This is a genomic window from Thermofilum sp., assembly GCF_038871435.1.
GTDB classification, from domain to species: Archaea; Thermoproteota; Thermoprotei; order Thermofilales; family Thermofilaceae; genus Thermofilum; species Thermofilum adornatum.
On record NZ_JAVZIC010000005.1, the window covers coordinates 1 to 111450 of the forward strand.

General features: G+C 45.6%; 129 protein-coding genes and 1 pseudogene (1 of these 130 only partly in view). 80 read left to right on the plus strand and 50 right to left on the minus strand.

What is annotated here, in order from left to right:
• Positions 1–345 precede the first annotated feature (345 nt).
• The 3 genes from QXT17_RS06645 (at position 346) to QXT17_RS06655 (ending at position 2585) form a co-directional block, all read left to right on the plus strand.
• On the plus strand, positions 346–804 hold the full coding sequence (locus QXT17_RS06645; protein WP_342785761.1) for an archaellin/type IV pilin N-terminal domain-containing protein: 459 nt from the start codon (positions 346–348) through the stop codon (positions 802–804).
• Positions 805–879: 75 nt separating this feature from the next.
• Positions 880–1194 (plus strand): hypothetical protein, encoded by a 315-nt coding sequence (locus tag QXT17_RS06650; RefSeq protein ID WP_342783913.1) that lies wholly within the window; start codon positions 880–882, stop codon positions 1192–1194.
• A gap of 38 nt (positions 1195–1232) precedes the next feature.
• On the plus strand, positions 1233–2585 hold the full coding sequence (locus tag QXT17_RS06655; RefSeq protein ID WP_342785763.1) for an APC family permease: 1353 nt from the start codon (positions 1233–1235) through the stop codon (positions 2583–2585).
• Between the two features lie 6 nt (positions 2586–2591).
• Here QXT17_RS06655 and QXT17_RS06660 read toward each other — a convergent pair whose 3' ends face one another.
• Positions 2592–2990 (minus strand): hypothetical protein, encoded by a 399-nt coding sequence (locus QXT17_RS06660; protein WP_342814490.1) that lies wholly within the window; start codon positions 2988–2990, stop codon positions 2592–2594.
• A 167-nt stretch (positions 2991–3157) separates the two neighbouring features.
• Complete coding sequence (locus tag QXT17_RS06665) at positions 3158–3280, minus strand: hypothetical protein (protein ID WP_269076293.1); 123 nt, start codon at positions 3278–3280, stop codon at positions 3158–3160.
• 400 nt (positions 3281–3680) lie between these two features.
• On the opposite strand from QXT17_RS06665, the gene QXT17_RS06670 reads away from it, so the two are divergent.
• Together QXT17_RS06670 and QXT17_RS06675 are read left to right on the plus strand one after the other, a co-directional pair.
• Positions 3681–4016: a hypothetical protein gene (locus tag QXT17_RS06670; RefSeq protein ID WP_052887030.1), complete on the plus strand. Its 336-nt coding sequence runs from the start codon at positions 3681–3683 to the stop codon at positions 4014–4016.
• A 151-nt stretch (positions 4017–4167) separates the two neighbouring features.
• On the plus strand, positions 4168–4554 hold the full coding sequence (locus QXT17_RS06675; protein ID WP_052887029.1) for a hypothetical protein: 387 nt from the start codon (positions 4168–4170) through the stop codon (positions 4552–4554).
• Between the two features lie 22 nt (positions 4555–4576).
• On the opposite strand, the gene QXT17_RS06680 is transcribed toward QXT17_RS06675, so the two are convergent.
• The 5 genes and pseudogenes from QXT17_RS06680 to QXT17_RS06700 all read right to left on the minus strand — a co-directional run bounded on the left by QXT17_RS06680 (position 4577) and on the right by QXT17_RS06700 (position 6813).
• Entirely contained in the window at positions 4577–5032 is a 456-nt protein-coding gene (locus QXT17_RS06680) for a PaREP1 family protein (protein WP_342793634.1), read from the minus strand.
• Between the two features lie 43 nt (positions 5033–5075).
• Positions 5076–5426, minus strand: a complete 351-nt coding sequence (locus QXT17_RS06685) for a hypothetical protein (protein WP_020961915.1) — start codon at positions 5424–5426, stop codon at positions 5076–5078.
• Positions 5411–5827, minus strand: a pseudogene (locus QXT17_RS06690) (ATP-binding protein). Before QXT17_RS06690 ends, QXT17_RS06685 begins: the two are co-directional and overlap by 16 nt.
• A gap of 148 nt (positions 5828–5975) precedes the next feature.
• On the minus strand, positions 5976–6392 hold the full coding sequence (locus QXT17_RS06695) for a nucleotidyltransferase family protein (RefSeq protein WP_020961914.1): 417 nt from the start codon (positions 6390–6392) through the stop codon (positions 5976–5978).
• Positions 6373–6813, minus strand: a complete 441-nt coding sequence (locus QXT17_RS06700; RefSeq protein WP_020961913.1) for a type VII toxin-antitoxin system HepT family RNase toxin — start codon at positions 6811–6813, stop codon at positions 6373–6375. The genes QXT17_RS06695 and QXT17_RS06700 overlap by 20 nt, the downstream gene beginning before the upstream one ends.
• Positions 6814–7053: 240 nt before the next feature.
• Here QXT17_RS06700 and QXT17_RS06705 point away from each other — a divergent pair, with 240 nt between their 5' ends.
• Together QXT17_RS06705 and QXT17_RS06710 are read left to right on the plus strand one after the other, a co-directional pair.
• A complete protein-coding gene (locus QXT17_RS06705; protein WP_187148136.1) occupies positions 7054–7944 on the plus strand; it encodes a DUF89 domain-containing protein in 891 nt (296 codons plus the stop codon).
• A gap of 76 nt (positions 7945–8020) precedes the next feature.
• Positions 8021–8851 (plus strand): formate dehydrogenase accessory protein FdhE, encoded by an 831-nt coding sequence (locus tag QXT17_RS06710; RefSeq protein ID WP_052887026.1) that lies wholly within the window; start codon positions 8021–8023, stop codon positions 8849–8851.
• Positions 8852–8858: 7 nt separating this feature from the next.
• Here the strand turns inward: QXT17_RS06710 and QXT17_RS06715 are convergent, their stop codons facing one another.
• Positions 8859–10187, minus strand: coding sequence for a TldD/PmbA family protein (locus QXT17_RS06715; protein ID WP_052887025.1), 1329 nt, complete (start codon positions 10185–10187; stop codon positions 8859–8861).
• Positions 10184–11575 carry a TldD/PmbA family protein gene (locus QXT17_RS06720; RefSeq protein WP_020961909.1) on the minus strand — a complete coding sequence of 464 codons (1392 nt, stop codon included), beginning with the start codon at positions 11573–11575 and terminating at the stop codon, positions 10184–10186. Before QXT17_RS06720 ends, QXT17_RS06715 begins: the two co-directional genes overlap by 4 nt.
• Before the next feature lie 80 nt (positions 11576–11655).
• On the opposite strand from QXT17_RS06720, the gene QXT17_RS06725 reads away from it, so the two are divergent.
• Positions 11656–12666, plus strand: coding sequence for an HD domain-containing protein (locus QXT17_RS06725; RefSeq protein WP_020961908.1), 1011 nt, complete (start codon positions 11656–11658; stop codon positions 12664–12666).
• A 40-nt stretch (positions 12667–12706) separates the two neighbouring features.
• Positions 12707–13795, plus strand: coding sequence for an AmmeMemoRadiSam system radical SAM enzyme (amrS, locus tag QXT17_RS06730; RefSeq protein ID WP_052885608.1), 1089 nt, complete (start codon positions 12707–12709; stop codon positions 13793–13795).
• On the opposite strand, the gene QXT17_RS06735 is transcribed toward amrS, so the two are convergent.
• Positions 13792–14799 (minus strand): FAD-dependent oxidoreductase, encoded by a 1008-nt coding sequence (locus QXT17_RS06735; protein WP_342815813.1) that lies wholly within the window; start codon positions 14797–14799, stop codon positions 13792–13794. The two genes, amrS and QXT17_RS06735, sit on opposite strands and share 4 nt — an antisense overlap.
• Positions 14800–14871: 72 nt before the next feature.
• Between QXT17_RS06735 and QXT17_RS06740 the strand changes: the two genes are divergently transcribed.
• Complete coding sequence (locus QXT17_RS06740; RefSeq protein ID WP_020961905.1) at positions 14872–15309, plus strand: hypothetical protein; 438 nt, start codon at positions 14872–14874, stop codon at positions 15307–15309.
• On the opposite strand, the gene cyaB is transcribed toward QXT17_RS06740, so the two are convergent.
• The 3 genes from cyaB to QXT17_RS06755 are packed head-to-tail and all read right to left on the minus strand — an operon-like array spanning position 15299 to position 16523.
• Complete coding sequence (gene cyaB / locus QXT17_RS06745; protein ID WP_020961904.1) at positions 15299–15826, minus strand: class IV adenylate cyclase; 528 nt, start codon at positions 15824–15826, stop codon at positions 15299–15301. The genes QXT17_RS06740 and cyaB overlap by 11 nt on opposite strands.
• Complete coding sequence (locus QXT17_RS06750) at positions 15826–16254, minus strand: hypothetical protein (RefSeq protein WP_020961903.1); 429 nt, start codon at positions 16252–16254, stop codon at positions 15826–15828. Before QXT17_RS06750 ends, cyaB begins: the two co-directional genes overlap by 1 nt.
• A complete protein-coding gene (locus QXT17_RS06755) occupies positions 16245–16523 on the minus strand; it encodes a hypothetical protein (protein WP_020961902.1) in 279 nt (92 codons plus the stop codon). The genes QXT17_RS06750 and QXT17_RS06755 overlap by 10 nt, the downstream gene beginning before the upstream one ends.
• Positions 16524–16648: 125 nt before the next feature.
• Here QXT17_RS06755 and QXT17_RS06760 point away from each other — a divergent pair, with 125 nt between their 5' ends.
• Together QXT17_RS06760 and QXT17_RS06765 are read left to right on the plus strand one after the other, a co-directional pair.
• On the plus strand, positions 16649–17731 hold the full coding sequence (locus QXT17_RS06760) for a hypothetical protein (RefSeq protein ID WP_342814489.1): 1083 nt from the start codon (positions 16649–16651) through the stop codon (positions 17729–17731).
• 40 nt (positions 17732–17771) lie between these two features.
• Positions 17772–18209, plus strand: a complete 438-nt coding sequence (locus QXT17_RS06765) for a hypothetical protein (protein ID WP_020961900.1) — start codon at positions 17772–17774, stop codon at positions 18207–18209.
• Here the strand turns inward: QXT17_RS06765 and QXT17_RS06770 are convergent.
• The 3 genes from QXT17_RS06770 to QXT17_RS06780 all read right to left on the minus strand — a co-directional run bounded on the left by QXT17_RS06770 (position 18206) and on the right by QXT17_RS06780 (position 19769).
• Positions 18206–18682 carry a ferritin family protein gene (locus QXT17_RS06770; protein ID WP_020961899.1) on the minus strand — a complete coding sequence of 159 codons (477 nt, stop codon included), beginning with the start codon at positions 18680–18682 and terminating at the stop codon, positions 18206–18208. The genes QXT17_RS06765 and QXT17_RS06770 overlap by 4 nt on opposite strands.
• A gap of 84 nt (positions 18683–18766) precedes the next feature.
• The gene (locus tag QXT17_RS06775) at positions 18767–19159 is read right to left on the minus strand and encodes a putative metallopeptidase (protein WP_020961898.1); all 393 of its coding nucleotides are present in this window, start codon (positions 19157–19159) and stop codon (positions 18767–18769) included.
• Between the two features lie 271 nt (positions 19160–19430).
• A complete protein-coding gene (locus tag QXT17_RS06780; RefSeq protein WP_020961897.1) occupies positions 19431–19769 on the minus strand; it encodes a hypothetical protein in 339 nt (112 codons plus the stop codon).
• Between the two features lie 110 nt (positions 19770–19879).
• Between QXT17_RS06780 and QXT17_RS06785 the strand changes: the two genes are divergently transcribed.
• Together QXT17_RS06785 and QXT17_RS06790 are read left to right on the plus strand one after the other, a co-directional pair.
• Positions 19880–20134, plus strand: a complete 255-nt coding sequence (locus QXT17_RS06785) for a hypothetical protein (RefSeq protein WP_020961896.1) — start codon at positions 19880–19882, stop codon at positions 20132–20134.
• Positions 20122–20541 (plus strand): PIN domain-containing protein, encoded by a 420-nt coding sequence (locus tag QXT17_RS06790; RefSeq protein WP_020961895.1) that lies wholly within the window; start codon positions 20122–20124, stop codon positions 20539–20541. Before QXT17_RS06785 ends, QXT17_RS06790 begins: the two co-directional genes overlap by 13 nt.
• On the opposite strand, the gene QXT17_RS06795 is transcribed toward QXT17_RS06790, so the two are convergent.
• On the minus strand, positions 20538–21737 hold the full coding sequence (locus QXT17_RS06795; RefSeq protein ID WP_020961894.1) for an aminotransferase class I/II-fold pyridoxal phosphate-dependent enzyme: 1200 nt from the start codon (positions 21735–21737) through the stop codon (positions 20538–20540). The two genes, QXT17_RS06790 and QXT17_RS06795, sit on opposite strands and share 4 nt — an antisense overlap.
• A gap of 119 nt (positions 21738–21856) precedes the next feature.
• Between QXT17_RS06795 and QXT17_RS06800 the strand changes: the two genes are divergently transcribed.
• Genes QXT17_RS06800 through QXT17_RS06820 form a run of 5 tightly spaced genes read left to right on the plus strand, consistent with a single transcriptional unit; the run spans position 21857 to position 25064 of the window.
• Positions 21857–23164, plus strand: a complete 1308-nt coding sequence (locus tag QXT17_RS06800; protein ID WP_020961893.1) for a thioredoxin domain-containing protein — start codon at positions 21857–21859, stop codon at positions 23162–23164.
• A 59-nt stretch (positions 23165–23223) separates the two neighbouring features.
• A complete protein-coding gene (locus tag QXT17_RS06805; RefSeq protein ID WP_342783804.1) occupies positions 23224–23430 on the plus strand; it encodes a hypothetical protein in 207 nt (68 codons plus the stop codon).
• The gene (locus QXT17_RS06810) at positions 23427–23969 is read left to right on the plus strand and encodes an ECF transporter S component (RefSeq protein ID WP_020961891.1); all 543 of its coding nucleotides are present in this window, start codon (positions 23427–23429) and stop codon (positions 23967–23969) included. Before QXT17_RS06805 ends, QXT17_RS06810 begins: the two co-directional genes overlap by 4 nt.
• A gap of 14 nt (positions 23970–23983) precedes the next feature.
• Positions 23984–24472, plus strand: a complete 489-nt coding sequence (locus QXT17_RS06815; protein WP_020961890.1) for a DUF4430 domain-containing protein — start codon at positions 23984–23986, stop codon at positions 24470–24472.
• A gap of 31 nt (positions 24473–24503) precedes the next feature.
• Entirely contained in the window at positions 24504–25064 is a 561-nt protein-coding gene (locus QXT17_RS06820; protein ID WP_052885490.1) for a DUF4443 domain-containing protein, read from the plus strand.
• Here QXT17_RS06820 and QXT17_RS06825 read toward each other — a convergent pair.
• Together QXT17_RS06825 and QXT17_RS06830 are read right to left on the minus strand one after the other, a co-directional pair.
• Entirely contained in the window at positions 25009–25722 is a 714-nt protein-coding gene (locus QXT17_RS06825; RefSeq protein ID WP_020961888.1) for an HAD family hydrolase, read from the minus strand. The two genes, QXT17_RS06820 and QXT17_RS06825, sit on opposite strands and share 56 nt — an antisense overlap.
• Positions 25723–25956, minus strand: a complete 234-nt coding sequence (locus QXT17_RS06830; RefSeq protein WP_020961887.1) for a hypothetical protein — start codon at positions 25954–25956, stop codon at positions 25723–25725.
• 149 nt (positions 25957–26105) lie between these two features.
• Here QXT17_RS06830 and QXT17_RS06835 point away from each other — a divergent pair, with 149 nt between their 5' ends.
• From QXT17_RS06835 to QXT17_RS06855, 5 genes are read left to right on the plus strand one after another with little or no spacing between them, the layout of a single operon-like run.
• Positions 26106–26789, plus strand: coding sequence for a hypothetical protein (locus QXT17_RS06835; protein WP_020961886.1), 684 nt, complete (start codon positions 26106–26108; stop codon positions 26787–26789).
• A 43-nt stretch (positions 26790–26832) separates the two neighbouring features.
• Positions 26833–27309, plus strand: coding sequence for an Lrp/AsnC family transcriptional regulator (locus QXT17_RS06840; protein ID WP_020961885.1), 477 nt, complete (start codon positions 26833–26835; stop codon positions 27307–27309).
• Positions 27309–27725 (plus strand): nucleoside 2-deoxyribosyltransferase, encoded by a 417-nt coding sequence (locus QXT17_RS06845; protein ID WP_020961884.1) that lies wholly within the window; start codon positions 27309–27311, stop codon positions 27723–27725. Before QXT17_RS06840 ends, QXT17_RS06845 begins: the two co-directional genes overlap by 1 nt.
• A gap of 10 nt (positions 27726–27735) precedes the next feature.
• A complete protein-coding gene (locus QXT17_RS06850) occupies positions 27736–28506 on the plus strand; it encodes a hypothetical protein (protein ID WP_020961883.1) in 771 nt (256 codons plus the stop codon).
• Positions 28507–28535: 29 nt separating this feature from the next.
• Positions 28536–28889 (plus strand): hypothetical protein, encoded by a 354-nt coding sequence (locus QXT17_RS06855; protein ID WP_020961882.1) that lies wholly within the window; start codon positions 28536–28538, stop codon positions 28887–28889.
• A gap of 118 nt (positions 28890–29007) precedes the next feature.
• Here the strand turns inward: QXT17_RS06855 and QXT17_RS06860 are convergent, their stop codons facing one another.
• Together QXT17_RS06860 and QXT17_RS06865 are read right to left on the minus strand one after the other, a co-directional pair.
• Complete coding sequence (locus QXT17_RS06860; protein ID WP_020961881.1) at positions 29008–29745, minus strand: ABC transporter ATP-binding protein; 738 nt, start codon at positions 29743–29745, stop codon at positions 29008–29010.
• 2 nt (positions 29746–29747) lie between these two features.
• On the minus strand, positions 29748–31247 hold the full coding sequence (locus QXT17_RS06865) for an ABC transporter permease subunit (protein ID WP_020961880.1): 1500 nt from the start codon (positions 31245–31247) through the stop codon (positions 29748–29750).
• Positions 31248–31341: 94 nt separating this feature from the next.
• Between QXT17_RS06865 and QXT17_RS06870 the strand changes: the two genes are divergently transcribed.
• On the plus strand, positions 31342–31824 hold the full coding sequence (locus tag QXT17_RS06870; protein WP_020961879.1) for an AAA-associated domain-containing protein: 483 nt from the start codon (positions 31342–31344) through the stop codon (positions 31822–31824).
• 54 nt (positions 31825–31878) lie between these two features.
• On the opposite strand, the gene QXT17_RS06875 is transcribed toward QXT17_RS06870, so the two are convergent.
• On the minus strand, positions 31879–32412 hold the full coding sequence (locus QXT17_RS06875) for a hypothetical protein (RefSeq protein ID WP_020961878.1): 534 nt from the start codon (positions 32410–32412) through the stop codon (positions 31879–31881).
• 32 nt (positions 32413–32444) lie between these two features.
• Positions 32445–33107, minus strand: a complete 663-nt coding sequence (locus tag QXT17_RS06880) for an adenylate kinase family protein (RefSeq protein ID WP_405054511.1) — start codon at positions 33105–33107, stop codon at positions 32445–32447.
• A 145-nt stretch (positions 33108–33252) separates the two neighbouring features.
• Between QXT17_RS06880 and QXT17_RS06885 the strand changes: the two genes are divergently transcribed.
• The 5 genes from QXT17_RS06885 to QXT17_RS06905 all read left to right on the plus strand — a co-directional run bounded on the left by QXT17_RS06885 (position 33253) and on the right by QXT17_RS06905 (position 38052).
• A complete protein-coding gene (locus tag QXT17_RS06885; protein ID WP_148681936.1) occupies positions 33253–34668 on the plus strand; it encodes a transglutaminase-like domain-containing protein in 1416 nt (471 codons plus the stop codon).
• An 83-nt stretch (positions 34669–34751) separates the two neighbouring features.
• On the plus strand, positions 34752–35606 hold the full coding sequence (locus QXT17_RS06890; RefSeq protein WP_020961875.1) for a QueT transporter family protein: 855 nt from the start codon (positions 34752–34754) through the stop codon (positions 35604–35606).
• A gap of 57 nt (positions 35607–35663) precedes the next feature.
• Positions 35664–36431: an energy-coupling factor transporter transmembrane protein EcfT gene (locus tag QXT17_RS06895; protein WP_020961874.1), complete on the plus strand. Its 768-nt coding sequence runs from the start codon at positions 35664–35666 to the stop codon at positions 36429–36431.
• The gene (locus tag QXT17_RS06900; RefSeq protein ID WP_052887016.1) at positions 36416–37255 is read left to right on the plus strand and encodes an energy-coupling factor ABC transporter ATP-binding protein; all 840 of its coding nucleotides are present in this window, start codon (positions 36416–36418) and stop codon (positions 37253–37255) included. Before QXT17_RS06895 ends, QXT17_RS06900 begins: the two co-directional genes overlap by 16 nt.
• On the plus strand, positions 37252–38052 hold the full coding sequence (locus QXT17_RS06905; RefSeq protein ID WP_020961872.1) for an energy-coupling factor ABC transporter ATP-binding protein: 801 nt from the start codon (positions 37252–37254) through the stop codon (positions 38050–38052). Before QXT17_RS06900 ends, QXT17_RS06905 begins: the two co-directional genes overlap by 4 nt.
• 11 nt (positions 38053–38063) lie before the next feature.
• Here QXT17_RS06905 and QXT17_RS06910 read toward each other — a convergent pair whose 3' ends face one another.
• Entirely contained in the window at positions 38064–39347 is a 1284-nt protein-coding gene (locus QXT17_RS06910) for an MFS transporter (RefSeq protein ID WP_020961871.1), read from the minus strand.
• Positions 39347–40249: an alpha/beta hydrolase gene (locus tag QXT17_RS06915; RefSeq protein ID WP_020961870.1), complete on the minus strand. Its 903-nt coding sequence runs from the start codon at positions 40247–40249 to the stop codon at positions 39347–39349. The genes QXT17_RS06910 and QXT17_RS06915 overlap by 1 nt, the downstream gene beginning before the upstream one ends.
• 204 nt (positions 40250–40453) lie before the next feature.
• Between QXT17_RS06915 and QXT17_RS06920 the strand changes: the two genes are divergently transcribed.
• Positions 40454–40690 (plus strand): AbrB/MazE/SpoVT family DNA-binding domain-containing protein, encoded by a 237-nt coding sequence (locus tag QXT17_RS06920; protein WP_020961868.1) that lies wholly within the window; start codon positions 40454–40456, stop codon positions 40688–40690.
• On the plus strand, positions 40671–41120 hold the full coding sequence (locus tag QXT17_RS06925; protein ID WP_020961867.1) for a PIN domain-containing protein: 450 nt from the start codon (positions 40671–40673) through the stop codon (positions 41118–41120). Before QXT17_RS06920 ends, QXT17_RS06925 begins: the two co-directional genes overlap by 20 nt.
• 104 nt (positions 41121–41224) lie before the next feature.
• Here QXT17_RS06925 and QXT17_RS06930 read toward each other — a convergent pair whose 3' ends face one another.
• Complete coding sequence (locus QXT17_RS06930; protein WP_020961866.1) at positions 41225–41383, minus strand: hypothetical protein; 159 nt, start codon at positions 41381–41383, stop codon at positions 41225–41227.
• Between the two features lie 133 nt (positions 41384–41516).
• Here QXT17_RS06930 and QXT17_RS06935 point away from each other — a divergent pair, with 133 nt between their 5' ends.
• The 3 genes from QXT17_RS06935 to QXT17_RS06945 all read left to right on the plus strand — a co-directional run bounded on the left by QXT17_RS06935 (position 41517) and on the right by QXT17_RS06945 (position 43898).
• Complete coding sequence (locus QXT17_RS06935) at positions 41517–42098, plus strand: winged helix-turn-helix transcriptional regulator (RefSeq protein ID WP_020961865.1); 582 nt, start codon at positions 41517–41519, stop codon at positions 42096–42098.
• Between the two features lie 111 nt (positions 42099–42209).
• On the plus strand, positions 42210–42761 hold the full coding sequence (locus QXT17_RS06940; RefSeq protein WP_052887015.1) for a rubrerythrin family protein: 552 nt from the start codon (positions 42210–42212) through the stop codon (positions 42759–42761).
• 39 nt (positions 42762–42800) lie between these two features.
• Positions 42801–43898 carry a M42 family metallopeptidase gene (locus QXT17_RS06945; protein ID WP_020961863.1) on the plus strand — a complete coding sequence of 366 codons (1098 nt, stop codon included), beginning with the start codon at positions 42801–42803 and terminating at the stop codon, positions 43896–43898.
• 12 nt (positions 43899–43910) lie between these two features.
• Here the strand turns inward: QXT17_RS06945 and QXT17_RS06950 are convergent, their stop codons facing one another.
• Positions 43911–44762: a phosphatase PAP2 family protein gene (locus QXT17_RS06950; RefSeq protein ID WP_020961862.1), complete on the minus strand. Its 852-nt coding sequence runs from the start codon at positions 44760–44762 to the stop codon at positions 43911–43913.
• Positions 44763–44905: 143 nt separating this feature from the next.
• Here QXT17_RS06950 and QXT17_RS06955 point away from each other — a divergent pair, with 143 nt between their 5' ends.
• Together QXT17_RS06955 and QXT17_RS06960 are read left to right on the plus strand one after the other, a co-directional pair.
• Complete coding sequence (locus QXT17_RS06955; protein ID WP_020961861.1) at positions 44906–45190, plus strand: hypothetical protein; 285 nt, start codon at positions 44906–44908, stop codon at positions 45188–45190.
• On the plus strand, positions 45187–45522 hold the full coding sequence (locus QXT17_RS06960) for a type II toxin-antitoxin system VapC family toxin (protein ID WP_240366742.1): 336 nt from the start codon (positions 45187–45189) through the stop codon (positions 45520–45522). The genes QXT17_RS06955 and QXT17_RS06960 overlap by 4 nt, the downstream gene beginning before the upstream one ends.
• A 20-nt stretch (positions 45523–45542) precedes the next feature.
• Here the strand turns inward: QXT17_RS06960 and proC are convergent, their stop codons facing one another.
• The 3 genes from proC to QXT17_RS06975 form a co-directional block, all read right to left on the minus strand.
• Positions 45543–46382, minus strand: coding sequence for a pyrroline-5-carboxylate reductase (proC, locus tag QXT17_RS06965; protein WP_020961859.1), 840 nt, complete (start codon positions 46380–46382; stop codon positions 45543–45545).
• A 76-nt stretch (positions 46383–46458) separates the two neighbouring features.
• The gene (locus QXT17_RS06970) at positions 46459–46938 is read right to left on the minus strand and encodes a hypothetical protein (protein ID WP_342814488.1); all 480 of its coding nucleotides are present in this window, start codon (positions 46936–46938) and stop codon (positions 46459–46461) included.
• A 54-nt stretch (positions 46939–46992) separates the two neighbouring features.
• Positions 46993–48072, minus strand: a complete 1080-nt coding sequence (locus QXT17_RS06975) for a dipeptide epimerase (RefSeq protein WP_020961857.1) — start codon at positions 48070–48072, stop codon at positions 46993–46995.
• A gap of 154 nt (positions 48073–48226) precedes the next feature.
• Here QXT17_RS06975 and QXT17_RS06980 point away from each other — a divergent pair, with 154 nt between their 5' ends.
• Positions 48227–49213, plus strand: a complete 987-nt coding sequence (locus QXT17_RS06980; protein ID WP_020961856.1) for a hypothetical protein — start codon at positions 48227–48229, stop codon at positions 49211–49213.
• Between the two features lie 23 nt (positions 49214–49236).
• Here QXT17_RS06980 and QXT17_RS06985 read toward each other — a convergent pair whose 3' ends face one another.
• On the minus strand, positions 49237–49725 hold the full coding sequence (locus tag QXT17_RS06985; RefSeq protein ID WP_052887014.1) for a ferritin: 489 nt from the start codon (positions 49723–49725) through the stop codon (positions 49237–49239).
• A gap of 193 nt (positions 49726–49918) precedes the next feature.
• Between QXT17_RS06985 and QXT17_RS06990 the strand changes: the two genes are divergently transcribed.
• The 4 genes from QXT17_RS06990 (at position 49919) to QXT17_RS07005 (ending at position 52498) form a co-directional block, all read left to right on the plus strand.
• A complete protein-coding gene (locus QXT17_RS06990) occupies positions 49919–50662 on the plus strand; it encodes a cyclophilin-like fold protein (protein WP_020961854.1) in 744 nt (247 codons plus the stop codon).
• 2 nt (positions 50663–50664) lie between these two features.
• Positions 50665–51078, plus strand: coding sequence for a hypothetical protein (locus tag QXT17_RS06995; RefSeq protein ID WP_020961853.1), 414 nt, complete (start codon positions 50665–50667; stop codon positions 51076–51078).
• Positions 51079–51196: 118 nt separating this feature from the next.
• Positions 51197–52183: an asparagine synthetase A gene (locus QXT17_RS07000; RefSeq protein WP_020961852.1), complete on the plus strand. Its 987-nt coding sequence runs from the start codon at positions 51197–51199 to the stop codon at positions 52181–52183.
• A gap of 30 nt (positions 52184–52213) precedes the next feature.
• Positions 52214–52498 carry a hypothetical protein gene (locus QXT17_RS07005; protein WP_020961851.1) on the plus strand — a complete coding sequence of 95 codons (285 nt, stop codon included), beginning with the start codon at positions 52214–52216 and terminating at the stop codon, positions 52496–52498.
• A 1-nt stretch (position 52499) separates the two neighbouring features.
• Here QXT17_RS07005 and QXT17_RS07010 read toward each other — a convergent pair whose 3' ends face one another.
• Genes QXT17_RS07010 through QXT17_RS07020 form a run of 3 tightly spaced genes read right to left on the minus strand, consistent with a single transcriptional unit; the run spans position 52500 to position 55091 of the window.
• Complete coding sequence (locus QXT17_RS07010) at positions 52500–53351, minus strand: DMT family transporter (protein ID WP_020961850.1); 852 nt, start codon at positions 53349–53351, stop codon at positions 52500–52502.
• A gap of 33 nt (positions 53352–53384) precedes the next feature.
• The gene (locus QXT17_RS07015) at positions 53385–54674 is read right to left on the minus strand and encodes an MFS transporter (protein ID WP_020961849.1); all 1290 of its coding nucleotides are present in this window, start codon (positions 54672–54674) and stop codon (positions 53385–53387) included.
• 39 nt (positions 54675–54713) lie between these two features.
• A complete protein-coding gene (locus tag QXT17_RS07020; protein ID WP_020961848.1) occupies positions 54714–55091 on the minus strand; it encodes a class II SORL domain-containing protein in 378 nt (125 codons plus the stop codon).
• A gap of 120 nt (positions 55092–55211) precedes the next feature.
• On the opposite strand from QXT17_RS07020, the gene QXT17_RS07025 reads away from it, so the two are divergent.
• Genes QXT17_RS07025 through QXT17_RS07040 form a run of 4 tightly spaced genes read left to right on the plus strand, consistent with a single transcriptional unit; the run spans position 55212 to position 59575 of the window.
• The gene (locus QXT17_RS07025) at positions 55212–56093 is read left to right on the plus strand and encodes a UTP--glucose-1-phosphate uridylyltransferase (protein ID WP_020961847.1); all 882 of its coding nucleotides are present in this window, start codon (positions 55212–55214) and stop codon (positions 56091–56093) included.
• 47 nt (positions 56094–56140) lie between these two features.
• On the plus strand, positions 56141–57472 hold the full coding sequence (locus tag QXT17_RS07030; protein ID WP_020961846.1) for a hypothetical protein: 1332 nt from the start codon (positions 56141–56143) through the stop codon (positions 57470–57472).
• 1 nt (position 57473) lies between these two features.
• Positions 57474–58136 (plus strand): hypothetical protein, encoded by a 663-nt coding sequence (locus QXT17_RS07035; protein WP_052885489.1) that lies wholly within the window; start codon positions 57474–57476, stop codon positions 58134–58136.
• 26 nt (positions 58137–58162) lie between these two features.
• Positions 58163–59575, plus strand: coding sequence for a glycosyltransferase family 2 protein (locus QXT17_RS07040; protein WP_020961844.1), 1413 nt, complete (start codon positions 58163–58165; stop codon positions 59573–59575).
• 16 nt (positions 59576–59591) lie between these two features.
• On the opposite strand, the gene sppA is transcribed toward QXT17_RS07040, so the two are convergent.
• Positions 59592–60512 carry a signal peptide peptidase SppA gene (sppA, locus tag QXT17_RS07045; protein WP_052887009.1) on the minus strand — a complete coding sequence of 307 codons (921 nt, stop codon included), beginning with the start codon at positions 60510–60512 and terminating at the stop codon, positions 59592–59594.
• Between the two features lie 57 nt (positions 60513–60569).
• Here sppA and QXT17_RS07050 point away from each other — a divergent pair, with 57 nt between their 5' ends.
• Both QXT17_RS07050 and QXT17_RS07055 read left to right on the plus strand, forming a co-directional pair.
• A complete protein-coding gene (locus QXT17_RS07050; RefSeq protein WP_342814487.1) occupies positions 60570–61979 on the plus strand; it encodes a dihydrolipoyl dehydrogenase in 1410 nt (469 codons plus the stop codon).
• 64 nt (positions 61980–62043) lie between these two features.
• Complete coding sequence (locus tag QXT17_RS07055) at positions 62044–63243, plus strand: MFS transporter (protein ID WP_020961841.1); 1200 nt, start codon at positions 62044–62046, stop codon at positions 63241–63243.
• A gap of 17 nt (positions 63244–63260) precedes the next feature.
• On the opposite strand, the gene QXT17_RS07060 is transcribed toward QXT17_RS07055, so the two are convergent.
• Positions 63261–63878, minus strand: a complete 618-nt coding sequence (locus QXT17_RS07060; RefSeq protein WP_020961840.1) for a DUF981 family protein — start codon at positions 63876–63878, stop codon at positions 63261–63263.
• A 233-nt stretch (positions 63879–64111) separates the two neighbouring features.
• Here QXT17_RS07060 and QXT17_RS07065 point away from each other — a divergent pair, with 233 nt between their 5' ends.
• From QXT17_RS07065 to QXT17_RS07080, 5 genes are all read left to right on the plus strand, one after another.
• Positions 64112–64363 (plus strand): hypothetical protein, encoded by a 252-nt coding sequence (locus tag QXT17_RS07065; protein WP_020961839.1) that lies wholly within the window; start codon positions 64112–64114, stop codon positions 64361–64363.
• Between the two features lie 205 nt (positions 64364–64568).
• The gene (locus tag QXT17_RS10065; RefSeq protein WP_405054574.1) at positions 64569–65009 is read left to right on the plus strand and encodes a ParB N-terminal domain-containing protein; all 441 of its coding nucleotides are present in this window, start codon (positions 64569–64571) and stop codon (positions 65007–65009) included.
• 184 nt (positions 65010–65193) lie between these two features.
• Positions 65194–66345, plus strand: a complete 1152-nt coding sequence (locus QXT17_RS07070) for a PLP-dependent cysteine synthase family protein (protein ID WP_020961836.1) — start codon at positions 65194–65196, stop codon at positions 66343–66345.
• A gap of 43 nt (positions 66346–66388) precedes the next feature.
• Entirely contained in the window at positions 66389–68935 is a 2547-nt protein-coding gene (locus tag QXT17_RS07075; protein ID WP_342814486.1) for a heavy metal translocating P-type ATPase, read from the plus strand.
• A 67-nt stretch (positions 68936–69002) separates the two neighbouring features.
• The gene (locus QXT17_RS07080) at positions 69003–69533 is read left to right on the plus strand and encodes an HD family hydrolase (protein WP_148681932.1); all 531 of its coding nucleotides are present in this window, start codon (positions 69003–69005) and stop codon (positions 69531–69533) included.
• 13 nt (positions 69534–69546) lie between these two features.
• On the opposite strand, the gene QXT17_RS07085 is transcribed toward QXT17_RS07080, so the two are convergent.
• Together QXT17_RS07085 and QXT17_RS07090 are read right to left on the minus strand one after the other, a co-directional pair.
• Positions 69547–70305: a HesA/MoeB/ThiF family protein gene (locus QXT17_RS07085; RefSeq protein WP_020961833.1), complete on the minus strand. Its 759-nt coding sequence runs from the start codon at positions 70303–70305 to the stop codon at positions 69547–69549.
• A 26-nt stretch (positions 70306–70331) separates the two neighbouring features.
• Entirely contained in the window at positions 70332–71126 is a 795-nt protein-coding gene (locus QXT17_RS07090; RefSeq protein ID WP_020961832.1) for an SDR family oxidoreductase, read from the minus strand.
• A 101-nt stretch (positions 71127–71227) separates the two neighbouring features.
• Here QXT17_RS07090 and mobB point away from each other — a divergent pair, with 101 nt between their 5' ends.
• From mobB to sfsA, 3 genes are read left to right on the plus strand one after another with little or no spacing between them, the layout of a single operon-like run.
• Positions 71228–71968, plus strand: a complete 741-nt coding sequence (gene mobB, locus QXT17_RS07095; protein WP_020961831.1) for a molybdopterin-guanine dinucleotide biosynthesis protein B — start codon at positions 71228–71230, stop codon at positions 71966–71968.
• Between the two features lie 5 nt (positions 71969–71973).
• On the plus strand, positions 71974–72936 hold the full coding sequence (locus QXT17_RS07100) for a hypothetical protein (RefSeq protein WP_020961830.1): 963 nt from the start codon (positions 71974–71976) through the stop codon (positions 72934–72936).
• A complete protein-coding gene (sfsA, locus tag QXT17_RS07105; RefSeq protein ID WP_020961829.1) occupies positions 72933–73637 on the plus strand; it encodes a DNA/RNA nuclease SfsA in 705 nt (234 codons plus the stop codon). The genes QXT17_RS07100 and sfsA overlap by 4 nt, the downstream gene beginning before the upstream one ends.
• Here sfsA and QXT17_RS07110 read toward each other — a convergent pair.
• A complete protein-coding gene (locus tag QXT17_RS07110) occupies positions 73624–75390 on the minus strand; it encodes an aldehyde ferredoxin oxidoreductase family protein (RefSeq protein ID WP_020961828.1) in 1767 nt (588 codons plus the stop codon). The two genes, sfsA and QXT17_RS07110, sit on opposite strands and share 14 nt — an antisense overlap.
• A gap of 6 nt (positions 75391–75396) precedes the next feature.
• On the minus strand, positions 75397–75792 hold the full coding sequence (locus QXT17_RS07115) for a 4Fe-4S dicluster domain-containing protein (protein ID WP_148681931.1): 396 nt from the start codon (positions 75790–75792) through the stop codon (positions 75397–75399).
• Between the two features lie 102 nt (positions 75793–75894).
• Here QXT17_RS07115 and QXT17_RS07120 point away from each other — a divergent pair, with 102 nt between their 5' ends.
• The 3 genes from QXT17_RS07120 to QXT17_RS07130 all read left to right on the plus strand — a co-directional run bounded on the left by QXT17_RS07120 (position 75895) and on the right by QXT17_RS07130 (position 79150).
• On the plus strand, positions 75895–77139 hold the full coding sequence (locus QXT17_RS07120) for an MFS transporter (RefSeq protein WP_020961827.1): 1245 nt from the start codon (positions 75895–75897) through the stop codon (positions 77137–77139).
• A 61-nt stretch (positions 77140–77200) separates the two neighbouring features.
• A complete protein-coding gene (locus tag QXT17_RS07125; RefSeq protein ID WP_020961826.1) occupies positions 77201–78328 on the plus strand; it encodes a CBS domain-containing protein in 1128 nt (375 codons plus the stop codon).
• A 189-nt stretch (positions 78329–78517) separates the two neighbouring features.
• Positions 78518–79150 (plus strand): phosphoribosyltransferase, encoded by a 633-nt coding sequence (locus QXT17_RS07130; protein ID WP_020961825.1) that lies wholly within the window; start codon positions 78518–78520, stop codon positions 79148–79150.
• Here the strand turns inward: QXT17_RS07130 and QXT17_RS07135 are convergent.
• Entirely contained in the window at positions 79147–80262 is a 1116-nt protein-coding gene (locus tag QXT17_RS07135) for an L-threonylcarbamoyladenylate synthase (protein WP_052885487.1), read from the minus strand. The two genes, QXT17_RS07130 and QXT17_RS07135, sit on opposite strands and share 4 nt — an antisense overlap.
• Positions 80263–80341: 79 nt before the next feature.
• Between QXT17_RS07135 and QXT17_RS07140 the strand changes: the two genes are divergently transcribed.
• The 12 genes from QXT17_RS07140 to QXT17_RS07195 all read left to right on the plus strand — a co-directional run bounded on the left by QXT17_RS07140 (position 80342) and on the right by QXT17_RS07195 (position 94697).
• On the plus strand, positions 80342–82192 hold the full coding sequence (locus QXT17_RS07140; RefSeq protein WP_020961823.1) for an ATP-dependent DNA helicase: 1851 nt from the start codon (positions 80342–80344) through the stop codon (positions 82190–82192).
• Positions 82193–82272: 80 nt separating this feature from the next.
• Positions 82273–82902, plus strand: coding sequence for a hypothetical protein (locus tag QXT17_RS07145; RefSeq protein WP_020961822.1), 630 nt, complete (start codon positions 82273–82275; stop codon positions 82900–82902).
• Positions 82903–83086: 184 nt separating this feature from the next.
• Positions 83087–85207, plus strand: a complete 2121-nt coding sequence (locus tag QXT17_RS07150) for a metallophosphoesterase (RefSeq protein ID WP_342814485.1) — start codon at positions 83087–83089, stop codon at positions 85205–85207.
• Between the two features lie 51 nt (positions 85208–85258).
• Entirely contained in the window at positions 85259–86455 is a 1197-nt protein-coding gene (locus QXT17_RS07155; protein ID WP_020961820.1) for a hypothetical protein, read from the plus strand.
• A gap of 93 nt (positions 86456–86548) precedes the next feature.
• Positions 86549–88111, plus strand: coding sequence for an ABC transporter substrate-binding protein (locus tag QXT17_RS07160; protein WP_020961819.1), 1563 nt, complete (start codon positions 86549–86551; stop codon positions 88109–88111).
• 125 nt (positions 88112–88236) lie between these two features.
• A complete protein-coding gene (locus tag QXT17_RS07165; RefSeq protein ID WP_020961818.1) occupies positions 88237–90441 on the plus strand; it encodes an iron ABC transporter permease in 2205 nt (734 codons plus the stop codon).
• A 9-nt stretch (positions 90442–90450) separates the two neighbouring features.
• Positions 90451–91524: an ABC transporter ATP-binding protein gene (locus tag QXT17_RS07170; protein ID WP_052885602.1), complete on the plus strand. Its 1074-nt coding sequence runs from the start codon at positions 90451–90453 to the stop codon at positions 91522–91524.
• A 50-nt stretch (positions 91525–91574) separates the two neighbouring features.
• Positions 91575–92324 (plus strand): creatininase family protein, encoded by a 750-nt coding sequence (locus QXT17_RS07175; protein ID WP_020961816.1) that lies wholly within the window; start codon positions 91575–91577, stop codon positions 92322–92324.
• 117 nt (positions 92325–92441) lie between these two features.
• The gene (locus QXT17_RS07180) at positions 92442–92849 is read left to right on the plus strand and encodes a DsrE/DsrF/DrsH-like family protein (RefSeq protein ID WP_020961815.1); all 408 of its coding nucleotides are present in this window, start codon (positions 92442–92444) and stop codon (positions 92847–92849) included.
• A gap of 13 nt (positions 92850–92862) precedes the next feature.
• On the plus strand, positions 92863–93096 hold the full coding sequence (locus QXT17_RS07185; RefSeq protein ID WP_020961814.1) for a sulfurtransferase TusA family protein: 234 nt from the start codon (positions 92863–92865) through the stop codon (positions 93094–93096).
• A gap of 24 nt (positions 93097–93120) precedes the next feature.
• A complete protein-coding gene (locus QXT17_RS07190; RefSeq protein ID WP_020961813.1) occupies positions 93121–94302 on the plus strand; it encodes an FAD/NAD(P)-binding oxidoreductase in 1182 nt (393 codons plus the stop codon).
• A 2-nt stretch (positions 94303–94304) separates the two neighbouring features.
• Positions 94305–94697, plus strand: coding sequence for a DUF1641 domain-containing protein (locus QXT17_RS07195; protein WP_148681929.1), 393 nt, complete (start codon positions 94305–94307; stop codon positions 94695–94697).
• A 67-nt stretch (positions 94698–94764) separates the two neighbouring features.
• Here QXT17_RS07195 and brxL read toward each other — a convergent pair whose 3' ends face one another.
• The gene (brxL, locus tag QXT17_RS07200; RefSeq protein WP_020961811.1) at positions 94765–96177 is read right to left on the minus strand and encodes a BREX system Lon protease-like protein BrxL; all 1413 of its coding nucleotides are present in this window, start codon (positions 96175–96177) and stop codon (positions 94765–94767) included.
• A gap of 9 nt (positions 96178–96186) precedes the next feature.
• Positions 96187–96909, minus strand: coding sequence for a hypothetical protein (locus QXT17_RS07205; RefSeq protein ID WP_020961810.1), 723 nt, complete (start codon positions 96907–96909; stop codon positions 96187–96189).
• A gap of 118 nt (positions 96910–97027) precedes the next feature.
• Between QXT17_RS07205 and QXT17_RS07210 the strand changes: the two genes are divergently transcribed.
• Positions 97028–97159 carry a hypothetical protein gene (locus QXT17_RS07210; protein ID WP_020961809.1) on the plus strand — a complete coding sequence of 44 codons (132 nt, stop codon included), beginning with the start codon at positions 97028–97030 and terminating at the stop codon, positions 97157–97159.
• Here the strand turns inward: QXT17_RS07210 and QXT17_RS07215 are convergent.
• The 4 genes from QXT17_RS07215 to QXT17_RS07230 form a co-directional block, all read right to left on the minus strand.
• Positions 97156–97818 carry a DUF4013 domain-containing protein gene (locus tag QXT17_RS07215; protein ID WP_342783153.1) on the minus strand — a complete coding sequence of 221 codons (663 nt, stop codon included), beginning with the start codon at positions 97816–97818 and terminating at the stop codon, positions 97156–97158. The genes QXT17_RS07210 and QXT17_RS07215 overlap by 4 nt on opposite strands.
• A 51-nt stretch (positions 97819–97869) precedes the next feature.
• Complete coding sequence (locus tag QXT17_RS07220) at positions 97870–98388, minus strand: QueT transporter family protein (RefSeq protein WP_020961807.1); 519 nt, start codon at positions 98386–98388, stop codon at positions 97870–97872.
• 151 nt (positions 98389–98539) lie between these two features.
• Complete coding sequence (locus tag QXT17_RS07225; protein ID WP_020961806.1) at positions 98540–98827, minus strand: ATP cone domain-containing protein; 288 nt, start codon at positions 98825–98827, stop codon at positions 98540–98542.
• A 71-nt stretch (positions 98828–98898) separates the two neighbouring features.
• Entirely contained in the window at positions 98899–101307 is a 2409-nt protein-coding gene (locus QXT17_RS07230) for a plasma-membrane proton-efflux P-type ATPase (protein ID WP_020961805.1), read from the minus strand.
• 142 nt (positions 101308–101449) lie between these two features.
• Here QXT17_RS07230 and QXT17_RS07235 point away from each other — a divergent pair, with 142 nt between their 5' ends.
• The 5 genes from QXT17_RS07235 (at position 101450) to QXT17_RS07255 (ending at position 105364) form a co-directional block, all read left to right on the plus strand.
• A complete protein-coding gene (locus tag QXT17_RS07235) occupies positions 101450–102442 on the plus strand; it encodes a substrate-binding domain-containing protein (protein WP_342783800.1) in 993 nt (330 codons plus the stop codon).
• Between the two features lie 17 nt (positions 102443–102459).
• Positions 102460–103116 (plus strand): ABC transporter permease, encoded by a 657-nt coding sequence (locus QXT17_RS07240; protein WP_020961803.1) that lies wholly within the window; start codon positions 102460–102462, stop codon positions 103114–103116.
• On the plus strand, positions 103109–103804 hold the full coding sequence (locus QXT17_RS07245; RefSeq protein WP_187147031.1) for an ATP-binding cassette domain-containing protein: 696 nt from the start codon (positions 103109–103111) through the stop codon (positions 103802–103804). Before QXT17_RS07240 ends, QXT17_RS07245 begins: the two co-directional genes overlap by 8 nt.
• A 101-nt stretch (positions 103805–103905) precedes the next feature.
• Positions 103906–104982 (plus strand): substrate-binding domain-containing protein, encoded by a 1077-nt coding sequence (locus QXT17_RS07250; protein ID WP_148681927.1) that lies wholly within the window; start codon positions 103906–103908, stop codon positions 104980–104982.
• A gap of 58 nt (positions 104983–105040) precedes the next feature.
• Positions 105041–105364, plus strand: a complete 324-nt coding sequence (locus QXT17_RS07255) for a ribbon-helix-helix domain-containing protein (RefSeq protein ID WP_187148131.1) — start codon at positions 105041–105043, stop codon at positions 105362–105364.
• Between the two features lie 222 nt (positions 105365–105586).
• Here the strand turns inward: QXT17_RS07255 and QXT17_RS07260 are convergent, their stop codons facing one another.
• A complete protein-coding gene (locus QXT17_RS07260) occupies positions 105587–106033 on the minus strand; it encodes an MTH938/NDUFAF3 family protein (protein WP_052885485.1) in 447 nt (148 codons plus the stop codon).
• A 4-nt stretch (positions 106034–106037) separates the two neighbouring features.
• Between QXT17_RS07260 and QXT17_RS07265 the strand changes: the two genes are divergently transcribed.
• Positions 106038–107939, plus strand: a complete 1902-nt coding sequence (locus QXT17_RS07265) for a S16 family serine protease (protein ID WP_020961798.1) — start codon at positions 106038–106040, stop codon at positions 107937–107939.
• Between the two features lie 21 nt (positions 107940–107960).
• Here the strand turns inward: QXT17_RS07265 and QXT17_RS07270 are convergent, their stop codons facing one another.
• Positions 107961–109037 carry a hypothetical protein gene (locus tag QXT17_RS07270; protein ID WP_020961797.1) on the minus strand — a complete coding sequence of 359 codons (1077 nt, stop codon included), beginning with the start codon at positions 109035–109037 and terminating at the stop codon, positions 107961–107963.
• Between the two features lie 144 nt (positions 109038–109181).
• Between QXT17_RS07270 and QXT17_RS07275 the strand changes: the two genes are divergently transcribed.
• Together QXT17_RS07275 and QXT17_RS07280 are read left to right on the plus strand one after the other, a co-directional pair.
• Positions 109182–109763, plus strand: a complete 582-nt coding sequence (locus tag QXT17_RS07275) for a DNA-3-methyladenine glycosylase (RefSeq protein WP_240366741.1) — start codon at positions 109182–109184, stop codon at positions 109761–109763.
• A 38-nt stretch (positions 109764–109801) separates the two neighbouring features.
• Complete coding sequence (locus QXT17_RS07280; RefSeq protein ID WP_020961795.1) at positions 109802–110515, plus strand: glycerophosphodiester phosphodiesterase family protein; 714 nt, start codon at positions 109802–109804, stop codon at positions 110513–110515.
• Between the two features lie 11 nt (positions 110516–110526).
• On the opposite strand, the gene QXT17_RS07285 is transcribed toward QXT17_RS07280, so the two are convergent.
• Positions 110527–111450, minus strand: partial view of an ABC transporter ATP-binding protein gene (locus QXT17_RS07285; protein ID WP_342783155.1) — the 3' portion only. Its footprint extends 159 nt past the window's final position; the window shows 924 of its 1083 coding nt (coding positions 160–1083); its start codon lies beyond the right edge, outside the window — the gene reads right to left on this strand; the stop codon is at positions 110527–110529.

Sequence of the window (111450 nt, forward strand, 5' to 3'; positions counted from 1 at the left end):
CCAGTCTGACTCTTCGCTGTGTATAATGATTACCTTGTCTGACTCGTGTATTCTCAGCTTTTTCTCCTTGCCTAGCTCCTTAGAAGCGCGCATAGCTAGTTATTATCGCCGGTTAATAATAAGTTTGTGGATTAGTTATCATGACAAATTAAAACATAACGGCAATAGACTAGTCACGTGAGAGGCATATTGTTCGAGAGTTCCCCAAAGTGGTGTTTGCCCAAACAAGGCACGTAGGAAAGCTTGCCGTAGATATAAGCTGGCAAAAGCTATTCCCTAGAACAGTTTCCAAGCCAGGTAGCCAAAAGCTTTATAAGGAAAAAAAAGAGTAATACATGAAAAACTATGCAGAAAAGAAGTGGTATAAGCCCCGTAATAGCGACCGTAATCATCGTAGCAGTCACAATCGCAGTGGCAATAGCGGTAGCCTTCTGGATGACAGGCATCGTCGGGCTCTTCACAGGCTTCGAACAACTCCAAATCACTTCGATCTACGATAACTCGAGCGGTATTGTAATCACTGTTCAGAACACTGGAACCTCTACAGCGACAATAACAGACATATACGTAAACGGTCTTCCCTCTAGTGCAACAGGGTTAACGGTGCAAGTTGGTAATAAACCTGTCAGCTTCCCAATACCTCTAAACCCTGGCAATCAGACAACACTAATTCTGCAATTCAGCAAAAAACCTTCTCAATTTACTGTTACTCCTGGTGTTAGTCTCGAGATAAAGCTTCACACTGCTAGCGGAAAAGACTATCCAAAGCTAATAGTCCTACAGGCATACAGTGTAAAGAGTTAAACTCTTGGATAAACGATTTTTTGCTTTGTTTTTTCTGCGCTAAGTATATTTATTTGTTGTTTGTTTTTTGGCTTGATGAGTGAGACGATAGAGTTTGAGCTGGTTAGGCCGGTCAACCCGACGGGTAGTAGCTTTATTCGGTACGTGTGGGGCGCGGTTGGCGCTAGGAACAGGGCCGTGTTGCAGGAGCATAGGCGTGTCCTTGCGAGGCTTGTTCAGCGTCTTGGCTTTGCCATCGAGGACAAAATTGGTAGCAACAAGCTGATTACTGGGAAGATTGCTGTCTATGTTGAGAACGGCAAGCCCGTGAGGATCGTTGCCAGGGATATCCAGATATGGCAGGCTTCTGGGACGCTTGAGGGCGAGGTCTCGGCGGAGCTGAAGGAGTAGGGTAAAGGTTTTTTAGTTTTTCTCTTTTTTCTACTTGTATGTCGGAGCTTAAGAGGGAGCTTGGGCTGGGCTATGCGACGCTGTTCGGCGTTGGTCTTATACTTGGCGCCGGCATCTATGTGTTGATTGGTAGGGCCGCTGGGATCGTTGGGGACGCTGTGTGGATGAGTGTTGCCTTCTCGGCTGTGATAGCTGTCGCTACAGCGTTTTCCTTTGCGGAGCTCTCCTCGATATTTACGACCGCGGCGAGCACGTATACGTATGTGGCTGAGGCTTTCCCGAAGAGCAGGCTTGTAGCCTTCGTGGCGGCGTGGATGCTGTTTTTCGGGGGTGTTGCTGGGGCCGCGACCGCTGGTCTAGGTTTCTCGAGCTATTTTGCTAGGCTTTTTGGGCTTGGCGACTCGTGGATTGTGCCTGTGACGTTTGTGCTCCTCGTCGCATTGTCTTTTCTGAACTGGTGGGGTATAAAGGAGTCCGCGGCGCTGAGTGCCGTCTTCACTGTTATAGAGGCTGGGGGCCTGCTATTTGTTTCCCTGCTTGGCCTATTGTTCCCGCAGAGGAATCCAGGCTACTTGTCTTTTAACCCCTCTGCTGACCCTGTCCTCGCCGTGCTGGTTGGGGCCGCGGTTTTCTATTTCGCGTATACTGGTTTCGAGTACCAGCCTACGCTGAGCGAGGAGACCCTTAACCCTGAGAGGGTTGTGCCTAAGTCCATCGTGCTTGCTGTGAGCGTTACGACTCTTATCTACCTTCTTGTAAGCGTCTCTGTCGTGAGGCTTATGGGCTGGGAGGAGCTAGGCGCGAGCAAGGCCCCTATGGCTGACGCGGCTTCTAGGGCTTGGCCTGGCTCTTTTCTGCTTCTCATGGTTATAGCCCTATTCGCCACGACTAATACTGTTCTCGGCTTCCTCGTGTCTTCTTCCCGCCTAGCGTATGGGCTCGCGGAGGAGGGGGTTGCGTGGGGCGGGCTTGCAAAGGTGGATAAGTGGAGGAGGACGCCCTACGTTGCTGTGGCTCTTTCGGGGGCACTGGCTATACTCCTGATATTCCTCACGGACTATCTGCCTAGCGTAACTGGGTGGAGGCTGAGCTTCGGTGGGCAGGAGTACCAGGTGATAGACCTTGTTGGGAAGACTGCGAGCCTAGCGGTTCTCCTGGCCTTCCTGCTCGTGAACTCTTCAGTCGTGGCCCTTAGGAGGAGAAAAGGCCTTAAGAGGCACTTTAGGGTCCCGCTGAATATTGGCAACTTTCCGCTTTTGCCTGTGCTGGCGAACGTGTTGATTGTTTTCTTTGTTGCCCTGAGCTTTGGGGACTGGATTGTATGGCTTAGCACTATAATTGTTGCCCTTCTGGGGCTAGTGATGTATAAGCCTAGAAGAAACGGAAGCTAGTTTTTTCTAGTTCTCTATTTTTACTTCTTCAAATATTGTTATGGGGACGCTTGGAACGACTACTGGTTTTGCATTTACCTCTATTGATATCTCTGCGCTGTCTTCGACTGTCTTTGGGGAGAGGACGCTAAGCCTTAGTGCCATGCTCTGGCGGGGCGGCAGGGCTTTTTCTAGTATTTTTCCCGGCTTTGTGCTCCTGCCCAGGTAGGCTGTCTTGCCGTCTAGCTCTAGTTTGAGTATTGTATAGGTCAGGTATCCCTCTAGCTTTTTGAGTGACACTTCGTAGCTTACCGTGGAGTCGCTGTTGTTTTCGAGGAGTAGCTCGAGGGGTTGCCCGTCTTGTACCTGTATTTTGAGGGGCTCACTGTTCCCGAAGGTTATTTCTAGCTTTATGTTGCCAGCCACGTGTCTCACCGAGTAAGAGAAGGTTTCGCTGGTTTAAAAGGAATTTAGTTCAATTTTTCACTTGATGCGTCCCGTGGAGACCTTTGTCCAAATACTTGAAGTATTCTCGTCTTGTTTCCGATTTTACTTCTACTTTTCCTATCTTTGCCTCTGAGAGGAAAGATGCTTCAAGTATCTTTTTCGATGTGTCTGGCCCGTAAACCTTCCTTTACGAGTTTAATTGCTTCTCCATATTCTTCTGGCGGGCTTTTTGTTGACAAGGAGATTATCATTTCGGCACGTTTTTTCACGTTTTCTCTTATGAGTTCGTCGATTATTTATGTGAAGGTTTTTTCTCCTTTGAGCGCTAATAGCTTCTTGTATACTTTGTTGCTTACCGTTATTTTCTTCATGCATATGGGTAATACACGATGACTTTTCAAGTTTTTTTATCGCCTCGTCTTTCTGAACATAGTAGATGTGTTTAGGTTTTGTCGCGATGAAGGTTTTTATATGGGATTTACCATGTAAAGGTGCTGATGAGGGTTTCTGGTTCTGAGCGGTGAGGAGAGCTTGATTGGCTGAAGTACTTGTTCTCTTGTGATAGTCTTTATAAGAGGGTGAGGGATTTCTGGAGGAATGGAGGTTGATTGTGTGTCTAGCGTCCTTGGATAAGTTTCCACGCTGTGGGAAAAATAACAGGTGATATGTATGGCTGGGGTCGAGGAGAAGCTTCGCTCTGTATTGGCGAGGGTTAGGGGGTTTAGGGGCATTGTTGCAGTGGAGGATGGGAAGACTTGGATCGTTGGCGATGTTGACAGGGAGAAGCTTCCCCTTATCCTCGACACGTTTTCTTTTTCTACCGAGCTTTTGAGGAAGGCTAGGAATATTGGTGTGAGGATACTTATAGCCGAGGGTAGCGGCTCGGGCATTGCCTATGCCAAGTATGGCTTTGGGAAGCAGTTTTTCGTCTTGTACAGGGACATGCCTCTCGGGACTGTCTACTACGAGGTCAAGAGGCTTATGGAGGATCTAGCAAAGGGGTGAACGAGTGAAGGTAGTGGGGATAGCTGCACTGGGGACGGAGCCCCTGTCGGCCTTGCGGATAAGGCTAGGAGGCTCGTGGGCCTGCTGGCCGAGAGGTGTGGAACAGGCCTCGTAGTTGCTGTCGGTGGCTACTGGGGCCTCATGAGGGTTGTTGTCAACGAGGCTTTGGGGGAGGGGCCTGGGTGTCCTTATTTTCCCGCCACTAGAGCGGGAGGACGAGAGTTTCCCAGAGGGAGCCATAGTTGTAAGGACTGGCATGGGTTTTAGGGGTAGAAGTGTCGCGCTCGTTAGGACGGCGGACGTGCTGGTCGCTGTGGGCGGGGAGGCAGGCACGATTATGGAGATTGTTACCGCATATCTAGAAGGCAAGCCCGTATTTGTCTTGGGAGGTACGGGCCTCTCGTCAGACAAGATGAGGGTCTATGAGCCATACGTTGATTCGAGGAGGCTGGCGGAGCTGAGGTTCTACGAGGGTGTCGAGGAGCTAGCGGACAAAGTGTGCTCTCTGGTCTCCTTGAAACATAAAGGATCCTTCTAGATTTCTAGCTGAAAACAGCGGTCTATTCCTCCCCAGATACTATTTTCTTTGCTTCCTCGACTATTTTCTCAATGTAAGGTAGCCTAATCTTTACTGCTTCTGAGTCGAATTTTGCCTCGTGGAACCCCCAGACGTGAAGCGCCCATGCAGTGTCCCAGGAGGCCATGAACCAGTCTCCCAGTTTCTTGCTAATTGCTTCGACAGCTTTTTCGAGGTCTGTTACTGTCCACCTGTTTCTCTGCCTTACTTGTGCGAGCACATCCGAGACGCCTAGGTAGAGGGCAAGTAGCTTTACAGACTCTACTGCGGCTTTGTAGAGTTTTTCAGAGGCTTGGACAGGATTCTTCTCTACGAAGCTTTTGCCTTCCTCGAGGAAGCTTAGCGCCAGGTCTAGGTGCTTCTTGATTTCGGGGTTCAGAGTAGGGTGGCCAACAGTTGGCGTCTCTTTCTTTTGAGGCACGTATTTACTCGTGCCCACTATGTTCACCTATAGCATGGATCTCTTTCTGCCTATAAAGATGCTACGTGGATGCTTTTAAGGCGAGCTTTACAGCTTTACGGTGGAGAAGTGTTTTCCACGCGACATGCTTTCCTATCCCGAGCTCTGTATCCTTCTCGGGTGGAGGGGTATCTATCCATAAGTCTGGGCTTCGAGGCGGAATGTCGTCCACGACAAGGTTTCGTTCTACTAGCTTGTCGAGTAGCGGGATTCGTTCCCTAGTAAAGAGCGTGTCAGGGTCCTCTACGGCCTCTGATAACCATTTCTTCTCATCCATGCTTAGAGAGTTTACAAAATACAGGAGCTTCCTCAAGCTGACAATTCTTTCTGCGGCCTTTTTGGGGGGACCACCCTGTTTCAGCGAGGTTCGCAATCATGTAGGGGTTTCCTCCCGTTATAAGCCATGCGTCTTCTGCCGTGAAACCAGGGGGTGGAGGATAGCCTCCCCTTTCCCAGTTTTTCCTGCTCGTATAGCTCCATAAAGCCCTCTCGAGACAAGTTCCATAGTGGCGCAATATATGCCCACCTGTGTCTACCTATCTCAGACCTCGTTAATCCCTCACTAGTAGTGGCTACAGCCACAATGCTCTCGTAGCTTCTGGGGTACTATATAAGGCTTAGAAGGCTCTTAACATAGACCGCTGATTTTTCGAGCCCTATCGATTGGAACGCCTCATCCATTAAGACGGCAACCTTCTTTTTACCAAGCCTGACCAGCTCCTTTACGAGGTCAATTACAATTGTTACAAGCTTGAGGCTCGTTACACCGGTAATGTCGGCCGCTGCATCGCTGAGCGCGCGCGCTTATTTAAATCCTTCAAGGAAACAAAGCGTTACATTTTATTTAGGTCTCTCTTTGAGGGCATCGTCTCATGCATTGCAAGATAAAAAGCTGACTGCTGGTTGAAACGTCTGCCTTGCATTAGACCCTCAGTGTGTCTGTTAACCTTTGTCTTTTCGTTGAGGTCTCGGCTTGCATAAGTTCGTCCTGGGTCTGCATGTAGAGGCACTCGTAGAGCCCAGGTTTTTCTAGCAGGACTATGCCTCTTAATAGGACGTTAAGCCGGAATCTTGGAGGGAGCTGGTCTAGAGGGGCAACATCAACTGGCAATCCCAGCTCTAGCTCGAGGTCTACTCCAAGCCTTAGCAGGTCTTGGAAGGTCATCTTTTTTGAATACACAGCTATATCGATGTCTCTGAACTCTTCTGCATATGTAAAGCTCCCAAAGACAATTGCTAGCTCGACGCCGTGTTTAGCTAGAATCTCTCTGAGTCTGTCTAGGACTTTTTTTCTCTCTTCTTCAGACATTGTATAGTATCTATATCTCTCCTCTGACAATTTCGAGAACCACCTCTAGAAAATTCTCTATAGAATTAAAGTCGCTCTTAATGTTCTCATAGATTTTCCTGTCGTCAACAGTCCAGTACCTGTGTACAAGCAGGTTTCTCATTCTCAGAAATCTCAAAATGTCTTCGGCAACTTCGCCAGGGATAATGTTATTGTCAGCAAGGAGTCTGACAGCATGCGACGGAGTTTCTGGTCTCTGACTTAACATGTTTCTGCAGAGGTGAAGAGCTATTGATGCTAAAGCCTCTGCAATTATAATTAAGTGATACCTTATAGCATATTTCTCAGCATCTGACAGAGAATCGAAAGGCTTCTGGGAAACTTTCTTTACAAATGATATAGAGTCCCTGGCTTCTGCTACTACGCTGAGAACGTACTCTTTATTTATCCGCGGCTCACCAGGACTCGTCATGCATGTATGAATGATTTATACCATTCATAAAAGTATCCCTCTGGAGCAATGCGTTATGCGTTTTATTCTTTCTATAGTCTCCGGCAACGCTACAAAGGTGCTTTGGCGTCCTAAGCCTTTTGGGCCTAGTCCAAGTTTCCCGGCATTTTGATGCTTGTTGAGTTTAACGGGTAGATGGTTACTGTTGCTGGGGGATGTAAAGGTTATTATAGTGGCTTAATATTTGGTTGGGGATCTGACATGAAGTTGTCACCTGAATGTGTACCGTGCATTTATAGGACTAGGACCAGCGAGATTTTGGCTTCGAGTTTGCCGGATGACGAAAAGCTCAGGCTTCTCAGGGACTTTACAAAATATTATGGCGACTTGATTGATGATTCCTCCACTGTTATTGTTGCATGGAAGGGGTTCATAAAAGTAAAGGAGCTACTAAGGGAAACTGACCCATACAGGGAATACAAGGAGAGGAGCCATAGGATAGCTCTTGAACTAGCTAGGAGCATTGAGGGGAAATTGGAGGAGCTGAGCGGCTACGAGAGGTTTAGGTACCTTGTTGGTCTAAGTGTTGCGGCCAACCTTCTCGACCCGGGCTCGCCAAATGGCCTGGATCCAGAGGTTTTCTGGGAGAAGGCTTCTCAAATTAGGTTTGGCCGCGATGAGACTGATAGGCTCTACTTGTTGTTGCTCCAGAGCTCTAAGGTAACCTATGTTCTCGACAATTGTGGGGAGGCTGTTTTTGACTCCATGGTTATACGTGACTTGAGGAGGATGGGCTTGAAGCTAAAGATCATAGTTAGGGGCGAGCCTTACCAGAACGATATTACATACCAGGAGGCATTGAGGCTGGGGCTCCAGGAGTACGGCGAGCTCGTGAGTACTGGGACAGATTTTCCCGGCATCGTTCCGGGCTATGTTTCCGAGGAGGCTGTCAAGGCCTTGGAATGGGCAGACATCGTTATATCCAAGGGGATGGCGAACTTCGAGTCCTTCATGTATGCCCAGCCAGACGCAAACGTTTTTGTCCTGTTGATGGCTAAGTGTGGACCAATAGCCAGGGCTTCAAACGTGAATGTTGGTGAGGCGGCAGCTTTCTTCCTCAAAGGCCCTCCGTCAATGCTGAACGCGGTTTAGTTTTCCCTTGTTTTTCCCTTGGACGCTACATTTTTTAATGATGGCCTGCTAAGGATATTTGTCCGAGATGGTTTAAATGGATAAAGTCTCTCTAAAGGACAAGTTGAAAGACATTAAGCCCGACATTCCTATAGACGAAGATTCTCTCGTTAAATATGTCGAACTTCTAGAGGTCCAGTACAATACAAGCCTCCAGTTCAGCGACAAGTTCAAGCAGTTGCCCCTTGAGGAGATCCAGAAAGGCTTCGCAGAGGGAAAGCCGGCCTACCTCTCTGTGCCGCTAAAGATAGAGGAAGAAGACCTTCTAGCCTCATACAAAGCAATAATTAGTTTTCTAAGGGAGAATATTCCCGAGACGGTTGAGCCAATAGACAAGATAGAGGCTTCCCGTGAAAGTGGCGAGATAAAGCTCTCAGAGCTCTCAGACGCACTATTTGCCGGAAACGAGGAACAAGTGCACGAAGTCGCGGAAAAAATCCAGGTCGACCCAGAGGTTCTAGAGGCAATCCTCGCCTGGTCAATCCAGCCAATATTTGAGGCTTTTTCTCGCGCAGTAAGCGGCGAGACAGACTTCTCTTCTTGGCATAGCGGGAGGTGCCCCGTCTGTGGGGGGCCGTCTAGGCTGGAATTTATAGATGAGGAGGGACATTCCCACCTTAAGTGCCAGTTTTGCGGCGCAGAGTGGAGCTATCCAGAAGGAAAGTGCCCATACTGTGGAAACGAGGAGAGTGAATCTATTATAGAGATACCTGTGAAGGGCGAGGACAAGTTTAGGTTGATGGCCTGCTACAAGTGTGGCGGTTACTGGAAAATTGTAGACGAGAGAAAAGTCGGCACAAATATCCCCAGGTCTCTCTACGATATCTGGTCTTTTAGACTGGATCTCTTGGCGAGCGGACAAAAATAGATATTTTTTATCCGGTCACTGTTATTTTTCCGGCAAGGGTCAAGGGAAGGTAGAAGCCTGTATAAGTGTTGATTATTTTCCTCGAGAATTCGAGTGTTTCTGCCGACTGGTATATGTTCCCGGCAACGCTGACTGGCTTGAGAGGCTTTAGTTCGCCATTTTTCACTAGGTAGGGGTTCGTCGCTACGACACTAAAGTTTCCTGTGACATAGTTTACTGTGTGGACGCTTAGCAGGGTGCCGTCGACAACCACTTGCGCGTTTTCTATTAGCTCTTCCTCGGATAGCTCGCCTCCTTGTATAATCATGTTTGACCGGGATACGGCATAGGATCCCCTGGCTTTCGCGGCGTTTCCAGTGCTTTTGACGCCCATTCTCCTAGCTGTATATGTGTTGTGGAGGAAGCCCTTTACGACGCCGTCTTCTACGAGGACAGTTTTCCTGCGCGGGACGCCTTCAGCGTCGAATAGTGCTGTTTCTAGTCCTCCAGGCAGAGAGCCGTCGTCTACGAGGGTCAGCTTCCCGAAGACTTTTTGGCCGGTCTTGTCCCTTAGAGGGCTGAGCCCCTCTAGAACATTCATTGCGTTGAAGGCTGGGACAAGTAGGTACTCAAGTAGCTCTCCGAGCGGTAGAGGCTTAAAGGCCACATTGCCACTTATTGTCGATCCAAGTTTCTCGCCCATTGCCGAGTCGAGGGCCATCTTGCAGGCCCTGTCTATTAGGTTGTCGAAGTCTAGGACTAGGCTTCGGGACTCTAGAAACGCAAAGCCAGTCCCCTCGTTCCCCGAGTGTGTCGCTTTTGTCGATAGCGACATGGACATGTAGGTGCCTCTCTGCTCTGCTGAGAGGCCCCTAGTGTTCGCCACGTAGCTGTAGCCATAGGCAAGTGTTCCTCCTGAGGCAGTTACCTTAACGTCCCTATATCTCTTGGGAACCTCGCTTATCAGGGAGCGGACTTGGTCTAGAAGCCATCCTGCCTCGAGGCTTACTATGCCCTCGTCGAAGCCTACCCAGCTATGTGTAGGCTTCTCTGGATCCGGCAAACCGTTCCAGTGGGGGTCTTCTTCGGACACGCGTGCAAGCTGAACGGCTTTCTCGACCGTGCTTGCCAGGGCATCTCTTTCAAGAGTAGAGGCAGTAGCTATTGCTACCCTTTTGCCTTTTGCCACCCTGATCCACACGTCGATAGATGCCCTGGAGAGAGCCTTTGGATAGACTCCCTCGCTTTTTACAAGCCTAGAGGTCGAAACAGTGAGGCTTACTTCTGCTTCGTCCGCGCCGAGCTCTAATGCGCGTTTCAGTATCCACTCAGCAATAGATTGAAACTCTTCTCTCATTTTTCACCACCCACAAGAAGCCTGGATACTCTAAGCGTAGGACCACCATCGCCGACGTGCACCCATTGGCCCCATTTTCCACAGCCACCGAAGGGGCTCGTAGATATTTCAACGTTTTTGCCTACAGCGTCGATATATCTCAGCATTTCAAGTATGTTGCCTGCAAGGACAACGTCCCTAACTGGTTCCTTTATCTCCCCATTCTCTATTATGAATCCTATCCTAGCGTTAAATGTGAAGGTGCCGTCTTCCTCGACCTGTCCACCGGCCGGCTTGTCTAGTAGAAGCCCGTTCTTTGTGTCGGCAATTATCTCTTCTTCTTTCCAGTTGCCAGCCTCAAAGAAGGTATTCCTCATCCTAACAATAACGTCATGCTCAAAACTTTGGGCCCTCCCGTTTCCCGTAGGCTCCATACCAGTGAGTGCAGCGCTTTCCCTGCTATGCAGGTAGCCCTTAAGTATTCCCTTCTCGACCAGGACCGTTCTCCTAGTGGGTACCCCCTCGTCGTCTGCGAGAAACACGTAGCCTCCCCTCTCGTCGTAGCCAGAATCGACAATCGTAACTTGCTCGCTGGCCAATTTTTCGCCAAGTCTTCCTACCAGGGGGCTTGAACCAGCAAATATGCCGTCGCCCTCTGTTAGGTGTCCAAAGCTCTCGTGCGCAAAGACGCCCGTGAGCTCTGGACGAGTGATTACTGTCTGGAGGCCTGCAGGGGGCCGCGATGCCTTTAATGCTAGCCTTGCGTTCTCGTAGGCCTTCTCGGCTATGTTTTCAGGGGAGTTTTCGCCTGTAAAAGCCTCCAGTCCAAGCGACGCGCCGTAGGTTTCTGTGCTGTCTCCTACTTTGCCATTTTCCCTGATTACGGCGGTTGCAGATATTCCTGTCACGAGCCTCTCTGCTGACACGTGTAGCCCGTCGCTTGTGTAGACCTCTATAACGCCATAGTAGGAGCCGTACCTCGCTATAGAAGAGGACACCTTTCTCTCGCTTAGGTAGCTGTATATCCTCTTTACAAGCCCAATTTTTTCAGTTAATTCTGCTTGGGAGGGGTGGTTCTTCACGTTTTCAATCTTGAAGCTCTTCTTGTATGGCTCTACTGTCGCTAGTTTTTTGCCAGAGCCAGAGAGGGATCTAGCAATTTTTACGGCCTCTTCCAAGGCCTTGAGAAGACCGTCTCTGCTCAAGTCGTATGTCGAGGCGAATCCAAGTCCCCCCTCGTAGATCACTCTTATACTTGCACCCTTGGTCTTCTGGTTCCCGAGAGAAGTGATGCGTCCGTTTACATAGGAGATGAACTCTCTAGTCGTGTCCTCAAATCTTACCTCGGCAAAACTGGCTCCCAGGTGGCCCGCTTTTTCAAATAGAATCTGGGCTATGTCTTCATGCATCGTTTAACATGCAACATGCATATACAAATTTTTAGCGCCGTAATCAATAACAGTATAAACTTTGATGGTGGAGAAGGACTATGGCTCGGCTACGCGACCTGAATGGTGGTCTCTACTGGTCCTCGTGCCCGGACACGGAGACTCTAAGGCAACTAGCAAAGAGGGGGCTAGGCCTTGTTGTAGATTTAACTGAGAACGAGTGTAAATATGAGTTGCCCAGCACAGTAGAGAAAATCAGCTACCCCATACCTGACTTTTCGTTTAGGGCTTTCGAGGGCGTACTCTACAAGGCCGTGCTCCCAGCCTTGGAGGCCCTGCGCAGTGGGAAAGGAGTCTTGATCCACTGCTATGGCGGGATTGGGAGGAGTGGTAGCACGGTGGGTATGCTTCTGGCACTGAGAGACAATGCGTCGCCCAACACGATTCTGGGAAGGCTCAGGTCGCTTGGCTACGTTAACGAAACAATATCACAAGGTCTAGCTCTCAGGTGGTTCTTCCGCGCCATCAAAATAACTGATCTGCCATTCCTGAAGAGGTTACTTGAAGAAGTCGAAAAGACTGGCTATTGGGGCTACCTTGACCATGCCTCAACAGTTGCAGGTGTTGCTCTCGACGTACTAGATGCTCTTCAGGACAAGTACCGCTTCACCGCTCAAGACAGGCTAAACACCTATGTTGCGGGTCTCCTGCATGATATTGGACGTGTATGGGGACGAGAGGAAGACCACCACATTATTGGGGCCGAATACGTTAAGAAAACTGGTTTTCTAGGAGACAAAGTAGACTTGGACATTGTCTCAAAGACCATCTTGTATCACAGGAGGAAGACCAGAATTACAGAGGATCAAGAGCTTGCCTCAATGGGAGTCAAGGCTCTAGTCATTGCGGCTACGGTGCGTCTTGCAGACTCCTTTAAGAATGCCTACAAGGGTGAAGGGATATATGTGGGAACTGAGATGGCTAACGATAAACTCGTCGTGAAGATAAACGGCTACATGCACGAGGAAGTTGATTTCGATCGATTTTATGAGAAGGCAGAGGCACTAGAGGAGGTAACAAAGATGAGGGTTGAGGCAGTAGAAGAGTTCTAGCCAAAAGTTTAAAGATATGCATGGCTTTCTTGTAAATAGGATGAGCGAGTCTATCAAGGGAAAACCATATATCAAGGAGGCAAAGTTCTGGGCCACCATACCTGGAAAGCCAGGATACGTCCAGTGCAACCTTTGTAGCAGGAGATGCGTTATTGCACCTGGCAAGTTCGGCGTGTGCGGTGTCAGGAGAAACATTGAGGGAAAGCTCTACACGTATGTGTATGGATTGCTAACGGCGGCAAACCTCGACCCCATAGAGAAGAAGCCTCTCTCACATTTTAATCCGGGGAGCGCTGTCTTCTCGATATCGACCCCGGGCTGCAACTTTTACTGTCAGTTTTGCCAGAACTGGGAGATAAGCCAGAGCAGGCTCGAGAGTGGTCTTTATGGCGAATATTATCCTCCAGAGGAGGTTGTCAGGGAGGCTAAGCGGCTCCGGGCAGATGGCATCTCGTATACATACAACGAGCCGACAATCTTCTACGAGTACATGTATGACGTCAGCCGTCTGGCAAGGAAGGATGGCCTATTCAACACTATAGTGACAAATGGCTACATGACGCCTGAAGCTCTCGAGGAATTTTACCCATACCTAGACGCCGCAACTGTAGACTTCAAGGCCTCTGGGGATCCAGAGTTTTATAGGAAGTATATGGGGGTGCCAGACCCTGAACCCATAAAACAGACACTGGTAGAGCTTAAGAAGAAGGGTGTACACATCGAGATAACCGACCTAATAGTGCCAAACGTGGGCGACGACGAGGAAAAATTTAGGCAACTAGTCGCCTGGATCCTAGAGAACCTAGGAGACGAGGTTCCACTCCACATATTGAGGTTTTATCCACACTATAAAATGATAGACTATCCCCCAACAGATGTATCAACACTAGAGGACATGGCAAGCATCGCCAAGGAAGCAGGGCTCAAATACGTTTATATCGGCAATGTCTGGGGGCACCCCCTAGAAAACACCTATTGCCCCAAGTGTGGAACCAAGGTCATAGAGAGGAAGGGCTTCTTTATTACTAAGTGGAACCTTACCGAGGACAACAGGTGCCCTGTCTGCGGAACAAAAATAGACATAAAGGGAACATACAGAAAAAGATACTGGGACAACTTCTTCTATTAACGGAGCTTTATGCTTAGCCCTGCACCCTCTTTTCTCTTTCCTGGGATTTCTACATGTCTCCAATCGGCAACTTGTCCGACTTTTCTCCCCCTCTTTTCCATTACATATGCATATGCACTTAGCGCGGCGCACGCGCCCATCCCAGCGGCTATCACTGCCTGCTTGTGGGGCATCTCTGAGACGTCGCCCGCAGCAAAGATTCCGGGCTTGCTTGTCCTGCACATCTTGTCTACAACGATTTCTCCCCTCTCGTTTAGCTGCACTAGACCCTTTAGAAAGTCTGTCTTTGTAACATAGCCCATCTCGACGAATACCCCATCAACCTCTAGAGTTTTTAGCTCTCCGGTCTTCTTGTTCCTTACAACTAGTGCTCGGACTCTTTTATCGCCTTTAACCTCTACGGGCTCCGAGAAGGGAACTAGCTCGACGTTTCCCTTAGACATGGCCTCATTAAGTAGTTCCTCTTCCTCTAGGGGTTTTTCGCCTGGGAAAACCCAGTAGACTTTACTTGCATAGTCTCTTAGCCGGACAATGTTCTCGTAGTTATGTAGCCCCCAGCCTACAAGGACGACTTTTTTACCCCTGTAGAGCGGGGCATCACATATGACGCAATATGAGACTCCTTTTCCCTTTAGCTCTTTTTCCCCTGGTACACCCATCTCCTTGGGGCTCTTGCCGAAGGCGAGGACAACTGCCTCTGCCTGGAACTCATTGCCAGAAGCTGTTTTCACTGTGAAAAGGTTTTCCTGCTCGGCGATGCTAGTGACCTCGTCGAAGAGTATTTCTGCACCGTATGTCTTGGCTTGCTCCTCGACTTTTCTTATGAGCTCCAGCCCGCTTATGGACATAAAGCCTGGAAAGTTTTGTATCTCGTTTGTCAAAAGGAGCTGTCCGCCTAGATCTGCACTTATAACTAGCGTAGATAGTTTCTGGCGGGCCGCGTATAGGGCTGCTGTTAGCCCCGCTATACCTGCACCCACAATTATTACGTCATACTTCTTCATACTTGATCACATCATATAGCTGTGGGACCTCAATAAAAGGGTTTTTAATCTCGAGTTTCTTTCTGTTAACCTATGCCTGCAGAAGTAGTGTCGTCGAAAACAGTGGCTATCAGAGTTGTCTCAGCACTGGTCATACTCCTTGTGCTACTTTGGCTTTTCTCGACAAGCCTCTTTATACCTATAAGGATATACCGGGAGATATACATTGGAAACATTTTTGTGGCTGTTATTGCTTTTATCTTCGCATTGAAAGCAGAGGAACTTGCAAGCCCCCTCTCCAACGAGGTCTCTCTTAGATTTAGGCTGAACTCCCAGAAAATAGGTGGGTCGCTTAAATGGGGCTTGAGGCTTATCTCTCTAGCTGTCCTCTACGTAGGTCTCCACGGAGTCCTCTTCCAGATTTTAACCTGGTACTTCGAGCACAATGTCTCAAGCACAATATACAATTCAGTCTTCGTAGTCACGGGCTCTGTCATCGTTTACCAAGTAATAAAGGCAATCACTTCCTAAACTTTTCCAAGTATAGTTCGAGATACGTTTTTGGAACAGGTTCACCCAGCCCAAGTAGACTAGCTATCTCCCGTACTGCTTCAAGCCCGCCACCCTTATCCTCTATCTCCACAAAGTCACCGAGGCCCTCCACCTTATCGATTGACACCTCGACACCTTTAATCATGTAGAATTCCCTATGCTTCAGGAGCCTTGCAACTGTTTTGAAGCCGAGCATTTCTAGGATCTCCTGCATCTCCATAGAGTCTACAACCCTCGAGACTATTTCTACCCTGTCTTTAGCCCATCCCCCTCTCTTGGGACCCTTGTATGTCAGCTCTATGCTTTTACCACTTTTAGAGTTGTTCTCGCGTAGCCTAAGCGCCTCATCCGTCTCGGCAAAATTCTTGCAGGGATGCTGGTAATAGATGTCTACCTGGTCGACTGTATCTACATAGGTTGCTCCAAGCTCCAGCAACTTTTCTCGTATACGGCTTGGCTCGCTAATAGAAAACTTGACCTCTACTTCCCGGTGCATTATTCTCCTTGAGAACCAAGAACCACCACGTTCTTAAGACTTTCGGTAAGCATGTTCACCTTGTAGGACAGCCTCAACAGCTCTGCAGAGGCAGACAGCGCACTACACTTGTCTCCCTGGCTAATAGCGTTGCTTATCGCTTGTAGTGTGTGAGAAATGCCACTACGCATCTCTTCTGTCAAGCTCTCCGTCTTGTTTCGATACTCCATTGAGAGAGGCATAGTTGACACCTTGAGAAAAGAAGACAGAGAATCAGCGAGCGTGTACATAGTGTTGCTCAGTACAAAGAAGTAGTCCTCGCCTGTGAGCAGGGCTACAGATAGAAACACCATTCCTAAGTTTTGTATTTCTTGCGGGTCAACTAGCCCCGTTTTGGCGTTCTTTGATACCTCCTCTATCAGCTTGGAAAGATCACTTCTCAAATCCACCGAACCACCCTTTTTTTCTTTCTGGACGATTCGACAAGATATGCCTTGTAGAGCAGTTTTTTAGCATTTTCCAGGTCTTCCAATAGGATTTGTAGCTCCTTTTTCTCTTCATCAGTCATGTTGCAACTACGCATCTTTAATGATACCTCTGCTATGAGTATTTCAAGGGAGAGGTTCTTTATCTCTTCCAATGTGGCGTTGCGCAGTATAACCTCTGCTACCCTCCTAGAATAATATCCCTTCTCGCAAGTGGCCCTAGACCCCGACACCAAACCAACCCAATAAATAGAGACGTAGAATTTTCTAAATCTTTCTTTTTCAAATCTCGAGCAAGTTTCTGGATTCAACGTTAAACATATAATTTTCCGTGGTGTCTCTAGCTTAGGGATTATATTTGACAGAAGGAAACATTATGCCTCCAGAAGTTTTGAACTGCGGGATATCTCTAAAGCTAAGCCTAAACGAGTGGAAAGTCCTGTACTATGCTCCCACCTCTAATACTCTATCCAAGATTTCTGAACAGGCCAAACTACCATACAGCACAGTGATTGACATTATTAGGAGACTTCAGGAAAGCAAGATTTCCATGCATTTTGTCCCGAATCTAGGCCTGATGGGGCTAAAATATGTCTTTCTACTTTTCCCAGGACCACCTTTCCGTGAGTACCCACTCTACACATTGAGGATCTATAGGCTAATTGGTAAACAAATATTCCCAGGGATAACAGGCCTGTATACAGGCGTCCTCGGACTAGTACCAGAGTCCCAGGTCTCAAACTATGTTAAAAGCTTCGGCATGCAGCCAGAATTCCAAATTGTCGGGGAAGAGTATAAGCACTGGACCCCAAATGGCAAACTCACCCGCTATGACACAGCTCTAGGAGTAGTGGTACCAGACATCGAAAATATTGACGATGCGACTCTCACATCGATGAGCCCAATAATTAGGCAAGAAAGAAAATGGATAGACTGGATAGACCTACTCATAGTCTACTTCAAGATGAAGTATGCGTATACCAAGCTAAGCGAAGTCCACAGCTCCATTAGAAGAGTCTTCGGCATAGACCCTCCAAGCAGGCAGCTCATGAGCTACCACTACAGATCCCACGTCGCGCCACTATGGACCTACAATTCTGTCAGCTACGAGCTACCCAAGACTTCTGTCCCAGAAAAAATCTACATATTTAAGGGTCCCCACAGCAAAGTAATAACGAGAACCCTTGTTGAGGCTCCATTTTTCCTAGAAGGATTATACAGCGAGGATACAGGCCTCGTAGTGGGGCAACCCCCAAGCTATGTGGAACCAATATTCTACACGGTTTTATCCAAAGTAAATGTCGAAATGCCAATCGGCATCCTCCTCGTCGAAAAGTCGTGGAACTTTGAATGGCTCACACAGGACGCCGTTAAGTACTATAAAGAGAATAGTGAACATCCAGACCCATCGTTTCAAAGGATAAAATTTGAGGAGAAATAAATAATAACATTTATTAATAACAAAAGCTCAAAAAACATGTATGAGGCCCGTTGGAAGAATCGAGGATCTCGTGTCAGAAATTAGCTCGGAGCTGAACAAGAAAGGCGTTGACAACATAATTTCAGAAGACTCAAGGTCGATCATAACTTATATGAAGACAACTTCTGGCAGAATTCTTCCTTTAACTATTACTCTCGAAGAGGAATATTCCCTATTCATGTTACCTGTAGAGATTTCCTCGAAGCCAGGGATTCAAAGTTTGGAAGAGTTGGGAAAAGACTTACTACTTCAGGGAATCAAGGTCTATCTGTTGTCTTTCACAAGTGAGCTGTCTGGTCTTGTCTTTGAATATCCACCTATAACGAGTATAGAAGACTTACATAAATATCTCGAAAAAACAGTAGAGGTTCTAGAAAAATACTTTTCAAGTTTTCAAGAGATAATATACGGCCGCGAGGAGACTATACTCCAAACCTAGCCTCCTGGTGTTCCGTGGAAGGGTACCTCTTTCCACAAATAGTCCCAGACGTCTTTCTCGGTAAGCACTTCTTTCTTTACGATTAGGTCAAGTATGTTTAGTAGCAATTTATGGTGCTTGACCTCGTCGTCGAGAATATACTTGAAAAGATAAGTTATCCTCTTGTCGTCCACCTCACCGAATAATTTATTGAGTGTCGAGATCATCTCTTCCTCCATTTTAATGTGTGTCCTTACAATCTTTTCGAGCATTGCAAAGTCGTCTTCGCTTATTGCGGGACCCACTTCTCGAAGTATACGGAGTATTCCCTCATATATCTTTGCGTGTTTCCTTGAGTCATTTGCTATGCTTCCGAGAATACTCTTGATGACTTCGCTTTTGAGTTTTCCAACGCCTTTTTCTAGTTCCTCCGCATTTCTTTGCTCAAGCTTCACAGCCTCTTCGAGGGTCTTAATAAGGTCTGTTCTCTGCACATATCTAGTAATGCCTAAGGGGTAAATATATTTTCCCAATTTCAGCTACAACGCCCCTTAGGAGAGCAAAAAATCGTTGCCAGCCTAACAGCTACCGCTTTTCTTAGCATCTCGAAGCATAGCATACAGCTTGTCTATTGTCCGCTTAGAAGTGTACCGCCCGTGGGGTCTTAAGCCGCCTGAAAAAGTTTTAGGTATATGCATGAGCTCGTGTAGGAGAACCTTTATTTTTTCCTCCTCTGGAAGCCTGTCGAACTTCTCAGAAATAAGTTCAATGACGTAGCAGGGTTCCAATCCTAGAGAAACTTGGAAGACCTTGGGGAGACCATATATCCTGGCAATAGCATTTGAAGCTGACTTTCTGCTCTTAACAACATAGACCCTGCTAGGATCGATCCAGTCCAGTCTTAGACATACAACTATTTTCCTAACGAGCTTCTCGGTATCGGGATCTCTCTCGTATCTTAACTTGGCCATGACGTGTTCTGTGCAGGTATGTAACAAATATGTTTATAGCTGCTAGGCGCAAGCTGCTCTCACTGGATATACTCCTTTATTCTACGATATAGAATTTTGTGTAAAACTTTCTGTCAACAAAAACAAAATTTAGTAAGAATTAAAGAAGATTTTATCTTACAGAAAGAGTTGAATCGTAAATATGTGGAGCGAAATTTTCATTCTAATTGTTTAAAAATAGATGCTAAGCTAGCCTCTCGAGAGCAAAAGGATTCACAAGTGTTACAAGAATCTATTGTTGTAGCGTTTGAAGCAAAATTCCGAGAAACTTCCTAAAAGTATTTATTTTCTGAATCATTGCCTTGTAGACTAAACTTCCTTGCACGGGATAGGATACTAGTGCGCGTAGATAAATTTTGTTGTCTCTTTCTTCGACTTGGATTTCTGGATCTGGTATTTCTAGCTTTTGTGGAAGTGAGCCGGCAACCTCAGCGTACATGCCGAGGAGGAGTTCCTTGCCCGTGTAGACGATTTCCGCGGTCATGAATTCGTCTATAGCTAGAATGTCCCATCTGCTTCCCTGGGGGACTGCTTTTAGCGCCTGTGGTATCTCGCTGAAGTTTTCAAGCAATATGAAGGTGATGCCGTTTATTACTTGTTTTCTTGCCTCGATACCTTATCACCATTCTACTTAAGAGGAAACACGTAAACGATATATTTGTTTTTAACTAATGTTTATCTATGCCTGGGAAAAAGAGATATATTGTCCGTGTAGATGAAGAGGGCAACATCAAGTTGCCATTAGTGCTTCTTAAAGAGATGGGGATAGATCTCCCGGCCTATGTAAGTATTTTTCGGGAGGGGAGCTCTTTGACACTTAGGTTCAGGACTAAGAGATCTCCGTTGCGTCTTGGGAGGCAAATAAAGACCCAGGAGATGGAAAAACTAATCAAGGAGGCGTTAGATGAACTGGTGGTGGCAAGATGGGAGACGTAGCAAGACTGGTAGTGGACACAGATGTACTGCTTCACGACACCTTTGAGGACAGCGAGAAACATGCAGAAGCGGCCCAGTTGCTGGACGAGGCAGACAGGGTCTACATAGCTTCTATTACGATACACGAATACCTCTGGCTTCTACTCACGAAGTTCCGAATAGATGTCGAGAACGTTAGAGAAAAACTAGAGGAATATTTCAGCGATGCTCGCTTCATCTATATCAGCGAAAACAGCGAGGTCTTCATGGGGGCACTTGACATGATGAAAGAGGACGGTGCCGACCCCACCATGATCAACGACTACATTATACTTGTCCTCGCACAAAGAATGGGGGCCACCCTTGCAACTTACGACGACGAGTTGAAAGAAATAGCGAGAAAAAGAGGAATTCCTACAGCTCCTTAGCTAGAAATTTTTCGCATAAATCTTTCTATTCGCGTGAAGGCCTCCTCTAAGACATCTACTGGCGGCAGGAAAACTAGTCTCACATGGTTTGTGCCTAGGGGTCCGAAACCAGAGCCGTATACGACAAAGACCTTCTCGTCTAAAAGTAGCTGTCTAGCAAATTCTTCATCGTTCATTTTTAGGTCTACACGTGGAAACACATAGAAGGCTCCCTTGGGCTCCACGGGCAAGCTGAAGCCAGGTATTTCTCGGAGCCGTTTAGCCGAGTATCTTCTCCTTTCATCTAGCTTGCTTACAAGCTCCTTTAGGTGGCTGCCCGTCTTGTAGACTGCTCTCGCAACAGCGACTTGCAGGGGTGTTACTGCTGAGAGTCTTGTCATTAGGAATCCGAGGAATGCTGTCCTCATGTTTGATATTTCTTCTTCTGGCCCCTTAAGGTATATGTAGCCGAGTCTCCATCCAGTGGCTAGATATGTCTTGGAGAAGCCGTTCATACCTATAACTATGTTGTCGCTCTTTGCAAGGGAAGCAACGCTGTGGAACTCTGTGTTGAACACCATGGCGTCGTATATTTCGTCTGAGACTACGGGTAGCTTGTATTCGGCGGCCAAGTCTAGGATATCTTGGAGAACTTTCTTTGGATAAACTGCACCCGTTGGGTTGTGCGGGTTGTTTACAACTATAAACCTTGTTTTCTCGGTGATTTTCTTCCTCATATCGTCTATATCTGGTATCCAGCCTTCCTCCTCTATTGTCCTGTAGAAAACTTTCCTTGCGTCATAGAAGTCGGCAAAGTTTATGTATAGTGGGTAGCTCGGGTCAGGTATTAGCACTTCGTCGCCCTCGTTGACCAGCGCTGCGTATAAGGTGTTTATGCCCTCCGACACACCGTTTGTGACCAAGATGTTTTTCGGGTCAATATCCACCTTGTTCCATGTCTTTTCTTTGTAGGCTATTGCCTCCCTCAGCTCCTTCAAGCCCTCGGAAGAAGAATAATAGTGGTGGCCCTCCTGCAGTGCTCTACAAGCCTCCTCGATGAGTTCCCTAGGGGGCTGAAAGTCGTATTTGAGCGGGTCCCCAATATTAAGGTATATTACTTTTTCTCCTTTTTCCTCAAGGCTTCTAGCCAGGGCATTGTATTTCCTTATTGGGTAGTCTAGCCTCTCTATTCTCTCCGAAATTTTTATTTTACTCACGTCTAAATTTTTTCCAGGACATGTTTAAATATTTTTATTTGATGACTTACTTTCCAGGGATGTGTCTTCTTTATAGACAAGTTTATTTCTAAGCATACATAGTGGCATCGGCGAAATAAATGAATCGTAAACTAGTCTATGGCCTAACATTCGCCGTACTGATCTTTGGCATCATCCTAGGAGTGCTACTTGTCTACAAAAAACCACCAGCACTACCCGGCACACCGGGCACGCCGCCAGAGAACTGCCCTGCGACCGCACTAGTCTACGTATATCTGAATGACCAGCAAAAATCTGCCGCAGACACTGTGACCTCGAATCTGAAGCTGGCCCTTCAGCAATACGGCTTGAACATTCTAAATGTCCCAGTTTGTTCCATCCCCGCCACTAGCCTCTCTCAAAAACTGAGGGTTTATCCAGCCCTACTCTTCAAGGGTAACATTTCTGCATTATCACTGTTTGTAGTCGGAGAAATAGACGGCTACAAGGTTCTTAATCCAGGGGTCTCTGCCTACATGGCTTCACAAGCAGGTCTCGAGCCCGTCCTCACATATACAGCGGAACTATACATTGTTAAGGGAACTGCACCTTTCTCGGACATACGGGAAAACGAATCTAATATAAAATACATAGTTGGTCAATTATCTCTCTCAAACATAACAAGCATCCAGCAAGTCTCTGTAAACTCGCTGGGCATAAACTTAACGCGTCTACCAGCAATAGTCCTCAAATCAAACTATAACCTTTCTTCCGGGTACCAGTACGTAGTCTCCCTCGGCAAGAACTACTACACTTTTAGAGAGGACGTCGTCGGTCAGGTATTACAATACTTGGGTGTTCAGACATACGAAATACTTGCTCCTCCAAATCCAGACCTCCTCAGGAAAGGAGTAAAAATGGGCGACTCGGACAACCTGCTCTTCATCTTGGAGGACTATCACTGCCCCTACTGTGCAATGCTCATAAACTCTACTGGAAACATGTTATATAACTACGCAAAGACCGGAAAACTACAAGTAGTATTTGTGGATCTAATAATACATTCAGAAGTTGTCCCAATGCACGCGATAGCGAAGTGTGCATACAACCAATCCAAGGACGGCTACGCATATTTCAATGTATCACAAGAACTATACCACCTATACATCTCTGGAACCACAACCACCATGGCAGATGCAAACAAGACGGTTGCAAAGTATTTTGGGAAAAACATTCTAGATAAGTGCGCACCATTGCTGAATAGCTACCAGTCGGACATACAGGCGTTTTCCAGGAACCTTATGCAACAGGGCTTTACTGGTACACCCACACTTATCTTCTGGAGCAACAAGACACATAAAGGGCTAATCGTTGAGGGCTGTCTAGATATTAAGCTCTGTATCACGGAACAGCAGTTCTCACAGATATTTTCATGGCTTCAGGGCTAAATATGGAGAGGCTTGCCTTTTTATGGCTAATCCTTCTATTCATGATGTTTACCATAATTATGATGCTGACCTTATTCGCGATGGCTGAAAAATTCATCGGTAAGGAACCGACGGGCCTAGAGCTGGAGCTCCGTAGAAACGCCGAAACCGTTGTTTTGATAATATTCATGGTGTTGCTTGGCGCTGTACTTTTCTATTTGGCTCTGAGAATTTTACCCGCTGTGTCAAAGTTTTTATATTGGATATTTATCCAAAAATTCACGTGAATTCGAGGACAATAGCTGTAGTATCTGTATTCGTCTCCATGGCAACAGTCTTTAGGCTTCTCAAGAACGCGGTTACTTCAATGCAGTTTCTAAATATCCCACTGGCACTGGCTTTTGTTGCTTCCTATCTTTTTGGCAGTAAAATTGGTTTAATGGTCGGCTTCTTCGGGTATGTTTTTTCAGATCTTTTAATATATCCCGGCCTCTGGACGATCGTAAACTCCCTTGTAGCAGGGCTAGTCTCCTATATATTTGGCTTTTCATCTCGGCGTGTAATACAGGGTCTTGTTTTATTTTTGGAAGCTTTTCTCCTTTGTTTCTTCTTTGACTTATCCACATCTACACTTCTTTACATTTTGTTCGGCTTAGAAATAAGTAAGGCACTTGTATTCGCATTTATAGGGCTATTTTTACCCGTAATGGGTGGCTACCTTATAGGTATAGGTCCATTAACGGAGTTTTCTACTTCTATTCTTACTGTGCTACTTATAAGGGGTTTGGAAAAGAGAAACCTAAAGAAAGATATAAATATTGGATAAAAATCCAACTAATTGTGGCACAACAGGGACCAGTGAATGGGAAGAAAGAAAACAAAACTGTCGTTGTCCTACTAATAGCGTTACTAGTTTGGGCGCTGGCTTCAAGCAGTGTTGCTTCCTATCTATACTTGGAGAATCAAAGGCTTAAGTCTAGTCTTTCATCACTCGAAAGCAAAGCTGTTCTTGTAAACATAGCCATTGACTATGGCAATGGCACGGTTGTCTGGTTTAACTCGACACCCCTACCTTCCGGCTCGACTGCCCTATCTGCATTAACAGCAGTTGCAAGGGTAGAATACAAGCTTTCAACCATGGGGGCATACGTTACAGCCATAAACGGTGTCTCAGAGAATATTATTTCAAAAAGCGAGGGGTATTCGTGGCTCTGGTACAAGTACAGTCCCGAGAAGAAGTCATTGGAGATGGGACCTGTAGCGGCAGACAAATATACCCTTGCAAATGGAGACATAATTGTATGGAGGTATGAGCACTGGAAGTTCTAAACTTGATTTATCTATTCTCCTTTTTCTCTATTTGACAGATGGATTTGTCGGCAGGCAAACATTGGCAGAGGAATTTAAGCTTGGAGAGGGAAAAATAAAGACTCATCTCAAAGGCCTAAAGGAGAAAGGCTACATTACTCAGCTAAGGGCTGGATCCCAATTAACAGAGAAAGGCTCCATGTTTATAAATGGGATCCTAGAGGCCCTCGGCGTGGAACGTCTAGGCTTCATGGATGGCCGTGAGCTAGGGTCGCAGACTGTAGTTTATGTATTGCTTAGGAAGGAAAGTGTTCCAAGCAATGTTCTAAAGATAAGAGATCAGGCTGTAAAGGAAGGGGCAGACGGCGCCATTATCGGCATTTTCTCGGGTGATACCTTTAAGTTGCCCCCGGGAAACGAAGACCTCTGCATGTATGCTCCACTTTTCTGCACTGAGATCAAACCTAAGATTATCGGCGAACCACCACGTTTGACGTTACTGGCTGTTTTTGGAGATAAGAAAGGCAAAACGATAGAAGGTCTCGTAGCTATTCTTCTCAGCGAATATAGCCCGTGGAGAGCCACTCTTCTAGGACTCTTGGAACTTCTTTAACTGAGTAAACCCATGCATCTGCAATAGGGCTTTTAGCTGCCGCCTTTTTAAGTACCTGAATAGCCCGCAACCCAGCGTTTTTTGCGCCCTCTATGTCGGCCTTGGGGTCGTCTCCTACATGTATAGCCTCGGCGGGCGATACATTGGCTAAGAAGCATGACCATTCGAATATTTTCCTGTGTGGCTTCTTCCATATAACAGCTTGCGACGCGACGAGGACATCTACGTACCTTATCAGGCCTACTTCAGCTAGTCTATCTTTAACTATTTCGTAGCTTCCAACATTTGTTATTATTCCAAGTTTAAACCCCATTTCCTTGACCCTCGCTAATGTTTCGAGAGCATCGCTGTCGAGCTCAAAGCCCTCCACATAGCTTTTGAGGACTGCTTTGTAAGCCAGCTCTACGAGTTGTGGGGTTGGTGTTAAGCCGAGGTACCGTATCAAGAACATTGAACGAGTGAGATCCCATGTTTCAATCTCTTCTCCATGAATATTTGACTTGCTCCATGCATCTAATATTTCCTGGCTTGAAAATTTTCTTCCAGTGTTCTCTTCAAGAGTTTCAGATAGATTCTTAGACAAGAAATTGGCAAACCCTCTGTCAAATACTAGTGTGCTTCCCATGTCGAAAAACACTGCCGGGATGTCCTTCACCACTTATCTTGAGATCTGTTTTTTGCGCAAACCCCTATAGATATTGAAGACAGAAATTGCGAAGGAAAGCACATTGAGGATCAAGAAAACAGCATCGCCAATAATGTACGAATGTATAGCTAGGAACAGGCTTCCAAGCCCATAGAGGATGCTGAGACGCAGGCTAGGTACGCTGTCTATGCTTACAATCCAAGCTGACACGATCAAAACCATGCCTATTATTCCAAGTATAGACATGGCCTAAACCCATTTCTCTCTCTATGTGTGCTTAAAAATCTTCCGGGTGCTTTTAAAAATGGACAAGTTATGGCCTCTGAGAGCGGGATACAACTGCAGCATTATGCTTTAATACTGCATTTTCTTGTTTGTTGCGGGATTGGTGTATAATGGGTCAAAAATACAAGAAACCCGCAAGATTCGTGGCCTCAGGCAAAGTGAAGGCTTTTCTTTCCGAGAGCGGGGAAGTCCTCTACGTCGACATTAACGGCGAGCTCTATGAGGGTGTAGGCGACTTTGTACCTGTCCCTATTGCCGACTTGAGGAAGGTAAGGCTTAATCAGATACCCGAAGAAGTATTTATTGAGCCTGTTGCATACATAGATAAAAACATTGTCTACATGTTGCGTTTCGGCAACATATTAACATATGAAGTAAAGTTCGGCAGAAGCTCTGCCCTTGTAAACGTCGAGGAGTGGGCTGCCGACTGGAAGTCCTATATCGGACTAGAAGCTATGAAGGACGCGTTGTCTTCTACCCTTAGAGAGTTACTGTCAATGGGCTTTATCTCTTTCGTGGACGTGGAAGACGAAGATGACATGATGTATGTCTCTTTCGAGATACCGCTCCCAGAAACAATGACGATACGCAATGCGGTAAAAACTGTTAGGAAAATTTTGAGGGAAATAGAAAAAGAGGCGTCAATTAGGGCTAGCCTTCTAGCAATAAAGGAGGCTAGAAGGAACATAGAGAAAAGTTCCCGGAAAAGGGATGAAGGAAGCCTCGTTGAACGTGTTTCAAGGATTTTTTACAAAGAAGTTGAAGAAAAAAGAGAAGATTTTTCGAAAAAATAGAAAAGAGTAAAGTATATTTTTCAGGATTTTCTCTTCAAGCAGTATGCTTGATGAAAAAGACGTAGCCCTCCTAGAACTCCTACAAGAGAATGCAAGATTAACAGTGAAAGAGCTAAGCAGGAAAATAGGGTCTCCGATAACCACTACTCACGCTAGGCTTAAGCGTTTAGAGAAAGAGGGCTTCATAAAAGCCTACAGAGCGATCTTGGATCCGAAGAAGCTCGGCTTCAACACTCTAGCCTATATCTTCATATCTTTTTCACGCGAAAAAGGTTTGGATCAGAGAAAAGTTGCAAGCGAAATAGCAAAGATACCCGAAGTGCAGGAGGTTCACATCATAACAGGTGAATGGGACATATTGGCAAAGGTTAGGGTAAGCAACGTAGACGCACTCGGAGAGCTCGTAGTCAACAAGTTGCGGAACATTGAGGGTGTAGAGAAAACTTACACGTCTGTCGTGTTAGAAAACGTTAAAGAGTCCACAAAGCTACCTGTAAGGGCAAGCCAGGTCGAGAAATAATGGCTAAAATATATCTTGCTGCTCCTATGAGGGGGGATAGGAGCGCCTTAAACAATGTAAAGCAGATATGCAGGATGCTAGAGGAGCATGGACACGTAGTATTAACTAAGCATGTTGCTGAAGATGTTCTTGATATAGACAGAGGCATGACTCCCAGTGAAATATTCGAGAGAGACATAAAGCTACTTGAAGAAGCAGACTTTCTAGTGGCAGAAGTCTCCTATCCAAGCCTCGGAGTAGGATTTGAAATCGCATATTTCTTGCTAAAAGGGAAAGAAGTTATAGCACTAGCTCTCGAGGACAGAGTAAACAATGTGTCAGCAATGATTCGGGGCATAACGTGGCCTAACTTTCACTTTATACCATACACAGCGCCGGAAGACGCTGTCTTAAAAATAAGCAACCACATTAAGTAGGGAGACAGAAATGAAGATAGCTATTCTCGCGATGCCACAGGTTGAACACCCTGATGAGCTTCTTAGCTGGCTAAAAGGATACCTAGAAGCCATAGGCCTCACGGATATAACTGTTGAACAAAACTTCTCGATTGAGAGGCTAGAGGATGTCTTTCAGCAGGTCGATGCCATTATTCTTGCAGGGGTTGCTGGGAACCCCCAACTCGTCAGCAAGGTTGCAAAGGTTCTTGGCTTGGGGACAGAGGTAAACGCGGACGCCCTCGAACTAGTGAAAAGCTTCTATATGGACAAAGCTGAGTTGCCGAAAAACCTAGAGGACCTCGCAGTTATGCCAGAGTTCAGCTATGTAATTCCAAATGAGAGGGGACCGGTTCCATCCTTTGTGGCTTTTAGCCTGGAAAGCGAAAAATTCGTAGCGGCGACGCCGCCTAGGTTTGAGGAAACCATCGAGGCTTTCGAGAAGGGAATACAAGACTTTTTTAGGCAGTCAACGGGCAAAAAATTTTCAGTAACGTTCTCATTAGATCTAGAGTGCCAGATAACTGAAGCCAATGAAGTTATAAATGCAGTCAGGAGAGAAGTAAGGAATGTTTTCCCAAGGCTCGATGGAAGATTTTACACAGGCAAAGGCTTTCCTTTAACCTTTACAGTTTACTCTTCTACCCCTGAAGAGCTCTCGGAAACAATGGAGAAGATACAGAACATAGTTCTCCAAGTGTCTCGTGAAAAAGGGATCAAAATAATCGAGAAGCAAATGCAAGAGACAGAGGAAAACCTTTAAACAGTTCTTGAATATGTAAAACGGTATTTATGAAGGTTATAGAGGCAAATAGTAAAGAAAGGTGGCAAGTCGTCTTCAGGGAAGAAAACAAATGGCAGGTAGGCATTTACATACCAGAAAATACTTCTCTTGAAGAAGTAACCGTCCTCGAGAAACATAACAGGCCAGAGCTATTCTTTCTCGTAAAGGGAGAAATTGTTCTAGTCCTAAGCCAAGATGGTTCAAGAATTGAAGAGGTAAAAATGCTCCCAGGGAAAATATATGTTGTAGACGAGTGGCATAATGCCTATAGGCCGCACGGCCGTGAAGGAATTGCATTAGTTGTTGAAGCTCCAGACATAGAGACAGAATACATACAGCTTGGTTCAAAGTGTAGAGAATAGGTATCAGAAGCTTACCTTTCAATCATCGTTTTTCTCATTCAGCCATCGGGTCATCATACATAGCTAAAAACACATGTGTTGTTATAAAAATTTCTGGCAGTAAAGGAAAAACTACGGGCTATGCACTTATATACTCGTAGACTTTGTCCTCTATTTTCTGGAATTCTGGAGACCTTCTATCCCTAGGTCTTGGGATCTCAACGGGGATAATTGCTGCTACCTTGGCTGGTCTAGCTGTAAAAATCACAAGCCTGTCTGCCATGAAGATTGCCTCGTCAACATTGTGCGTGACCATAACTATTGTACGGACACTCGTGACACCCCACTGCCACATATCTAAAACCTCTGACCTCAGGGACTCCGCTGTCAAGGGATCCAGCTGGCTGAAAGGCTCATCCATTAGGAGAATGAGAGGCTCTATAGCCAGGGCCCTCGCGATATTAACCCTCTGCTTCATCCCGCCGCTAAGCTCGCGGGGATAGAAGTTCTCAAAAGACTGTAGGCCCACGAGTGATAGGTACTTCCTAGCCTTTTCCTCTGCCTCCTTCCACGACATTCCCCTAACCCTTAGCGGCAGGGCTACATTCTCTAGAACAGTCATCCATGGCAGTAGAGTTGGAGACTGAAAAACAAATCCTATTTGTGCGTCCTTGTGTGTGAAAACGATTTCGCCGCTGTCCGCCTTTTCTAGGCCGGCAATTATCCTTAACAAAGTTGTTTTTCCGCATCCGCTTGGCCCCAAGATTGCGACAAATTCTTCGCCGATGTCAAATGTAATCCCTTCTAGGACTGGGAGTGCCTTGCCCCCCTCCTTGAATGTCTTTACAACGTTCCTAATAGAGATTATGGGTTGCACTCTTATTCACCTGTATAGCCACTACTTATCCTTGAGAAAATTCTCGACCAGACCATTTTATTTATTATCACGATTACAAGCGATAAGAGAAGTGCGGTTAGAGCAACCTCTGTAGTCTTACCTTCGACTGTGTATCTATTAAGCAAGGCTCCAACTCCACCCATGTCGAAAGTTCGCCCCGACAAAACCACGTACTCTGCAACGACCGTTGCATTCCAAGCCCCGCCCCAGGCGCTCAACAGCCCGCTTGCCACTGCCGGAAAGATTGATGGAAGGAAAATTGTCCTTACAAAATACCATCCTTTTATCTTGTATACTTGTGCAAGTTCTTCGTGCTCCCTCCTAATGTTGGAAAGGCCAAAAATTATAATATTGAAGAAGAGATACCAAGCGGCTCCCTGTAATAGAACAATAAGCGAGACAAGGTATGGGCCTAGGCTTGATGCCAAGGCGATTTGAGCCAGTAGGGGCCACCAAATGATAGCTGGAATTGATGCCAGCAATTCTCCGCTCAGTGTAAATATGTATCCCATTTCTCTACTCTTGTAGGTGGCATAGCTTATCCCAAGGGATAAAAGGAAGGAAAAAATGAGAACTAAGAAGACATGAAACAAGCTTATCGGGAGCTCACGGGCAAAGTTCAACGCTACATCATAAATGTCCAAGCTTAAGAGCCCGGTAAAACCTTTTAAAAGATAGTAAAAAATGAAAACCGCGAAAAACAACCCAATTGCCTTTGAGAAGACTTTCGGAACTGTTACTTTCTTTTCTATAAATATGAAGACTTCTTTGATGAAGTTCCATAGCATAGAGACAATTAATGAGAGTTTTTCATAGACAATTTTGATGCTTAGTAATGGCAGATTCCAGAGGGAAACAATCGCAGGATTCCATAAGATAATGTAGGTTAATAGTATCGTTAGGATCAGCCCCCCTATACCCATATAGAAACTAGTAAAGTCCCCACTGTTGAAGCTTTCAAGGATAAAGGTTCCGATTCCTCTGAGTTTATATTCCTCTTCTCCTAGTGAGATAACCTCTGCAGATGTTAGGAAGAACCATCCGCCGGCCCAGGATACCAGGGTATTTGCGAGAAGAGCCGATTTCGAGGCAGGGGTATAAATATAGAAGAACTTGGATGCCGGCCCAAAGGAATAAACATGTGCCATGTCGAATATCGAGGGGTCTAGCGATTTTATGGATGCGTATACCCCGAAAATCATGTTCCACACGAGGCTGGTAATAATAAGGAAGACTGCTGAAGCCTCTAGACCAAAGGGTTTTGGAAGATTTCCTACAAAAAACACGAGAACGACTGGGAAAAACCCCAAGATAGGTATGGATTGGAGTATGTCTAGGATAGGTAAAGTTACAGCCTCTATTAACTTGTTTCTGGCCATAGCTGAACCTACGAGGAGAGCCAATAATACTGATATTATGTAGGCAACTAGCATCCTAGCAAGGCTATAGCCCAATGCAACCATCAGGTCGAGGATCCCCATTGTCTCAGCCAGCCATTATTCAACTTACAAAGACAAAACCGTAAAGAATAAAAATCTTAGCAAAGAATTATCTTAGGCAAGGTGAAGAATTAAGGTGTCAAGTGAGTCAAAGAAAAAAGTTGTCTTGCCTCGAGACGTTTCCCCCGACCACGTACTAGGACTAGTAGAAGTACTTAATAGTGCAGGAGGCCAGATTGACTCTATGTATGTTGGCGACGCGGTTTATGAAAACATAAAGATTCTCCCCAAGGCAATTGACGTTGCAGAGGCACTGGGTCTAGTAGAGTCTCATTCCGGAAACCTCCGCTTGACGGATCTTGGCAGAAAAGTTGCTAGGAGCGATCCAAAAAGCCTGAAACGCCTATTAAAAGGGGCAATCGCAAACGTTGAGCCACTTGGCGAGATCCTAGGGTTACTGAAACAGAGGAAGAAGATTAGTGTAGATGAATTCAGAGAAATAATTGAGAAGTATTATCCAGGAGGAGTCGAGGAAGCATCCAAGAATATATTGATCTGGGGTGCATTCCTCCACCTCTTCCAGATGGACGAGGACGACGAGGAAATACACTTAATTTAGTGCTGTCTAGATAAATTTCTGATGATGAGGTTTGCTAGGACCGAGTTGTGAGGGCTACGGCGGAGACTGATCCCGAGTCTCACTGCCGAAACTTAGAAGCGACAATTGTTTGTTGCTTTTCTTTGGGAGATTTGGGAAAGTATCTCGAACCGGTAGATACACCTTCTCGTAAAAATCTTTCTGGCTAAGCAGAGTCTTCTTATCAAACGACTTGACGTACTCTACAGCCAGCCTCCAGGCATCCTCAAAAGGCATAATTCTCTCAATCCTGTTTTTTACTTCTCTCTCAAATAGCTCTGGTGTCTGGTCTTGGTCGCCCATAGTGAACCAGCCGTTTTTGCCGAGGTAGGCTGCTTCGTCACCCACATATACTATAGTTTTGCCCTCCTCGTCTTTTTCCATGGAAACATCTCTTGCCAGCCTTTGACGGGAAGCGGCGACTGGGACTCCTCTCCTTTTGGCCCAAGCATAGAATATAGCTCTGTTTAATCCAAAAGAGTAGCTTTTTTCTAGGTCACCTGTCAAGACATAGTAGCGGGCCGCCTGGAGTAGAGCCATTACTTGAAATCTTCCAATTTGGCTTTCCATCTATGTTTGTATATACAAAAATGCTCAAAAATCTATTTTTCTACCAGTATTTCTGTTCTCGAGCTCGACAATTCCCTCAGCAAACTGTATGCGAGGATCTGAGAGTCGCCTTCTGCCCTAAAAGGAACAAGTTTCCCAAGCTTTTTGTAAAAATCTACCACCGGTGATACTGTTGCAAGATATTCCTCGTACCTTCTCTTGATGACTTCTGGCGAATCATCTGTTCTTCTAGTTAGCTTTGCACCACACTTGTCACATATGTTGTCCCTCTTGGGGGGTTTCCAGGAGACATGATAAGTTTCTCCACAGTTTGGGCAGTATAGTCTCCCGCATATCCTTTCTATGATTGTTTCTAGGCTTGCTTGGAGAAGGACAACTTTGTCAAGTGGAAAATGTTCCTCAAGAAATACTGCCTGGGGAAGTGTCCTAGGGTATCCATCCAAAATAAAGCCATTAGCACAGTCACTAGCGCACAGTCTTTTTGCAACTATATCGTTTACTATCTTGTCTGGGACGAGTAGTCCCCGTGAAACGTAGGACTCAACTTCTCTTCCCAGCTCAGTCTTCATGCTGATTTCTCTTCTCAATAGCTCACCAGTGGATAAGTGTGGAATACGAAGCTCTTTGCTTAGAATGCTTGAATATGTTCCTTTGCCCACGCCCGGGGGACCTAGAAGGGCTAACCTGATGCTCAACACCAAGTAATTAAATAGTATTAATTCATGTTAATAAACTTAGTGCCTCAAGAACGAAAACATTTTCATAGCTGAGGATTACACTGTGCCTTTCCCCGGAAACAAAATTTAATAGCTTTAATAGCAAGGCAAAGACTGAACAATTATGCCTAGTTATTCTCAGACGTATCCAAATATTTTGTTGCCCTTAAAGGAAAAACTGCCAACCGAAATAGGATCCCTTATTAGGGAAGGCAAGGCTGAAGAGGCAAAGAAGCTAATTCTTGCCTACTTGCAGGACTCGAGTCCCCCTCTGAGAGAGCGCCTCGAAATAGAGATTGAAAGGCTAAATAGGCTGGGCTATGAGTACCCCTTCTCGTCTGACGAGGCGTTCAGAGCTCTGAGGAAAGACATATGGGATTTAAGGGAAGAAGAATTCCATGAACTTTTAAAGAGGGGGTGCATTGACTTCATTATTCTCGAGGGGTCTCTGAGGATCCACAGGAGGTTCAAGGCAAACACGTATTGGCTTTGTGGCGACCTTAAGCAAAGAAAAAGAGCAAAAAATGATGAGCGAAGCGATGCAGGAGAGTTAGTATTGAAGTGGAGGGCAGAAAGAGTACTTAAGGCCGCTAAAGAGAAGGGAGGAGGTTTCGTGCTCCCGTTGAAATATCACGTTAAAGCGTCTATATCTCTCAGAAACCCTGCCCATCAATACGGCGAGGTCGTCAGGGTCTGGATTCCTTTGCCACGGGATGAGACAACAAATATTAGTGTAAGAATTCTAGACGCAAGCAAGAAGCCAAAGTATATTGCTCCACCGGATCATCCTCAGCGGACTGTATATTTCGAGCTTGAAGGAGAAGAAAGAGAGGTCTGGATCGAATATACTTTTGTCTCAAGGGGCTTCCACGTGGAGATAGACCCCAAAGAGGCATATATCGACACGGAGTCAGAGGTGTATAGGGAATATACCTCTGAGAGACCCCCACACATTGCCTTCACAGAGCCTTTGAGGAAGCTCGCCGAGGAAATTACACGGGGAGCGTCTACCCCCTACGAAAAGGTGAAGAGGATATGGGAATGGGTGACGGGGAATGTTAGATACACTTATGCCAAAGACTACCTTCTGTACGACAATATCCCAGAATATGTAGCTAGCGAGAAACGGGGAGACTGTGGGATGCAAGCGCTACTATTTATCACACTTTGCAGGCTAGCAGGCATACCGGCCAGATGGGAGTCCGGGTGGTACATGAATCCTCTTTCGCCAGGGATGCATGACTGGGCACAATTCTATCTTGAGCCATATGGCTGGCTCTATGCTGACCCAAGTTTTGGGAACAAGAGAAAGGGGGGAGAGTGGAGACATCAGTTCTATCTAGGCTCCATCGAAGGCTACAGGCTTGCCTCTAATATCGAGGTGTATACACAGTTCGACCCTCCTAAGAAACACCTCAGATCCGACCCCGTTGATAGTCAGAGAGGAGAGGTCGAAACAACAGGGAAAAACCTCTACTATAACGAGTGGGACTTCTCTCTTGAAATTTTAAGCGTGGAGGGACTCGAAAGTAAGTTTTAAAACATTTTTATGCCTGGTCTTTTTAAATTTTATTTCAGTTTTCAACAGAAAAGATTTATATTTTTCTCATATTTTTACATATTGTGAACACCACAAAAATCCTATATTACCTTTCAATAGCAATAGGGCTACTAATCGTCATAGCTATCTTCTATGGCTTCTGGCAGGCCCTCCAGACAAATCCAAAGGATCCATGGAGCATTTTCCCAATATCCCAGTTCTTCATGTCTGCACACAGCATTGTCTTCGCTATTGGCGCCATCGTTTGGATCCTTGGTACCATTGTCTTCTTGTTAGAAATTGCAGGCTACACTATTACGTCAAAAGGTCTTGCAAAGAACAGGATGGGGATTGGAGACTGGAGCGTTATTGACATAGCTCTCGTTGCACTTAGCGCGGCTGTATATGGAGGACTTCTGGCGGCTACGGCTCCCATAACAATTGTGCCGGGCTTTACCTGGCTAAGACCGGCAAACTCTCTGGCTCCACTATTCGGAATGTTTTTTGGGATTCCAGGAGCTGTAGGAGTCGCGATAGGCAATCTCCTTGCAGACATACTCTCGGGCTACTTCGGCGTCGGCTCAATAGGAGGCTTCATTGGAAACTTCCTGATAGCATATATACCCTACAAATTTGTCAGGGACCACAGTTTCTCTAATGCTTCATCCATTGGCGAGTTCTACATCTGGGGCGTCATTGTTCAGGCGTTTGTCAGTGCGCTCTACATCTGCTGGTGGCTAGACATAATGCAAAACGTCGTTGGTCTACCACTGTTCGTTATATGGGCTATCATTGCAACGTCGATCCTTATAAACAACATTACTGTAAACGCGGTTCTGTCACCAATTCTCGGTGTCATCTTGTTCCCAATCGTGAAGTCCCGCGGCTTGTACTGGAAAGACAGGGTACAGCCACAAGCTTCAACTTTGTCAAAATAAAACTTTAAAACTATAATTTGTTTTTCTATCTCCATAAAATGAGGTGTCCTCCACTTGTTGAGCGGGCTCTATATCGAGCGAAGGTCCTTCTTCCACTCCCTAGACCCACGTGCAAAACTCGTCTGGGCGTTACTAGTCCTTGCCGCCTCCATTGTTACGCAGTTTAATGGTCTTAAGAGCTTCCCAATATTTGTCTCCACTATAGTAGCTCTAATACTGTCTGGTATAGGGGCGGGACTAGCGGCGATACTGATCTTTAACTCGCTTATCTTCCTCTTGATAACTACACTGGTGTGGGCTGGGATGTACAGCAACCAAGGAAGATTAGTTCTAGACCTGTGGATAATCAAAGTGACAGACGTAGGGCTCCTAGTTGCCAGCGGGAAATTCTTCCTGATAATGAGTCCAGTCTTCGCCTTTATAACGTTCTTTGTGACAACAAAGCCTTACCATGTTTCATGGACACTCGAAAAAATCAGGGTCCCCCCTAAGCTTTCCACAGCCTTTGTCATAGCGGTAAGCCTTCTGCCGACAATGGTGAAGGCTACAAGGGACGTTATAGATGTGCAAAGACTCAGAGGTCTGGCACTCGATAAGGGAAGTATACCTGAGAGACTTAGAAAGTATATTCCAATAATTGTCCCAGTTATTTCGAGACTATTAAGCGATGTATGGGACTTGAGCATGGTTCTCGCCTCCAGGTATGTCGGCTATTCTAAGAAGAGGACCTACCTCTTAGAGCCAAAATGGGTCAAGAGGGATACTTTGTTTTTATTGTTCTCAATAATATTCTATGGGGTGATACTTTTATGGGGCCTTCTGTAATTGTTAGGAACCTAAGCGCCAAGTATATTGGCTCGGACACGTGGACTGTGAGGGCCGTAGACCTCCAAGTCAATAAGGGAGAGATGGTCGTAATTATGGGGCCGAGCGGCTGTGGGAAGACCACACTCTTCAGAATTCTTGCGGGACTAGTTCCATCGTTGATTCCTGGAACAGTTGAGGGCGAAGCGATAGTTGAGGGAGTAGACGTTGTGAGGGCTGGCTATAAACAGCTTGTAGGCGTGGTCGGGCTGGTCTACCAGAACCCCGAAATGCAGGTTATTACAAGGTCTGTCCTCGAAGAGCTTGCAATGGGTCCCGAGAACCTTGGTCTATCGCGGGAAGAGATCCAGAAACGTATAGACTGGGTTACCCATGTGTTGAACCTTTACGACTTGCTGGACAAGGATCCCCAGTCTCTCTCTGGAGGCGAGAAACAACTAATAGCCATAGCGAGTGTCTTAACCATAAAGCCAAAGGTTTTGCTACTGGACGAGCCAACATCAATGCTAGATCACAGAGGCACCCGACTCGTTTTGGAAGCCATCAACCAGTTAAAGAAAGAGGGCTTGACAATTCTAGTTGCCGAGCACAGAGTGGAATGGGCAGTCGAGGCGGCGGACAGGATTGCAGTTATGGGTAGGGGTACAATACTTCTTGAAGGGAAGCCGGAGGAAGTTTTCTCTAGGGTAGAGGATATCCAGAGGTACGGCGTTAGGCCTCCAGGCATAGCCGAGGTAGCGTACGAGTTGAGGAAAAAGGGTATCGATGTCCCTATACCAGTAAAGTTGGAGGATAGCTGGAAGTTGGGGGTGGGATCCAAATGATAGTTTTCGACAAGGTATCATTTAACTACGGGGACAAGGGATTCGAGATAAGAGACCTCAGCGTAGAGATTGGCCGTGGCGAATTTATAGGTGTAATTGGCCACAGCGGGGCTGGGAAGACAACATTTGCAAAACTAGCTGTAGGGCTACTTAAGCCTATATCAGGCAGAGTCCTCGTAGACGGGATGGACACGAAAACGACGCCCGTATCTGACCTCGCACGTAAAGTTGGATTTGTCCATCAGAACCCTGAACTCATGATATTCTCGTCTACAATCCTCGACGAAGTCGGATTCGCCCTGAGGAACCTAGGATACCCAGAAATCAGAATCAAAGACGCCGTGGGGAGAGTTCTGGAAAGCGTAGACTTAATCAAGCCACTGAACTTTCCGCCGCATGCTCTCAGCTTTGGAGAAAAACATAGGCTTGCAATAGCAAGCGTCCTTGTAATGGAGCCAGACATCTTAATCCTTGACGAGCCAACAACTGGGCTAGACTATGGGAGGTGCCTACAGTTATTCAGAGTTCTTGAAAACCTACACCGTAACGGAAAATCTGTCGTTGTCATCACGCATGACTTGGATCTCTTGGGAATGTTTGCTAAGAGGATAATTGTCTTTGAGAAGGGAAAAATTATAAGGGATGGACCTACAGAAGAGGTTTTGACCGACATATCTTTCCTCGAGGAGAAGGGCTTTATCCCAACGCAACTACAGAGACTGGCAAACATGCTTGGAGTAAAGAAACTGACCCCACAGGAAATAGCCGAACAGATAATAAAGAAAAAACTGATATAATTTTGTCCCTTCTAGAGCTTTTCTTTTGGATAGCTTCTATAGATGCCAATCCAGCAAAGAAGTGCTATTAGCCAGAGAGACACAATTAGGACGGCGGCACTTGTCATCGCTTGGATTTGTCCCATCGTGTTTGCGAAGGTCGAGAGAAGCAAAGTGTAGACAGTTGGTCCCAGTGTCCAGCCAAGATTGTTGAGGACGCTGTAAAAAGCAAAAATTGTTCCACGGTGCTCGGGAATTATCACATCGCTTAGAACCGAGTTTATGTTTGGATATGCGAAAGTAGTGAACATCATTCCTCCAACAGCCAGTAGCGCTGGGAGGAAGAGGGCAGAGATAGAAGTGTCCCCGTAGGGGTACGGGTAAATCAACATTAGTAGCATAGCTATGTATCCCACAGCGACACCGATTATTGAGATCTTTGCCCTCCCACTTGTGTCGCCCCTACTTACTAAGCGGTCGCTCAGAGTACCCCCTATGATGTGTCCCAATGCTATAGAGGCAGTTGCCGCAGCGATGATTAGGGAGGCTGTTCCAGTTGGGACCCCCCATTTTGTTGAAATGTAGTCGATAGACCATATGCTGAGCATTCCCCATGGGATCGTCCAAGGAATAATCATTAGCAGTATGAGTAGAACCGTCTTTTTCTTTAGACTTGGAAGGGCTTCGCGGAGGGAATACTTTTTGACTTCTTCAGCCTTCTTTTCCGAATAGCCTATGGTTATTCCTCTAGAAGAAATGAACAGGATAACGGCGAAAATGAAAGTTGCTAGTCCAGAGACCAAGTAGGCGGTGCGCCATTGTAGCAAAACTCCGGCAACAATTAATCCAAGTATCATTGCCAGCACGCTTGAGACATAGTATGCCGCATATCCCTTTCCCCTGCTCTGGCTAGGTAGCGCGTCTGAGATAAATGCATAAATTACTGGTCCCACTCCAACATAGCCTAGCCCGAATAGGACAAAATATAGGAGGAGCTCAGTGTAGCTTCTAGCTGTAGAGACGAGAAGCAGGCCAATCCCCATCGTTATTCCAAGGAGGAACAATATTTGGCGGCGGCCAATCTTGTCTGCTAGGATGCCCCACACGAACGAGAGTACGAGGCCTGTACCCTGGAGGATAGTCGCTATTAATCCAGCATTAAAGCGCCATTCGACCTCGGTTTTTCCAGGGATAAGTCCTTCTTCATGAAGTGTCTTCAATATTGGGTTTAACATGTAGTAGCCCATGAAGTAGAAAAGGACGAAGAGTGCGAGCGAGAATGTAACTATTCTTACTTTAGGCGCTTTCCCGGCCATTACAACCACCTGTTAAAGAAGCCTACAATTCTTTCTTCATATTCTCTCGGGTAGTCCTGTATCGCTGATACATGTTTCGAAGTGGTCTCCCAAAGCTCAACATTACTGTTTACCTTTTTGACTTCCTCATAGAACTTCCTAACCTCATCTATAGCTACGAGGTCGTCTTGTTGCCCACCTATTATGAGTAATGGCTTTGTAATGGACTTCGCATACTGGTACATTACTAGTTTCTCCGGCGACGCCCCCGTACGGCTAGCCGTTAGCCTCATTATGAGTGGGTAAGAAGCCAGAAGGATATACCTTAACGGCGCGCCGACCCTGTTTATCCATCTTTTACCCGAGGCCCTAATATCTATGTAGGGGCTATCAGCGACCCCAGCCTTCAACTCTTCATACCGGGAAAGGGACATAAGCGTTATTGCTCCACCCATCGAGTATCCAATTATCCCGAGACGGCTTGCGAGACCCCTCTCTTTAAGATAGTTTATTATTGCGCCTATATCGTCGACTTCACGGTAGCCAAGCGTTGTTTTTTCTCCATCGCTTTCCCCGTGGGCGCGCATGTCAAAGGCAACTACGTTAAAATCGTGTCTAGCAAGGATATTGATGACGGGCTTCATGTACCATTCATCCCACTTGCAGGAGGTATAACCGTGTATCACTATCACAGTCTTCTCGGAGCCTCTTGGAATTAGCCAGCCCCTAAGAGTCAAGCCGTCAGACGTCTTAACCTCTACTTTTTCATACTCGAAGCCCAAGTCTCTTGGGCTCCAGCTACCGGTTTTTCTCGGAGGCGTAGCCAGCTTTTTAGAAGCTGATGAGCTAATAATGTAGACCACTAGGAGTATTGCTGCTATGATGGTTATTAAGAGGTAAATAATTGCTGTTGTTGTTAACATGTCTGGTCATTTAAAAATTTGAAGCAAAACCTATATAACTTTTTCATAGAAGGCTTTCTCAACAAACTAGTGATAATGCAAAAATAAAGAAGACTAGCGGACAAGTTTTTTGCGAAGATATGGGAAATCTTTAACTGGTCAAACATAAGGTTGAAAGTTAAACTTTTATCTTTAGTTAAACTTTTCCTATATGGTGAACCAATCATGACTGTAGTGCTAAAAGTGAGGAAAAAGGGTGTAATAATTCTTCCAAAAAAGCTTCGCTTAACAAGCGGTATCGAAGAGGAAAGCGAAGTTATAGCTGAGGCTTCCCCAGGCATAATAATTCTGAAACCCCTTAAGCCAAAAGAAGTCGAGATCGACCCAGCAGTTGTAGACAAGCTTCTTGAAGAAGAGAGACACGTAGAGGAGAAGAAATACCATGAAATCTTACGTCCTTGATACAAGCGTAATAGTAGAAAAAATTATTAGGAATTCTCCATACAGAGAAAAAGTAGAACAACTGTTTAGTGCACAAAGATCAGGTACTGTGAAATTGTTTGCCGCCATCCCTACTTTAAGCGAGACTCTCTATATAGCTTCGAGGATTTATCAATTGGCAGGCGTTAAAAATGCAAACGAGGAAGCCCTCAACTATATCTCTTGGTTAAAGACAAAAATTACCCCTGTCAATATTGACGAGGAGACAGCTATCGTAGCAGGCGAATTGAAAAAACAACTTGGTCTAGCTTTAGCCGACTGCTTTGTAATCGCCGTTGCCCAAAAAATAGGTGGATTAGCATTATTCCTGAAAAGGGAAAGCGAAATGGTAGCGAAAGAACAACTTATCAGCAAACTCCCTGTAAAGTTTTTGTCAGAAGAGACTTTGTAACGAGTTTTTCTTTAGGGATAAGATCGATCCAACGGTAGAGATAAAATTCGTTTCTAATATGGAAACAAATTTTGACGATGGAGACTCATTTGCAATTTTCTGCTTTAAGCGATGTTTCGTATGAAGCGCGCGGGTTCCAGCTCCCGGTTTTTTGGAGGCGAAGCCAGTTTTCTAGAGGCAGATGAGCTAATGATGTAGATTGCTAGAAGCATCGCTACTATGATGGCTGCTAATATGTAGAAGATTCCTGTTATTGTTAACATACTTTGTCTTTTTTTTAAAAATCTAAGCAAAAGTTTTACACGTAAGGCTTTTGACAAGTAATTGGCAATCGCAGAAAAACACGTAGTGTGTTGCCATAGAAATATATAACTTTTCTGCAATAAATGTTGTGCTATGCTTGATAACTTGGATCTAAGGATTCTCGAGCTACTGGTTAAAAACCCCAGGATAACTGTCTCTGAGATAGCCCGCGAGCTCAACATCAGTAGACAGACAACCAGGCAGAGAATAGAAAAAATCAATAGAAGTGGGATAATCAAGGGCTTTTTCCCAGTTTTCAACACTGAAAAACTTGGAGGAATACTTGTTTTGATCATGTTCGCAAGTGAGACAAGAGTAACAGAGAAGCTTAGTCAAGCAATGGTGTGGGAACTATATCTCACAACGAACAGCAATCCCAATACCATTGTTTTGGGGAGAATATTCTCTCTAGAGGATCTAAAAAAGTTGGTTTCCTTAATGGAACAGATTGATCCAAAGGCCGAGATAAGAATCGTTTCTAGTATCGAAACAAACTTTGACGCTAAAGACGTTATTGTAGCTTCTGGTTTAAGCAACGTTACATGTGAAACCTGTGGAGAAAGAATTAGAGGAAAACCATACACCTACACCTATAGGAATACAACACATTATTTTTGTTGTCCAGTATGTCGAGACACTTTCATTAAAAAACTACGAAGTGAAAGAAATGACTAGTTCGTGAAGAGAGTTAAAAAACTAGGTACAAATTCTAGACGTTTTCGTTTATTTTTAGCACCAAACGTTATATTTTTATATGTCAAAGTTTGAATAAGAAAATGATAAACAATGAAATCAATGACTAAAGATGCACTTCTATCGGCCTTTGGAGGAGAATCCATGGCACATATGCGCTACCTAGTATTTGCTGTACAAGCAGAGAGAGAAGGTTTCCCCAACATTGCTAGGCTATTTAGGGCTATCGCTCATGCAGAGTATGTGCATGCCTCTAATCACTATAACATTTTGAGGGATTTCGACGAGGACGCTAAGGTCGTTTCAGGTGCACCCATAGGTCCAGGAACAACAGTTAAAAACCTTAAGCTTGCTATCAGGGGAGAAGAGTTTGAGGTAGAGGAAATGTACCCAATATATATCAAAATTGCAGAGGAACAAGGAGAAAAGCAAGCTGTGAGAAGTTTCCGATGGGCCCTCGAAGCCGAAAAAATCCACGCGGAACTTTACAAGGAAGCCCTAAAATCCGCAGAAGAAGGGAAAGATTTCCAGATAAAAGGCAAAGTTTGGATTTGTCCCGTATGTGGCCATACCTACATAGGTGAAGAGCCTCCAGAAAAGTGTCCAGTATGCGGGGCGCCTAGAGAAAAATATGTAGGTTTTTAAACCTAAAATTTTTATATTTTTCTCGGTTTTGTTATTCTCGTGTCAAACTACAAAATAACAGAAAAAGAGCTTCAATTCTTAAAAGATGTAACAGAAATTGTTGCCCCATCCGGCTTTGAAGAACCAGTAATGGAATTAATAAAGCAACACTATTCGAGGTACGCCGACTCAGTAAAAAGGGACAACCTTGGCTCACTCATGCTTGTAAAGAAAGGTTCCTCGGACACCCCAAAAATACTAGTAGCCGGGCACGTCGACGAGGTCGGCTTCCTGGTTACAAGCATAACCCAGGAGGGTTTTCTCACATTTGTGCCTCTAGGAGGATGGTTCGAGCAAGTCCTTCTTGCACAGCGTGTAGTTATTAGAACCAAGAATGGGCCAGTATATGGCGTTATTACTAGCAAGCCCCCGCACTTGCTTACTCCGGAAGAGAGACAAAAAGTCGTCCAGATAAACCAGATGTACATTGATGTAGGCGCTACAAGCAAAGAGGAGGTTGAAAAACTAGGCATAAGGGTTGGCGACCCCGTCGCTCCCTGGTCCCCCTTCATGAAGACCGCCTTCCCAGACAGAATAATGGCTAAGGCCCTAGACGACAGGATAGGAGCATTTATTGCGCTAGAAGCACTCAGATACATCAGGGAAAACAATATAGAGCACAGAAACACGCTCTACGCGGCTGCAACCGTGCAAGAAGAGGTAGGTCTAAGAGGAGCCGAGACAGTTGGCTGGATAGCTGACCACGACGTAGCAATTGTAACAGAAGTAGACATTGCTGGAGATGTTCCTGGGATAAAGCCGAGCGAGGCCCAGGCAAAGGTAGGCAAGGGGCCCACAATAGTTGTATGGGATAGATCAATGATTCCAAACCCAAGATTCAAGGAGTTTGTCATCGAGGTGGCTGAAGAGGCAAAGATTCCATATCAGCTGTCGGCTGTCAGTGGTGGGACGGATGCCGGCAGGTTGCACCTCTACAAGGGGGGAAGGCCAAGCATAGTTATAGGGGTTCCGACTAGACACATACACAGCCATGTAAGCATTGTGAGTATTAGCGATGTTGAAAACGCTGTACGCCTCGTAGTCGAGCTTGTAAAGAGGCTTGACGCAGAGACAGTTAAAAAATTCACTAATATCTAAAATATCTAAAAATTAACCCGTAGTTTTTCTTCCACTCTTGCTTCTTAATAGTGGAAGGGATACCGTTATAGAGCCCGTAGCTAGGTAAAGAATAAACTGGGGAAGAGGGGCTTGGCTCTTTGCAACCTGTGTAAATCCAAAAGCAAGCACAAGGGCCACGAGGGCTAGAATTGTTTTCGTTAAGAAAGACTCTTTCCTTAAGTTAATTTTTTCTCTTATCAATGGGTAGACAGCCAATCCGACCAATAATCCACCAAGCCTCACAAAGTTAAGGTCTCCCTGCACAAAAGTCAGCACCGAAACGGCAACACCATACAACGCTAAGGCAAGGGACGCCAACCAGGGCTTTAAGGTGATTTTCCTGGTAGCGTAGTAGACGCTAAACGAGGAAAACAGTCCTAGAACAACTCCGCCTGCCACGTCTACTGGATAATGCACGTTGAGAATAATCCTCGACAAACACACGATTGCAACTGTGACGGCGCCTAACAGGTATACCTCTCTCCTTCTAGTCTCAAGTGACAGACTTGTCCAGAAAGTTGTTGAAGTAGTAGCGTGCCCGCTTGGAAAACCATAGCCCTCTGCAGGTGCAAGCCAAAGCTCGCTAGGTGGTCTAGGCAACTTAAAAAGGTTCTTCATAAATACGTCGAGCCAGGCACCAGTAGAGAGTGCTATAAGGACATTCACGCCCAGATGGGGGTCTACCAAATAAAAGAGCAGAATAGTTAACGCGATATAGGCAGGCTCGTCTCCGAGATTTGTGGCTATTCTCCAATAGTCTACCCATTTACCCAGGAGAAGTCCCAACAACGGGGATACGGCAAGCAACACTGCAATAATAATTAGGATATGCTTGGTTTTCACGCCAACATTTACTCGTACAAAAATTTTAATTTTATGTTATGAAGGCTTAGTCTTTCTCAGATTCTCTTCGCAGACTGTCTTTTTGCTGATATTGAAACTGTAACTTTATATTCACGTATTACACATAATACACAGAAATATGTATGGCAAATATAACCCTTAGCGTCCCAGACTGGCTTTACGAATTAATTAAAAAATACAAACACGTGAATTGGTCCGAAATAGCTAGGCGTGCCATTACTCTCGAAGCTCTCTCAATAAAGGCCGAAAAAGAAGGTTTAACCCGAGAAGAAGTACTGCTTTTAATGGAAATGTTGAACATAAAGACAACAGAGGAAAAAGCCGTACTCGAAGAAGACATTTTGCAGTCTTTATTGAGGCAAAGAGAAAAAAGGAGAATAGAGAAGCTGAGCAAGGTGGGATATTGATACTCGACACTTCTTCTGTGATTTCAAGGGTCAAAAAAGGATTAGAAATATGGGAAAACATAACCGTTGTATCTCTAATCGAGTACCCGCCAATACTTGACTACGAGAATTTTCATGGAGAGATTTACTTTCCAACAAGAGCTGAACAACTAAGGGCTGTTCATCTACAGAAAAGGCTTAGAGTGATAGGAAAACCTCTAGGAGCCTCAGATCTACTTATTGCGGCAGTTTGTCTAAACAGGAATGAAGAGCTAGTAACAATGGATGAAGATTTTCTTGTGATAAGGGAAGTAGAGCCCTCCTTCAAAATGATACTCGAGAAATTCGTCTAGATTTTTCCTCATTTAAAAATTCATCTTTGTCTTATTTTTTCGAGAATTTTCAAGTTTATCTCTTCGCCAATCTCGCGAGACCTCCTAGAAGCCTCCTCAACCATCTTCATCAATACAGCTTTTACGCCGCCGCTCTCCAGAACCATCAGGCCCTTTATTGTTGTCCCCGCAGGCGTAGTCACATCGTCTCTAAGCTGTCCCGGGTGCTGGTAGAGCCTGCTTCTGAGTAGGCGCGCAGTACCCTCTAAAACGTCTAGCACTGCTTCATAGCTGAGTTCCCGGGGCATGCCAGCGGCAACTGCCCCCATAGCCATCGCGTCAATGATCTCCGCTATAAAAGCTGGGCCACTACCAGCTAGACCAGTCCAGATATCGAGATATTCTTCTGGTACCCAGTAGACCTTTCCGAAGATCTTCAGGAACTCTTCCACTGTTCTGCTTGTATCATCATAGCCGTTCTCGGCCACAGCAGTAGATGAGAAACCTACATATGAATTGAGGTTTGGCATAGCCCTAAAGACACGGGCGCCTGGAATCGCAGCCCTAAGTGTGTCAAGCTTGACGCCGGCCATTAGGGAGACTACTATTTTTCCCTTCCAGCTTTCAGGCTCGACTTCTGATAAAAGTTGCGGGAAATGGAAAGGCTTAACAGCTATGACTACTATCCCGCTCTCTCTTACAGCCAGATTGTTATCCCTCAGTGCTAGAGCGCCTAGGCTCTCGGCGGCTTTCAGCGTTTCACTTCTCCTTCCAGTAGCGTAGACCCTATAGGATGTCTTCTGCAGAATCTGTTTCACAAATGCGAGCCCTATTTTTCCTGAACCGAGAACAGCAACGGTGCTATGGTGATTGTATGTCATGAGTCAGCCAAAAAGAAAGGATTTTTAAATTTTTCGAGACAAAAACGAAAAAATTTACATGTTGATGGTGACGTATTTATTTTTGTTCTGACGGCTCCTTGAATGATAATATGATATTGCAGTACTTCTCCTCATCCCTGTATAAACCATTCTGGGGATAGGCAAGCTCTATCCCGGTCGCACCCTCAAGAAAACCTTTAAAAAGTCCCGGGAACGGACAAAGAACCCCTGGCAATTCTAAGCCGCCCACACCTTTCGGGCAGTACCGGCAAAACCTAGATTTTATTCTAATCCTTACATTACTACCATCTATTACTACGTGGCTATCTTTTGAGATCTCTAGTTTAGCTAGAAGCCACTCAGCTGCAGACTTGGGATCCTTGGGAACCCCGTCACTATATGCTTCATAAATCCTTCTTCCAGTATTCTCGGCGACGCCTCTTAGTATGCCGAAATTTAAAACCCCATTTTCCCTGAAGCCTGCTAAGAAGCATGCAACCAGGACGTTATATGGCTTTAAATCCCTGATTTTTACCTCCTCAGATATTTCGCTCATACAGAAATAATTGTAAAAATATAATAATATACCTAAACTTCTTATAATCCTGCATTAGACAATCTTGGCTGGTCTAAGATAACCCTCGTTTGGCAATGTGACACCTAGGCCGTAGCCCTGTGAAGGTCTCCTCACTGGTCCCTCCGGCTCCGAGCCGCCTCTAAACACGGGGTCTATGCTGAGTATGTCGCAGTCTAGGTCGTAATAGTATACGTTCCTATAGGCCTGTGCTAGATACGCAGTAGCAGTTATTCCTAGACGCGTCTCGGAAAAACATCCAACCATGTTTTTGACCCCTGCAGTCTCGCTTATAGCTATAATTCTTATCGCGGGCGTTATTCCCCTGCTCTTCATGAGCTTTATGTTTATTATGTCTGCTGCGTCTTCCTCCACGGCTCTTAGAGCCTCGCCCGGCGTGCGAACGCTCTCGTCGAGAGCTATGGGTATAGGGCTCTCTCTCCTGAGCATCTTTAGCTCATGGAGCATGTCGTGTCTCAATGGTTGCTCGACTAGTTCGACCTCGTAGTCAGCTATCCTGTTTATCACCCTAACTGCATCCTCATATCTCCAGCCCTCGTTCGCGTCGACCCTAATAGTTGGCCCTTCTCCAAGTGCATCTCTAACCTTCTTTACTCTCTCGATATCCTTCTCGGGGTTTTCTCCAAGCTTTAGCTTGAAAATTGTAAAATCTCTTTCTGCAAACTTCAATGCTCTCTGGGCCATTTCTTCCGGCTCCATGATGCCTATAGTAACATCGGTAACAAGGCTTTCGCGGTATCCGCCTAAAAGCTTCCAGAGTGGTCTCTTCTGGCTCTTGGAATACATGTCTAGCAAGGCAATGTTTAGCGCGGCTTTTATAGATGGGGTAGCGTCTAAGCCCTCTGTAAACTCATGAATGGCCTCTATGGATTCATAGCTTGCCTTTTTGATTGCTGGGATAATTTTCTTGAGAGAAGCTAATGCGTCTTCCATTGTTTCTCCAAGCACCCTTCGAGACTGGCAAGCCTCACCCCACCCTTCTAGGTCTCCGTCGCGAAGCCTTATAATGATGGAACGCTGTGTATAAGATGTTCCAGGAGCTATTCGGAGAGGCTCAACTAGCGGAACCTCAGAAATCCAGGCCTCTATCTCCACATTTCTATTAGAGGTTTAAGTCCCTATATATCTTTTCCTAGACCTTGTAAACATTCCTTGGCAGAGCTTAACCCCATATGACGGTTGTATTTTGTTTATAGGTGTCCCAAAGACACAAGAAACGGGTATACTTATCAATCAAAATTAAAAGACGATGAGTATCCAACAATACTTGTTTGATCTGGAGATCCTAGTAAAACGCGTTCCCAAAACAAAGACAGGCGAGCTGGCAAAAGCAATGTATATACGTTCTCTTACTTTTTTCGGTAACGATCCGAAAGATCACTTATCTAAGCTTAGGGATTTATACCTAAAGGCATACCTTCTAGCTGAGACACCGACGTACCTTCCAGAGCTCTGGAACCGCAACTTGGCAGAGCTAGAAACCCTGGTGCAGAGCCTAAACCCTTCAAGGAAAATCTTTGTATTTTCGAGGCTTGCCGAAACAGCCAACGCGCTTGGATATAATCATAGGGAATACGTCAACCAGGCATATGAGTGGCTTCCTAAGGCTAGCTGGAAAGGCCGCTCAAGGCTAGTTATTTCTCTCTCAACCCTTGGGCACATCGAAGAGGCTCTAGCTATCTCAAGACAACTTAAGCCGCACCTAAGAGCTACTACGCTTGCCGAGGCCTCTGCAATGAACCCTGGCGTCGAAATTCTTTTAAGAGAAGCCATTGAGGCAACAAAAAAAGTAGAGAATACCGTTAGGAGAATAGTGGCTATATCCAGGCTTCTAAAAAGCTACTACATGTTTGACAGGTACAGCTCCGAGTTGTTTGCAGAAAAAATATGCGAGAAGCTTTCCCCAGTCCTTACGGAAGTAGATGCATTCCTATCATTGCTTGTAGCTAGGAACCTAGCAGAAGCATCGATGCATACAGCATCAATGAAGCTCTACGTTTCAGCCAAGAATTATCTCCAACAAAACCTAACACTAAACAACGACATTGAAGAACTGCTCGTCCAGACAGCTTTAAGGGCAGAAGGCCTCGATAAGGCGCTAGAAATGGCCTATATGAGCCCTCGGAGCTGGTATCTAGTTCCCTCTCTTCTTAGCTACGCTATAACTTCAGGCTACTTCAATAAGACAACGCTTAGCATTGTTAAGCAACACCTAGAAAAGAAAAATCCACACTAAAAAATGAAAAACTGGGGAATTCTCTATTTTCTCTCAGCAAGAACCCTGTCAAGAGCAAATATAGCACTTGGATGCTCCTTAGTAAGTTTCAACATAGCCAGCAACTCATTGGCGTTTTTCTCTTCTTCTACTTGTTCATTTACAAACCACTGCAGGAAACTTTCTGCAGCCTTATCGCCACTTTCTCTAGCTAAGTCGACAAGTCTCCAAATACGCTTTGTGTTTTCAACCTCTGCCGCCAAGAAGTCTTCAACTGCCTCAAGGATACTTCCCCAGGAAGATTTCGGCCTCGGTATGTCTTGTATCTCTATTTTCCAACCTCTATCAATAATAAATTCGTAGAACTTCATTGCATGGCCTAATTCTTCTCTAGCCTGCACTTTAAAATAATTAGCGAATCCCTTAAGAGACAACCCGTCAAAATAGCTAGCCATGGCAAAATAAAGATAGGCATTTCTTAATTCTTGGTTCATTTGCTTGTTAAACTCTAAAGGTAAAGTTTGGTCATTCATATTATCGCCTAAATTAAGTGTTATCGGTCAATAATAAACCTGCTGGTTTAATAAATGCCCAGTTCCTATAGAATAAAGATTTAAAACTAGCTGGTTCTACAGACTAGTTGTTAGGCTTTTCATATCTACACTTTTGAATTGCTTGTTTTCTTCTTGCACAAAGTAAATAAGTACATACTTTTCTTACTATGATATGTATCTCAGGATAACGTTTAGCTCAAAAAACGGGGAATCAATGGAGATTCTTGGACATATTTCACAGGAAGATCTTGGTGATATACTGAGCAAACATCTCCCAGTAAGTTCTGTCGCTGAAAGATGGAAAGAAGAAATCTACTTCTCAACAGGCATCGAGCTAAGCGGACCAACCACTTCTCGAATAGTCGCCGGTAGCCTTGCATACTGGCCTCCGGGGAAAGCCCTCTGCCTATTTGCCGGCCCAAACCAGCCGTATGGACCTGTTATACCCCTGGGATGGTTCCTTGGTCCAAAACACTACGTTTTACAAATAGAAAATGGATCCGAGGTTAAGGTAGATGTGCCCCGAGACGAAGAATATCCACCCGACATGCAGAAGCTAGTTAAATTGATACGTGAGTCTGGCTACCTAGTTGCACCACGCAACTGGAGGGACGTTGTAAGCATAGTTGGGGCCTCGACGAAGAGGGACACAAGGATTGGCTTCGAAATATTTGTTGAAAAATTTGGCTACATAATTGAGAGCGACCCCATATTCAAGAGAGACTTCTCAGCCATAGACGAGGCTTTGCAACTTAGGATAAGGGCACACCTAATAAAGAGCCGTCTAGACATAAACGAAGAAGGCTTTGTTATACTATCTGAATATGCATCAAACGAAAACGACCTCATAGACAAGCTAAACAGACTCATAACAGATTACCAGAAAGTCCTAGACGTTTTGTCGCTGGTGAGCTAAAAATGAAAAAAGTAATATGGGCCATAGATATCCCAGCAACTCCACACATATATGACAAGCTGAAGGACTCCCTCGGAGAAAATGTTCAAGTTATAGGTGTTGGTCCCCTAGAAAAAGCAGAGGAAATACTGAAACTAGTAGAGGAACACCATGCAGAGGAAGTTGTAACAGCTATAGAGGATCCATGCGAAATGTACAAGCTACTCTCAGGAGGCATAGAGCCCATAGTAGCCATAATCGAAGAGATAGCAACCTGTAAAACAGAAAGCGAATGTAAAGAATACGAAGACAAGGGATATATTGTCATAAAGAGCGACGAGGGTCTGAGTGTTCTCGAAGTAAAGGAATTTGCAAGAGTCGTGGATATAATGTTTGAGCTTGCTGAACCAGGAGAGGTTCACGAACACGAGCACTAGAAGAGTCATTTTTCCTGTGAATTTTTTCCATTTATCTAAGGATTTTTGTCACAATTATTGCAATATTTTCAAAAAAATACCCGTAAGAGTTTTTATAAAGAGGGTTCAAAAATGAATTATGACCAAGGAACAAACCAAATTAATTCTCAAGCAACTCCACGAGTCTAAAATAAAGCAGCTCAACGAGCTTTCCCCAGAGGAAATAGAGAGAAAAAGGCTAACAACACGGATTACGACACATACCCTACGTTACCTATCAGAATATTTTGTCGAGAAGGGTTTTGAGTGGATAATGCCCGTAATTCTCTCTAAAGCTACAGACCCCCTCTGGCCCGATCCCGACTTCAGTATCGAAAAAAGGATAGAGATCGAGATATATGGAGAAACTGTGAGAACCACCCATAGCATGATTGTACACAAACAGGTACTAGTTTCTCTTCTAGCTCCCAGGATCTTTATCTTTTCCCCCAACATCAGAATTGAAAAAAGGGAGAGACTCAACACAGGCATACATGGCTACGAGTTCACACAGCTAGACTTCGAAATACGTGGAGCCAGCTCCGCCGACGTAAGGAAATTCGTTGAGGAACTACTCAGAGAGTATATTGCATTCCTAAGGGCTAGGTTCTCAAGTGAATTAAAAGAACTAGGAACATATGACCTTTTGAGTTTCAGCATCCCCTTCAAGGTTATGGATAGCCGTGAGGCTGAGGAGAAGTATGGTGAAAAGTGGCCAGACATCCTTCGAGAAGAACTAAAAGAACCCCTCTGGATAGTTAACATTCCAAGAGAATTCTACGACTATGAAGACGAGGCGACAGGCGTCTGGGACAACTATGACCTATATGTTCCAAGAGTGGGAGAAATTCTGTCTGGAGCTAGACGAGAATACAAATATGACAAGATAGTTTCAAAAATGAAGAGGGACGGTGTGCCGCTTGAAAACTACAAGGTACTTTTGAGCCTAGCAAAGGAGGGAAGGCTTCTCCCAAGCGCTGGCGCAGGTATTGGTGTCGAGAGGTTGCTCCTATGGGTTACCGGAATTGAACATATAGGCGAACTGCAGCTTTTCCCAAGGGTGCCGGGAATAGTTCTGGAACTCTAAATATTTTTATCTCTTTATCTTTTTGTAATTATGCGTCTCGCACGTATACAGGTTAAGGGTATAGGTTGCGGGAGCTGTGTAGCCCCCTCCAAGGCCCTTTTCCTTAGGATACCATCTGTGAAGTCTGTAAAGGTTTACGGGTCTGTCATAGAGATTGCCTACGATGAAAAATTGTCATCGATAAGTGACATAATTGCAGAGTCAAAGGTAACAGAGTATTACTTCGTGAAAGTGTTGTCTGATGAGGAAGAAGCGTCCAAAGAAGACCACGTCCTTAAAAGTGAGAAACTTAGTCTTCAATTGTCCAAGGAATAGTCTACTTTATGCTTACAATAAGAAGACCTACTGAAACGAGTAGAGCTCCCAGAAGAAGTTTTCCAGAGGTCTTTTCTTTTAAGAAAACATTTGACAGGACTACCGTCAGCGCCGGCGTAGAAGAAATAAATATGCTTGACCTAGAAGCGCCTATAAGCCCAATAGAGCTCATAAAGAGTAAGGGGCCTATCCCTATACCCATTATTCCTCCAAGAGCAAGATAAGAGAGTTTTACTTGTTCTCTGAGCTTTTCTCTGTTGTTTAGGATGAGCGGCGAAGTTAGCAGGATCAGCAAAGTCAACCTCGAGATATTTACCTCTATAGAGCTCCCCCAGTGCAGTGCCAGTCCCATAGTCGAGACGCCGAGCCCCCAGAACAGGCTTGCGGTTAGTCCTGCAAGTATCCCAACGAGGCTGTTGGACTTGTAGGAGTTGGAGCCTCTATATACAAAGAAAACACCAACAATGATGAATACTGCTGCAAGCATGTCTTTCATTGCTAAGTTTTCATTTAATAGAAAATGGGAGAAGACAGAGGTAGAAATAGAGAAAGTATAGGCTACTGGATACACTATGCTCACGGGGGCTCTTTGGAGACCATACAAGAATGCAGAGTCCCCGGCTACAAAAGAGGCAAGCATGGAGACTGCAACTATTAAATAGAATACTGGAGGCTTAGCTAGATTTACTGGGTAAAACAGGGCGACGACCAGCATGAACATAAGTGCAAATATTCCGCGGAAACCGCTCAAAACAAGCGGGTGGATGTCGCTGTTTTTTACTCCTGCCCTATAGAGCAACGCAGCCCCGCTGAACGATAATGCAGCCATGAGTGCAAGTATCTCTCCGTACACAAGACATGTAGAAAAACAAAAAGAAATATAGCTTTAACGATTCCTGGCAAGAAATGGATCAATGTTTGTTTTCTTTAAGAGCAAGAGAGCTATCAAGGCGAAGAACGCACCTATAGGTCCCCACAGGATCAGACCCATTGTGTAGCCGTTTACGTTTGGCAGACTCATTAGATAACCAGTGACCAAGTATGCAAGTGACTCGAAAATGTTTATCGGTATCCCCTCGAATCCAGTGAATAGCCCAGCCCTGTTTTCGCCAGTTCTTTCTTGATACCAGTGTGCGAGGTCAGCAAGTACAGCGTATGGGAACAACACGTAGGCCGAGACTGCTACAGCGCCAACAGCTACAATGAGGTATCCAAAAAGTATCTTTAAAGCAGTTTCATTAATAAAATGAGGGACAGGCGTCAAGAGAAGTGTGACTACTAAGACAGTTATGGCCAATGAAAGGGCATAACCTTTCCCGCGTGTTTTGCCCAACCTGCTCCATAATGGGAAAGCACCTGCAACGAATAATACAAGGATTAATCCAAAGGATGCAGAAGCTAGGGTTTTCTCGACTCCTATTACGTACTCTATATAAGCAACAATAGAGATTGAAAGCATTTGTACACTTGCAGACATTAGCCCTCTGACACCCATCCACTTCATATATTCAGGGTACCTAAAAACTGTAAGAAAGTCTCTTAAAGAGGGTCTTATAGTCTCAGTCTTCCTTTCGACAGGTAGTATAAAGACCTGAGGAGTAAACAATGCCACCAGGACGAGGGCATATAGACCCATAAGTGGCGTTAACAGCCCAGAAGCAACGAGCATCTTGGCGGAGAAGCTTGTTACAGTGCTGACAACTTGCCCAAAAATATTAGACAAGTTCTGTATCATTGATATATCGATTCTTTCGTGAGGCTCGGAAATCTCTGGAAGCCAAGCCTGATACGGAGTTAGAAGCCACGCATAGAAGATGTGGAAAAGGACACTTGTCCCCACACCCCACAAAAACAAGGAAGACTGGTCTATACTTGTTAGAAAATAAATTGGTGTGAAGTGTAAGAAGCCAGAGAGAGCAAGCATGGGGGCCCCTGTCAATATGAATGGCTTTCTCCTGCCAAGCCTCGTCCATATAGAGTCACTAATAAAGCCAATAATGTAGCTGGCGATCATTATAGTGATTTTTCCAGCGGCTCCCATAATTCCCGCTAGGGCGGGGTCTAGCTTGAAGACCTGCCAGTAGATATAGAAGCTCGCAAAGTCGTAGAGACCCATGAAAATTGTAGAGCCGAAGCGTGCGAACCCGTAGACAAATTTTTGTTTTTTAGTTAACACAAGATAAATGCAAAAAAAGTATTATTATTTTTTACTAGCTCACTTTACAGTTATTGCTTTCCTGCCTTCCCAGACACCGTGAAGGTTGCAGTATTCTAGGGCATAAATTACTCCGCTCTTCTTTAGGACAAGCTTGAGTGTAACTTCTGGCTCTACGAGCTCGGGCTCTAAATGTATCCTCGAAAGCATTATAGGGTTGAATGCTCTACCCTCCTCTTCAAAGTATACCTCTATCCACCTAATCGAGTGTTGTAGTGTGTTTGGATGTGGCCCAACCTTTATCTTAATGTAGAATGGTTCCCCAGCTTTGACCTCGTCGGGAGCCTCGATCTTTGGTGTGTGGGTTTCAACCTTTGAGACTGCTTCGCCTGCCGCAACTTCCGGAGAATATATCAGGTCTCCAAACTTTTTTGCCATGTTTGTCAAATCTCTTAGTTAAGGTATGGTATAAAAATTTAGCCCTTGCCAAAATATAGAAAATGGGGTAGCGTATCTACACGTTATACATATATATTTGGAGTCTAGGCAGAGGCATGTATGATTTCTAAAGGAGTATTGCTTGCCGCAGGTCTTGGGACAAGGCTTGTCCCCTACAGCAAAGAGATGCCGAAGGAGATGCTACCAATTTTCTATGGGTTCAACGGCAAAATGTATCTTAAACCAGTAATACAGGTCGCTTTTGAACAGCTATATGATGCAGGGATACGTGAATTCTGCTTTGTTGTTGGACGGGGTAAACGTGCAATAGAAGACCACTTTACTCCTGATTGGGACTTTGTCGAATACCTTGAAAGAAATGGTAAAGATGAATACGCAGAGCTGTTAAAAGATTTCTATGAAAAAATAGAGAAGTCATTTATCGTCTGGGTAAATCAGCCTATCCCTAGGGGAACTGGGCACGCAGTATACATGGCTAAGGGATTTGTGGGTGACGATTTTTTCCTAGCCGCGGCTGCTGACAACATATTTGTGGGAGAGAATGTTACGGAGAAAGTTATCTCTTTGCATGGCCAGACTAAAAAGCCAGTCATAACTGTGAGAAAAGTAAAAGACCCAAGCAGATACGGAGTAATCGTTGGGGATAAAGTTGCGGAATTCGTTTACCTTGTAAAAGGCATAGTTGAGAAGCCAAAGGAATTTGTCTCCAACTTGGCAAATGTCTCTTTGTATATTTTTCCACCCGAGATATTCAAAGCGATAGAAGAGACGAAGCCAAGTCCACGGGGAGAAATCGAGATAACAGATTCAATCCAGCTTTTGATCAAGAGTGGCGTAGAGTTTATAGCTTATGAGTCTGAGGCAGACTGGGTAGATGTTGGAAACTGGGAGTCTTTCCTCAGAGCAATTTTGGTTTCGCTGAAGCACCATATGGGTTCCGAAGCTTTGAAAAACATCTTGCAAGAGAACCTAGACCTCTAACTCCTAACCTAAAAACTTTTAATAAATATTCATGAACATGAGTTAACGTGTCGTCTTCGCCAGAAGAAAATATTGCTAAGGTACTCCTAGTTGTAGAAGCATTCCTAGGAGGATTCTACGTCTCAATAACTAGGGGTCTCTTTATCCCAATGATCTCGTATAGCGGGTACAGCCTAGGAAACATGGCACTCATACTCTTGCCCACAGGCCTAAGCGGGTCTATTCTATCATTGATATTGTACAGGTATTCCGACAGCCTTACAAGGAAATTCAAATTCCTGGCCTTCACTACACATGTGACTGAAAGAGTTGTATGGTTCCTCTTGCCTTTCCTCTTGGGCAACATAGAGCTGATATCCTTTACCTACATGCTTGGAAACCTTATCTCAGCAGTGGTAAGCATTTTCATTGGAGCACTAATCTACTCATATTTCTCATCTATACAAGACGTGATAAATGTCTCAGTCTGGAGATCAGCAGCTGGAGCAGTTGCTTCCTTGCTTGGATCCCTCTTTATGACCTTCGTTTCCTACGTCTATAATCCCCCTCAAAGCTACATTATATCCTACTTTGCGGCATTTGTTATTGGCCTGGGAAGCTCTCTCGCCTTCATACTTGTCCCAAAGTTTCCCTCTCAAATAGTAGAGAAACAGCAGGAGACGCCGGTCGAAGTAATTGTAAGAGGACACTCGGCTTTTCTGGTTCTCACATTCATGCTGGCCGGTAGCAACTTAGTGGGATTGTCGTGGACTCCTTTTCTAAAGAGCTTAGGCGCCCCTATCTATATAGCTCTCGCCCTGAGTGTAACGGGGAACATTGGAGGCACTCTTGGCTCATTCCTGTTTAGGGGCTACAAGTCATATATGGTTGGCCTAGTTGCAAATACTTTGCTGACGGGACTAATACCATTTATCAGCTACCCGTATGCCCATGTAGGGATATCGTTCTTTACATCTCTAACCTTTATGGCTGCAAACTTACTCGCAATGCAGATTTTCGCTGAGGTTAATGCACGCATGGGAAGAATAAAGGCATCCGCATTTCTTGTTGCCGGCAACTATACAGGATTGCTCATAGCCTCGATGGTTGCATACATATTTGTCAAGGATCCATTTACAGGGCTCATTTTGTCAGCTATCATCAAGTTCCTAGCTGTCATAATAGTCTTACTTGCTATACCTGAAACCGCTATAATTCCAGGAAGAAAGGCGTACGAGTTCAGCAGACTAATCTACTCTATTAGCCTCACAGGTTTCACATTCACGGTTCAAGCCTCTAAAGAATTCCTCAAAACATTCTTTGAAGCAGTAACCTTGATGACACTGGCTTTGCTCTTATATATAATTTATAAGCTAGCATTCCTAATAATCGGTGGTTGACATGTCGGACGCAGAGATCACTATGCTTCTCCGTCAGCTCCTTGAAGACATCTTGTCACTCTTTCCCAAGGCAGGTCTCGCCACGCTTGTAATTTTTGTAACGCTCCTCTTTGTAAAGCTTCTCAACAAGGCAATTAACTGGCTTGTCCGTACAAGCAGGCTGGAAGACTATGTAAAGAGAGCTGTCCCCGAAGGAACAAGAATACCGGTAAACTCCCTTATAATCTTCTTGGCAGACGCAGGCGTAATAGCCACTAGCACAGCAATTGTGGTTCGAATATTTGTCCCAGAATACACGCAGGCATATCGGGACCTAATAGCTTACATATACAGGGTCGGTAGCGTAGTGGTATTATCAATGCTTACCTTTGTAATTATCGACGCATTGGTCAAATCTATGAGGCTAGAAAGGAAAACTGAAAGATTCTTCACAATGCTAAGTCTTCTCCTCATAACCCTGCTCCTCATCGACCTTGCAGCACTCAGTAGCGAAATAAAGCTGGCACTAGCGATTGGAATAGCTATAGGCATCGGCCTCCTTATAGGCGTCTTTTCGCTGTGGGCATTCTTCGGCGAACAGATAGATCTCCTGCTGAGAACTCTCCGCTCCAAAGAAATAGCAGAGTCCAGAGACAGAGACCTGCCAGTATCCAGCGAGGACTAACCATTTATTATGTGGTGACATGGCCTATGGAAAGCTACACAGCGATACCACTTCTAAGCACAATAGCCATGCTCTTGGTAGTATTTCCAATACTTTTACTCCTCTTGTATGAGACCCTTATTTTAGCTATTGCAAACAGAAGAAGAAACAAAGCAAACAACAACATTCATAGGGCTTCTAGGGGCACATTAGAAGCTGTTGTACCAATCTATTCTGAGCCAATAGAACTAGTTGTCGAAAAAACAAGACGTAACTCAGCAGTCCTCCTGACAAGCCCCTGTTTCACACGCCTAACTATACTTTCAGACGACTCAAGCGACTACGTAAGAAATCTAGCTGAAGCCCTGGGATACGACCTCCCCATATCCATATTCCACAGGCCAGACCGTAGAGGCGGGAGAACTGGCGCACTAGATGACTATCTAAAAAATGTTACTGCCACTCATTTCTTGATACTAGACGTCGACGCTGAACCAACACTAGAAATTGCCACAAAAATTTGTACAGGGCTCCAAAACGGGGGAGCAAGTGTAATACCATGGGAAGGTTACTTTACAAGAGGGACGCGTCTAGCACACGCGGTAAAGTTTTTCACAGATTTTGGCTCGGATCTCCTCTACAGAATGAGGAGCCAGGCGGGCCTTTTTGTTTTTCCTCTAGGCTCTGGAACAATTTATGACAAAAACGTTGTCTTAGATGTGGGCGGCTGGGGAGACAACATAATTCAAGACGATATATGGATGGGGGTTAAGCTTGCCCTAAACGGCTATGATACACATCTGCTTGGAGAACTGTCTCTGAGGATTCTTGTCCCCTCGACGCTTGCTGCGTTCAAGACGCAACAAAAAAGATGGGCATATGGCACGAGTGACGTCTTGAGGAGATCCGCCTTAAAACTCATTAAAAGCCACAAGCTGTCTTTTTGGAGGAGGCTAGAAATGCTCGCCTATATGTCTCTGCCTCTTCTCACAATCCCCGTCTCTATTTCATTTCTCCTTTTACCCATAGCAGGGGCACTGGAACAACGTATAACTTTTGGCATGTTCTTGGAAGAAATCCTATACATGTCGTCGCCTTTCATTCTCATATTTCCTATATACTATTATCTCTATCAGAGACTCATGAAAAAATACAGCCTAAAACAAACCATAACAAACCTCGGAAGATTCACAGCCATACTAACAACGCTTACACCTACCCTTGCCTGGAACAGCCTGAAAGGGTTACTTGGCCTCCCTCTCAGTTACGAAGTGACACCGAAGGGAAAGAAAGAAACACAGGAAAAGAAGCCTAAAGATCCCTTCTACATGTTGCTATGGAGCACTCTAAGCCTCTTCATATCAGTCTTAAACCAGAATACCATTATCGGGGCATTGTCCCTTGCATTTTTCACTGCATCTCTATGGACCCTAGCTAGAGCAGAAAAAATAGTCGCCTGAGCTATTCGAATCTTCTTTAAGGTAAAACGATTGCGACTGGTGGAGGCCACATCGCCAAGACAACAATGCTTGGAATAGTTATTGAGCTCCTCCTCTCAGAAACGCCTAACAAAACGTCGAGGAGCGATGGTGTTCTCGGCTTAAGCTCTATTACTGGTGCATCTTCGGGCAAACCCGCTAAACTCTTTGTCCGGTTGACTGCTTCTTCATATGTACATATGTCATCTATTAGACCTGCCTCTTTGGCTTTTACTGGAGTAAACGGTTGACCCGTGAAGACTTCGTCAGAGACTTTTCCTCTATTCATTATCACTCTTTCCTTGAAGATTTCGAAATAATAGTTTACAAAGTCGTTCATTATCTTTATTTCTTGCTCTGTCATATTCCTGTAAGGGGACCCAATGTCCTTGAGTGTTCCAGACTTAAATGTGTAGACGGTTATACCAAGTTTTCCAAGAAGGTTTTCAACGTTGAGAACAGTCATGATTACGCCAACTGATCCTACTTCACTGGTTGGGCTAGCCAAGATAACTTTTGCGGGGAGTGCGGCCATGTATGCGCCGCTAGCCATGAGGCCCTTAGCATAGGCCACGACAAGTTTCTTTGAGGCCAGGCTCTTTACGGCCTGGTAAAGGTCGTCGGACGCTGTGACTGTTCCGCCTGGGGAGTCGAATACTATGATTACAGCATTGGCTAGGGGGTCTTCCTCTGCTTGTTTTATGAGTCTAATGTACTCCTCTACTCCTGTCGTTGTTCCTAGAATCGAGGAAGAAGAGTAGTCTATTGTCCCCGTTATTGTTATCTGGGCAACATAAGGCTGTAGGCTAGTGAATGGTTGTCTCTGGGAAAACACTGCCAGAACAACTCCCAGAATTACTACTGTCAGGATTATTATTAGAGGAAGTTTTCTCCAAACCTTTTCCTTTAGGCCGGACATTAATATATCCATAGAAATGCAATAAATAAATATATTGACAAGAAAGCAGAAACATATATGACTAAACACTACGACGTCATCGTTTTTGGTACAGGCTCGGCCATGAACATTGTTTCTGAGCTAATAAATGAGGGTCAGGGCTACCGCTACGCAGTGATCGAAAACGACATGGTTGGCGGGATATGCCTAACCCGTGGATGCATACCCTCCAAGATGCTGATAGAGGTTGCCCGGAACATTAGGAGGATAAGGGAAGCAGACAAGTTCGGCATAAATGTGAGCTATTCTCCCCCAGACTTTGCTTGGACAATGGAAAGGGTCTGGAAAAGGATCTACAAGGAAAGTAAAGAGATAGAGCATTCCCTGAAGCATCATCCACTCATAGACCTATACCAGACAAATGGCACATTCGTGGGAGACTATACTGTAGATGTGGGGGGCAGAGAAATCGAGGGCGAAATAGTGTTGCTGTGTACAGGTTCTAAGCCAGCAGTTCCTAGAGTGCCAGGAATAGACGAGGTAAAATACTACACGAATGACAATTTCTTTCGGGAACTGAGAAAACTGCCACGGAAAACAGTCGTTATAGGCGGGGGATTCGTTGGGCTAGAGCTTGGCTTTTTCCTAGCCATGATGGGTAGCCAGGTAACAATACTCCAGAGGGGAGAGAGAATACTAAAAGAAGAGGAACCCGAAGTCTCGGAGTTGCTCCAGAGGGATCTATCCAGGTACATGGAAATAAAGACCCGCCACGAGGTTGTCGAGTTCAGGAAGAATGGAGACAGACAAATCGTGGTAGCCGAAAACAAGCTTACAGGCGAAAACGTCGAGCTCGAGGCAGACGCGATACTAGTTGCCTCGGGTAGAGCCTCGAACAGCGACATCACTAAGCCAGAGAAAACCGGTGTAAAGACAGACGAGAAGGGGTGGATAATAGTGGACGAATACCTAAAGACGTCTAAAGAAGGTATATGGGCTTTCGGTGACGCTACTGGCAAACAGATGTATAAGCACAAGGCCAACTACGAAAGCATAATTGTCTACAGGAATGCCTTCAAGGGCGAAGAGGTTAAAGCCAGATACGACGCGGTGCCACACGCAATCTTTACAGAGCCAGAAGTTGCAAGTGTTGGCTTGAGGGAAGAAGAGGCAATGAAGAAGTACGATATCCTTGTAGGGATAGCCGGCTACGAGGAGACGGCAAAGGGAGAGGCCATGATGGTTTCTGATTATTTCGTAAAGGTAATACTTGACAGGGAAACATTCAGAATCCTTGGAGCCCACATAATAGGCCCAGAAGCATCCATCCTGATACAGGAAATAGTAAACCTAATGTATACCCCCGATGGAAGTGCTGAGCCAATCTACAACGGCATGCATATACACCCAGCCCTCTCAGAGGTAGTGGAGAGGGCGTTCTTCCACCTGCATGAACCAGGAGAATGGAAAAAGCATCATCACCATTAGTACAAAGTCAACTTTTTACTAATTAAAAATGAAAATTTTTTAATTAGGCAAACCCTAGAACCGTGTGGACAAAAAGCTTGCCATGTCACTGGTAGCCCTATACACAGCCTATTTCCTAGTCTATATACACAGGACAGTCACAGGCGTTATCCAAGGAGAACTCTCCAATATAGCTACTAGTAATGGAATCGAGCCCTCCCTATTCATCTCAATGGTCGCCTCCGCTTACTTCTACGCCTACGCCGCACTGCAACTGCCCTCTGGAGTCTTCTCAGACGCACTTGGGGCAAAAAGATACGTAGCAATAAGCATGTTTACCCTAGGATTAGGCTCACTCATATCTTCCATACCAAATCCATGGCTAATAGTGGCAGGACGTGTGCTTGTAGGCATCGGGGCATCGGCAGTCTGGATCTCGATACAGAGAGTGATAGGCGTATATGCAGATAAAAGCCTCGGAGCTACACTCACCGGCATAGGTCTGGCAGTTGGTAACTTTGGGGCCCTCTTCGCGACCCTTCCAATAAGAATACTCATAAACATATACGGCCTCTCGGGCACACTTCTCTTTCTTTCAATAGTTGCCTTCCTCGTTGGAATAATCTCGTTTGTATCAATAAATGACCACGGAGTCTCAAGCCACAGCATAAAAGATGGCTTTAAACAGACGCTTCAGCAGCTACGCGTAGTAGTCAGGTCCCCGCACTCTCTAGCGCTTGGAATGGCGTATCTCGGCTCATATTCCGCTATATTATCATTCCAGTCACTATGGGCACCAATATACATAAAGAAGTACTATCCACAATCTCTACAAGATACGCCAAGCCTGCTTTTCATGCTTGCACTAGCATTCCTAATAGGAGTATCCTTGATGGGATTCATAAGTGACAGGGTTCTCAAGAGAAGGAAGCCCATCCTGCAGGCTTGCTGTCTACTGCATGCAATATTCTGGCTTGTCCTCGCTTTTCTCCCAATACTTGTGAATGTTTCCTATAACCTTCTACTCTTATTATTCTTTGTCCTCGGGCTCGTAGCCTCTACACACATGGTAATATCGCCCATGGCACGTGAAGCATACAACCACGAATACTCGGGGACAACGTTTTCATTTGTAAACATGATAGGCTTTCTAGGAGTAGCAATCTACCAGTCCATCGCAACATTTCACCCTGATCCACTCACTGTCATAGCAGTGTTTAGCGTTCTTTCAATAATAGCTCTTGCTTTAAGCAGAAATATAAAAGAAACACTAAAAACAGAATAAAAAGAAAAAATACTTTTTTAGCCTCCGACTTTAACTGCGCCGTACCAAGGAGACCACTTGCCCCATCCAGGAATGTGGCCGAATGTAGCATTTGCGCCAATGTATAAAGCTAGAAGACCAGCTATCACGAGGAATAATACAGCTATGTATGCAATCGTTTTGTTCTTCTTGTAGAATAGAATCGGGGACAAGAGAACAGAGAGGCCTGTAAGGAAGTACATTAGGAAAGTAAACTCTGGGGTCTTTGTTAATCTGTAGTTGAGGATAGCCAAGCCGTGGACAACTGGCAAGATGCCTAGGAAGGCGAACGGGACAGAAGTGTAGGAGAAATCTATCTTGAGAAGCAGGGACAAACCGAGGACAAGGCTGGCTAATCCAAAAATAGCCCATGGATCCATCAGTACAATGTTATAGGGTCCAGGGAAAGGCCACGTAATTGTTGCCCAAACACCTGTGGCGAGTGCATAAATGCCTACACATGTAAAGAAGACGCCGAAGCCTCTATTTGCCTGCTCGAGCTCTTTTAGGGGCTTTACAAAGTTGAAGTAAATGTATGCCGCGGCGGCGAAAAGTGTTGCTGCTAGTAGCATTAACCATGTATCTAATGGGTCTACTACTAAGACTTGTTCCGGCATAGCGTTATATGAATATATTTAGAAACTTATATAACTTACTCTATTCAAATCGTAAAGAAGGCAAAATTTTTCTTATACAATTTGTTTACGTAAATGAAAAATAAGAAGCACATACTAGAAGCTTATGTGAGACTTTTCTCTTAGGTTTTTCCTAGCACGAGCTATAGAAGATTACGTATTAACGCCTCTCGTCAATGATACGGTAATGTTCCACAGTCGCTATGCGTTAGTTGATGATTCAACCTGTTGCTCTACCTCTCCGAAGCCTTGAGGTTAGCTGGGTTAAGGATGAAAAGGCTCTCGACGAGAACTCAAGAAGAATGGTTAATGAGACTCAGCCTTGTGGCCCTGTTAAGGGTAAGAGGGTTGACCCACATGTCTTCCAGGAGGAGTTTTCAGACCACTATACAAACAAAGACTATGACGAAAACAGTATACTGGTGTCAGATGTACTTCAAAGTCTAGAACTCCCAGACCCAGATTAAGCGCACGCATCTCAAGGACTGAATACATAGTATGCGGTTGGTTCTACGACGTATGCATGTACGACGCATTGCGCTTTGGGGTGTTGCCTCTTCAGAGTAAAAACTTTTCATAATTTTTTAGATTTCCGCGACATTATGTATTTGTTTTAATATGAAAAACGAAAAACATATATTCCTTATATGACGATGTCATATAGAACTAAACATGAGGGGTTATTGGTTACAAAGCAAAAATAACATTGAACTGTGTGCCATCAGTGAGCTCCGTCCTCACGAGGAGTGCGAACAAGACAGACTTATGACATTGCTAGCTTCAATAGTGAAGGATGGAGTTTTAAAGAAGCCGATAGCTGTAGATAAAGGTACTAGAGTCATACTAGATGGGCACCACAGATTTGAGGCATTAAAATGTCTGGGTTGCAAGTATATACCATGTGTCATGTTCAACTACAAGTCGCCTCTTATTTTAGTAAAGTCTTTTGGAGATGGCAAGAATATCCCGAAGGAACAGGTATTAAAAGCTGGGCTATCTGGGAAACTTTTTCCTCCTAAGACAACCAAGCACCTCGTGTTTACGTGGAAAGGCCTTGTACATATCTCGCGATTTGAACCTGATATAAATATCGAACTAGAATTGTTAAGATAAGGGATACATTGAAGATGAAGCCTCTTCTTTTTGTCAATATGAAACAAAACGGGATAAATCCCAAGACCACAAATCTAATGAACGTCTACATTGGAGGAAAAATTTTTATGAGGAATTTCTTTCTTGAGCATTTTTGGAAAAGGGTTCTCTTCCAAATTATTGTTAAAAATCTGGTGGTATTCGAATGTATATAATTGGGAAAGATGAGAGACTAGAAAAAGTATTGGGAATAGTTGCGGAAATTTTGAAGAAGGGAAAGATATCCTGCAACGAATATTTAGGGGAAAAAGACCTGATGCAGGAAGCTCTCAGTTTTCTAGGAATAAGGGAACCTTCATGTAAGGAAGGGACTGAGACGTATCATCTCGATCATCTGGGTTTCTTTGACGACATTTCTCCTTCACGGCTTAGAGTATTTAGTAGCACCGAAGAGCTTCTATACAAGAACTGGCCAACCCCTCTCGTTCTTCTTCGTTCACTGTCCAACCATAATTTAAGGGTGTGGGCAAAGTTGGAGTTTTTTAACCCCTTCAGTATGAGTGTAAAGGACAGAATTGGCTGGTCAATGATCACAGACTATCTGGCGAAGTATAATAATCCTACCGTTTTGTATGAAGCCACCAGTACAAATACGGGCATGGCTTTAACTGCTCTCGCAAATATAAAGGGTCTCAAGGTTAAATTATTCTTGCCATACACGATTCAAAAAGCCTCAGACATAATTCTGCGTATAATGGGTGCTGAGGTTCAAAGGGTTCAAAAAAGTCTCACCGTGGAATTCGTTGGAGACGTTGACGAGCTTGCAAAAAGGGAGGGAGGCATCCATTTGAATCAATTCGAGAATAACTCGAATTTAAAGGTTCATTTGAGATATACTGCTAAAGAGCTTGACTTGCAGGTGCGGGAAGCCTCCCTTAAGCTTAGGGGAATAATAGGTGGTGTAGGTACCTCGGGTCACCTTTCGGCACTAAGTCTTTATTTCAAAAGCAAATATGGCGACAACGTAAAGGTTTATGGCGCCCAGCCGGCACCCGGGAATGTTATTCCCGGCATAAGAAGAGTAGAAACCGGGATGAAGTGGCTTCACTATGTAAAGATAGACAAAGTCCAAGATGTTACATCTAGTGAAGCTATTGAACAGGCTATAAGGATAGCTAGAAGTGAGGGCTTATTTGTGGGTCTTAGCAGTGGAGCAGTAATGGCTACTTTTGAAAAGCTGAAAAAGAATGGGGCGCTCCAAGAAGGTGACTATGTGCTGATATTCCCAGATCACGGGTTTAAATACATTGAACAGTTTGCTACATATCTCGAAGAGACAAAAAGACAAGATGGTTAGAAAAAATTTATACCATGACACCGTCATTCTCATGTGAGAAATCATGGTAAAGCAAATAGATCCAGTCTGTGGAATGGAAGTAGAATCTGAGAAAACTCCTTACAAATCTGTCTACAAGGGAAAAATATACTATTTCTGTAGCCCACACTGCAAAAAAGCATTCGAAAAGAACCCTGAATATTATTTACAGCATGGTCCAGTTGTGAACAAACTGACAAAAACAAGGGAAAAGATTAGAGTTATAGGTGTAGACTGTCCGACTTGTGTTTTAGCGATACAAAAATCCCTGCACAAGATTGGGGCCACCATAGACATAGATGTTACAACTGGTGATGCCGTTGTCATCTATGACCAGGACAAGATATCTCTTGTTGACATAAACAAGGCTATTCGGGAAGCTGGATACGACTTAGAAAAGGGAACGCTTGTCTTCAGTGTTGAACTCGAACCTGAAGAAGCACACAACTTTGAGAAAAAAGTATCAAGGCTTAAGGGAGTATTTTCTTGCCACTATTCGCCAGCCTCTAATCTCGCAAAGATAACCTATAATCCTCTAACTACCAACCCAGCAGAAATCAAAGAATTGGTCAGGGCCCTTGGATACCAAGTTGGAGAAGTAGAAGAGAGTCAACTCGAAGATAAACGGGAAAAGCCACTCTGGATACCTCTGGCCTCATTTGGATTGGGCCTCACAGTGGTTACTTGGCACTCGCTAGAAGCCTTTCACCTTGTTTTTCCGCTTCCGCCAATCATCTACTTTGCCGTTGCGACGGCAGTGATATTCCTAAACTATGATTTACTCGTAAGGGGCCTGTTAGCGCTTATACGCTTATCCCCAAGCATGGACAGCCTTGTAACTCTGTCTTCTCTTGTTGCATATATAACAGGGATTATACAGTTGCTTCTTAGTCATGAAGGCATGGGAATGTTTGAAATACCTGCTGGGGTTTTGGGCTTTGTCTCGCTGGGTACATATATCGAGAATAGGGTCAGGAAAAGGGCATTCAACTACCTGTATGCTCTGGCTTCTGCCCAAAAAGGTAAGGTGAGAGTGATACGCGACGGGAAACTCGTAGAGGTAGAATCTGACCAGGTAAAGCCAGGAGAAATAGTAGAGGTAAAAGCCGGAGAACGCATCCTTGTTGACGGTGTTGTTGTAGAAGGATGGGGATATGTTGATGAATCTACATTTACTGGCGAGCCGGCTCCTGTTTTGAAGAGCGCAGAGAAAAGAGATATTGTCCTGTCGGGGACAATTCTTGTCTCTGGCTACTTGAGAGTTAGAGCGACTAGGGTGGGAAAAGAGACGAGTCTGGCCTACATAATAGAAGCAGTCAAGGAAGCACAGTTTAGGAAGCCGCAGTTCCAGAGGATTGCCGACCGTGTTGTGGGCTATCTTACATGGGCGATAATAGCGGTTAGCATTGGGACGTTTTTGTACTGGGCGACGTTGGGAGGAGCTAGCTACAGCGAAGCCGCCTTATTCGCTGCGGCAGTGCTTGCGGTTACTTGTCCGTGTCCCCTAGGTATAGCAGTGCCCCTGGTAGTAGCGATCGCTATAATAAATGCAACTAGGATTGGTATAGTTGTTAGGAGCGGAGACGTCTTCGAAAGGATTCTGCAGGTAGACACTGTTGTTTTTGACAAGACAGGCACCCTGACCATGGGGAAGCCGAGAGTCCAAGAAGTAATTTTTCTTGACAGTGCAGGTGAAGAGGTCTTAAGGTACCTTTGTTCAGCAGAAAATAGAAGTGAGCATCCCTTGGCCTCTGCTGTTATCGAGTATTGTTCAGAGAAGAAGGTTGTTTCGCTAGAGCCGGAACACTACGAACATTTTCCTGGACTGGGAATTTTTGCCAAAATAAACGGTGCAGAAGTGATTGTTGGCTCGAAGAGACTTCTTGAAATGTTTAACCTTGAAGTCCCGGGTCAGGTAAACGAGAGAGCAGAAAAAGAGATTTCGCAGGGGTCTACCATCTTCTATGTTGCTCTAAATGGAAAGGTTTCTGCTCTTGTTTTGGTTCGAGACGAGATAAGGGAAGACGCATTAAGGGTGGTTTCTTTTCTGAAGAAAAAAGGTTTGACAACCATCCTTGCAACAGGAGACAGCAAGGTTGTAGCCGAAAATCTTTCCAGGGAGCTTTCCCTAGACCAGGTATATGCAGAGATGAGGCCAGAAGACAAGGGTGAACTTGTTGAAAAACTCCAAGCATCAGGCAAAAAAGTATTATTTGTCGGTGACGGTATCAATGATGCTGTCGCTTTGAGCAGGGCCTTCGTTGGCATAGCCATGGGTGGGGGTGCAGACATATCTAAGGAAGCCGGAGACGCCGTTCTCGCAGGAGGCAACCTGGAGCCCCTCATAGCTCTCTTCAAGTTGAGCGAGTTGGTGAGGAAAAAAGCACTAGAGAACCTATTGTGGGCCTTCGCCTACAATTTAACCCTTGTACCAATAGCTGCTGGGATTCTCTGGAAACCCCTAGGAGTCATGTTAAGGCCAGAGCTGGCTGCTGGGGCCATGATGGCCAGCGATATAACTGTCGTAGTGAATGCTGTCTCCATGCTGAGATGGCAGAACAAAAGAGGATAAAAAGTCCCAGCAATCTCTTAAGCAAATATTTAAGTGAATAAAAATTTGAAAACCCTTGAGCATTGAGATGTCTAGGAAAAGCCTTACAGATGTAGCATTTAGCCTTATTAACCTGGCAAGGACGGGTTGGATGCTCAGAGGCATACCCGGCTCATTGGCGGAGACCGTTGCAGAGCACTCTTTTATGTCTGCACTCATATGCATGGAGCTATCGGAAGATGTAAAAGACCTGGATGTAGAGAAAATGGCTATCTATGCTTTGCTACACGACCTTGGAGAGGCATTCATCGGAGACGTCGTAAAGAACTTTAGCTCAAGTGTTGGGGAAACCAAGGAACGCATCGAACTAGAGTCCGTAGAGAAAGGAATAGAAAATGAGCTCGCAAAGAAGCTCTACGGGGAATATTCTCAGCAACAAAGCAGGGAGGCTAAAATGGCTAAGCTATGCAATTACATTGCCACATATATAATGGGCTTAAGGTACAGGGAGATGGGATTCAGAGTGGATGATATAATTGAAAACACTAAAAAAGAAATAGAGGATTTTTCACGGGAACTAGGAGTATGGGAGGCTGTAAAGCGAAGATACAGCCTGTAGCTTCTCAAGCTTTTCAAGGCCTACGCCCACATACAGGGCAGTCTGGCCGGCGCTCGACCTTTACTATGTCGAAAGAATTTCTGTAGCCATCGTAGAACAATAGTTTACCCACTAAGGTTTCACCGTGCCCAGTTATCAGTTTTAGTACTTCAAGAGCCTCGAGCGCACCGATCACTCCCGGGACGGGTCCTACAATTGGAAAAGTTGACTCTTCGGGCGGATTCTTTGGAAAAATGCATCTTAGGCATGGGCCCTCATATGGCTTTACTACTGTGAGCTGTCCATATAGTTCCCTTACTCCTGCATGAACAAGTGGTTTTCTAAGTTTCACGCATGCCTCATTCAGGAGAAAACGAGTGGCCCAGTTATCGAGGCAGTCTACAACAATGTCCACTTCTCTCGCAATCTCTATTGCATCATCTAGACTCTCTATTTTCTTCCGAACAACCTTAATAGTGACATTGGGGTTTAGTTTCTCTAGTTTTTCCTTTGCCGACTCGACTTTGGGTCTTCCAATGTCACTTGTCCAGTGCAGAATTTGCCTGTTAAGGTTACTCGTCTCGATTATTTCCGAGTCTACAATTAGAAGGCTACCAACGCCGGCCGCTGCTAGATAATAGGAGACAGGTGAGCCTAGTCCTCCCGCTCCCACAACAGCTACTTTTGCCCTCTTAATTTTCTCCTGGGCCTCTATTCCCCAGACTCTTATTTGTCGGTCGTACCTTTCTAGTTCCTCTTTGGTCAGCAGTCCTTTATTTTCTTTGCTAGTCAAGCATAATCACCGAGGCCGTGGCGACGCTAGAAAACAGAGTTTAAGCGGCCCCCGTCTACAGGTATCATTGCTCCGTTAATGTAGGAGGCGTAGTCGCTTGCAAGGAAAGCTACAAGATATCCTATGTCTTCTGGTTTTCCGAGGCGCCCAGCCGGAATGTCTCTTGCTAGGCTATTATATGCCTCTTCTAGAGATATGTTGTTGCGTCTTGCAATGTCTCTGGCAAGCTCTTCTATTCTCGAGGTCTTTATTGTCCCCGGCATAATCCCGTTAACAGTTATGCCGTATCTTCCAAGTTCTTTTGCAAGCGTCCTCACGAGTCCTGCAAGACTTATACGTAGCACGTTGCTTAGGGCAAGGTTGCTCATTGGCTCCTTTATGGCTGAACTCGTGAGATAGATTATTCTTCCCCACCTCTTCTCGACCATGTGGGGAGTCACTACTCTCGTCAGAAATATCGCTGGATAGACGAGTAGCCTGTAGCCCTGGTCCCAGTCCTCCATTTCGAGCTCCTGGAAGCTTCCAGGCTTTGGTCCCCCAGTCGAATAGAAGAAAATATCCGGGTAGCCTGTTTCTCGGATATCTTTTTCGAGTTTTTCTAGGTCTTCTTTCTTTGTCAAGTCGGCAACAAGATATGTAACGTCGACGTTGGCCTCTTCTTTTATCGATTTACTGGCCTGGACTAGTTCTTCCCTGTTTCTTGCAACCAAAATAACATCGCTACCGGCCAGTGCGAGCACCCGTGCGACACCGAAGCCTATACCTCTCGAAGAAGCAGTTGTCAGGGAGAGTTTACCTTTGAGGTTAATTTCCAAAGGCACAAATATGATGTTAGGATCCTGCCTAAATATTTTCCCCGATAGTCTTTGCTTTCACGGATAAGGCAATATATTTATCCAACGCTATTCGAAAATGATAGGATATGAGGGCCATAGCCATTATAGGCTATAAGGATTCTGGGAAAACGGTTCTTGCAGAACGAATGATACCCATCCTCAAGGCAAAAAACATGAAGGTTGCAGTTGTGAAGCATGTGCACGAGGAAATTTCTCTTCCTGAAAAAGACTCTGGCAGGCTTTTCAGGGCTGGAGCCGACCTTGTCTTGACTGTCTCCAAAGGCGTAATAGAGGAATATAGGAGGTACGATGCAAAGCTATGGGAAATAATTTCAAGTTTGAAGAGCTATGACTTCGCCATTTTTGAAGGATTCAAGTCCGAGTTTCCAGGCGTTAGGATTGCCGTTGCAAAAGACGCCGAGGAGGCTAAACAGCTCGTTTCACCCCTAACCATTGCCATCGTTTCCACGAGGGAAAAAATAGATGGAGAAAACTTCAAGATTCCTGTATTCGACTTGGATCGTGACCTAGAGAAAATAGTAGACTACGTGCTTAAAAAGGCCTTTGAGCCGCTACCAGCCCTTAACTGTGGCTTCTGCAAGTATGGAAACTGCATGAGCATGGCTGAAGCGATTCTTCGAGGCGAGGCAACACATAGAGACTGCACAGTTTTATCCTCTAAGGTAAAGCTAAGGGTTGACGGAAGAAGCATCGAGCTAAACCCCTTTGTGCAGGACGTTTTCAGGAACGTTGTCTATGCTTTGGTCTCCACCCTTAAGGGTGCGCCTACGAATCCATCAAGCGTAGAGCTAAAGGTTGAGAGGTAGATAGCATGATCCCCACGACCCTGGTGGGGAGCTTTCCCCTCGATTACAACCGTGAAAACATTAAGCGGGCACTTATAGACCAATACGAAGTTGGGATAACGTTCCCAGTGTTGCCTCAGCTACGGGACTTCGTCTACATGTATGTTGAGCCACTAGTGAACAAGGGAGTCCTTTCCTATGAGCATCTGGGCTATGAGGTTCGGGGAGACATTTTGTCCGTGGAGCCCGAGCCCCCAGAGGACATAGTTTATGCTGTCGACATTGCTGAAGACCTCGGCATCAAGTACAGGCTAGCATTTACGGGGCCATTTACGATTGCCTCTCGGCTAACCCCTAAAGGAGGAAAACTAGGCGACATAAAATCCTCGCTCCTGGCATACGAGGATCTCTTCAGTGAACTTTTCGACTACCTGGTGGAAATGGCTCGTGAAGTCTCAAAAGTATCACGTCCCCATGTTGTATGTGTAGACGAGCCAGTTCTCTCAGTGATTGTGGGGGCAAAGAGTATAATGTTTGGCATGGAACCCAATAAAATAACCCAAGTACTCGACCGCGTGCTAGGCCAGTTTAAGAGCCCCCTTAGAGGAGTCCATGTTTGTAGTAGGCTCCCGCCCCTATTGAAGAATATTCTTCTTCCTTTGAGAAATGCGAATTTCTTAGACCACGAGCACAGCGACATACCAGAGAACAGGAAGTACTATAGTAGAGAAGAGTTAAACAGAGCCGGTAAAGCTCTCGGCTACGGTATTATCTCGTCTCGAAACACACGTGTAGAAGAGGAGCAGGACGTCATGGCTTTAGCTAAAGAAGCCCTGAATACCTATGGGGCACACCTTGCCTTCCTGAAGCCGGACTGTGGATTTGGCGGGATGAGGGGGTTTTTAAAGGGTAGGGAATACGAGGAAATAGTGCTGAGGAAGCTTAAGGTATTAGTCAATGTAGCAAAGGGGCTAGGAGAACAGGAATGACTAGGCTCCTAGATATACCAGTCCAAGTAGAATGTTTGATAAGGCAACGTATCAATAGGTTCGTCGTAGAGGTAGAGGTAGAAGGAAAAACCCGGAGAGCCCACATAAACAACACTGGGCGCCTGAGAGAGTTTCTCGTTAGTGGCAGGAAGGCTTTCTGCATACCAAAAGATACGCCGAAGACCCAGTACCAATTATTCGCTGTTGAGGAAGGCGGGCTAGCCGCGCTTATTGACACTGCCCTGCAGATGAGGGCTTTCGAGCAACTTATATCTCTAGGGATAAAGCCGTGGGACAACATTAGGATTTCACGTAGGTCCCCTCGCCTATACAGTTCAGTGTTTGACTACGAATTTGAGCGTCGTGGAGAGGACATACTTGTAGAGGTTAAGAGTGCAGTGCTGAGGGAAAACTCTTATGCGATGTACCCTGACTGTCCAACCGAGCGTGGAAGGAGGCAAATCAAGGAGCTTATCAGACACGTTGAGTCAGGCAGAAAGGGGCTCATAGTTTTCATTGCGGCTCTTCCAAATGTGGAAGCCTTCAAGCCCTACGTGGAGGGGGACAGTGAAGTGGCAAGGTTGCTCAGAATAGCGAAAGAAACAGGTGTAGAGATCAGGGCTATTTCAATGCACTATGAGCCTATACAGCGAAATATTGTTCTGGATAACCCTGACCTTCCAGTCTTTATTCCTCCGTGACGACTTGCTGAATAAGCTTTACATATTCTTCTTTTACTTTCTCCATGTATGACTCGCTGAGTTGGCCGTGAGGAGTTGGCGTCTCGAATATTCTCTTTGGAAATGTTACATCCTCTGGTTTGTAGCCTTCCCTGAGCTTGAGGCGGTACTTTTCCCGATAAATCTTTTTGCCAAGCTTGTACAAGTCGTCTACACTCATCTCGACGCCCAGGGGCCTAAGAGCCTTCGAAACTATTTCTGGCCTGTATACTTTTCTTGCAAAGAGGCATATAACCAAGCTTGTTAAGACTTGTCTCCAGCTCTCTTCCTCGTAGAGTCTTCTAACAAGCTCGCTGGGCTCCAGCGTTCTGCCAATCGTCTCCTGGTCCAAGTCATAGCCTGCATTGTCAAGGTGGCTGTGGCGTGCACCAAAGGCGTAGTTTGCATACGCTGCTGGACCGGTATGGTACCCGGCCATCTCGTTGCCGCCGAAGGTCAGGGCGAAGTCTCTTCCGCCCCATTTCCTCGTAGCATAATCGAGTCCTTTCGCGAGGTCTCTGTAGAGCTCTGTAGGCTGTTCAACAAGGTATTGAACAGCCTTCTTGTAAGAGTCGTAGTCTCCAAATGACAGCTTCAGCCCGCCGAGGTCGTTTTCGCTAATGAGCCCCCTGCTGTATGCCTCTGTAGCCCACGCTAGGACTACGCCGGTCGTCATTGCGTCGAGGCCCAGGGAATCCACCAGGTCGATAAGCTCAAGCATGCTTTTTGCTTCCTTTGCTCCAAGCATTGCTCCAAGGGCATATATGGGCTCATAGTCGTAGCCAACAAACGTCGTCTTGTAGAAGTAAGACTCTTCCTCATAAGGCTCCCTTAGAACAGCCAAGTGGATGCATGCTACAGGGCAGTGGGCACAGGACACTCTCCTTCCCAAATAGTTCGCGGCAATGTATTCGCCAGAGATCTTTTCAGCGGTTTCTAGGCTTGAGCACTGGAGGTTTAAGGAGGGCAACGCCTTCAACGCGTTCAAGACGTTTACGTTTACAGGTGTCCCTATCTCGTGGTACTTCTTCATAAGTGGGCTGTCGACAATAAGCTTGTAGATTTCGTCATAGACCTCTCGGTAAAGCTTCCTGTCACTGACCTGTATAGACTTCTTCCCGCTAACCACGAGCGCCTTAAGCTTTTTGCTTCCAAAGACAGCGCCTAGACCAAGCCTGCCAAAATGCCTGTAAGTCTCAGTAATCACATTTGCATACGTGACAAGCTTCTCGCCCGCCCTACCTATACGCATGATCGTCCTTATTCCAGAGCCAGGCTCAACCTCTCGAAGTACTCGTCCAACAGTATGACTACTCGTCATACCCCACAGTGCTCTGGCCTCCCGGAAGAACACCTTGTCTTCCTGGATAGAGACCCATACAGGAAGGTCGCTTGCACCCTTGATCACTATTGCGCCGTACCCGGCAAGCCTGATCGCTATGGCGCTTCTGCCTCCCGCGTGGCTCTCGCCAAGGTTTCCCGTATGTGGAGACTTAAACATTGCAACAGTCTTTGAAGCCGTAGGATAAACAGCGTTGAAAGGACCAACAGCAAAGACGATTACGTTATCTGGTCCAAGGGGGTCTGCGCCCCTGGGCAGTTCTTCTTCCAAAAGCTTTGTAGCTACGCCGGTGCCGCCAAGGTACTCTTCGAATAAGTCGTGCCTGTCTTCAACCCAGTACTTTTTACGGGATAAATCAATATAGAGGACATTTCTTGGAAGACCATCCACCATTCATCCTCACCTCACAAGTTGTAAAACACCGTAAGGACAATACTCAGCACAGTAACCACAGTGTACACATATAATCGGCTTATTGTTTTCTAAGTCCCACTGTACAGCCCCTATCGGACAAGCTCTCGCACAGTTACCACAGCCGATACATTTCTCGGCCTTGAGCAACACGCCTCCCCCAGGCCTCTTGACAAGTGCATCTGTTGGGCATACAGCCGCACAGGGAGGATCCTCGCATGCCCTACAAACAACAACCTTGTATCCCCTCTCGACTCCCCCAATGCTTGACACATGTATTGCGGATTTTGCCAACCCACCTTCTCCAAATCTACGGGAACATGCAAACATACAAGACATGCATCCAACACACTTGTTGACATCTGTTATAACTAGCCTTGCCATTTTGACCCACTTCCGATATAGACAAATTATTCTCAGCTTATTTAAATATGGGTTAATTAGAGGAGATAAAAATTTTTAAATTTCTTCCTTACGATTATTCCCGTGGAGAAAAAGCTACTCGTTATCCTGATGTCTGGATGGGCTATAGGAGCCCTAAACGCTGGACTTGCCTCCGGCACATTGACAGCTATCAGGACAGAGCTCAATCTTTCACCCGAACAGGCCGGGCTCATTTTGAGCTCGTGGCTTGTCGGAATGCTGATAGGCGCATTTGTCTTTGGCTTTCTCAGCGACAAAATTGGGAGGAAAAAAGCCATCGTCTTGTCATTATTGACCATGGGGATCTTTACCCCCCTGACATCATTTGTGAGAGACTGGATTACACTTTCGATACTGAGGCTCTTAGCTGGTACTGGAAACACTGGCTACATGGTTACTGCAAGCGTGCTCCTCGCAGAGTACTCGAGAAAAGAAACCAGGGGAAGAAACATAACCCTACTAGAAAGCTCTTGGGCCATAGGGTGGCTCCTAGCAATAATTCTATCAAGAATAATTCTACCGATCAGTGGCTGGCGGGCCGTGTTCTTGTCCTCGACGATAACATGGCCAGTTCTCCTGGTAGTTCTCCTCTATGTCCCAGAGTCTGCGAGGTTCCTTCTACTAAAGGGAAAAACAGAAGAAGCAAGAAGCCTAACCCAAAGATTCTCTATAGAATTACCAAGTACAAGCCAGCAAGAGAAAGCCTCTCTAAAGGAACTCTTTACAGGTAAATACTTTGCAAGGACGCTCATGCTCTGGATACACTGGTTCATGCTCGCCTTCTCATATTGGGGCATTTTTACATGGCTACCCGACCTCCTTGCAAGGAGAGGGTTAAGCATCGTCAAGAGCCTCGAATATGCAATTATCATAACGCTTGCACAAGTCCCCGGATACTTCTCAGCCGCCTACCTAGTCGAAAAAGTAGGAAGAAAGCGTACCCTCGCAACCTACATGCTGGTTTCTGGTCTCTCAAGTTTCGGCCTATGGATGGCTACCAGTGACCAGGCCGTCCTATTATGGGGAATCGTACTCTCAGCATTCAACTTGGGGGCGTGGGGAGTAACATACGCCTACACCCCTGAACTATACCCCACCAAGCTGAGAGGCACGGGAAGCGGGTGGGCCAACTCTGTCGGCAGGATAGGAGGCATCCTTGGACCATACTTCGTAGGCTTCATGCTTTCACAGTTCAAGGAGCCATTCACGTCTTTCCTGGCATTTGCCGTTGCGCAGCTCGTATCGAGCCTGACTGTGTCTGTGCTTGGAATAGAGACTAAGGGTAAAACATTAGAGGAAGTCTCCTAAAATGCTTTGATCTCCTCTAAACGATTCATTTTTATATCTTTCTAGGATTATTATACATGTTATGGCATCTAGTAGACCCCCGTTAAGCGGGGCAGTTGTCAGAATCGATCCCTTAAAGCTGGATGATATTGTTTCTCTTGTTGCCGAGAAAATGTGGAGATTTGAGCTTCCAGTTGTCCCAGTTGTAGATTCAGAAGGCAAATATGCTGGAATAGTTTCTATTTTCTCGATTCTCAAATCTAAGTACCAAGGAAACACAAAAATTAGGAGCGTCCTCGAGAAGGTTCCCATTGTCGACTCTTCCTATTCCCTCACAGATATCGCCAGGATGTTTGTTAAAACGGGCCAGCCGGGCCTCCCCTACGCTGAGGAAGGGAAAATAGTTGGAGTAATTTCGGCTAGGAGACTATTAGAAACGATGGGGCTCGTCTCTAGGGTTGCAGCCAGGTATATAGCTTTCCCGCTGGAACCCCTTAAACCAGACGACCCCATAGAGAAAGCGAGAAAGTTGCTGGCAGAGAATGGGCTGAGGTTTGCGCCTGTCGCAGAGAATGGGAAGCCAGTGGGAGTGGTAAGGATCTACGACCTAGTCAACTTTATCTATAATACGCCCCTACGCAGAGAAAGGCTCGGCGAAATAAAGGGAGAAATATCATACTTCCTAGAACAGCCAGTATCCAAAATCATGGCCACAAACTTTAGAGCTGTAAATATTGATGGGCAACCCACCACTATGGACATAGCCGAGGGCTCGGTAGTGCTGAACGCCAACGGGACTGTCTATGGTATTATCTCTCCCTACTTGCTTCTGAGGAGACTTTTACCAGCAGTTGAGGAAGCCAACATTCCCCTTAGAATAGAGGGCGTAGAAGACCTAGACTTTATAGCTAGAAACCTTGTTTTCAGGAAGGCTCTAGAGGTTGCCCGGGAAATTGCGCAACGGGGACGCCTACTCGAAATGTCTGTGGTGATAAAGTCCCGTGAGAAGGCTGGAGAGAGAAAAAGGTATGACGCATACGTTTCTATAAAGCTTGACAAGGATACATTTAGTACATCTTCTTCTGGATGGGATCCTGTAGCAGTGACATTTGAAGCCGTGGACTCTGCTTACAAGGTCTTCTCGAAGACCAAGGAGAAAAAGAGGGATAGAAGAATATCGCTTGCAAGGCTGAGAAAGGCCTTTAGCTAGCATTCTCGGCAAAATTTTTATTTCTAATCTCTGTTTTCTTCCCGATGATGAGGTCTCGGGGAGATGCTCGTAGAAAGGATGCCGAGCAACCCCGTCTCTGAAGTTATATGACCATAAATTGTCCCTTTTGGATCTGTTTTTAGCAACAAAACAAAATATATCTAGGTCTTTCAAAGCGTTATTATAGGTATGGTTTTTCGAGACAGGGTCGACGCAGGAAAGAAGCTCGCCGAGAAGCTCCTAGAAGAAGGCATAACGGACAGCAACTTTAGGGTTCTAGGTATACCTAGGGGAGGAGTCATCGTTGCTAAAGAGGTCTCCGCGAGGATCAACGCTCCCCTCGACGTGATAGTGTCCAGGAAGCTGAGGGCGCCCGGAAACCCGGAGCTCGCGATCGGCGCTATAGCCGAGCTAGAGGCTGTCTACATAAACAGGGAGATAGTCATGCATCTAGGGATAGACCAGGAATACATCGAGAAAGAAGTAGAGTACCAGAAAAGAATAATCGAGAGCTACATCGAAAAGTTTAGGGGAGGACCCCTAGACCTCAGATCACAGATAGCCATAATTGTTGATGATGGAATCGCTACTGGTGCAACAGTCATCGCGGCATGCATCTCGGCCAAAAAAGCCGGCGCAGAAAAGGTTTACGTGGCTGTCCCCGTGATTTCTAGAGATGTACTACCCATTGTGTCAAAGTATGCTGACAAGGTAGTCTCCGTTCATGTCCCAACATTCTTGTTTGCTGTTGGAGAATTCTACAGAGATTTCTCAGAGGTAACCGACAAAGACGTCGTGTCGGCGCTTGGCAAGTCCTCCTAGACAAGGATCCTTTGACTCGATGCCTTCCTAAGCCTATTCATAATCGTGAGCCCAAGACCCCTCTCTTCGACTGGTTCAGCCAAAATTATATCTACATTCTTTGAATCAAACGTCCTTAATGAGGGATAAAGCCTCTTTGCTATCTGGAAAAAGTCTCTTCTGGAGCCTAGGCTAATAACCTCAGCCGGAAGGTCTAGATACCTGTCCCGCGTCTCGTCAGTACACAGGATGCCAACCTTTTTACCTAACCCTAGATGATACGTGGCCAGCTCCCTTATCTTCGCCACGACCTTCTCAATATTGATTGTGTCCCTGCTTTCTACCAGTATCAATGTAGCCCTTGGGGAGTAGTGTCGGTACTTTGTTCCAGGAGCTACTGCCTTCTCTGCCTCTCCTAGTCCCCTCGCAAATGAAGGAATAAAAATTTTGACACCCAGTACCTTCTCTATCTCCTCTACAGGCATAGAGCCGGGCCTTAGGAGGACGGGGGGCCTACTTGTCAAGTCAATGACTGTGCTTTCAACCCCGTAGAGCGTCTCGCCTGCGTCCAGAATCCCGTCGATAGCGTCCCCCAAGTCCTCTATAACGTGCTGGGCAGTTGTAGGGGAGGGTCTACCAGAGAGATTCGCGCTGGGAGCGGCAATTGGGGCACCAGCGGCCTCAATAAGTTTTAGGGCGACATTGTGGGCAGGCATCCTGATAGCGACTTTCCCAAGGCCGCCAGTCACCTCTCTTGGGACCCTAGCAGATTTGGGCAATACAATGGTTAACGGACCAGGCCAGAATCTTTTAGCCAGCTCGTGTACCTCCAGGGGTATGTCCACCGCCAGCTCGGAGACCTGCGAGAAGCTTGAGACGTGCAGAATAAGTGGGTTGTCCATGGGCCTCTTTTTTGCTTGGAATACTTTCTTTACGGCTTCTACCAAGTTGTATATCGCTCCTAACCCGTAAACAGTCTCCGTTGGAAACGCGACTACTCCACCAGACTTCAATATAGAGGCGGCTTCCTCGATGGCTCTTGGATCTGGATCAGATGGGTCAACCTTCCAAATCTTTGCCGGCACCCCTGAACCCTCCTTTTTCACTATTGACAAAATGCAATAAAAATCCATTTGTGACGCGTTCCTTAAATGCTATGCAGGAACCCACTATCTTTTTAAGTAGAGTCTCGAAAACCAACAAAGGATAAGTTTGAGCCTCTCGAAATACAAGTTTCCCTACAAGCCGAGGCCCCGCCAACTAGAGGTAGCCTCAGAGATACAGGAAACACTCAAGACAGCCAACGTTATCCTCGAGGCCCCAACAGGCTTCGGCAAAACACCTGTAGTAATCTATTCGCTTTTGCCCTTCCTAGACAGGGGAGGAAGAATAGTGTGGGCCGTTAGAACGGGAAATGAGACGGACAGGCCAATCGAGGAGTTCAGGGTCTTCCGCGAAAAGTCAAATGCAAGATTCATAGCTATGAGCTTCCGCGGGAAAAAGGACATGTGCCTCCTAGCGAAGGAGTTCGGCGAGACACTTGACTACAGCGAGGTCTCCTACATATGTAGCCGCGAGAGGAAGAGGTGCCCATACTACAATAGGCTAGAGGAAGGCGTAGACTACAGCATCCTGCTGAGCAGGGGCGTGCTAACCTACAGTGAAGTCTATGAATGGGCCCGAAAGAAAAAGGTATGCCCATACTTTCTACAGAGAGAGTTGCTTAAAGTGGCAGACGTAGTATCGCTCAGCTATAACTACGTGGTAGACGAGAACCTCTCCTGGACGATAAAGGGAGCCTTCCCGCTTAGCCAGTCCATACTCGTAGTGGACGAGGCGCACAACCTGACACAGCTAAACCTCGGCGGAGACACAGTGACAGAGGGCACAATTGAGAGGGCGAAAAGAGAGGCAGAAGAACTAGAAGCCAGAGACATGGCCGAATTCATAGACAAGATACAGGAAAACGTGGAAAAAGAGTTCTCGAGCCTAGGCGAAGAAGAGTCCCAAGTATTCAGCCCGCTTAAACTCATAGATGGACGCGAGGAAATGATAGAGAAAATGAAGATTCTAGGCGAGGAGGTAAGGGACATGAGGTTTAGAGAAGGTAAAAGGCCGCACAGTAGCCTGTACCACTTGGCAAACTTCCTAGAAGAGGCAACCAGCTACGAGGGAGAAAGAGGAGTAGCCCTGATAGCCGAAAAAATCGATGGCAAAATACACCTCAACATATGGGACATGAGATCCTCTGAGATACTCTCAAACGTCTGGAAGAAGTTTAGAAGGGTAATATTTATGTCTGGCACCCTCAGCCCCATAGAGGCGTTCGCCGAGACAATAGGAGTAAAAAACTACAAGCCCATAAGCGTCCCCAGCCCATACGACGAGACAAATGCATCCGTATACATTGTAAAAGACCTCACAACAAGAGGCGAAGAGCTCTCACAGGAAATGGCCAGAAAATATGTAGAAGCTATCGGAAAGGTCCTCGAGAGGGTAAAGGGAAACACGGCCGTCTTCACTGCCAGCTACAGGATACAGCTGAAGCTCCTAGAAGCAGGTCTAAGGGAGACAAGCCAACAAAAGGGCTACCAAGTCTTCGTCGAGAAAAGGGATATGAGTGGCCAAGAAGCCGGAGAAGTACTCCAAGAGTTCAAGGAGCTTGCAGACGAAGGAAAAGGGCTACTAGTAGCACCAATGGGTGGAAGATTCGCCGAAGGCATAGACCTCCCCGGAAAAGAGCTTGTATGCGTCTTCCTCGCAGGAATACCCTTCGAAAAACCAACAGTAAAGACCAACCTCTACATCTCCTACTACGAGGAGCTATACGGAGAAGGAAAAGGAAGACTCTACGCATACATATACCCCGCCCTCCGCAAAGCCTCACAAGCAATAGGGAGAGCCCTCAGAAGCCCAAGAGACCAAGCAGTAATAATCCTGGGCGACCACCGCTACAACAATTACCTGCCACTCCTGCCAGACTACGTCCGCGAGCTAAGACAAGAAATAAGCCACACAAAGCTGGACCACATACAGCCACCCTGGGAAAAAATCAGGCTATAAAACTTCAAGATAATTTAGAGAAACCTCTCTATTCTTCAAAAACAACATTTAAAATACACCTGTCTTTGACTTTAAGAGATATGTTTGAGGAGGATCTAAACAGGATAATAGAAGCAAGGTTGAACATGACTCTTGCAGACATTGCTTATACTGCTCTTAGGAAGGTCGCGCTCCTGGGGCTGCCCATCAAGCCCCAGAAAACGAGTAACAGGACTGTGGTGGTGTTCTACGAGAAGAAGAGGGCAGTTTTCCGGGTCACTGTGGCCAGGGGCCTCGGGTCGAGCCACGTAGTGTGTCTCAAGACATATGTCTCGGACTGTGGAAAAGTTGCAACGATTAGTGGAGATGGCCAATTGACCCTTGAAATAGATGGTATACCTGGCTACCTGTCTTCCCCGGGCGAGCTGTATAACGGGTTTGTTGCAGATGTTTGGACGGCCCGGGTGAAGGCTATCCAGCGGGGAGAAGTCGTATCGTTTTCTCGAGAAAAGCTTCCTGCTTATCTCCTAAGCAAAGTGGGCGAAAAGGTAGGCCCGCTTCTCGATAGGCTAGAAGTTTACTTTATGCCTGCTACAAGCGACTATGCGCTTGGGAGGAATGGCGTGTACCCAGTATGGACGGACATGAATGGATTGGTGATTTCTGTCTCTGAAATTGGGCTGGAAGAGCTTAGAGAGCTGTTTGAAAAAGAAGAGCTGGGGCATCGCTAGGGGGTCTCGGCGCTCTATGAAGCTTTTTCGTTGAGGAGCAGAATCCAAGTCTTTGAGGGCAAAATTTTGTAGAAGCTCTTAGCTCGTCTTGATGACTTGTTGCAGGTCTTGAGAAAAGTTTCCTATTATCGTATGGAAAGAAAACAATTTAAAGACACGAGGGGATTCTATAGTTGTGAAGAAAATGTCAAACAAAATAGAGAAAAATTCTCGATACCTCGCCATATTCTCCCTGATAATAGTACTGGCAGTCGCTTTTGCGCCAGCATTTTCACAGCCAAACCTACCGGGCATACTTTCCTTTGCACAGCAAAACCCCGCTACTAACATTGGCCTGGGGAAACCCGCAATTGTTCAGCCCGGCGGCACTGTCCAGGTTAAACTCCAGCAGAACGTCCAGGTCGGCACAGTTTCCTCGGCATACATGTATACAGTGGTCTACGACTCTGGCTTGAAGATTAGAAATTATACGGTGACGGTCACTAGTAGTGGGAACACCCTGACGTTATCTATACCTCCAAGCGTGGAGCCCGGCCTATACGACCTCGTCATCAAGGGCCCTACAACCATTGGGCTACCTAGAAGCGTCTGGGTCTACAAGACTTTGCCATCCAAGCTGAAGATTGCCCACTTTAGCGACCAGCACTACGGTGCAGGCCAGCCAGACGTTATAACAGGCGACATGAACAGGCTCGCAGGATACCTTGTGGCAAGCCTGCTCGGCCCCGACCTCATAATCGACACGGGCGACATTGCCGACACAGCCTCTGCAGACCAGTATGCACAGGCAGTCTCGTTTGAGTATGCGTTCCTCTATAGCTATCCAATCCTCGCAGTCCCCGGAAACCACGATCATCCCCCTGACAGCTTCACAAAGTACTACGGCGACACCACGTGGTATAGGGTCATAGGCGGCAAGCTCCTCATTATTGGACTCTTTTCCCCTGAGCAAGGATATCCCCCAATGGAACAGCTACAGTGGGCAAGCCAAGTGCTCGAGGCTAACAAGGATGTTCCCATTAAGATGATACTTGTGCATCACCCAGTGTTCTACTATCAGGGAGAACTCAAGACGAGGTACGACGACCAGAACGTTATCGCTCCCTACGACCCACAGAAGAACCCCAACTCGCCCGTCTCTTCGTACTGGGGCGCCAACATGGATGCAGTGAGATACTTCCTAAAAATGATAGAGGACTACAAAGTTAACTATGTGTTCTCTGGCCATGTCCACAGGGACCTCTTCACGAAGTATACGAGTACGAGGACGGGCTTCACTACCTATTTCATCACGATCACAACCCTGGGGATGGGCTCCGCCATATATGACGGCTTAGACTTCTACACGCTGGACCTTACCACTGGGAACTTAGACTTCCCATTCAAGCCGCCCACATTTATAGGCTTTAACAACGACTCGAGAAAGCTAGCCCAGAACACCATACCCGTAGGAATCTATCCTCCCAGAAACAACCTGGGAGTCTCTAATCAAGTCTTTACCCCGACCTATTATCTCCAAGCGGGAGAAGCCTATGTCTTCAGCGTTGAAAACGACCTCTCATACTTGGATCTCGAAAACACCGTTGTATGGTGCCTCCCCTGGACAGGCGACTTCAACATAAAGGTTTTAAACGCCCTTAACGGTGCAAGCATACAAGTCTTGGACAAAATGTATCTTGACGGCAAGCTCTATATAGCCCTACACGTTAAACTGCCCTACAAGGGCCGGCTCGAATTCGCATTGTACAGGGCCCCCGACACGCAGCCACCAACAATAAAGGTAAAAATGCTTAACCCAGCACAGCCAGCCAGCGGGGCAACAGTTAACGTCTTTGTAGAGGTAGCCGACCCCGGGTGGGGCGTAAAGAACTTCACGGCAAGCTATGTCTTTGCCGGAAAAGAATACAAACTCGCACCGGAACTTTACTCGCCTAATACGCTCATCTCCCCAGTAACCTCCTTCGTATACAAACTTACGATTCCGCCTATCGAGAACGTCGACAGCATAACCATAAAGATGGTAGCCTTCGACAACGCCGGCAACCAGGCCACAAGCGAATATAAACTAGCCTACCAGACTCCTACGCCCTCAACCCAGCAGCCGCAGCAACCTAGTCAGCCTTCTCAGCCCGGCCAGTCCCAGCCAAACCAGACAGCCCCAACACAGCCAACAACCCAGCCATCACAGGCACCGCCAGCCCAGCCGCCAACTCTTCCTATCCTGCCGATCGCAGGAGGCATACTCATCGTAGCCGTAGCGATGCTGGTTCTACTAGCACTCAGAGAAAGGAAGAAGAATCCATAAAACGACCGCTTAATTTATATAGTTTTTTCTCATTCTAATTACTCGATAAACATGAACACCAAAAAAATTCTAATTGTAAGCGTGGTCCTCGTAGCCGTACTAGTTTTCGCGGTAAACAGCCATGCCCAGCCAATAACAGTAGCCGTCGACCTAGGACACGGAGAGAGCAACAAGTATCTAAGCTATATCATGGGAAACATTACAGGCGTACAATGGAGAATAATAACTACGACAATTACACCCGATGTTCTAAAAGGAGTAGACATTCTACTCCTAGGACAGCCTACAGTCGCCTTCTCGCCGGACGAAATACAGGCAATAAAGGACTGGCTCTTCTCTGGAAACAAGGTTCTCTATGTGGCGGGCGACTCTGACTACGGCCCCGGACAGAAGACAATTGTACAGATAAACGACCTGCTTGCAGGCATTGGGACAAAGTTGCGCCTGGAGCATGGATCAGTCTACAGCGATAACCCCAACGTGACCGCTAAGGCCTACTACAGGATGTTGTCCTTTGTGGAGCCCGACAATGTTCCGGGGCTATTCACAGACATAATCAAGCAGGGGGTAACTAAGCCAATCCTCATGCACGGGCCAGGATGCATTATCTGGCAGGATGCCCAAGGCAAGTACCACGACCCCGTAAAGGAAACCTTCCCAGGGCTCATAAGGATCGTATGGGCCCACAAGGCATACATCGGCGACAACACCCCACCAATACCATACGTCTATGACCCGATGACCTATGGTAAAGGGACAGGAGACCACGACTTCGTAATGTATGCTGCCGAGTACTTCAGCGACAAGAACAGCCTGGTAGTAGTCGCAGGCGAGAGCCTCTACGGCGACTACGAGCCAGCATGGGCGTCAAGCTACTACGGCGTCTCACTTGACGGCCCACTATTCGTACAGAACCTCATCAAATGGTGGGTCAAACTAATAACGACGGGACCAATCGAGAGAAAGTTGGGCGACCTCTCGCAGTCTGTCTCAACTCTGTCCGGCAACCTAAACCAGCTAAGTTCCCAGGTGTCATCTCAAGGATCAGCGATTCAAAAGATGCAGGGAGACATCCAATCCATAAAGAACGATGTAGATTCTCTAAAGGCAACTGTTAACTCTCTAGCCGGAACCGTAAACGAGCTCATGATCCTCGTTATCGTCGAAGCTGTCCTCATAGTCGTTGTTCTGGCATTAATGTTCCTCAGGAAACCTAAGGCTTCTTCTGCAACGGAGGTCAAAAAATAAACATTAAAAATATTGTTTTTTCTGTCTTTTTCTCTTTTGTGATCCAGAACAATACAAATATAGAACCACTGCCATTATTTCACGGCGATAAAAATGAACAAGAAAACAACTGTTCTAGCTCTAGCTGTACTTGCAATACTAATTGTTTCAGCCATCTTTATTACACTATACAAGCCCCCACAACCTAGTCAGCCTTCTCAGCCCTCGCAGCCTAGTCAGCCGTCTCAACCCGGCCAGTCCCAGCCAAACCAGACAGCCCCAACACAGCCAACAACTAATCAGACACAGCAACAGCCACCACCCTCTCAAGGCATAACACTCTACGTTATCACAAGGCACGAGCAAACAATCCAAGACGTGACGAGGACCATGTTTCTCAATAGTGACGTTGCGAAGAAGTATAATATTCAGAACATAGTTTTCCTCCCGATAAACGCCGAGCAGTGGCCCGACTACATCAAGAACGCGGCCCAGAAGGGCCAGGGAATAGACGTAGCCTGGGGCGGCGGTCCGACACTCTTCAACCTCATTGACGACTTGGGTCTTATTGAACCAATAGATGTCGACAAGCATCCAGAGTTCAAGGTAATACTAGACGAGGTTGCAAAGCTACCAAAGACCATAGCTGGTGCAGAGACATACAAGGTGGGAAGCGACGGGAAAATACACTGGATAGGAGCAAGCGTAAGTAGCTTCGGCTTCACAGTAAACAAGGACATTCTAGCTAGATACAAATTGCCCACACCGCTACGCTGGTCAGACCTTGGAAGCCCCAGCTATGCAGTAACTCTTCCGGCCCTACAAGTAGTGGGAATCGCAGACCCCACAATGAGCACGAGCAATACAAGGATCTTCGAGATTATTCTACAGGCCTACGGCTGGGACAAAGGATGGAGGGTTCTCACACTAATCGCGGCAAACTCCAAGATATATAGCGGGAGTAGCGATGTCAGAGATGCCGTTATACGTGGAGACCTCGCAGTCGGAACAACGATCGACTTCTACGGTTACACTGCACAGCAACAGAACCCGTCGTGCCTCTACATTATTCCGAAGGGTGAAAGCATTGTAAATGCAGATCCAATCGCAGTCCTCAAGGGAAGCAGAAACCCGGCGGCGGCAGCAGCATTTGTAGCATGGGTCCTCAACGAGAATGGGGGACAAATCGTATGGCTTGACCCGAACATCAACAGGTTGCCTATAAATCCAAGGATCTTTGATACTCCACAGGGAAAGCAGAGGCCAGACCTAAAGAAGGCTCTTGACGACGTCATTAATGCTGGGGGAATACCATTCAACGAGACCCTCTCATCTCTATGGGTAACGGCCGTTGTCGACTACTTCAAGGCAACACTCGTAAACGCCCACGACGATCTCCAGCCCGTATGGGCCCAGTTAGTCAAAGCCTACAACGACAAAAAGATTACAGATGCACAGTTCCAGCAACTAGTCAACATGCTTACTGACCCCATAACATTCACAGATCCACTAACAGGGCAACAAACAACATTCACAATTGACTATGCCATAAAGATAAGCCCGAAACTAGCAAGCGACCCCGCAATCTACCAGAGACTCATGAACGACTGGACAAATGCCGCCAGGGCGAAGTACCTCAAGGTACAGGCAACTCTAAAACAAATGACTGGAGGGTAGGCCCCTCATTAATGTATTTATTTTAAAACTATTCTTTCTTTTTGGAAGTATTGGGAACAGAGGTTCTCACACCCTAACTCATTTTCCGAAAAAAATTAAAAATAAAATATTGCATTAAACTTTAAATGGGGCTCCTAATGAGGCTGGGACGCAACTCGATATGGGTCGTGGGAATAGCTCTAGCGCTAACCTACGAATTCTTCTATATTTTTTCTCTTGAAGGAATTACGTCGCTCCTACTTTTGTTGCTAGGTATTCTCTTAGGCCCTATAATTCTGCGCCTCGGGTACGACTATAGGTGGATCAAGTTCAGTTCCACGCTCAGCTTTCTTTCGATTTTTTCCTTCATCTACAACTTCTTCATTTTCCTTATAAATATCCCATCTATACCGAAGGCTTTTGGTTTTTTCCTGCTTCCCTTGCTATCAACTTCTGCGACTGGATACCTATACGAGAAGCTGTCCAATCTGCGGGAAGCAAGAAGAGTTAGGGCAAAGGCAGTTCCGCTTTCTAGGAGGCTTAGAAGCGTCCTTTATCAGCTTGACCCAGTAATGTGGCTCTTTATACTGCTAAGTGCATTTATTCTTGTTACCTTCTTGGTTACCCCGATTCTTCTCGTGCTGATAGGCGCCTTTCAGCCTCCTGCAGGTTTGCCGTGGTATGCAAACTTTCAAAGGATATTCTCGTCTAGGGACTATGTGAGGCTAGAGCTTCTCCCAGGCGAACAGGCAATAACCGCTGTTCCCTATGGGGAAAGTGTACTCTACATCATTAAGGGGGTAAACTATGGAATTCTCCTTAATAGTTTGTTAAACTCTCTTGTTGTAACGATAAGTGCCACTGTTCTCGGTATAATAGTTGCCTTTATAATTGCGAGGTACAGTTTCCCCGGAAAAGAGCTTTTAAGGTTGCTCTCAATGATTCCCCTTTTCGTAACACCATTTGTGAATTCCTATGTGGTAAAGATTCTCTTCAGCGAGTATGGGCCCGTATCGATGATTACCTCTAAACTGTTCGGCTGGAGCATCAGGATAGACGGCCTTGCAGGTGTAGCATTGGCCCAGATAATAAGCTTCTATCCTATCGTATTCATGAATGCATACAGCGCTTTCCTCAACATTGACCCAAGCACAGAGGAACAGGGCGAGAACCTAGGCGCAAAAGGATTCTACCTCTTCCGGACAGTCACGTTTCCACTCGCGTTGCCTGGCATAGTTGCGGGGGCCATCATTGTATACATCTTCAGCATAGAAGATGTAGGCGCGCCGCTAATCTTCCAAGAATGGAACCTTATGAGCGCACAGATTTTCAAAGGCTTTATTACACAGACAGGCATTGTGTCGCCCGAATCAGCGGCATTAGGCTTTGTCATGCTTTTTATAGCCGTCATGGGCTTCCTCGCGATAAGGAACTATGTTGGAATGAGGAGCTACGCTATGATTAGTAGGGGAGGAAGGCTTGTCTCCAGGCAACGTCCCCTTGGAAAGCTCGGCCTGCTTGCCGTGTATTTACTTGTATTCCCATTTGTTCTGGTTACGGTTTTCCCACAGATAGGCGTCTTCCTGTTAGCATTCAACATTATGCCCCCCAGGGGCTTCTCGCTGAGCTTTTCTTCCCTCAGCTTAGACTACTTTGAGAAGCTGTTTCTAGATCCAGGAATCTTCAATTATATCAGGAATACCCTTATCTATGCCACCTTATCAGTTGTAACGGCAGTTCTCCTAGCAATAATGGTCGGCTACAGCGTGAGCAGGGTAAAGGTAAAATGGTTGTCAAACTTGCTCGACACTCTTGCAACGATACCACTAGCTATACCGGGCCTAGTTATAGCTCTAGGCTACTATTTCTTCTTCACGAGGTTCTTCGCGAAGACCCCGCTAGACCCAGCATCCATAGGCGCGTTCCAAGCATGGGTGGTTCTTGTGATCGCATACAGCATAAGGAAGCTCCCATATGTCGTTAGAAGTGTTTTTGCCGGTTTCCAGCAAGTACACGAGGGACTCGAGGAGGCGGCACTTAACCTTGGGGCAACGAGGTCTAAGGTCATCTTCGGCGTTGTCTTGCCATTCATTATCTCGTACGTGTTCAGCGGCGCGGTCCTCGGCTTCATATACATGGCTACAGAGGTCAGCACAAGTATAACGATTGGCAACTTTAATCCGTCCCAGGCCCCCATGACGTACTACATGATGAACGTGTATAAGGGAGGATCCCCCATTGGCGTCCAGATAGCTGCGGCGATGGGTGTGCTATTAATTTTAATACAGCTTGTTGCAATATTGATAGTGGTAAGAGTCTTTAAGCAGAGGTACGCGTTTATAGGAATATAGGTGGGTCCCGTGACAAGGATAAGGCTAGAAGGAGTAACTAAAACATATGGGGCAGTAAAGGCAGTCGACAATGTTTCTCTCGAGATAAGGGACGGCGAACTCTTCACAATTCTCGGCCCAAGCGGGTGCGGAAAAACTACGACCCTCAGGATGATTGCAGGCTTCGAGGTTCCAGACGAGGGAAAAATCTACTTTGACGACGAAGACGTGACTTTCCTAAAACCCTACCTGAGAAACACTGCCATGGTTTTCCAGAACTATGCCTTGTGGCCCCACATGACTGTCTTCGAGAACGTCGCGTATGGTCTCAAAATAAGGAAGAAACAGCTCAAGCTCAGTGACGAGGAGATAGAGAAAAGGGTCAAGGAAGCGCTCCGCCTTGTGAAGCTTGAGGGCATGGAAGACAGGTACCCGTTGCAGCTCAGCGGTGGGCAACAGCAAAGGGTAGCTCTTGCACGTGCACTCGTCGTACAGCCAAAGGTATTGTTGCTAGATGAGCCTCTCAGCAATCTTGATGCAAAGCTTAGGATAGAAATGAGGGAAGAAATCAAGCGTATACAGAAATCTCTGGGAATAACTGCGGTATACGTTACTCATGACCAGCTCGAAGCCATGAGTATAAGCGACAGGATAGCTATCATGGACAAGGGAAAAGTTCTCCAATACGGGACACCTAGGGAAGTATACTTTAGGCCCACAAACCTCTTTACGGCAGAGTTCCTAGGCAGGAGCAACATCTTCCGCGGGAGAATAGTTGAAAAGCAAGACAGCTACCTCGTCGTCAGAGTTGAAGACCTAGACATCGACCTAAAAGCTACACCTATACAGCCAGACCTTACTGGAGAAGTAGCACTCGTAATAAGGCCAGAGTCTTTTAAGGTTGAACAATCCAGCCAGGAAGACAACATTGTTAGGGGAAGGGTCGACTTTGCCATGTTCCTTGGGGACAGGACAGAGGTCAGAATCAAAGTAGGAAAAAGTAGCTTAATAGCATATCTCCCAAACAACTTCTATCCAGAAATAGGCTCAGAGCTAGCTCTCGGAGTAAGCTGGCGCAACGTGATAGCCCTTCCATACAAGTAGAATTCAGAAAAACAATTTATCTTTCTTTCACAACATTATTACTGATTAAAATGCCACCATTCAAACTTGAAGAGTTCTCATACAAGGAACTAGAAGAATTCATCAAAAAAGAAGGAATAGACACCTTCATTCTACCCGTAGGGACAATAGAGCCGCACGGCACCCACCTCCCCCTAGGTACAGATGCACTGATCCCAATCGCGATGGGAGAATATATAGCAGAAAAACTCAAAGCAATACTTCTGCCCCCCATCTATTATGGCGTAACCACAAGCCTTCACGGCTACACAGGCTCGATTAGGATAAAACCAGAAACACTGGAACAATACGTCTACCAGATACTCGAAAGCATGAAAATGCACGGCTTCAAATACGCCCTAATACTAAACGGGCACGGCGGAAACACACAGGCACTAGAAAACGCCGCTAGGAACGCCTGGCTTAACCTCAGAATGGCAGTCATGGTCGTAGACTGGTGGACCCTAGCAAGGGAAAAAGGACTAACACAGAAAATACTTGGAAAAGAAGGCGGCCACGCCGCAACAGACGAGACAGCAATGATCCTTGCAACCTTTCCAAACCTTGTCAAGAAGAAGCTCTACGACCCAAAGTCCATATATGTTTACTCCAATGGCATCAGGGCATATCCAACCCCCGGCACGATCATCAATTATTCGGAGAAAGAGGGAGAGACAGAATTCAAGGACCAAGGCTCCCGAGAATACTTTGAAGCTGTCTCAAAGCTTATCCTCGAAGCCTTCATAGAATTTAAAAGCAAGGTTTCGAGCATAGTTGAGTAGTGTTCGCAGGTTTTTTTATCATTTTTATTTCTAAATAACCAGTTAAAACAAATTTAAGTATAAAACTTTACATAATGATTTTTATATTACCATATCATGATATAAACTCGACCAAACATGACAAAAGGATTAGCAATAATAATGTTCTCAGGAACCGCCGACAAATTCATACCACTAGGAGTACTAACACAAACAGCTGCAAACCTAGGTGTCCCCGTAAGGATCTTTGTAACAGGCTTTGCAACACCCTACTTTACCAAAAACAAGCCCCAGCCACGTTTCCCAAAGGAATTTGAGGACATGGTTCCCGCACTGCTCCAAGGCATGGAAAAACTAAAGGCACCAAGCTGGTACGACATGGTTAAAGAGGCCAAGGAGACAGGAGATGTAAAAGTTTACGTCTGTAGCCTAATGGCTGAGATGCTGGGTATAAAGAAAGAACACCTCGACCCAATCGTGGACGACATTGTGGGAGCAACTTTCTTCATGAAAGAGACAGCGGAATACGAAGTAATATTCATCTAAAGGGTCCATAGACATGCCAGAAATAACTGTTGACGCTAGAGGAATGGCCTGCCCAGGACCCATCTCAGCGTTGACAAGGGCATATAGGAACGCAAACAATGGAGACGTCATAATAGTGATGGCGACTGACCCCGGCTTCGAGCCAGATGTAAAGGCATGGATAGAGAGAACGAAGAACGAGTTGCTGGAGCTGAAGAAGGAAGGAGGAGTAATAACTGCCAAAATAAAGGTCGTAGCTAAAAAGTAATTTTTTTGTGTTTGGTGTTTTTGTATGAAAAAAGTTGTTATTCTAGGTGGCGGAGGAGGCGGAGCAATCCTCGCAAACCTCTTGCCACGTGAAGAGTTCCAAGTGACAGTTGTTGACAAGAGTCCTCTACATTTCTTTCAGCCTGGGAATCTATGGATAGCGTTCAAAGGTGTCAAAAAGGAAAAGTTTCTAAGGCCATTGAGAGAGCTTCTGAAGCCTCATGTAGATTTTGTCCAGGACGAGGTTGTAGAGGTAGATTTGCAGAACAGGTCTGTGAAGACGAAAAATGGGAAGCAGCTAGGCTACGACTACGTTGTTTTCGCAACTGGGGCAGAGCTGGACTACGATGCCCTGCCTGGGCATAGGAAGCTTTTAGAAACCTATGGAGACTTTTATTCTTCACCTGAAAATGCTGAGAAACTCTACAAGACGCTCTTGGGAATGAATTCAGGCAGATTCGTTATTGCTGTTGCTGACCCAATCTACAAGTGTCCCCCGGGACCCCACAAGGGAACATTTCTTTCTTGGGAGCTATTTTCAAAGAGGGGCCTAAGCAACAAGGTGAAAGTTGTCCTAGCTGTTCCCGTGCCACACGCGTATCCATCCAAAACGATTGCCGACATTATTGAGCCCGAGCTCAATGCGAGGGGAATCGAGCTACATACCTTCTTTACAGCCAACGAGATTGATCTAGACAACAAGAAGATAATAAGCCTTGAGGGCGAAGAGCTCTCCTTTGATGTTGCAACAGTTATACCGCCCCATAGGGGTCCCAGCTACATGGTTACTCCTGAAAGCGTCAAGGATGGAAACGGCTACATAAAAATAGACAAATACACAAGCAAGGTAGAAGGCTTCGACGACGCATTCGCCATTGGAGACTGCACAAACGCGCCAACCTCTAAGAGCGGAGTAACAGCACACCTACAGGCAGAGGTTGTAGCTGCAAGGCTCCAGGGCATCGATGCTAGGTACAGTGGCAGGACAAATTGTCCCCTAATAACTGACGGGAAAGGGCTATTCGTTATAAGCGATTATGACCATCCGCCGATCCCTGTACGCTTTTCCAAATTCAAGAGGCTAATGGAGGATCTCTTTGTTGCCACGTACTGGAGTGCAATTAGGTATCCAGAGTTCTGGAGCCCAGTATTTAAGGCATATTTTGAGGCAACAGACGAGATGATTAGAAAAGGTGAAGGGTGGTAAAGGTGGAAACAATATTGACCAAGGAAAGGAGAGAGGCGCTAGAAAAATTCCTAGACATGCTCGTTAAAATGAACGAGCTAGGCCTGCTAGACACCATACGAGACCTACTCGACCCAGAATTCATTGGGAGACTGTCCGAGCTCTTAATGACTCCGGGCACACTTAAACTATTAGACCACATAGACGACCTCCTAGATCTTGCAGGCTCAATAGACGTTGAAGCCATAAAAGGAAACATGCCCGTCATAAAGGCCGCACTAGAGGCTCTATCCCGTGAACCTAAACCAGTTGGCATTACCGGCCTTATGCGTGCAATGTCGGACCCAGACGTCCAGAAGGGTCTCGGCTTAATGGTGGAGCTTCTGAAAGCGATAGGAAAAACCAAAACAAAATAATTTTTTCTTTTTTTTCCTAGCAACCAAGCATTAAAGTAGCTCGCGCTACCAAACACATTCAAGGAGCTTAGCCCCTAACCCTAATACCTAACTCTTTTTCAGGAAACTCTTGGGGAGACATCCTTGTGAGGAGCCTTGCAACCCTGTTTCGTAGATCTGTGGCAAGCGTAGCTAGTTCTGCAAGTTCCCTATTGTCAAATTCATAATTTGGGAAGAATAGCTTAATCATTCCTGACAACAATTTTTTCACGGCTTTCTCGTCACGTATCGTATAGTTGCCAATGAGTTCAAAGTGCTCGTTTACGACTCCCTCGGCAGACTCAGACCTAAATCTGTGTAGAACCTCTGCCAAATAGTCGGAGGCCAGCCCATAGCCAGAAGCTAGGGAAACCTCGCTCTTCATTATTTTTGGAAGCTCCCAGCCAGGGATAAACCCATGTATCCTGTCGAGGAAGGCAGAGTCATGCATAAAGCCTGGTAGGTAGCTTAGTACGGATCCCACGTCCTGGACTTTTTCCATGTCTATGTTGCCTACGAAGACAAGTGAACATGTGCTGTGTGCTCTTTTCAGTGCTCCTCTTTCAAAGAAGCCGTCGACCATGTAGTCCTTCAGCTTGGACGCAAGCTCGTCTGGGTTTTGAAGCTTCACCTTGCTTATCTCGTCGAAGACAAGTATGTCATGGAGAGCCAGGTCTCCTGGGATAGAGAGCCTAGCATCGAAAAACAAGCGGGCAGGAGTAATTGTGCCCCCTGCATAGATCCTCGCATAGTAGACTGTGTTTCTGTAGAGCGACGTCTTCCCAGTAGCCCTCGGTCCGAGCTCCAAAAGGTTTACGTTTGTCTCAATTGCTGGGACGAGCCTAAACAGGAGCAATGTTTTCTGGAGTGGTGAATATGCTTCTGGGTTAAGCCCTATGCTTGTCACGAGCAGGTCTCTCCATTCTTCAAGACTAAAATAACGCCTCCCCTCACGGAAGAGATTCAAGTCAACATAGGAAGCCTGGAACGGCCTGAAATCCTCCAAAACGATGGGTGTCATGCTTCTCTTAGTCTTCAAGGCGTCAGGAGAATAATAGAGGAGGCCTATCCCCCATAGGCCAGAGAATATCCTCTCGTTTTTCTTGACAATTTCATCGTTTACATACGCGTCGAAAATCTGTAGCGATGGGATCTCCAGTATGTATGCGTTGTTTTTCAAGTCGACCCTGACTTTAAATTCGTCTAACAGCTTGAGCTGGCCGTCTTCCTTAAGCTTGCTTAGGAATAGGTCGCGCTGAGAAGGTTCAGGATAAAGCTCGGCTATGTATCTAGAGAGACTAGAGATACAGGAGGCGTCCTGTTTGTCCCCGCACTTATAGCTTATCAGGTACTCTGAGATAAATCTAGGTATTCTGGCAATCGAGGCATTGTTTGATATCTTCTTGTTTATTGCTACAGGTCCAAAAACCCTCCTTATCTTTGAATCTAGATTTTCCCTCATATTTACACCTCACGGCAGAAAATCGTCAATGAGATTTTTCCTTGCTTTATACGTATCTTCGTTATCTTTGCCAGCCTTCCTCTCTTCTGGTTTTGTATTTTCAAGCCCATCAGACATTCTCTCCGCGATAGGCAACCTTTCTTTTCTCGGGACTCGTTTCGCTGACGCCCTCTTTTTCAGCCTATCCTCAATCCTCGCCTTCTTAGGGACACCTCGTAGTTTGTAAACCCTTTCCTCTGTAAAAATCTCTATCTCCTGGAAAGGGGTACGAGTGAAACGGCTAGAAAGTTGATTTTTTGTTCTAATAAGATATTCGCTTGAAAGGTCTACTTTTCTACTCTTAAAAGATAAGTCTTCAACACTCAAGCCGTTAATCACTAGTTCGTTGGCTCCCAGAATGTAAATAGTATTATGTGCCTCAATGTTCAAGAGGACGAGAAATACTAAAGACGTAAAAGACAATACTATGCTGGGGAGAAATTGCTGAAGCCCCTCTATGCCAAAGTTTGGGACGAGGAAAGTTAAATAATAGAGTAGCACCAGTAGCCTCTCCATATTTGTAGTTTTTCCAAAAACAATGCTGGTCAGACCCAAATAGCCTAGGGGTAGCCATGTTAAGGTCTCCGAGAAACTTGTTGCTACGCCGGTGAGGAGTAAGGCAATTATTCTGAGGTAGCTACCAAGCCACCCTAGAGGCACAGGCTTTACGATAGTCTGGTTTGTGCTAGCCATTTAGACCTAGACAGAGAACATGGGACACGTAATAAAACTTACTGGGTTCCGGAAAGCGGGCCTATGCATGAACGATAGATACATCAGATTTATATCCAAGGCAGGAATATTATTAATTGTGGATACAAAAAGGTTTATTGAAAAAGTCAAGAAACGTGTAAGGATCCAGAGGGAATTCTTGGAAGAGCTCTATAGAGCTTTTCTCCCCAAAGAGCTTTTCAAGCCAGAGGAGAAAAAAGAAATAATTTAGGGGCGTGCAGGATATCTTGTATCAACTATTATGGCTAATGCTTTGAAGGTTATAGCCATGAGAAACGGTGACAGGATTAATGCTACTATGTTGCCAAGTGCAGAAACAATTAGATTGATAATGAGGAGCGCTATTAAAATGACTAGGTAGTTACCCAGACCAATTGTCTGAATAAGGCTCCATGCTTCGCCGAAGGCAAATATCTTTGAGGCATCACCAGTTCTTAGAATTATTCCCAGAAGTGGGTAAGCAATGAAAGCAATGGCAAGCAAGAGTATAAAGCCCAGCGAGAAAAATATTCCTCCAGCCAGTAGCCTGAGGAAACCTATGCCAGTCATTCCCATTGGATGGAAGGCCCCGCTGGTAACCATGCCGATACCTATTAAGAGAAGGGGGACGATGAAGTAGACCAGCGATATTAGGATAACCTTGAGACCCTCTACGAAATATTCACCCAGTCTCGATGTTTCTAGCTTCGGCGGCTCCTCGGGATTTTGCCAAACTATTTCTGCAAAGTAGCCTATAACAATAAAGTTAACAATTGGTATAATTGACAGGACAATCAAGATCAACAGGTTGCCAACGTCTTTTGTCAGCTTCACGGAAAAATCTATTGCTCTAGACAGTACATTTCCCGGGTCAATTGTTTGTTGAGTCATACATAATAAATAAAAACCCTGAATATAAAGCTTAGCATGAGTTACGGTTTTTTATTTAAGACGTGGAAAATTCTTTTCAACAATTACAGCTACTGGGACACCAATAATAACAATCGAAACAATGGAGCCGCCTAAAACTCCTAGCACTGACAATATCAGTGGGAGATCAATACCCATAGCCCACTCGAGCAAAAACTTGAGATAAGTACCCACGATAATAGAGACTACAACTGCCTCTGACGCCGCGCCCCAAATCTTAAGCTTAATCCCCGCTCCCCTCTTAGCAATCAAATAAGCCAACATACTCGCCACAAAGTTAGCAATAGATCCAAACACCGCATCAATCATTGATAAAGACAAGCTCCCCCACGGAGCGGCCAAAAAGTTTCCAACGAAGCATCCCAGACTGACGCCGACAGCCACCGGGAACCCATAAACCATGGAAAGAGGGAGCAATGCATCAGCGAGTCTAACCTGGAAAGCCAGGAAAGAAATTGGCTGGAGAACAACTACGAGAACGGCATATAGAGCCGCAATTAAGGCCGAGAGAGCTACATCCTGTGAACGCATGCCTTTGCAACCTTATTCAGTGATGTCTCGCACTTTATAAATGTTGCTTCATCATGAAGGAAGAACAAAATTACGGCTCGCAATGATGGATATAAAATTATACGTTAGAGTGAAATACGAAAAAAGAAATATATTTTTGATTTTACTCGGCTTACTTTGAAATTTCTTTTTCTGTTGAGCGTCTCTTTACAGCCTTGTCAAATATAATCCAGTTCCTGTACCACTCCTCGTTCTCCTTCTTGAGAAGAGTCAACACTTCTTTCATAATTTCTTTCGTAGAAACCTCTGTCACATTACTTTTAAGAATGTCCCCCTCCACAATTTTAGCTATTCTCCTAGCTACATCCAGGGGTGCACCAGCCTTTAGGCAACTAACAACAATTTTTTCAGGAGCGAATTCTTCCTTTGAGCCGTCTCTTTTAATAACATATACAGTCATACTAATCATTAATTAAAAGATTTTCTCATAGTTATAGTTTATCTTTAAAGATATTTATAAAAACGAGTCATTTAAAAATATTTCTTTGCAAGATATACTTTTAGGGGTTCAAAGGCTAGAGGTATCAATGAAGTAGTGGCAACTACTAAGAGAAGGTTTGGAGTTAGCTCCGTAAAGATTATACCAGTATAAGCGAGGAGAGTAAAAACAATCAATGTACCGAGCAATGAAATAGTTAGTTCTCTCCCAGGTCTAGAAGACCATAGCCATTTCCTTTCCCTAACCATAAGTATTCTCACTTGACTCGTGTAGATGAGTGACAATAGCACGGCAGAAACGGTAGCATTCCAAGATGAGTTAAGCACGGAGAGGGAGATATATGTGACAATCACTGGTGGTATGAGCATCGCTATAGATAAGGGGAGCGAGAAAATCATTATATTTTTCACATTCCACGTGGCAGGCTTCATTGATGGCCGAGCATTATCAGTCGAAATAGTCATTGTTAAAAAGTCGTTGGCGAGCAGAAGGACGGCCATCCCCATAGGTGTAATAGTCATTTTTCTTAACCAAAGCATTCCTACGAGGATTACGAGGATGGTCTGGAGTGTCTTAGTAATCTTGTTTATAACCCAGGTTAAGGCTCTTTGATGCAGGATTCTCCCAACTGTAATTGCATCAACTATGACGGATAATCCATCCTCGAGCAAAACGAGGCTTGCAGTCGCTTTTGCCGCGTCCGTAGCTTGTTTAACGGCTATACCAGCCTCTGCTTGGCTTAGTGCAGGTGCATCGTTTACTCCGTCACCAGTCATGGCTACTCTATAGCCTTTAGATTGTAGAGCCTTTACTACGTTGAATTTGTCTTCAGGATATACCTCTGCTAGACCATCAGCCTCATCAATAATATCTTCGAGTTTTACGTCCTTAGACATAATCTCACGTACTGAAAAAATCCTTTCACCAATAGCTACGTTTCTTGCAATCTCCTTAGCTATAGCTACATTGTCCCCCGTAAGCATGACTGGCCTCACGCCGTGTTCGCGAAGCTTAAGTATCATTTCCCGCGCATCCGGGCGAGGCGGATCCATAAGGTGGATAAGTCCAGCAAATGTGACTTCCCGTGAATCGCCTCTTTGGACAGCTACTGCAAGGGTTCGTGCACCTTTCCTTGAAGCTTCCTCGATGTCTTGGAGAACTTTATCTTTAAGGTGCTCATTATTTGTGCATAGAGATAAGACAGTTTTTGGCTCACCAAGGATAGCCCTAACCTTTTCGTTGCCGCAGAGCGCAACGCACTCAGACCTCTTCAAAGATGGTTCAAAAGGAGTAAAGCTTAGCTCCTTGCATAGATCTCTTGTGACACCAATTCTCTTACCATACGTTATAATTGCATCGTTTAATGGATCATGGGCCTCTTCTCGAGACGCCAAAACAGCGTATAGAACTACATCTTTCTCTGTGAAGCCATAGCCTTTAACACCGACAACCTCCAGCTGGTTGAGGGTTATTGTTCCCGTCTTATCAAGGCAGGCAACATTGACGGCACCGATGTCTTCAACTGCGCTTAACCTAGTCACTAAAACGTTTCTCCTAGAAAGCTCCATTGAACCATAAGCCTGCATTATTGTTAATACTGCTGGCAAAGCCACAGGGACACATGACATAAGGAAGACTACGGCTAAGTCTATTAGGGAAAATACGCTCCACTTCTCCATTATTCCTATAGGAATTGAGACTGCGAGGGCTACTAGCCCAGCATAAAGCATGTAACGTGTAATTTTGAGGACGGCTTCTTCCTGCATTGAAGTTGTCTTTGCCTCTTTTACAAGCTCAATTGTTTTACCAAAATATGTCTTTGTGCCAGTAGCAACAACAATGCACCTAGCTTCTCCCCTCTTCACTATGGAGCCAGAATAAATTATTCCTCCCGGTCCAACCTCTACTGGCAGAGACTCCCCTGTAAGTGCAGACTGGTCGACAAGCATATTGCCGTTGATAACTTTTGCGTCCGCTGGCACGATGCTTCCAATCCTTAGAAAAATAATGTCGCCTGGCACGAGTTCCCTTGCATCTACCTCTATCCACTTTCCGTCTCTTAGCACGCTAACCTTAACCGAGAGCTTTTTCTTGAGTAATTGTACCGTTTTCTCCGAGGATCTTGAATGGAGAAAACCTATTGTTGCATTCAGAACCAGGAGAAAGGCAATTATCTCAGCTTCAAGGATCTTTTCTGCAACAATAGAAGTGATAATCGTTATCTCCATAAGCCAGGGAAGCGGCCCCCAGTAACGCTTCAAATATTCGAGCAATGGATTCTTTTTCTTTTCTGGAACCTCGTTAAATCCATACTCCTTGAGCCTACGTGAAACCTCTTCAGAAGATAACCCCTCCTCGCTAGAAGAGAGATAGGCAATGACTTCATTAATACTCATGTTTTCCATGTCTCTGACAGAATACGTTCGGCTTTCTTTCAACATACAAGTCACACAAATTTCCTGAAATTACAAGTAAATACTTAACCCTTTTTCTTGTTCTTAGGTAGATAAACATAGATAATTATAAATAGAAGTGTAACAAAAATAATAACGGTATTGGTTAAATATGGAAGGTTACCGTCTAATGTTTTGGCTAGGTTCATTCGTCCTCGGACTTATCGTTGGCTCTTTAATTTCTCAATTTTTTATCTCGAAAATCCATGAAACATCTCTAGCTCCCTCATTCCAAGCAAATGGGCAAAACACCACCTGGACTCTAACATCTCGTAAGCACGTAGTCCTTAGGATAGCTACAACTACGAGTCTCGACGCGACGGGCCTTCTAGATGTAGTTAAGAAGAGTTTCGAGGACAAGTACCCCTGGATAGAGGTCACATGGGTTGCAGTCGGTACGGGACAAGCTGTTGAGCTAGGTAAAAGGGGTGACACGGACTTAATAATTGTTCATAATAGAGATCTAGAAGACCGCTTCATCTCGGAGGGCTATGGGGTTCACGGAGTTACTTTCGCATATAATGATTTCGTGCTGGTGGGTCCGCCAGAGGATCCTGCGGGTGTAAAAGGGTCCAAAGGAGCTGTAGAGGCCTTTAAGAGAATATTCCAGGCAGGAGAGCAGGGTAGGGCCATATTTGTCTCTAGGGGAGACAAGTCGGGAACAAATCTCCGGGAGCTATCGTTATGGGCAATGGCGGGGGTGGATCCCTCTGGAAAATCCTGGTACAAGGAAGCAGGCCAGGGGATGTCCCAGACCCTGATGATTGCCGATCAACTTCGCGCATACACGCTGTGTGACAGGTCTACTTTCCTAGTTTTCAAAGACAAAGTAAATTTGGTAATTTTGAGTGAAGGCGACCCATTATACCTAAATCTCTACAGGGCGATACCAGTCAATCCAAAAAAGTTTCCAAATGTTCACTACAACGAGTCCCTGCTGTTCGTATCTTTTCTTGTGTCTCCCGAGGGACAAAAAATCATTGGGACCTACACTAAAGATGGAGCAAAGCTGTTCAATGTTTGCTTTGGAAACTTGACTAGTCTAGGCATATACGACCCATACGAGTACGACGAGGAAAGTGGACAGGTGAGATTTTACAGGGAGCTCCTCTCCAGGAGTTAAGGAAGAGTGGGAGACAAATGGATATAGCAGAGCTAATACAGATTACTTTGCTATCAATCCAAGTATCTGGCGTAGCCGTTGTTCTTTCGTCAATCATAGGGGTATGGCTGGGCGCATATATAGCTACAAGCGAGTTTAAACTGAAGAAACTCACTATCACACTGATTAACACCTTAATGGGTACTCCGCCTGTTCTCTTGGGCCTCATACTTTACCTCCTTCTGTCTAGGTCTGGGCCACTGGGCTTCCTTGGGGTCTTATTTACGCCGGCGGCGATGATTATAGCACAATTCCTCCTAACTTTACCCATCGTGACAGGGCTGGCTATATCTGCGGTGGAATCTCTACCTCGAGAACTCAGGGAATACATTAAATCACTAGCCCTGCCGGCTCACTACGAAGTCTTGTTGCTTATAAACGAGGCTAGAACAGGCATCATTAGTGGTGTTCTGGCAGCGTTTTCGAGGGCTGTCTCAGAGGTTGGAGCCGTAATAATAGTGGGCGGCAATATAAGGTACTATACAAGGGTTCTCACGACTGCGATAGTTTACTACACAAATAGTGGAGAGTTTGACACAGTGCTGTGGCTAGGGCTAGTGCTCACTCTTGTCTATTTCGCTATAAATGCTGTCGTCCTTCTACTGAGATACAGAATGGGTGAAAGAAGTGATTAAGGCATTAAACATTGTAAAATATTTTGGGAAAACAAGGATACTAGACAATGTTTCTCTCGAGGCCCACAGGGGTAGAATCGCCGTAATTATGGGCCCCAATGGCTCGGGTAAATCCACCCTCCTAAAGATACTAGCACTCCTTATTCCTCCCGACGATGGACGCCTAGAAATAGATGATTCGCCCATAGACTTTGATAACGAACTTGAAAAGAGAAGCTTGCAGAAGAAAATTGCTTATCTCCCTCAAAGGCCCCCAGTTCTCTCTGCTAGCATCTTCAATAATATCTACCTTCCCCTGAGACTTAGAGGGGCATCAAAAGAAGAGGCAAAAAAGACAACAGAAAGCATACTTTCAATGCTTAGGCTCAAAGAATATGCCAAGATAAATGCACATAGGCTCTCGGGAGGACAAAAACAGCTCTTAGCAATCGGCAGGACACTAGCCCTTAACCCAGAAATCTTATTATTCGACGAGCCCACGGCCAGCCTCGCGCCTAATACTGCAGAGATTGTCCAAGACATTGTAAAGAGATATGTAAAGGAGAAAAATTGCTACGCGGTAATTGTTTCCCACAGCATCACAGAGGCTAAAAAAATTGCAGATGATCTCTATGTCTTAGTCTCTGGAAAAATAAAGGAGAGATTTAGCGGTCAGATATCTGAAGAAGAAATTTTGAAGTGGATATAGTTTCGTTTAGTGTTTCCTCTAGAAAACCTGGGAGAAATTTTCTGGATCATGTGGCTCGTTGAATTATTATATTTGTACAAGGGATTATCTATTGATTGGTCTTGACGAATGCTGAAACGATGCGACTCTTACGTGAGCTTAAAGACGCAAAGCCAATAGTAAACGTGGAACTCGAAGTCTCCGGTCATAAAATAACACAAGAAGATCTAGAGTTGCTGGAAGCTATACGGGAAAAAGGATCTATTAGAAGGGTATCGGCAGAGCTTAACGTCAGCTACAGGACGATCTGGCTAAGAATAAAAAGAATGGAGGACGAGCTTGGCTTCTACCTCGTAAAAAGGGAGAAAGGCGGGCTCGGCGGAGGAAAAGTCATCCTAACACTACAAGCGCAAATACTAACTGAGAAGTACAGAGTACTCTCGAAGCTTGTCCAGAAAAGGATAAGGGAAACAGACCTCTCGCCAACCCTAAGAATCTCTGGAAGCGACTGTCCAGGGGTTGAGCTCCTTATCCACCTATATGAAGAAAAAGGAAAAGTGGCTGAATATTTGAAAGTGGGCTCACAGCTCGGCCTAGAGCTATTAGTAAATGGCTACTCTGACCTTGCAGGAATACATATCATAGACCCAGAGACAGGAGAATACAACACAAATGTCTTGAGGAAAAAACTGTACCAAGGCCTGGTATTGATACATGGATACTGGAGAGAAATAGGATTCATCGTGGAAAAAGGAAATCCAAAAAACATTCAGAGCCCAAAGGATCTCCTACGAAGCGACGTTGTACTGGCAAACAGGAATAAAGGAAGCGGCACCCATCTCTTTACCCAATACCTATTAAGGGAAATCTCCAAGGAAATAGGCTCTCCGATCCAAGCCTTGACACGCAGAATTAGGGGCTATAGTTCAGAATATTATTCCCATAGAGAGGCATCTCTAGCTGTGCTCATGAAAAAGGCAGACGTAACAATTGGCCCCAGGTGGGTTGCAGATGAACTAGGACTCGAGTTCATACCTTTAGCTAGGGAAAAGTTCGACTTCGCGACAAGAAAAGAGCTTCTCAGAAAAGATGCTATAAGAGATTTCATAAGTCTACTGCAGTCACAACAATTTAGAGAGGAGGCTTCAAGGATAGGTATCTATACATCTCAACAGACGGGAACTTTGCTGAATAAGTAAACTATAATACACACAGAAAGATAGCATAAAAACTGAAGACTAGAGGGTCATCTATAGTATGAGAAAAAAGAATGCTTTATTACGTGTGCGTTTACCTGAACTCTTAGTCCAGGAACTTGACAATCTTGTGGCTAAAGGCTACTTTCAGTCTAGGAGTGAGGCAGTAGCCGAAGCCACACGACGGTTACTACTAGCTTACTCAGTTTCGTCGAGGATCCCCGTATCAATGTTTAAGTTGACTATTGAAGGGTCTTCTCGACAAGACCTGGGACCAGGAGACACCTTTGAAATAGACGTGGAGGAAGCCAGGAAGCACATATTAGAATTTTTCGGATCAGACTCTGTAGATGATATTATTAGGAAAACGAGAATGAGAATTTGATAATTCTTGACTTAAGGCATTTTTGAGATATTGAGTCCTGAAGAATACTTAACAAAGCACCAAGGACAGGATACCTTCTAGCAAAAAATGTAATACACTATTGCAGTATGTAAAATTTAGCGTGCCGGTCAGACAGTAGCGGCTTCTTCACGGGGAGCCGAGCTTTGTCCCCTCTTCATCCCATTAGAAATTGTTTTACCATCCTTAAGTATTTTTCTAGCCTCAACACGTCAAGTGGAAAGCGCCGAGAATGCTCTTTTCACGTGTAGCTATCTCGTTGAATAGCCTAACCGCGTCACGTGTCGGCAGAGCGTATATCTCTATGCCTTTTTCCTCTAAGAAACTGTAAACTTCCCTCTGTACCTTGACAAGTCCATGGTAACCTGTCCCAAAAACGACTATCCTGGGAGAGTATTCTAGCAAAAATTGCTTAATGTCTTCAAGGAAAACTTTGTGGCCCTCTTTCCTCCACCACTTTTCGCATACTACTTTCTCAGGGGTAACAATTACATCGTTAGTGTATGTCTTTCCGTGTACGCGGATTTTGCCGAATGAGTATTCCTCAACAATCATATCTATGTTACATATTGTTCTGGGAGATAAATTTATGTGCCCCCCAGAGTAGTCTTCAAGTACATAACCGTTAAATATCGTGTAGTGTCCTTTCACACATATGAGCTATAGAAAGCTGTTTGCACCAATAATTTTAGTGATTTTCCTGCTGAGCCTTGTCCCTACCTCTTTGTCAGCGCCGTCCCAGGGCCAACTCAAGATAATTGGCTCCGCCTGGATACTAGCGCCGGCAGTGGCACAAACCTCGACAGGAATGATAGGCTCCGCTACAAACATCTCCGTATTTGTGACCGAGGGATGGGGAGACGTGTACGTGTCGACTTATTCACTCACACAGGAAGACTTCCAGGGCGCCGCTACAGCGGCTGCCAGGGTAGTTACGAGGCTTCTTGGTCTCAACTTTTCCAACTACAACTACTACTTCAAAGTCCAGGGAGACGCGGTAATCATTGGGGGTCCAAGTGCAGGAGTGGCCATGTCGATCGCGGTCTACTCGGCCCTAACAGGCAAGCCCATAAACCGCTCTGTAACAGTTACAGGAATGATCTCCCCAGACGGCACAGTGGGTCCAGTCGGAGGTGTATACGAGAAGGCCCAGGCAGTGGCCCAGGCTGGTGCAAAAATATTTCTTGTCCCCCCTGGACAGAGCATTGTCACACAGTACCAGACAGTTGTAAAGAGAATTGGACCCTTCCGCTACTACACAACCCAGCCGGTAGTCATCAATCTTACGGACTACGCCCACAAGAATTGGGGTCTCAGGGTTGTCGAGGTCACCACTCTGACTGATGCTCTGTACTACTTTTTCGGCGTCAAAATTCCTGCAAGCTATACCACAGCACCATATCTGAGTAGCGATGCTATAAAGATTATAGATAAGGTTAGAAGCCAGCTCACACAGATTGCACAAAGGGAGCTTAACGAGGCATACACAAAAGTCAACGCATCGAGGCTGACAAGCGTCGGCAAGTCCACCCTGAACTCTTACTTGGATAGATATGCAAAAAGCTACTTGTCTCGGGCATCCACCAGAGATGTATCATCCATTTCGCTACTCACATCAAGCATAGCCATCTCTAGATGGATAAAGCTCTTAGTAGACTACTATTCAAATGTACAGCTAGACCAACAAGTGCAGGCCATCTCGGACCAGATAACTGCAACAATTGATGAACTAAGCAACAAGGCACCCAGAAACGTCCTAGAACTCAACATCCTTACGCTCTCAATAGACAAGACAGTCCAGGCACTCAAACTATACAACGAGTCAGCAAACATGTGGAATACAGACCCATCAACAGCCCTTCAAAACATAGCTTTTTCGTCGGCCCTCATAGATGAAGCAAAAGCCTGGAGCAACGGTCTACAGGCAGGGGTTTTACCAGACTCTTCACAGGTAGCTGCAACATATATCTCAGTAGCTAGGAGTACGTGGCCATACATATACTCAGTACTCAGCGAGGCTGGTGGAGACCTAACATTAATCGACTCTTCACAGATATACTATACGCTGGCAACCAGCCTCTACTCTTCCAAGAAGCCACTGTTCGCCGCAATAGCGGCTGCTAGAAGCATTGCACTGGCAGAGGCGGCCATGCTCTACTTCCAGGCACAGGCATCAGGAAAAGATCCCTATACAGAAGTCTCGAGGAAAAACGCCATGGCAGTCGCGTCAACATATCCAGACATGATTGCCTCAATATACTATCTAAACCAGTCTAGCGGCGCCGAGCTACAGGATCGCCTGGCATATTTGAAGCTGAGCTCACAGCTTGGAGAACTCGTCCAAGACCTGCTTAAAACCATTAATCTCAAGGAAACAGTCCAACAGCCAAAGCAAGGAGAATCAACTACACCAAGCCAGCCCAGCCAGACACCTAGCGCTCCAAGCAACCCGCAACCCAGCAAAAACATTGGTGACTGGATACAAGACATCTTGCTGAAGATAAGCCTGGCGTTCGAAAATCTAGTAAACTGGATAAGAAAGATTCTAGGCCTATAAAAATAGAAAAGAAAAAATATTTTATTTTTTCCTAGCCGGTCTGCATGCAAATCTTGACTGTGCTATTAGCTGTCTAAGCTCGCCCATAAGCTCGTGGACCTTCTGCAGGTCCTTGTTATTCGTGGCAACCCGTATCTCTTGTACCTTGCTATCAATTAGGGACGCCAAAGTGGCGTTGCATGTGCGGATAACCTTGGCAATATTCTCAGTTTCTCGAAGTGTGGTTTCCACTCTTCCAAGCTCCATTAGACCGGCGACGACATGGTTCATCTCGAAGAAGCTTTGGCGTAGCTTCAATAGGGCCTCCACATTTTTTCCTTGTGATATCAGGGACTGGGCCTCCTTTATCCTGGTATCGCTCCAGTTCTTAAACATCTGGGCAATGTTTGGGGCGAATTTTTCAAGTCTCTCATATATACGTTGCGTAGCGTTGACAAAATGTTCCAAGTCTTTTTGTACCTGTCTGGCCCTAAGCTGTGTCGCTAGGTCCCGTATAGATTTCTCTGCCTGTTTTATTTGTTCCCGTGCTTGTGCTAGGAGCTGTAAAGCTTTCGTGGTGTCATTGTTCTTTAGGGATGTCTGTGCTTGGCTGAGTAGGTTCGAGGCGCTGGTAAGGAGGCTTGTAACGTTAGACACATCAGCTCCGAGGCTCTTGAATTTTTCAGCCACCCTTGACAATGCTGCGACCTGGTTGGTGAGGGCTCTTATCTCAGCCTCTATGAATCTTTGTTTTCTCTCTTGTGCGCGTTCCCTAATCTCTTTTGTAAGCTGGAGAGCTATCGCTCTTAGCTCGGATGATGCTTGCCTAATAAGCTCCCTTGTCTGGTTTAAGTCGCCAGCGGCAAGCGTGTTCTTAGCTTGGTCGAGGATGTTCTTGACACTTGATATTTCTCCCAGTAGTTCTTGTTTCTTTGTTTCATTCGCTACGTGGGAGTTGATGAAGTTCTCCAGCCTAACTGTTTGGTTATATAGGAAGCTAATGTGTCTGCTGAGTTTTTCTTGGTCTGTTGTTCCTGGCTGGGATACTACTATCGTTGATGCGAAGACCTGTGTCACTACTAGTAGGGCTATTACCAGTGCAGCTATTGTTTTGTTCATTGTTTTTCACCAGGGTACATTGTAAAATAAGTTGGAAATAAGGATTAAAGTGGTTTTAAGTGGAATTTGAAATTTACCAAAGAACAAAATTTTAGTTGAGTTTTATAAAACATAAAAATTAATCTACTCTCATTGTTGCCCCTAATGGTTAAAATGAATTTCAAAATGCTTGAAAAGTGGTTCTACGAGAGAAGCCCACAAATTGTAGCGAGGGAACTCTTGGGAAAAATACTCTACAACACAGACTCTCAACGCATGGGTATCATTATAGAGACAGAGCCCTATTTCGGCATAGAAGACCCCGCGTCACGAGCCCGCAGGGGAGGAAACCTCGCAGAAGTAATGAGGGGCCCTGTATGCACGGCTCTTGTCTACGGTATCCATAGACAGTGGCTCCTAAACATTGTTGCACATCCTCCGGGAGAATACGGGGCCGTCCTTGTAAGATCGATTCTGCCAGTGGAAAGACAAGGAGAGGAATTTAACATTTTTAGACCGATATTTGGGCCAGGAAGGCTTACAAGGTATCTTTCCATCGATAAGTCTCTTCACGGATGTTTTCTTTGCCGTGAAGACTCCCGACTAAAGATACTCGACTACCTAGCAATAGAAGACAAATGTGTCCTTAGAAGTCGTAGAGTAGGTGTCAGAGAAGACCTCCCTGAACCATTGAACTTCAAGGTAAATAATGAATGCCTAGAAGCATTGGCAGAACAAATAAAGTGAACAATAATTTTTTTGGATAACACGTTCTCTAATGGGATGTGGCACGAAAAATATTCATTGTAGCCCACAGAGGCTCAAGCACAAAGGCGCCCGAAAACACATTGCCGGCCTTTGAGCAAGCCATAAAAGACGGGGCAGACTTTGTAGAAACAGACGTGTATAGGACACGGGACGGAGCAATCGTATGTATCCATGATCCTTCCCTTAAACGGACAACAAACGGCGAGGGCTTTGTCTTCGAAAAAACAATCGACTATATCAGGAGCCTAGATGCAGGGTCATGGTTCTCAGAGAAATTCAAAGGCGTACAGGTTCCACTCCTAGAAGAATACCTAGACATAATAGCCTCCTCGAATGTAGGCGCCTTCATCGAGATAAAAATGCCTGGAATAGAGGAGGAAGTCCTCGGAAAAGTCCTCCAGTGGGGCCTCGAAGACAGGACAGTAATCCTCTCAGGCAACTGGGGCGTATTGCTCAACGTTAAGAGACTGGTTCCGGGCATACCTACCCTAGCAGACCTGCCAAACCCAACCCCCCAAGCCATTCTCTCCGCCGCAAAGGTAGCAGACATAGTCAGCATTCACAGCCTACTATTCGAGGAACAGTTCTCAGAGATAGCCCACAGAAAAGGGCTTCTAGTCAACGTCTGGAACATAAATACTCCCGAGGAAGCCCTCAGCGCCGTAGAAAACGGAGCAGACTTTATCACAGCTGACAACTCAGAATTAATCAGAAAAACTATTGGAAAATAAGTTGTGACTCTTTATTGGCGGGGGACAGCGAAGAGCCTTTTCGCGTCTAAAGTTATTCTTACCTTTTCGCCTGGCTGTAGCCGTATACTTGTAGACGTTCTGAGCCTTGTCTGGTATTCTCCAAGACCGAGGATGTATTCCATGTGGTCGCCTAGATACGACGAAGCCAAAATCTTTGCCTCGACAACATTTGTTTGTTCTCCACCGCTTGCTAGTTCGACGAGTTCTGGCCTCACTGCTAAGAGTACAGGATTGCCTAAGCTGGCTTTCTCGACACGGGTCCTTGCAACAAGCGTTATGTCGCTGTTCTCTATTTGAACTCTCACAATTCCAGCTGAGGGGTTAAGAACTTCTATGATATTTCCTGGGATAAGGGTTGTGACCCCCATGAACTCAGCTACAAAGGGGGTGGCAGGCGAGCTGTATATCTCTTCTGGTGTTCCAAGCTGTTCTATCCTGCCCTTGTTCATTACTGCAATTCTGTCACACATTACAAGTGCCTCTGCCTGGTCATGAGTGACATAGATAGACGTTATGCCTAGCTCTTTTTGTAGCCTGCTGAGTTCAAACCTAACTTGTTCCCTAAGTTTTGCATCAAGATTGCTTAAAGGCTCGTCGAATAGCAAAGCCCGTGGCTCAACTATAATGGCTCTAGCAACTGCAACTCTCTGCTGTTGTCCACCGCTGAGCTGGTAGGGATACCTATCCAAGAGCTCCTCTATGCGTAGAAGCTCTGCAGCCCACTTAACCTTTCGAGAGATCTCGTCATCTGGAACCTTTTTCAGTCTCAGGCCAAAGGCAATGTTCTCGTATACCGTGAGATGTGGGAACAGAGCCCAGCTCTGAAAAACCATTCCAAGTCCACGTTTTTCTGGCGGCACATAGGTTATGTCTTCACCATCTATCAGCACCTTGCCCCTGTCAGGCATCGTTAG

Excerpts from the sequence above, each read along its gene's own strand:
- QXT17_RS07185 (WP_020961814.1), top strand. The coding sequence starts at position 92,863 with ATGCCAGAAATAACTGTTGACGCTAGAGGAATGGCCTGCCCAGGACCC.
- sfsA (WP_020961829.1), top strand. The coding sequence starts at position 72,933 with ATGACTAGGCTCCTAGATATACCAGTCCAAGTAGAATGTTTGATAAGG.
- QXT17_RS06905 (WP_020961872.1), top strand. The coding sequence starts at position 37,252 with ATGATAGTTTTCGACAAGGTATCATTTAACTACGGGGACAAGGGATTC.
- QXT17_RS07100 (WP_020961830.1), top strand. The coding sequence starts at position 71,974 with ATGATCCCCACGACCCTGGTGGGGAGCTTTCCCCTCGATTACAACCGT.
- QXT17_RS07205 (WP_020961810.1), bottom strand. The coding sequence starts at position 96,909 with ATGGCTAGCACAAACCAGACTATCGTAAAGCCTGTGCCTCTAGGGTGG.
- QXT17_RS07270 (WP_020961797.1), bottom strand. The coding sequence starts at position 109,037 with ATGAACAAAACAATAGCTGCACTGGTAATAGCCCTACTAGTAGTGACA.
- QXT17_RS06650 (WP_342783913.1), top strand. The coding sequence starts at position 880 with ATGAGTGAGACGATAGAGTTTGAGCTGGTTAGGCCGGTCAACCCGACG.
- QXT17_RS06835 (WP_020961886.1), top strand. The coding sequence starts at position 26,106 with ATGGGTCAAAAATACAAGAAACCCGCAAGATTCGTGGCCTCAGGCAAA.
- brxL (WP_020961811.1), bottom strand. The coding sequence starts at position 96,177 with ATGAGGGAAAATCTAGATTCAAAGATAAGGAGGGTTTTTGGACCTGTA.
- QXT17_RS06700 (WP_020961913.1), bottom strand. The coding sequence starts at position 6,813 with ATGACGAGTCCTGGTGAGCCGCGGATAAATAAAGAGTACGTTCTCAGC.
- QXT17_RS06980 (WP_020961856.1), top strand. The coding sequence starts at position 48,227 with ATGAGTATCCAACAATACTTGTTTGATCTGGAGATCCTAGTAAAACGC.
- QXT17_RS06830 (WP_020961887.1), bottom strand. The coding sequence starts at position 25,956 with ATGTCTATACTTGGAATAATAGGCATGGTTTTGATCGTGTCAGCTTGG.
- QXT17_RS07125 (WP_020961826.1), top strand. The coding sequence starts at position 77,201 with ATGGCATCTAGTAGACCCCCGTTAAGCGGGGCAGTTGTCAGAATCGAT.
- QXT17_RS06910 (WP_020961871.1), bottom strand. The coding sequence starts at position 39,347 with ATGGCCGGGAAAGCGCCTAAAGTAAGAATAGTTACATTCTCGCTCGCA.
- QXT17_RS06720 (WP_020961909.1), bottom strand. The coding sequence starts at position 11,575 with ATGCATGAAGACATAGCCCAGATTCTATTTGAAAAAGCGGGCCACCTG.
- QXT17_RS06850 (WP_020961883.1), top strand. The coding sequence starts at position 27,736 with ATGAAGATAGCTATTCTCGCGATGCCACAGGTTGAACACCCTGATGAG.
- QXT17_RS06990 (WP_020961854.1), top strand. The coding sequence starts at position 49,919 with ATGTATCTCAGGATAACGTTTAGCTCAAAAAACGGGGAATCAATGGAG.
- QXT17_RS06670 (WP_052887030.1), top strand. The coding sequence starts at position 3,681 with ATGGCTGGGGTCGAGGAGAAGCTTCGCTCTGTATTGGCGAGGGTTAGG.
- QXT17_RS07265 (WP_020961798.1), top strand. The coding sequence starts at position 106,038 with ATGAGCTATAGAAAGCTGTTTGCACCAATAATTTTAGTGATTTTCCTG.
- QXT17_RS07220 (WP_020961807.1), bottom strand. The coding sequence starts at position 98,388 with ATGCGTTCACAGGATGTAGCTCTCTCGGCCTTAATTGCGGCTCTATAT.
- QXT17_RS07005 (WP_020961851.1), top strand. The coding sequence starts at position 52,214 with ATGCGTCTCGCACGTATACAGGTTAAGGGTATAGGTTGCGGGAGCTGT.
- QXT17_RS06725 (WP_020961908.1), top strand. The coding sequence starts at position 11,656 with ATGGCTCGGCTACGCGACCTGAATGGTGGTCTCTACTGGTCCTCGTGC.
- QXT17_RS07130 (WP_020961825.1), top strand. The coding sequence starts at position 78,518 with ATGGTTTTTCGAGACAGGGTCGACGCAGGAAAGAAGCTCGCCGAGAAG.
- QXT17_RS06710 (WP_052887026.1), top strand. The coding sequence starts at position 8,021 with ATGGATAAAGTCTCTCTAAAGGACAAGTTGAAAGACATTAAGCCCGAC.
- mobB (WP_020961831.1), top strand. The coding sequence starts at position 71,228 with ATGAGGGCCATAGCCATTATAGGCTATAAGGATTCTGGGAAAACGGTT.
- QXT17_RS06865 (WP_020961880.1), bottom strand. The coding sequence starts at position 31,247 with ATGGGGATCCTCGACCTGATGGTTGCATTGGGCTATAGCCTTGCTAGG.
- QXT17_RS06805 (WP_342783804.1), top strand. The coding sequence starts at position 23,224 with ATGATGCTGACCTTATTCGCGATGGCTGAAAAATTCATCGGTAAGGAA.
- QXT17_RS06930 (WP_020961866.1), bottom strand. The coding sequence starts at position 41,383 with ATGTTAACAATAACAGGAATCTTCTACATATTAGCAGCCATCATAGTA.
- QXT17_RS07060 (WP_020961840.1), bottom strand. The coding sequence starts at position 63,878 with ATGCCGGAACAAGTCTTAGTAGTAGACCCATTAGATACATGGTTAATG.
- QXT17_RS06855 (WP_020961882.1), top strand. The coding sequence starts at position 28,536 with ATGAAGGTTATAGAGGCAAATAGTAAAGAAAGGTGGCAAGTCGTCTTC.
- QXT17_RS07070 (WP_020961836.1), top strand. The coding sequence starts at position 65,194 with ATGTATATAATTGGGAAAGATGAGAGACTAGAAAAAGTATTGGGAATA.
- proC (WP_020961859.1), bottom strand. The coding sequence starts at position 46,382 with ATGACATACAATCACCATAGCACCGTTGCTGTTCTCGGTTCAGGAAAA.
- QXT17_RS06845 (WP_020961884.1), top strand. The coding sequence starts at position 27,309 with ATGGCTAAAATATATCTTGCTGCTCCTATGAGGGGGGATAGGAGCGCC.
- amrS (WP_052885608.1), top strand. The coding sequence starts at position 12,707 with ATGAGCGAGTCTATCAAGGGAAAACCATATATCAAGGAGGCAAAGTTC.
- QXT17_RS06935 (WP_020961865.1), top strand. The coding sequence starts at position 41,517 with ATGCTTGATAACTTGGATCTAAGGATTCTCGAGCTACTGGTTAAAAAC.
- QXT17_RS07035 (WP_052885489.1), top strand. The coding sequence starts at position 57,474 with ATGTCGGACGCAGAGATCACTATGCTTCTCCGTCAGCTCCTTGAAGAC.
- QXT17_RS07180 (WP_020961815.1), top strand. The coding sequence starts at position 92,442 with ATGACAAAAGGATTAGCAATAATAATGTTCTCAGGAACCGCCGACAAA.
- QXT17_RS07135 (WP_052885487.1), bottom strand. The coding sequence starts at position 80,262 with ATGGATTTTTATTGCATTTTGTCAATAGTGAAAAAGGAGGGTTCAGGG.
- QXT17_RS07235 (WP_342783800.1), top strand. The coding sequence starts at position 101,450 with ATGTTTTGGCTAGGTTCATTCGTCCTCGGACTTATCGTTGGCTCTTTA.
- QXT17_RS06645 (WP_342785761.1), top strand. The coding sequence starts at position 346 with ATGCAGAAAAGAAGTGGTATAAGCCCCGTAATAGCGACCGTAATCATC.
- QXT17_RS06885 (WP_148681936.1), top strand. The coding sequence starts at position 33,253 with ATGCCTAGTTATTCTCAGACGTATCCAAATATTTTGTTGCCCTTAAAG.
- QXT17_RS07080 (WP_148681932.1), top strand. The coding sequence starts at position 69,003 with ATGTCTAGGAAAAGCCTTACAGATGTAGCATTTAGCCTTATTAACCTG.
- QXT17_RS07000 (WP_020961852.1), top strand. The coding sequence starts at position 51,197 with ATGACCAAGGAACAAACCAAATTAATTCTCAAGCAACTCCACGAGTCT.
- QXT17_RS07225 (WP_020961806.1), bottom strand. The coding sequence starts at position 98,827 with ATGACTGTATATGTTATTAAAAGAGACGGCTCAAAGGAAGAATTCGCT.
- QXT17_RS06955 (WP_020961861.1), top strand. The coding sequence starts at position 44,906 with ATGGCAAATATAACCCTTAGCGTCCCAGACTGGCTTTACGAATTAATT.
- QXT17_RS06705 (WP_187148136.1), top strand. The coding sequence starts at position 7,054 with ATGAAGTTGTCACCTGAATGTGTACCGTGCATTTATAGGACTAGGACC.
- sppA (WP_052887009.1), bottom strand. The coding sequence starts at position 60,512 with ATGTCCGGCCTAAAGGAAAAGGTTTGGAGAAAACTTCCTCTAATAATA.
- QXT17_RS06940 (WP_052887015.1), top strand. The coding sequence starts at position 42,210 with ATGAAATCAATGACTAAAGATGCACTTCTATCGGCCTTTGGAGGAGAA.
- QXT17_RS06970 (WP_342814488.1), bottom strand. The coding sequence starts at position 46,938 with ATGAGCGAAATATCTGAGGAGGTAAAAATCAGGGATTTAAAGCCATAT.
- QXT17_RS07050 (WP_342814487.1), top strand. The coding sequence starts at position 60,570 with ATGACTAAACACTACGACGTCATCGTTTTTGGTACAGGCTCGGCCATG.
- QXT17_RS07255 (WP_187148131.1), top strand. The coding sequence starts at position 105,041 with ATGAGAAAAAAGAATGCTTTATTACGTGTGCGTTTACCTGAACTCTTA.
- QXT17_RS07165 (WP_020961818.1), top strand. The coding sequence starts at position 88,237 with ATGGGGCTCCTAATGAGGCTGGGACGCAACTCGATATGGGTCGTGGGA.
- QXT17_RS06985 (WP_052887014.1), bottom strand. The coding sequence starts at position 49,725 with ATGAATGACCAAACTTTACCTTTAGAGTTTAACAAGCAAATGAACCAA.
- QXT17_RS07240 (WP_020961803.1), top strand. The coding sequence starts at position 102,460 with ATGGATATAGCAGAGCTAATACAGATTACTTTGCTATCAATCCAAGTA.
- QXT17_RS10065 (WP_405054574.1), top strand. The coding sequence starts at position 64,569 with ATGAGGGGTTATTGGTTACAAAGCAAAAATAACATTGAACTGTGTGCC.
- QXT17_RS07175 (WP_020961816.1), top strand. The coding sequence starts at position 91,575 with ATGCCACCATTCAAACTTGAAGAGTTCTCATACAAGGAACTAGAAGAA.
- QXT17_RS07065 (WP_020961839.1), top strand. The coding sequence starts at position 64,112 with ATGATTCAACCTGTTGCTCTACCTCTCCGAAGCCTTGAGGTTAGCTGG.
- QXT17_RS07145 (WP_020961822.1), top strand. The coding sequence starts at position 82,273 with ATGTTTGAGGAGGATCTAAACAGGATAATAGAAGCAAGGTTGAACATG.
- QXT17_RS06900 (WP_052887016.1), top strand. The coding sequence starts at position 36,416 with ATGGGGCCTTCTGTAATTGTTAGGAACCTAAGCGCCAAGTATATTGGC.
- QXT17_RS06925 (WP_020961867.1), top strand. The coding sequence starts at position 40,671 with ATGAAATCTTACGTCCTTGATACAAGCGTAATAGTAGAAAAAATTATT.
- QXT17_RS07275 (WP_240366741.1), top strand. The coding sequence starts at position 109,182 with ATGGTTAAAATGAATTTCAAAATGCTTGAAAAGTGGTTCTACGAGAGA.
- QXT17_RS07155 (WP_020961820.1), top strand. The coding sequence starts at position 85,259 with ATGAACACCAAAAAAATTCTAATTGTAAGCGTGGTCCTCGTAGCCGTA.
- QXT17_RS07150 (WP_342814485.1), top strand. The coding sequence starts at position 83,087 with ATGTCAAACAAAATAGAGAAAAATTCTCGATACCTCGCCATATTCTCC.
- QXT17_RS06775 (WP_020961898.1), bottom strand. The coding sequence starts at position 19,159 with ATGGCCAAGTTAAGATACGAGAGAGATCCCGATACCGAGAAGCTCGTT.
- QXT17_RS06735 (WP_342815813.1), bottom strand. The coding sequence starts at position 14,799 with ATGAAGAAGTATGACGTAATAATTGTGGGTGCAGGTATAGCGGGGCTA.
- QXT17_RS07040 (WP_020961844.1), top strand. The coding sequence starts at position 58,163 with ATGGAAAGCTACACAGCGATACCACTTCTAAGCACAATAGCCATGCTC.
- QXT17_RS06915 (WP_020961870.1), bottom strand. The coding sequence starts at position 40,249 with ATGTTAACAACAACAGCAATTATTTACCTCTTAATAACCATCATAGCA.
- QXT17_RS07160 (WP_020961819.1), top strand. The coding sequence starts at position 86,549 with ATGAACAAGAAAACAACTGTTCTAGCTCTAGCTGTACTTGCAATACTA.
- QXT17_RS06655 (WP_342785763.1), top strand. The coding sequence starts at position 1,233 with ATGTCGGAGCTTAAGAGGGAGCTTGGGCTGGGCTATGCGACGCTGTTC.
- QXT17_RS07110 (WP_020961828.1), bottom strand. The coding sequence starts at position 75,390 with ATGGTGGATGGTCTTCCAAGAAATGTCCTCTATATTGATTTATCCCGT.
- QXT17_RS06785 (WP_020961896.1), top strand. The coding sequence starts at position 19,880 with ATGCCTGGGAAAAAGAGATATATTGTCCGTGTAGATGAAGAGGGCAAC.
- QXT17_RS07075 (WP_342814486.1), top strand. The coding sequence starts at position 66,389 with ATGGTAAAGCAAATAGATCCAGTCTGTGGAATGGAAGTAGAATCTGAG.
- QXT17_RS06995 (WP_020961853.1), top strand. The coding sequence starts at position 50,665 with ATGAAAAAAGTAATATGGGCCATAGATATCCCAGCAACTCCACACATA.
- QXT17_RS07230 (WP_020961805.1), bottom strand. The coding sequence starts at position 101,307 with ATGTTGAAAGAAAGCCGAACGTATTCTGTCAGAGACATGGAAAACATG.
- QXT17_RS07215 (WP_342783153.1), bottom strand. The coding sequence starts at position 97,818 with ATGACTCAACAAACAATTGACCCGGGAAATGTACTGTCTAGAGCAATA.
- QXT17_RS06875 (WP_020961878.1), bottom strand. The coding sequence starts at position 32,412 with ATGGAAAGCCAAATTGGAAGATTTCAAGTAATGGCTCTACTCCAGGCG.
- QXT17_RS07190 (WP_020961813.1), top strand. The coding sequence starts at position 93,121 with ATGAAAAAAGTTGTTATTCTAGGTGGCGGAGGAGGCGGAGCAATCCTC.
- QXT17_RS06765 (WP_020961900.1), top strand. The coding sequence starts at position 17,772 with ATGAGGCCCGTTGGAAGAATCGAGGATCTCGTGTCAGAAATTAGCTCG.
- cyaB (WP_020961904.1), bottom strand. The coding sequence starts at position 15,826 with ATGCACCGGGAAGTAGAGGTCAAGTTTTCTATTAGCGAGCCAAGCCGT.
- QXT17_RS06920 (WP_020961868.1), top strand. The coding sequence starts at position 40,454 with ATGACTGTAGTGCTAAAAGTGAGGAAAAAGGGTGTAATAATTCTTCCA.
- QXT17_RS06840 (WP_020961885.1), top strand. The coding sequence starts at position 26,833 with ATGCTTGATGAAAAAGACGTAGCCCTCCTAGAACTCCTACAAGAGAAT.
- QXT17_RS07020 (WP_020961848.1), bottom strand. The coding sequence starts at position 55,091 with ATGGCAAAAAAGTTTGGAGACCTGATATATTCTCCGGAAGTTGCGGCA.
- QXT17_RS06790 (WP_020961895.1), top strand. The coding sequence starts at position 20,122 with ATGGGAGACGTAGCAAGACTGGTAGTGGACACAGATGTACTGCTTCAC.
- QXT17_RS07025 (WP_020961847.1), top strand. The coding sequence starts at position 55,212 with ATGATTTCTAAAGGAGTATTGCTTGCCGCAGGTCTTGGGACAAGGCTT.
- QXT17_RS07115 (WP_148681931.1), bottom strand. The coding sequence starts at position 75,792 with ATGGCAAGGCTAGTTATAACAGATGTCAACAAGTGTGTTGGATGCATG.
- QXT17_RS06800 (WP_020961893.1), top strand. The coding sequence starts at position 21,857 with ATGAATCGTAAACTAGTCTATGGCCTAACATTCGCCGTACTGATCTTT.
- QXT17_RS06715 (WP_052887025.1), bottom strand. The coding sequence starts at position 10,187 with ATGAGAGAAGAGTTTCAATCTATTGCTGAGTGGATACTGAAACGCGCA.
- QXT17_RS06740 (WP_020961905.1), top strand. The coding sequence starts at position 14,872 with ATGCCTGCAGAAGTAGTGTCGTCGAAAACAGTGGCTATCAGAGTTGTC.